Here is a 95,643-nt window from a genome sequence, read left to right as displayed (position 1 = left end):
TGAGAGTAGGTCATCGTCAAGATTAAATTCCGAAACCCCTATCTGCGTATGCAGGTAGGGGTTTTGTTTTTGTCCGCGAGAAAATTCCCGCATCAACACCGGGCCGCTCCCGGCTGCCACAGTCTGCCGACAATGCTAAGGTTCGCCCTGGCGTTTGTATTTTTCCAAGGAAGCCTTTATGCCGGACGCGACGTCCCTCAGTGCTGGTTTTATGGTGGTTCACGGCAACCGCCTGGACGAGTTGCGCAGCCTGGTAGTCAGCTGGATGCGGCGGTACCCGCTGGCCCCCCTGGAAAACGAAATCGCCCTGGTCCAGAGCAACGGCATTGCCCAATGGCTCAAGCTGGCACTGGCAGAAGACCCTGAAGAGGACGATACGGGCGGCTGCGGAATTGCCGCTGCCATAGACGTGCAGCTGCCCGGCAGTTTCATGTGGCAGCTGTATCGCATGGTCCTTGGTCGCGAGGAAATTCCGGTCAAATCCTTGCTCGATAAAGCGCCCTTGACCTGGCGCCTGATGCGCCTGCTGCCGCAGGTGATCGATCAGCCTCACTTCGAGCCCCTGCAACGCTTCCTCACCAACGACACCGACTTGCGCAAGCGTTATCAGCTGTCCGAACGCCTGGCCGACCTGTTTGACCAATACCAGGTCTACCGCGCCGACTGGCTTGAAGACTGGGCGGAAGGTCGACACCAGTTACGCAATGGACGCGGCGAAGCCAAGCCGCTGACGCCGGCCAACGCCTGGCAAGCGGAGTTGTGGCGCGCACTGTTGCTGGATGTGGGTGAGCAGGGCATGGCGCAAAGCCGTGCGGGCGTGCACCAACGGTTTATCGAGCGCATCAATAGCCTGGACGAAGCGCCTGCGGGGTTGCCTTCGCGGGTGATCGTATTCGGGATTTCCTCGCTGCCTGCCCAGGCCCTGGAAGCGCTGGCCGGGTTGGCCCGTTTCAGCCAGGTCCTGCTGTGCGTGCACAACCCATGTCGTCACCATTGGGCAGACATCGTCGCCGATAAAGACCTGTTACGGCACCAATACAAGCGCCAGGCGCGCAAGAACGGAATGCCCGTTGTACTCGACCCGCATACCCTCCATCAGCATGCGCATCCATTGCTGGCGGCATGGGGTAAGCAAGGTCGTGACTACATCAACCTGCTCGACAGCTACGACGATCCCAACAGCTATCGCTCGGCGTTTCGCGACGGTCGCATCGACCTGTTCAGCGACAGCACGCCGCTGAACATGCTCAATCAACTGCAGGACGACATCCTCGAACTGCGCCCCCTGGGAGAAACCCGCGAGCTCTGGCCGGCTGTTGATCTTGAGCATGATCAGTCGATCCGTTTTCACATCGCCCACAGCGCCCAGCGGGAAGTGGAAATTCTCCACGACCAGTTGCTCGCGCGCTTCAGTGCTAATCCTGATCTGAGACCCCGTGACGTCATCGTCATGGTGCCGGACATCGACAGCTATGCCCCGCATATTCGCGCAGTATTCGGCCAGCTGGAGCACAGGGACCAGCGCTTCATACCGTTCACACTCGCCGATCAGGGCCAACGCGGTCGCGATCCATTGCTGATCGCCGTCGAGCATTTGCTGAAACTGCCTGACAGTCGTTTCCCCGTCAGCGAGATCCTCGATCTGCTGGACGTTCCTGCATTGCGGTCGCGATTCGGAGTTGAGGAGCGGGACCTGCCGACCCTGCATCGCTGGATCGAAGGTGCGGGCATCCGCTGGGGCATGGATGCCGAGCAGCGCGCCAGTCTCGGCTTGCCCGCCGAGCTTGAGCAAAACAGCTGGCGTTTCGGCCTGCGCAGGATGTTACTCGGTTACGCGGTAGGCAGCTCTGGTGCCTACGGCGGCATCGAGCCCTATGACGAGATCGGCGGCCTGGATGCCGCGCTGATCGGGCCGCTGGTAGCGCTGCTCGATGCGCTGGACATTGCTCACCATGAACTGGCCTCTCCTGCAGCTCCCGGGCAATGGGGCATGCGCCTGCAAGCGTTGATCCAGTTGTTTTTCCAGGCCAGCAACGAACACGACGACTACTTGCTCGCCCAGCTGGAAGAGTTGCGCGAAACCTGGCTGGAGACCTGTGAGTCGGTTGGGCTGCATGACCAGTTGCCCCTGACCGTGGTTCGCGAAGCCTGGCTCGCGGGCCTCGATCAGGGGCGTTTATCCCAGCGGTTCCTGGCCGGGGCAGTCAACTTCTGCACCTTGATGCCCATGCGGGCCATCCCGTTCAAACTGGTGTGCCTGCTGGGCATGAACGACGGCGACTACCCTCGCGCGCAACCGCCGCTGGACTTCGACTTGATGGGCAGCGATTACCGCCCCGGCGATCGATCCCGGCGCGAAGACGACCGTTATCTCCTGCTCGAAGCCCTGCTCTCGGCCCGTGATCAGCTTTATATCAGCTGGGTAGGCCGCAGCATTCGCGACAACAGCGAACGTCCGGCCTCGGTACTGATCGGCCAGCTTCGCGATCACCTGGCCAGCGGTTGGCACTCGGCCGATGAGTCCCAGGACCTGCTTGAAGCCATGACCCAGGAACACCCCCTACAGCCTTTCAGCGCCCGCTATTTCCATGAGGGCGATGGGCTGTTCAGCTATGCCAGCGAATGGCAGACCCTCCATCAAGCCAGTGCAGCGGATGCCGCGTTCGAGACCCTTGAACCCTACGTCCAGGAAGAGCCATTGAGCCTGGGGCAACTTCAGGATTTCCTGCGCAATCCGGTGCGCCACTTCTTCAGCCAACGCTTGAAGATATTCTTTGAAGCGGCCGAAGCCCCCCTGGCCAATGAAGAGCCTTTTGTCCTCGATGCCCTGCAACGCTACAGCCTCAGCGACAGTTTGCTGGAGGCGGCACTGGGGCAACCCGATTTCGTGGATCAGACACTGGCTGCACACGCCATCCGCCTGCAGAACAGTGGCCTGCTGCCCATGGCCGGCTTTGGCGAATACCTGCAACGGGAACTGATCGAACCGCTGCCGGACCTGCTGCAGCGTTATCAACAACTGCTGACGTTGTGGCCGACCCCGCTCGCCAGCGCGTTGCCGTTGAACCTGGAGTCCCAAGGCCTGCGCCTGGAGGGCTGGCTAAGCGGCCTGCATCAGCGTGCCGATGGCGGCTTGTTGTCGGTGACAACTATTCCCAACAGCATTGGTGCGATCAAGGCGCGTAAATGGCATCGGCTCACGCGCCCCTGGGTCAACCATCTGGTGGCTTGCGCCAGCGGTTGGCCAATGACCACCGCGCTGGTGGCCAGTGACGACAGTCTGCTGCTGGCCCCAATGGAGCAGGCACAGGCTTTGGGCATTCTGGGCGATCTGCTGCTGGCCTGGAAAACCGGCATGTGCCAGCCGCTGCCGATTGCCGTGAAAACGGCCTTTGCCTGGCTTGGTCAGACCGACCCGATGAAGGCCGAAGCCGCCGCTCGCAAAGCCTATGAAGGCGATGGCCTGACCACTGACGGCGAACGGCGTGAAAGTGCTGCGCTGGCCCGGCAGTTCAAGGACTACGACGCGCTCACGGCGGATGAATCATTCCCCGGGTGGTGCGATGCATTGTATCGACCGCTGCTGCAAGCTCCCTGGCGTTCGTTGAACAGCGAGGACTCGCGCGCATGACCGACAAGACGCCACTGGCCCTGGCTTTTCCGCTTCGCGGCAGCCAGCTGATCGAAGCCAGCGCCGGCACCGGCAAGACTTTTACCATCTCCGCATTGTATGTGCGCCTGGTCCTGGGCCACGGTGGCGAGTCCACCGGTTTCGGCCGTGAACTGCTGCCGCCGCAGATCCTCGTCGTGACCTTCACCGACGCGGCGACCAAGGAGCTGCGCGAACGCATCCGCACGCGCCTGGCTGAAGCGGCGCGCTTTTTCCGCGATGAAATAACTGCACCAGACGCCCTGATCGCCGACCTGCGTGATCAATACCCGGGGGAACAGTGGGCCGGATGTGCCAACCGCCTGGACATCGCGGCGCAGTGGATGGACGAAGCCGCTGTCTCGACCATCCACAGCTGGTGCCAGCGCATGTTGCGCGAGCACGCGTTCGACAGTGGCAGCCTGTTTACCCAGAGCCTGGAAACTGACCACAGCGACTTGCTGGGTGAAGTCCTGCGCGACTACTGGCGGTTGTTCTGCTACCCCATGCAAGGCGATGCACTGAGCTGGGTGCGTGGAAACTGGGGCGGCCCGGCGGCGTTGTTGCCGCGTGTGCGTGGGCTGTTCTCCAGCGAACGTGGCACCACTGCCGGCAAAGATCCTGCGCAACTGATTACCGAATGCCTGCAGGAACGCCGGGCGGCATTGCTTGAGCTGAAGATGCCCTGGACTCAATGGGCACAGGAGCTGCTCGCCATCTGCCACCAGGGCGTCGCAAGCAAGAGCGTCGACGGGCGCAAGATGCAGGCGCGTTATTTCGAACCCTGGTTTGAAAAGATCCAGGCCTGGGCCGCGGACGAATCGCTGGAGCAACTGGACATCGGCACCGGCTTCACCCGCCTGACCCCGGACGGCATGGCCGAAGCCTGGAAGGGCGAAGTGCCAAGTCACCCGGGGCTGGATGCGATGCCGGGGCTGAAGGCCAGTCTGGATAACCTGCCGACTCCCGATGCGGCCGTGCTGCAACACGCGGCCCAATGGGTGGGTACCCGGTTCGAAGAAGAGAAGCGGCGCCGTGCCGAGATGGGCTTCGATGACATGCTGCTGCGCCTCGATGCCGCCCTGCAAGCCGAAGGTGGCGAGCGCCTCGCCACGCTGATTCGCGAACAGTTTCCGGTGGCCTTGATCGACGAGTTCCAGGACACCGACCCGGTGCAGTACCGGATTTTCGAAACCATCTATCGCATCGAAGACAACAACCCCGACTGCGGCCTGTTCCTGATCGGCGACCCCAAGCAGGCGATCTACGCCTTCCGTGGCGCCGATATTCATACTTATCTGCGGGCGCGCCAGGCCACCACTGGCCGGCTCCATACCCTGGGGACCAACTTCCGCTCCAGCCATGGCATGGTCGAGGCGGTCAATCATGTGTTCGAACGTGCCGAGAGGCGTGAACTGGGGCGCGGGGCGTTCCTGTTCCGTGAACGCAACGGCGTAAATCCCGTGCCATTTCTACCGGTCCAATCCCAGGGCCGCAAGGAAGTGCTGCAGATACAGGGCAGCCCGGTGCCGGCCCTGAACATTTGGCACCTGTCTGGCGAGCAACCGCTGTCGGGCGCGGTCTACCGCAAACAATTGGCCGCCGCCTGCGCCAGTGAAATCACCGCCCTGCTCAACAGCGGGCAACAGCGACAGTCGGGATTCCATCAGGACGGCAAGGATTTCAGAGGCCTGCTGCCGGCGGATATCGCCATCCTGGTGCGCGAGGGCAAGGAAGCCCAGGCCGTACGCGCCGAGCTGTCGGCCCGTGGCGTGCGCAGTGTCTACCTGTCAGACAAGGACTCAGTGTTCGCCGCGCAGGAGGCCCATGACCTGCTGTCCTGGCTCAAGGCCTGCGCCGAGCCGGATGTCGAGCGGCCGTTGCGCGCTGCATTGGCCTGCATCACGTTGAACCTGTCTCTGGTCGAACTTGAACGGCTCAATCAGGATGAGCTGGCATGGGAAGCGCGGGTCATGCAGTTCCGCAGCTACCGTGAGCTCTGGCGCAAGCAGGGCGTCTTGCCGATGCTGCGACGCCTGCTGCACGACTTCAAGTTGCCGCAGACATTGATCGCCCGCAGCGATGGCGAACGAATTCTCACCAATCTTTTGCACCTGTCCGAACTGCTGCAGCAGGCTGCCGCTGAACTCGATGGCGAGCAGGCGCTGATTCGGCACCTGTCCGAACACCTGGCGTTATCCGGCCAGGCGGGGGAAGAGCAGATACTGCGTCTGGAGAGCGACGAGCAACTGGTCAAGGTCGTGACCATTCACAAGTCCAAGGGCCTGGAATATCCCCTGGTGTTCCTGCCGTTCATTTGCTCGGCCAAGCCGGTGGACGGCAGTCGGCTGCCGTTGCACTACCACGATGCCAGCGGCAAAGCGCAGATGAGCCTGAAGCCGACGGCCGAATTGATCGCACTGGCTGATCACGAGCGCCTGGCCGAGGACTTGCGCTTGCTGTATGTCGCCCTGACCCGGGCGCAGCACGCCTGCTGGCTTGGTGTCACCGATCTCAAGCGGGGCAATCACAACAGCTCGGTGCTGCATCTGTCGGCACTGGGTTATCTATTGGGTGGCGGTGCCATGCTGGCGGAATCTGCCGGTTTAAAACGCTGGCTGGAAGACCTTCAGCAAGATTGCCCGGCCCTGCGTTATTGCGAAGTCCCGCTTGCTAACGCCGAGCACTACCAGCCACCGCAGAACGACGCGCGCCTGCTCGCGCCGCTGATGCCCAAACGCCGTGCCAGTGAAAACTGGTGGATCGCCTCCTACAGCGCCTTGCGTATCGGCGACAGCTTGAGTATCGGCAGCGACGAAGCACCGGAAAACCCTCAGGCACAGAAACTGTTCGACGACGAACGCCTCGACCCCAATGCTCCGCGTGAAGTGGCGGCCGGCGGCGCGGACATCCATCGATTCCCTCGCGGCCCAGGCCCCGGCACCTTTCTCCATGGGCTGCTGGAATGGGCCGGTGGTGAAGGCTTTTGCGCCAACCCACAAGCGGTTGAAGACGCCATTGCGCGTCGCTGTAATCGGCGCGGCTGGGAAGGCTGGATTACCACCTTGAGTGACTGGCTGCAGCACTTGCTCAAATCGCCGCTGCACCTGGGGGCAGGGCAGGCCCCGGTCGTGTTCGAGCACCTGACCCAGTACCGGGTCGAGATGGAATTCTGGTTCGCCAGCCACAAGGTGGACGTGCTGAAACTCGATGAGCTGGTGCGCCAATACACGCACAACGGCGTCGCGCGGGTGGCGGCAGAACCGGTATTGCTTAACGGCATGTTCAAGGGCTTCATCGACCTGACGTTCGAACACGAAGGTCGGTATTACGTGGCTGATTACAAATCCAACTGGCTGGGTGTCGATGACTCGGCGTATACCGGGCAAGCGATGGAGCAATCGATCCTCGACAACCGCTATGACCTGCAGTACGTGCTGTACCTGCTGGCCCTGCATCGCCAGCTAAAAGCGCGTTTGGCCGATTACGACTATGACCGTCACGTGGGCGGTGCGTTGTACCTGTTCCTGCGCGGCACCCGTGCAGCCAGCCAGGGGGTTTATTTCGCCCGTCCGCCAAGGGAGTTGATCGAACACCTTGATCGCCTGTTCCAGGGCAAGCCGCAGCCCAAGGCCGAACCCGCCTGGGAACAGGGAGAACTGCTATGAGTCGCACCTTCGCCGATTTGCTGCCCACCTCACTGGCGGCTGAAAGCCTGGCCGACCTCGCACCCTTGAGCCGCGCCGAAGACTTGCTGCTGTTGCTCACACGCTGGGTCGAGCGCGGCTGGTTGCGTGCATTGGACAAGGCGTTCGTGGCCTTCCTGCATGAGCTGGCGCCCGATGAAGATCCCCTGGTATTGCTGGCGGCCGCGCTGACCAGCCACCAGCTGGGTCACGGGCATGTGTGCCTGGATCTGTACGAGACTCTCAAGGAACCGGATTTTGCCCTGTCCCTGCCACCCGAAGGCGATGTGCAAGGCGGCTCGATGGTGTTGCCTTCGCAATTGCTCGAGGCGCTGGACGGCGCTCACTGGTGCAAGGCGCTCGCGGTCAGCCCGTTGGTCGCATTGGCGGCCGACGGACGCGAGAATGCGCAGCAAAGGCCTTTGGTGCTGTCGGGTAAACGCCTGTATCTGCGGCGCTACTGGGCGTACGAACGACGCATCGACCTGTCATTGCGCCAGCGCCTGGCTGAGCACGAAGTGACCCCTGCGGATTTGAGCCAGCGCCTCACCGGCCTGTTCGGTCCTGCCAGGCCGGGTGAGGTGATCGACTGGCAAAAACTCGCCTGCGCCCTGGCGACCCGCAGTGCATTCAGTATCGTCACCGGTGGTCCCGGGACCGGCAAGACCACCACCGTCGTGCGTTTGCTGGCGTTGCTCCAGGCGCCCGCAGTGGAGGCTGGCCAGCCGCTGCGCATCCGTCTTGCGGCACCCACGGGCAAGGCGGCGGCGCGCTTGACCGAGTCCATCAGCCAGCAGGTCAGGACGCTGGAAGTCAGCGAAGCGGTCCGGGCGAAAATTCCTTCGGACGTCACCACGGTTCACCGCCTGCTCGGCAGCCGGCCCGGGACGCGGCACTTCCGGCATCACGCGGGCAATCGCCTGCCACTTGATGTGCTGGTGGTGGATGAAGCGTCGATGATCGACCTGGAGATGATGGCCAATCTGCTCGATGCCCTGCCAGCCCATGCGCGACTGGTGCTGCTGGGTGACAAGGATCAGCTGGCGTCGGTTGAAGCGGGCGCCGTGCTGGGCGATCTGTGCCGTGACGCGGAAGCCGGCTGGTACAGCCCGCAGACTCGCCAGTGGCTGGAGCAGGTCAGTGGCGAAAGCCTGGCAAACAGCGACCTGCACGAGGATACCCAAGGCGTTCACCCGCTGGCGCAACAAGTGGTGATGCTGCGCCATTCTCGCCGCTTCGGGGAGGGCAGCGGCATTGGTCAGCTGGCTCGCCGGGTCAATCAGCAGCAGCCTGAAGAGGCGCGCAAACTGCTGGCCACCCGCAGCCACGACGACGTGTTCAGCCTGTCGCTCAAGGGCGAACAGGACCGGGCGCTGGAGCGTTTGCTGCTTGAAGGTCACGGCGATGGGCCGCAGGGTTATCGGCATTACCTCGGCCTGCTGCGCCAGCAGCGCCCGGCGCCTGGCCGAGCCCTTGAGGATCCTTGCTGGGCCGACTGGGCTCGCCAGGTGCTGCAGGCGTTCGACGCCTTCCAGTTGCTCTGCGCCGTACGCAAGGGCCCCTGGGGCGTGGAAGGCCTGAATCAGCGAGTGACCGCCGCGCTGCTCAAGGCCCGATTGATCGATAACGATCAGCAGTGGTACGAAGGACGCCCGGTATTGATGACGCGTAACGACTACGGTCTGGGGCTGATGAACGGTGACATCGGCATCGCGCTCAAGCTACCGGAACGCGAGGGGCCTGAAGCCGGAAAGCAGGTGTTGCGCGTGGCATTCCCGCGCAACGATGGTCAAGGTGGTGTGCGTTTTGTACTGCCGAGCCGGCTCAATGACGTCGAAACCGTGTACGCGATGACGGTGCACAAATCCCAGGGCTCAGAGTTTGCCCACACCGCACTGATCCTCCCGGACGCCCTCAACCCGGTCCTCACCAAGGAGCTGATCTACACCGGAATCACCCGGGCAAAAAACTGGTTCACCCTGATAGAACCCCGGGCCGGCGTCTTCGAAGAGGCCGTGCGGCGTAAGGTCAAGCGCCTGAGTGGGCTGATGCTTGAACTGGATGAGGCCCCCGGCCAGTAACGCAAACTGGCCGACTTGCCGGCCGCACCGAGAACCGCCGTGTGTCGATGTGGTATCCGCCGGCTAATCGGCGAACAGCATCTCGCGGCTCTCACCCATCAATAGCCCCTGATTCTGCTCAGTCACCCCGCGGATGTAGTCCCACAACAGGGTGATCCGCTTGAGCTTCCTCAAATCCTCCCGGCAGTACATCCAAAACTGCCGGGTGATGTTGATCTCGCTCGGCAGCACCGGCAGCAGCCGTGGATCCTGGGCCGCCAGGAAGCACGGCAGGATGGCCAGCGACCGGCCCTGCTGAGCGGCGACGAACTGCGCGATGACGCTGGTGCTGCGCAGGTTGGCGCTGGCGCCGGGCAGTACGTTGGCCAGGTACAGCAGCTCCGAGCTGAACGCCAGGTCATCCACATAACTGATGAACGCATGCTTGGCCAGGTCGCTGGGACGGCGGATGGGCGGGTGCTGGTCGAGGTAGTCCTGGGTCGCGTACAGCTGCAAGCGGTAGTCGCACAATTTGCAGCACACGTACGGGCCATGCTCCGGGCGCTCCAGGGCGATGACGATGTCGGCCTCGCGCTTGGACAGGCTGATGAAGTGCGGCAGCGGCAGGATATCCACCGAGATCGCCGGGTAGGCGTCGACGAAATGGCTCAGCTGCGGGGTGATGAAAAAGCTGCCGAACCCTTCGGTGCAGCCCATGCGCACATGCCCGGATAACGCCACCCCTGAGCCAGACACCTGCTCGCAGGCCATGTGCAGGGTGCTCTCGATCGATTCGGCGTAACCCAGCAGCCGTTGGCCTTCGGCCGTCAGCACAAAACCGCTGGTGCGGGATTTTTCGAACAACAGTGTGCCCAGCGCCGTTTCCAGCGAACTGATGCGCCGCGACACCGTGGTGTAGTCCACTGCCAGGCGCTTGGCGGCGGTGCTGGCCTTGCGGGTGCGGGCGACTTCGAGGAAAAACTTGAGGTCATCCCAGTTCAGCGAGCCTAGAGACGTGATGTTTTTTTGCATGATGGACCGGCTTTTATGTGCGTTCTTATTAGAAGTTTGCACATCTATACTCCAAAAACCGTCCGACAACCAATTCGCGACACACGTCTCATCTCAAGGCGACTTTCTCGCCTTGGCTCCCTGATAACAACAAGTCCAGGAGACCCAACATGAACGCATCGCTCACGCCCAACGAAACCACCGTGCAGAAGGTCAAGCTGTTGATCGACGGCGAGTGGGTCGAGTCGCAATCCACCGAGTGGCACGACATCGTCAACCCGGCGACTCAGCAAGTGCTCGCCAAGGTTCCGTTTGCCACCGCCTCGGAAGTCGACGCAGCCATTGCCGCTGCCCATCGCGCCTTCCAGACCTGGAAGCTGACGCCGATTGGCGCGCGCATGCGCATCATGCTCAAGCTCCAGGCATTGATTCGCGAGCACTCCAAGCGCATTGCCGTGGTGCTGAGCAACGAGCAGGGCAAAACCATTGCCGATGCTGAAGGCGATATTTTCCGTGGCCTGGAAGTGGTCGAGCATGCCTGTTCCATCGGCACCCTGCAGATGGGCGAGTTCGCCGAGAACGTCGCCAGCGGCGTCGACACCTACACCCTGCGCCAGCCGATCGGCGTGTGCGCCGGTATCACTCCGTTCAACTTCCCGGCGATGATTCCGCTGTGGATGTTCCCGATGGCCATTGCCTGCGGCAATACCTTCGTGTTGAAACCTTCCGAACAGGATCCGCTGTCGACCCTGCTGCTGGTGGAGCTGGCGATCGAAGCGGGCGTCCCGGCGGGCGTGCTCAACGTGGTGCACGGCGGCAAGGATGTGGTGGATGCGCTCTGCACCCACAAGGACATCAAGGCGGTGTCCTTCGTCGGGTCGACTGCGGTCGGCACTCACGTGTACGACCTGGCGGGCAAACATGGCAAGCGCGTGCAGTCGATGATGGGCGCGAAGAACCATGCCGTGGTGCTGCCGGACGCCAACCGCGAACAGGCGTTGAATGCGCTGGTCGGTGCCGGTTTCGGCGCAGCGGGTCAACGCTGCATGGCCACGTCTGTGGTGGTGCTGGTGGGCGCGGCCAAGCAATGGCTGCCTGATTTGAAAGCACTGGCGCAGAAACTCAAGGTCAATGCCGGCAGTGAGCCGGGTACCGACGTTGGGCCGGTGATTTCGAAACGCGCCAAGGCGCGCATCCTCGACCTGATCGAAAGCGGCATCAAGGAAGGTGCGAAGCTGGAGCTGGACGGGCGCGACATCAGTGTGGCCGGCTACGAGCAGGGCAACTTCGTCGGCCCAACCCTGTTTTCCGGGGTGACCACCGACATGCAGATCTACACCCAGGAAATCTTCGGCCCGGTGCTGGTGGTGCTGGAGGTCAATACGCTGGACGAGGCCATCGCCCTGGTCAACGCCAACCCCTTTGGCAACGGCACTGGCCTGTTCACCCAGAGCGGTGCGGCGGCACGTAAATTCCAGAATGAAATCGACGTCGGCCAGGTCGGCATCAACATCCCGATCCCGGTGCCGGTCCCGTTCTTCAGCTTTACCGGCTCGCGCGGTTCCAAGCTTGGCGATCTCGGCCCGTATGGCAAGCAAGTGGTGCAGTTCTACACTCAGACCAAGACGGTCACCAGTCGCTGGTTCGATGACAACAGCGTCAACGACGGTGTGAACACCACCATCAACTTGCGCTAAGGAGTGGTCCATGAAAATCGCATTTATCGGTCTGGGCAACATGGGCGCGCCGATGGCACGCAACCTGATCAAGGCCGGTCATGACCTCAAGCTGGTCGACCTGAACACCACCGTGCTGGCGGAGCTGGAGCAACTGGGCGGCAGCATCAGCGCCTCCGCCCGTGAGGCGGCCCAAGGTGCGGAGCTGGTGATTACCATGCTGCCGGCCGCCGTGCATGTGCGCAGTGTGTGGCTGGGTGAAAACGGCGTGCTCGCGGGGATTGGCGAAGGCGTTCCGGCAGTGGATTGCAGCACCATTGACCCACAGACGGCGCGTGAAGTCGCGAGCGCTGCTGCCAAACAAGGCGTGGCCATGGCCGATGCGCCGGTGTCTGGCGGTACGGGTGGCGCAGCTGCCGGCACCCTGACATTCATGGTCGGTGCCACGCCCGAGCTGTTTGCCACGCTGCAACCGGTGCTGGCGCAGATGGGCCGCAATATCGTGCATTGCGGCGAAGTCGGCACCGGGCAGATCGCCAAGATCTGCAACAACCTGCTGCTGGGAATTTCCATGGTCGGCGTCAGCGAAGCCATGGCCCTGGGTGATGCCCTGGGCATCGACACCGGCGTGCTGGCCGGGATCATCAACAGCTCCACCGGGCGCTGCTGGAGTTCGGAGATGTACAACCCGTGGCCGGGCATCGTCGAGACCGCTCCGGCGTCGCGCGGCTATACCGGCGGCTTCGGTGCCGAACTGATGCTCAAGGACTTGGGGCTGGCGACTGAGGCGGCCCGTCAGGCGCACCAGCCTGTGGTGCTGGGCGCCGTGGCGCAGCAGTTGTATCAGGCAATGAGCCTGCGCGGGGAGGGTGGCCAAGACTTCTCGGCGATCATCAACAGCTATCGCAAACCCCAGTAAAAGCGGGTAATTCGCAAAAGCAAAAGATCGCAGCCTGCGGCAGCTCCTACACGGGAATGCCGCAGGCTGCGATCTTTTCTATGCATCAGGCAAACACAAAGTACTTGCGCACAGTCTCGACCACTTCCCACGTGCCTTTCATCCCTGGCTCAACGACAAAGATATCCCCTGCCCGCAGATGGATCGGCGCCATGCCTTCCGGCGTGATCACGCAGTAGCCTTCCTGGAAATGGCAGTACTCCCACTTCACGTATTCCACATACCATTTGCCCGGCGTGCAGATCCAGGTGCCCATGATCTTGCTGCCGTCTTCGCTGGTGTAGGCGTTGAGATTGACGGTGTGCGGATCGCCTTCGAGTTTTTCCCATTTGCAGGCGTCGAGTACCGGCAGGGGATGGGTGTCGCGAAGAACGGTAATAGGTGCGGTCATGTGGACTCCGGGCAGTGGATGCAAGAACGAAGTCGCACCCTATAGCGCCCGCCCGCTGGCGAGTTGTCTGTGCTCGACATCGGGGTGTCCAGAAACGCGCAGGCGCCTAAAGCGTCTCCAGCGGACAAGCGGCCCGGGCCTGTTCGATACCCAGTTCAAACTCCACCAGTTGGGCGTGTTGCCGCGCCAGGGCAGCCATCCGCTCGCTGATCTCCTGCTTCTTCGCCGCGATGGCCTGATGGGCCAATGCCCAGGGCACCTGGGTTCCCTGATGGCCGGCGAAAATCGCCTGCAGCTCTTTGAGGCGGAACCCCAGTTGCTGAGCACATTTGATGAAGCCCAGCAGTTCGACGCTCTGCTGGTCGTACACGCGATATTTACCCTGACGCTGGGCCACCGGCAGCAGGCCGATCGCCTCGTAATGGCGGATGCTTTTGATCGTGGTTCCGGAGCGCTGCGCTGCCTGGCCGATGTACATCAATAATTCCCTTTAATGAGTCCCGGGCATTATCGGCGCACTCAGCGACTGGCGATAGCTTCGGCTTGCTGCAACCACCGCTCGCGCTGCGCGTGACTGGAGTCGAGAATCGGGCCGAAGGTCAGCGTCCGGGTGGGCTTGATGCCGCAGAACTGCAGCGTGGTCCTGCGCATTTGATGCAAGCCGGGCATGCGGTAGAACCAGCGGTAGTACCAGGGCGGCGTATCCATGGTCACCAGCAGGTGCGCGCTGCGACCGTGCAGGAGTTTGTCGGGGAAGGCTTTGCCTTTGCGGTACTTGAAGGCGAAACCGGGGAGGAACACCCGGTCGAAAAAGCCCTTGAGCAAGGCTGGAATCCCGCCCCACCAGATCGGAAACACCAGCGTCAGTTGCTCGGCCCACAAGACATCCGCCTGGGCTTGCAGCAGGTCGGCTTCCAGTGGTTGAACCTGTTGGTAGCCTTCACGCAATACGGGGTCGAACGCCAGCTGGCCGAGAAACAATTGGCGCACTTCATGCCCGGCACGCAGGGCCGACTGGGTATAGCGCTCGGCCACGGCGGCGCAAAAACTGCTGCTCGAAGGGTGACCGAGAATCACCAGAATCCGTTTGCCCATCGTGGCTGTCCTTGAAGAGGAAAACCCAAGGGTAAAGTCTGCCCCTCAGGGGAGAGTCAAGGCATGCAGCAACGCCTTGGCGTAACCGGGCAGTTGCGCAAAGTCACGGGCACACAACAGCAGTTGGCGCTGCGCCCAGGCTTCGGCCAGCGCGATGCTGTGCAACGCTGGCGCGCCGGGCCAGCGTGCCACTGCCGCCTGCGGCACGATGGCCAGCCCGGCCCCCCGGGCGACCATGCGCATGGCGCCATCGAAGCCATCGGCCCTGATGCGAATCTGCAGGCGGGAACCGATATGCAGCGCCTGTTCTTCCAGGTAAATCGCCAGGGCGCTGTTGCTGTTCAGGCCAACGTAGTCGTGCGCCAGGGTGTCGCTGAAGCTCAGGGCGCCGAGCCTAGCCAGGGGGTGGTCGGGGGGCATGATCAATACCAGCGGGTCGTCGCGAAACGGGCGGGTTTGCAGGTCGCTGCTGTCCACGGCATCCGAGACAATGCCCAGATCCGCCGCGCCCTGGCGTAGCGCATGGGTGATGCGCGCACTGGGCAATTCCTGCAGGTCGATGTCCAGGTTGGGATGGCTGAGCAGAAAGTCGGCGAGCAGTTCGGGCAGGTATTCACTCATCGCCGTGGTGTTGCACAGCAACCGGACTTGTCCTTTGACGCCCTGGGCATATTCGGCCAGGTTCTGTTGCAGGCGGTCGGCCTGTTGCAGCAGCAACCGGGCGTGTTGCGCCAAGGCTTTGCCGGCAGCGGTGGGGGTGACTCCGCGTCTGCCGCGCACCAGGAAATCCACTCCCAGGGACGATTCCATCGCCCGGATGCGTGCGCTCGCTGCCGCCAGGGATAAATGACTGCGGATTGCGCCGGCGGTGATGTTGCCGCTGTCGAGGATGTTCAGGTAGAGGCGCAGGTCGGTGAGGTCGAAGTGCATGGTGAGTCCGTAGAGGTGTGTCGTTTGGGCTGCCGCCTTCGCGGGCAAGCCCGCTCCCACAGTGATTGAGGCGCTGCGCAATCTTGAGCACGATACCCGCACCCTGTGGGAGCGGGCTTGCCCGCGAAAGCGCCGGCTGCCACAACCAGGAACCTAGCCTCAGCCACAGCAAGAGGCACCCTCAGTATAAGCCAGCTTTTCAAACCCCCTGCCCAGCACCACGATAGACCCATGGATACTCTGACTGCGTTCTATCAAAACCTCGGCCTCGCCCTGTCAATACTGGTGATCGCCACCTTCCTGCTGGCCGGCATGATCAAGGGCGTGATCGGCCTTGGCCTACCGACTATCGCCATGGGTCTGCTTGGCCTGGCTATGGCGCCAGCGCAGGCTGCCGCGCTGCTGATCATTCCCGCGACCTTGACCAACCTCTGGCAGCTGGCATTCGGCGGGCATTTGCGGCAGTTGGTCAGACGTTTGTGGCCGATGCTCCTGGCCATTTTCCTCGGCACAGGAGCGGGCACGCTGTGGATTGGCATGGCTGGCGGGCACTGGGTCGTGCGGGGGTTGGGCGCGGCATTGCTGCTTTACGCCTTGAGCGGGTTGTTCCTGCCCACCCTGCAGGTCGGCCACCGTGCTGAACGCTGGCTCGCCCCATTGTGCGGCGTGCTGACCGGCGTCATCACCTCGGCCACGGGCGTGTTCGTGATTCCGGCAGTGCCCTATCTGCAGGCGCTGGGCTTGAACAGGGACCAGCTGGTGCAGGCACTGGGCCTGTCATTCACCGTCTCGACCCTGGCCCTGGCCGCCGGCCTGTTCTGGCGTGGCGCTCTGGGCGGGGGCGAGCTGGGCGCATCGTTGCTGGCGCTGATCCCGGCGGTGGCGGGCATGTTGCTGGGGCAATGGCTGCGCCAGCGCATCAGCGCCACCTTGTTCAAACGGGTATTTTTCATTGGCCTTGGCGTGCTGGGCGGCCACTTGCTGATCAGCGGCTAGCGGAGGAGGGCCTGAGCATATCGGATCGCAGTCTAAGGCAACAATAGATGCTTGATTCGTGCTTGTGGATCAAATGAGTTTTGTCACATCAGGGCTTATTCCGCGCGAGGCGGGCCGATACCCTGCCGCCATCGAATTCAGACCTTCCGAGACCTTTCATGAAAAAAGTCCTGTTGCTCAATGGCGGTAAAAAGTTTGCCCACTCCGATGGTCGCTACAACACCACTCTGCACGAAACTGCACTGAGCGTTCTGGACCGAGGCGGCATGGACGTGAAAACCACGTTCATCGACGAGGGTTATGACGTCGCTGAAGAAGTGGCCAAATTCCTCTGGGCCGATGTGATCATTTACCAAATGCCAGGCTGGTGGATGGGCGCGCCCTGGACCGTCAAGAAGTACATCGACGAAGTGTTCACTGAAGGCCATGGCAGCCTCTACGCCAGCGACGGCCGCACCCGCTCCGATGCCTCGCAGAAGTACGGCAGCGGCGGCCTGGTGCAGGGCAAGCAATACATGTTGTCGCTGACCTGGAATGCTCCGCAGCAGGCATTCGATGATCCGACGGACTTCTTTGAAGCCAAGGGCGTAGACGCGGTGTACTTCCCGTTCCACAAGGCCAACGAGTTCCTCGGCATGACCAGCCTGCCCACCTTCCTGTGCGTTGACGTCATGAAGCGCCCGAACATTGAAGCCGACATTGCCCGTTATGAGCAGCATCTGAGCGAGGTGTTTGGCCTGTCTGCATAAGGTTTCAGGCTACTATCGGATGCGACGGCCTGAAAGATCGCAGCCTGCGCCAGCTCCTACAGTGGACTGCGAGCGTCGCAGGCTGTGATCCTGGCGACAGATGCCACGGCGATTGTGAAAAGAGGACACCCTTGAAAGCCAGATCCGATGAACTGCAGATTTTCGTCTGCGTGATTGAATGCGGATCGATCTCCGCTGCGGCCGAGCAGGTGGGGCAAACGCCTTCGGCGGTCAGTCGCACGTTGTCGCGGCTGGAGGCCAAGCTCGAGACCACGTTGATCAACCGCACCACCCGGCGCATGGACCTGACAGAAGAGGGCAAGTATTTCTTCGAGCAGGCCAAGCTGATCCTCGACCAGATGGATCAACTCGAAGAGCGCCTGAGCTCCCGCCAGCAGACGCCTTCCGGGCGCCTGCGGATCAACGCGGCAGCGCCCTTCATGCTGCACGCCATCGTGCCGTATATCGACGAGTTCCGCCGGCTCTACCCGGACATCCAGCTGGAGCTCAACAGCAACGACCTGCTCATCGACCTGCTCGAACAAAGCACTGACATCGCCATCCGCATTGGTACCCTCGCCGACTCGACCCTGCACGCGCGTTCCCTGGGGTGCAGCCCGTTGCACATCGTCGCCAGCCCGGCGTATCTGGAGCGGCACGGGACGCCCACGGCCGTGGCGGATCTGAGCGCCCACAGCTTGCTCGGTTTCACCCAGAACGAAAGCCTCAACCAGTGGCCTTTGCGCTATGAACACGGCGACCGCTGGCCGATCCAGGCCAGCATCAGCGCCTCCAGTGGCGAGACGATTCGCCATCTGGCGCTGGAGGGGCAGGGCATCGCCTGCCTGTCGCACTTCATGACCATCGAGGACATCCGCGCCGGTCGCCTGCAGGTGCTGCTGGAGGATTCCAACAGCGGTTATCGCCAGCCGATCAATGCGGTGTACTACCGCAACTCGCAGCTTGCCCTGCGCATTCAATGCTTCCTCGACTTCATCCAGGGCAAACTGGCAGCGTATGCCAACGCGCAGTTCAACGGCTGATTCGTGACTCCAGCGCAAAAGTGATTTGGGCGCTGCGGCCTGTTTCCCGAGGGCGGGGTGCTCAATACTGGACCCATCACTTATTCACGCAGGGAGTTTCTCCATGAACGTATTCGTCACCGGCGCTGCAGGTTTCATCGGCGGTTCGATCGCCACGGGTCTGGTCCGGGCTGGCCACCAGGTCACAGGCCTGGTTCGCAGCGCAGAGCAGGCCAACGAGCTGAGCGCCCTGGGCATCTCCCCGGTCATCGGTACGCTGGACGACAGCGCCATGCTTGCCGCCCAGGCCCGGGCTGCCGACGCCGTGATCAACGCCGCCAGCAGCGACCACCGCGGCGCGGTGGAGGCCTTGCTTGACGCACTGCGCGGTTCCAACAAGGTGTTTTTGCACACCAGCGGGTCGAGCATCGTCGGCGATGCGTCCGGCGGCAAGGCCAGCGACGTGATCTACTTCGAAGACAACCTGCCGGAGCCGACGGTGGACAAGGCCGCCCGGGTTGCCATCGATGACCTGATCCTGGCAGCGGCGCAGGACGGCGTGAACTCGGCCGTGATCTGCAACACACTGATTTACGGCCACAGCCTGGGCGTCAAGCGCGACAGCGTGCAATTGCCACGCTTGCTCAAACAGGCCCGCAAGAGCGGGGTGGTGCGCCATGTTGGCAGCGGCCGGAACATCTGGTCCAACGTGCATATCGAGGATGTGGTTGCCCTGTACCTGCTGGCGCTGACCCGCAACGTGCCCGGTACTTTCTACTTCGTCGAAAGTGGCGAGGCCTCGTTCATCGACATGACCACGGCCATGGCGGCAGCCTTGAAGCTGGGTGAGCCGCAGGACTGGCCGCTGAAGGATGCCGAAGCCGAGTGGGGCTATGAGATGGCCAACTATGGCCTGGGCTCCAACAGCCGGGTGCGCGGCCAGCATGCGCGGCAACTGCTGGGCTGGGCACCGCAGCGGACTTCGGTGGTTGACTGGATTCGTGACGAGATGGTGTGAGTTTGCGCTAGACCGAGTCATCGTTCATCGCGGGCTTGCCCGCGATGGCGTTTCCGAGTTCCCCAAAGTAGCCTGATCTCCCCCGATTCCGTAACATCCTCACCCTCTTTCCCGGCCACGCCCCAGCGGCCCGTAATTTTGGGTACCCCATGAAAACACAACGTCTGCGCGCCGATGTCCTGGCCGGACTCACCACCTCGTTCGCCCTGCTCCCTGAATGCATCGCCTTTGCCCTGGTCGCCCATCTCAACCCGCTGATGGGGCTCTACGGTGCGTTCATCATCTGCACCCTCACCGCGCTGTTTGGCGGTCGCCCAGGCATGGTCTCGGGAGCTGCGGGCTCGATGGCGGTGGTGATCGTCGCACTGGTGGTGCAGCACGGCGTGCAGTACCTGCTGGCCACCGTGCTATTGGGTGGGCTGATCATGCTGGCGTTCGGGCTGCTCAAGCTGGGCAAGCTGGTACGCATGGTGCCGCACCCGGTGATGCTCGGTTTCGTCAACGGCCTGGCGATCATCATCGCCCTGGCACAACTCGAACACTTCAAGAGCGGTGACGCCTGGCTCAGTGGTGCGCCGCTGTACATCATGCTCGGTCTGGTGGCCGTCACCATGGCCATCGTCTACCTGCTGCCACGCCTGACCCGTACCGTGCCGCCAGCGCTGGTCGCGATTCTCGGCGTGGGGCTGGCGGTGTTCCTGCTGGGCCTGCCGACCCGCACCCTCGGCGACATGGCGCACATCGCCGGTGGCCTGCCGACTTTTGCCCTGCCCGACATCCCGTGGAACCTGGAGACCCTGCGCATCGTCGCCCCCTACGCGATCCTGATGGCGCTGGTCGGCCTGCTGGAAACCCTGCTGACCCTCAACCTCACCGACGAAATCACCGAGAGCCGTGGCTATCCGGATCGCGAGTGTGTGGCACTGGGTGCGGCCAACATGGTCTCCGGGGTGTTCGGCGGCATGGGTGGCTGCGCGATGATCGGTCAGACCGTGATCAACCTCAGCTCCGGCGGCCGTGGTCGACTGTCCGGCGTGGTGGCCGGGGTGCTGATCCTGCTGTTCGTGCTGTTCCTGTCGCCGCTGATCGAGCGCATCCCGCTGGCGGCGCTGGTTGGGGTGATGTTCGTGGTGTCACAGCAGACCTTCGCCTGGGCGTCGCTGCGAGTGCTCAACAAGGTGCCGCTTAACGACGTGCTGGTCATTGTCGCGGTCACCGTGATCACGGTGTTCACCGACCTGGCAACGGCCGTGCTCTGCGGGATCGTCATTGCGGCGCTCAACTTCGCCTGGCAACAGGCGCGCGAGCTGTATGCCGATACGCATATCGAGCCCGATGGCAGCAAGCTGTATCACCTGCACGGCACGCTGTTCTTCGCCTCGACCACGCCGTTTCTCAACCAGTTCGATCCCGCCAGCGACCCCGACCTGGTGACCATCGACTGCCGCCACCTGAGCTTCGTCGACTACTCGGCCATTGCCGCGCTCATGACCCTGCGCGAGCGCTACGCCAAGGCCGGTAAACACCTGCGGGTGCTGCACCTGTCCGAACGCTGCAAAAAACTGCTCAAGCGCGCCCGGGTGACTCACGACTGACTGGGTCACTTGCGCCAGTCGCCAATCCCGCAGACACCCGATCCCCTGTGGGAGCCTGGCTTGCCAGCGATGACGGCCTGACATTCACCACCGCCACCGCCACCGTCATCGCCGGCAAGCCGGGCTCCCACAGGTTCGCGTCAGCTTGGCTCCGCACTTCGATGAACCTGGCGAAACTCCCCTGGCGGCATTCCCCGCCGGCTCTTGAATGAGCGATGAAACGACCGGGACTCGGTAAACCCCAGGTACTGCGCGATATCCTGAATCGGCAGGGTGCTGTTGAGCAGGTAATGCTCCGCCAGCTCCTGGCGCAGGTCATCGAGGATCTGTTGATACGAAGTACCCGCCTGATGCAGCTGGCGTTGCAGGGTGCGCACCGACATGGCGAACTGTTCGGCCACCTGTTCCTTGCGCGGCAACCCCTCCTTGAGCAGCTGGCGCAGAATGCCCTTGACCCGCTCCTGCAGCGACGCATCCTCCAGGGTCGCCATCAACCCCAGCGCATGCTCTTCCAGGGTGCGCAGCAGTTGCGCATCGGCCTGGCGCAAGGGCAGCTGCAGGTAGGGCAGCGGCACAATCAGCGCCGAGTAGGGCTGCTCAAACAGCACCGGGCAGTCGAAAAACGCCTCGTAGTGCGCCAGCGTGGTTTCGTCCGGCTGCGCGTGCTCAAACCACACTGCGGCCGGCGCCAGCTGGGTGTCGGCAATCCAGCGGGCGTACTGCAGCCAGGAGCCGAGGACATTTTCCACCAGGTGCCGGCGAATGCGCGGGCGTTGGTGACGGCAGGTCCAGATCAGGTGCACCTGCGCGTCCTGTACCTCGGCCCGGCTGACGCCCATATCACCGACCAGTTTTTCGAACGGCATGATGCGGCTCATGGCATCGCCCAGAGTCGCGCAGTTCATGGTGATGTAACCCAACACACTCCAGGAATTGGGTAGCACGAAACGCGCCGAGTTGAGGCCGAACAGCGGGTCTGCCGAGTGGTCGCAGAAGTAGTCGAGCAACCGCTCATGAACCTCGCCCGGCAACCGCAGGCTGTTGTCGCTCAACTGTTGCGCCTGTAATCCGGCCGCCGCCAGCGCCGGCTCGGTGGCGATACCCAGTTGTTCGGCATAACGCAGGTATTTGAGCAGTGGCGGAACAGAAGTGAAGCCCAGCGATTGCATGATCGTGTTCCTTTGATCAAGGCCCGCATGTGCGGATGAATACCCTGAAAGGTAGTGTGAAACTACCGCTAAAGTAAATGGCCAGTCCTGGCGCGGTGTTTGACTCAATTGGCTACTCGAAGTGGCCGGATGCGACCGTGACACTTTCGGCGGGCTGGCTAGTATGGGTGTCTGAAACATCACTTATAAGAACCGCAAAAGGACACACGCATGCGACGCTGGAACGGCTGGGGAGAGGCAACCACGGTGGTCGAATTACCGGCCCAGGGCGCGGGATTTCTCGCCGAGCGGCTGGGTGTCGGTCGTGTATTGCCCGATGCAACGCTCGAAGAGGCGCTGGCCAAGGTACCGGCTTCGCGGCTGGCGGCGCATGGTCTGTACAGTATCGAGCCGCATGATCGCCTGCTGCATGCCCGGGGCCAGAGCCTGCCAGACTGGCTGGCGCTGCGCGAAGGGGCACCCGGCCTCTACCCCGACGCCGTGGCCTTTCCCGACAGCGCCGGGCAGATCCGCCAGTTGCTGGCGCTTGCCCAGACCCAGGACCTTTGCCTGATTCCCTACGGCGGCGGCACTTCCGTGGCCGGGCACATCAACCCGCCAGACTCGGTGCGGCCAGTGGTGACGGTGTCCCTGGCTCGCATGAATCGCTTGCTGGACCTGGACGAGCAAAGCCTGCTGGCCACCTTCGGCCCCGGTGCCAGCGGCCCGCAGGTGGAGAGTCAGCTACGCGCCCGTGGTTACACCCTGGGGCATTTTCCGCAGTCGTGGGAGTTGTCGACCCTGGGCGGTTGGGTCGCCAGCCGCTCCAGCGGCCAGCAGTCGCTGCGTTATGGGCGAATCGAGCAGTTGTTCGCCGGCGGCACGCTGGAAACCTTTGCCGGCCCCTTGGAAATCGCCACCTTTCCGGCCTCGGCCGCAGGCCCCGATTTGCGCGAAGTGGTGCTCGGCTGTGAGGGGCGCTTCGGCATCATTTCCCAGGTCAAGGTGCGAATCAGTGCGCTGCCGGCCGATGAGCGTTTCTACAGTGTTTTCCTGCCCGACTGGTCACAGGCGCTGCAGGCGATCCGGCAGTTGGCCCAGGCGCGGGTGCCGTTGTCGATGCTGCGCCTGTCCAATGCCCTGGAAACCGAAACCCAGCTCGCCTTGGCCGGTCACCCGCAGCAGATTGCCTGGCTGGAAAAATACCTCGCCCTGCGCGGAGCCGGCGTCGGCAAATGCATGTTGACGTTCGGCGTCACCGGCAACCGCCGGCAGAACGCGCTGTCGCTCAGCCAGGCTCGCCAGCATTTGAAGGCCTTCGGTGGAGTCTTCACCGGTACCTTGCTCGGCAAGAAATGGGCGCAGAACCGCTTCCGTTTTCCCTACCTGCGGGAAAACCTGTGGAACGCCGGTTATGTGGTCGACACCCTGGAAACCGCTACCGACTGGAGCAATGTCGACAACCTGCTCGAGCGTATCGAGCAAAGCCTGCGTGCTGCACTTGCGGCCCAGGGTGAGCAGGTGCACGTGTTCACCCACCTGTCCCATGTGTATGGCGAAGGTTCGAGCATCTACACCACCTACGTCTTTCGTCCGGCGGCGGATTACCCGGCGACCCTGGCACGCTGGCAGGCGCTCAAGCACGCCGCCAGTCAAACTATCGTCGACAACGGCGGCACCATCAGTCACCAGCATGGCGTGGGCAAGGACCACGCGGCGTATCTGCTGCGGGAGAAGGGGGCGCTGGCGATTGACACCTTGCAGGCGTTGAGTCGGCATTTCGATCCGGCCGGGCGGCTCAACCCTGGCACGTTGCTGCAGGAGTGACGACGATGAACCCGGACTGGAATGGCGCGTGGCGAGAGGCCGCGCTGCCGACCCTGGCGGATGAGGCCTGGGACCTGATCGTCATCGGTGGCGGTATCAGCGGTGCCGGCATCGTGCGTGAGGCCGCGCGCCGTGGCTGGCGCTGCCTGTTGTTGGAGCAGCGCGACTTTGCCTGGGGCACCTCCAGTCGTTCTTCGAAAATGGTCCATGGCGGCTTGCGTTACATCGCCAAGGGCCAGTGGCGCCTGACTCGCGACTCAGTGCGCGAGCGCCAACGCCTGCTGGATGAAGCTCCAGGGTTGGTGGAGCCCATGAGTTTCATGATGCCGCATTACCGCGGCGGCTTTCCTGGCCCCCGCGTCATGGGTGGTTTGTTGGCCGTGTATGACGCGTTGGCCGGGAGGCGTAATCATCGTTTTCATGACGCGCAGCAACTGCGGTACATGGCACCGGGAGTGAAGGAAGACGATTTGCTGGGCGGCTCCGGTTTTGTCGATGCGCTGACCGACGACGCCCGCCTGGTGATGCGTGTATTGGCCGAGGCACGTGCTGACGGCGCGGTCGTGCTCAATGGCCTGCGAGTCGTTCAATTGCTGCGCGAAGGCGGGCGGGTGTGCGGGGTGCAGGTCGAGGACTGCGAAGGCGGGGCAGGGCTGCAACTGCGCTGTGGCGTTTTGGCGGTGGCGACCGGTGCCTGGGCTGAACGTCTGCGACCGCCTGAACATCCCCGTCAATTGCGACCGTTGCGTGGCAGTCATCTGTTGCTGCCAGGGTGGCGTTTGCCGGTGGCCCAGGCCTTCACGTTTCTGCATCACGGCGACCGCCGCCCGGTGTTTGTTTTTCCGTGGGAAGGCGCCACCGTCGTCGGCACCACGGACCTGGATCATCACGACGACCTGGACCTGAGCGCCAGCATCAGTGCCGAGGAACTCGACTACCTGCTGGCAGCCTGCGCCCAGCAGTTCCCCCAGGCCGGGGTGGTGGCTGGCGATGTGCTGTCGACCTGGTCCGGCGTGCGCCCGGTGGTGGGCAGCGCTGCAGGCCAGCAGCAGGGTAAACCGTCAAACGAAACCCGCGAGCATGTGCTGTGGCAAGAGCCCGGTTGTGTGACGCTGGCGGGGGGCAAGCTGACCACATTCCGCCCGCAGGCCATTGAAGTGCTCAAGGCCTGTGCGCCGATGCTCGGGCGTACGTTGAACGATGACGGCGCGCCAGTGTTTGCCGCCGTGCCACCTTTGGTGATCCCGGGGCTCAGCAGCTACCAGTGGCGGCGGTTGGCCGGGCGTCACGGTCGAGCCCTGCCGCGACTGGCGCAATTGCTCGAAGAGTTGGGCCATGACACCGTTGGCGCCACTGATACCTTGTGGGCGGAACTGGCGCTGGCCTGCGACACTGAAATGGTCCTGCACCTGGATGACCTGCTGCTGCGCCGCACCCGCCTGGGGCTGTTGCTGCGCGCCGGCGGCGAGGCGTTTTTGCCTGCCATTCGCCAACTGTGCCAGCCCCGGCTGGGCTGGGATGATGCCCGTTGGCAGCAGGAGGAGCAGCTGTACCGGGCGTTGTGGCAGCGGCAGCACGGCTTGCCATGAAACGGCTGCCACGAACCTTAGAAAACCGCAGATATGCAGGCCCTCATGCCCATTGAAGAGAGCTCCATGGACAACCACCCGAACAAGCGTTACCTGCTGGCCATCGACAATGGAACCCAAAGCGTGCGGGCGTTGCTGTTCGATCTTCAAGGCAATCTGCTGGGCAAAGGCAAGGTCGAACTGCAAGCCTACTACTCCACCCAGCCTGGCTGGGCCGAGCAGGACCCGGATTATTACTGGGCCAAACTGGGTGAAGCCTGCCAGTTGCTGTGGGCGCAGACCGGGATTGATCGAGCACAGATTGCCGGCGTTTCCCTGACCACCCAGCGCGGCACCTTGATCAACGTCGACGCCCAGGGCAACCCGTTGCGCCCGGCGATCCTCTGGCTCGACCAGCGCCAGACCGAGGTCGAAGGCGGCATCAAGGGACCCTGGGGCTGGCTGTTCAAACTGGTGGGTGCCCAGGCCACCGTGGACTATTTTCGCGCCCAGGCAGAAGCCAACTGGGTCGCTCGTCATCAGCCCGAAGTGTGGGCGGCAACCGACAAGTTTTTGCTGCTCTCGGGATTTCTCACCCATCGGCTGTGCGGGCGCTTTGTCGATTCGGTCGGCGGCTGCGTCGGTTATCTGCCCTTCGACTTCAAGCGCCTGCGCTGGGCGGCGCCCTCCGACTGGAAATGGCAGGCCCTCGCGGTGCGCCCCGAGCAACTGCCCAGCCTGCTCAAGCCCGGCGAAACCCTGGGCTACATCAGCGCCACTGCCAGCCGCCACACCGGCATTCCCGAAGGGCTGCCGCTGATTGCCGCCGGTGCCGACAAGGCTTGCGAGGTGGTGGGCGCCGGGGTGGTGGATTCCAGCACGGTGTGCCTGTCCTATGGCACCACGGCGACCATCACCAGCACCCGTTCGCGCTACCTGGAAATCGTCCCGCTGATCCCGCCCTATCCGGCGGCCGTTCCAGACCACTACAACTGCGAGGTGATGATTTATCGCGGTTACTGGATGGTCAGCTGGTTCAAGAACGAGTTCGGCCTGCGGGAAATGCAACAGGCCAGGGAGCAGGGGGTGGAGCCGGAGCAACTGTTCGACGCCCTGGTCAATGCCGTGCCTGCGGGGTCTATGGGGTTGATGCTGCAACCCTATTGGTCACCGGGCATTCGCGAGCCGGGAGTCGAAGCCAAAGGCGCGATGATCGGCTTCGGCGACGTGCATACCCGCGCGCATATCTATCGGGCGATCCTTGAAGGCCTGGCGTACGCCTTGCGCCAGGGCATGGAGAGTATCGAGAAGCGCTCGAAGGTCTCCATCAAGCGCTTGCGCATTGCCGGCGGTGGCTCCCAGAGCGATGCGGCGATGCAACTGACGGCGGACATTTTCGGCCTGCCTGCCGAGCGTCCGCACGTGTACGAGGCCTCCGGTCTGGGCGCGGCCATTTGCTGCGCCGTCGGGCTGGGACTGCACGCGGACTTTGCCACGGCAACGGCGGCGATGACCCGGGTCGGCGCGGTATTCATGCCACAGGCCGAGGCGCATCAGACCTACGAGCGCCTGTACAAGGAGGTGTACCTGCTCATGTATCGTCAGTTGAAACCGTTGTACCAAAGCATTCGCGAGATCACGGGTTACCCGGCTTGATGCGTTGAGCAACCCATGGCGCTATCGGAGAACTTTTTCGGCCGGATCGGACAGTGTCACGGCCAGGTGTGGTTGTTAGGCTCATCCCTACTGCACATCCAATAAGAAATCCGAGCAATGAAGCTGCCATTTATCCTGCTGGTGTTGTGTGTCACGGCCCCGTCAGCCTGGGGCTGGTCCAATCACACAGTGGGCAGCTACCTGGCATTGCAAGCGTTGCCCGCCCTGCGCGAAGCGCCCCAGGTGGAAGTCGAGCCCCTGGAGCAGTTCCTCGCCCAGCAGTACCCGGCAGTGGCCCAATTGCTCGATGAGCAGGAGCAGTTTGCCCGCCAGCATTTCGCCCAATACCCGACACGTCCCGACGACCTGAAACTACCCGCCGAACCCGGGGACAATCTGCAACACGCCTTCCTTACCGCGTTGCGCATCAACCCGCAGATTCATCTGGCGATGGTCATCCAGCCACTGCCGGGACGCGACCTGCCCGAACGCGAACACTTGAAGGCCAACCAGGTGATGGTTGAGCAGACCCTCTCGCCCTGGAATCGCCAGCGCTTTATCCACGTGCTGACCGGCGAAAAACTGCCGCCCCTGGCGGTGCTGGCCAGCGCCGCCGACGAACCGGATTATGGCCACGACATCAATCTGTTCAGCGACAACCCTGGCGAGGTCGGCGGGCGCTACGGCTTCGGCCCGCAGCCTTTTGGCGACTCACGTTTTCAATACAGCTCCCAGGCTCCCTTCCACATGGGCTTCTTCCATGAGAGCCCGGTGGTGTACGCCGCTGCCGGTTTTCTGCAGCGCAGCTGGCCGCACTGGCGCGCTTACCAATACATGGGGCTGGCGCGCCTGGCCTTTGCGACGGGGCATTCGTATTGGGGTTACCGCTTCCTTGGCTGGGGCCTGCACCACATTCAGGACCTGACCCAGCCCTATCACGCCAAGCCACTGCCCGGCGCCGGGCTGGCCAGTTTGCTGCTGATGGAAGCCAAGGCACTGGCGGGTTTCGACAGCGACAAACACGCCGCCATCCAGCGCGTCGCAACCCGGCACATGGAGGTCGAGAAGTATCAAGCCGCCTGGCTGCGTCGGCTGCTGAAAGCCGCAGAACCGCATCCGATGATCGCGGCATACGCCAGGCTCGCTGAAGACGCCGATTACCCGCCGTACTCGGTGGACTACCTGCGTGAAGTGGTCAGTGCCCAGGCCGTCGCCGAGTCCGCTGCCTTTGATGAAGCCATCGAACAATGGCTGGCAACCGCCCCGGCCACCAGCGATTTCAGCGCCAGTAATCAGGTCAGGCGCGAAGACTACGACCACCCGCAACTCAACCGGCAACTGTTGCAGTTGCTGGGGCATTTCGGCGCGCACAGCCGGATTTATGTCAGGGCGGGGTTGGCGCCCTGACCATCGCGGCGAAGTTGCCCGCACACCCAAACAATAAAATCAGGGAAGGAGAAACTGACCATGAGGATGCGCTTACAACTGTCTGGCGCCGGCATCACCGGCGCAGGCCTGGCAGGGCTGCTGCAACTGTGTGCGGCGGACGCAGTACAGGCCGTGGAATTCAGTGTGCTCGACCAGCAGGTCACCGGCTCGTTTGACAGCACCTTGTCTTATGGCCGTATGTGGCGGGTGCAGGGACGGGACAAGACTAACGATGACGTCAATACCAACGACGGCAACCGCAACTTCGATACCGGGCTGGTTTCCGAGGTGTACAAGATCACTTCCGAGCTCGAGGCCAACTACCAGAACTACGGGTTGTTCGTGCGCGGCACCGCGTTCTATGACACCCAGCTGATGGACAAGCGCAACGATTACTACCGCAACAATAGCCCCTCGCAGCCGAGTCAGAGTTATCCCCAGGACGATCACTTCACCAACCAGACCCGCGACATTGCCGGCAACCGGGTGGAGATGCTCGACGCCTACGTGTATGGCAACTGGGACGTGGCATCGATGCCGGTGACGGGCCGCCTCGGCCGCCAGGTGTTCAACTGGGGCGAGGGCATTTTCTATCGGGGCGGGATCAACACCACCAACCCGGTGGACGCCGCCAAGTACCGTTTGCCCGGTGCCGAGGTCAAGGAAGTGCTGATCCCGGTCGAGGCGCTCAGCTTCAACATTGGCCTGACCGACATCCTGACCATGGAGAGTTTCTACCAGACCAACTGGAAGGAAACCCGCATCGATCCGGTCGGCACCTTCTACGCCCAGACCGACCTGTTCGCCGATGGCGGCAACACCGCCTACAACAATTTTACCGGCACTGCGCTGGATACGCCGGTGCCAGGGTTCGGCAATGTGATCGACCTGTACAGCGCGCTGGGCAATAACCCGTTGCTCAACCAGGCGCTGGGTACCACCGGCCTGTACGCCAATGGCGTGACCCCGGCGTTCGGCAATACGCTGAAGGTGGCGTCGGTGGGCAAGGACTACAACGCCCGTAACGACGGGCAGTTTGGCTTCGCCTTTCGCTACATTGCCGAACAGCTCAACAGCACCGAGTTCGGGCTGTACATGGTCAACTATCACGCCAAGGAGCCGACCATCTCCGCCAACCTCGGTGGTTACCAGGGCATCGACATGGATGCCCTGACCAATCTGCTCGCCGGCGTTGCCGGCAGCCAGGCCGGGCAACTGGCCAACGGCCTGGCGACCGCCGACGTGCTGGGCAATATCCAGGCGCATCGGCGCTATGCCGAAGACATTCGCATGTATGGCTTCAGCTTCAACACCACCCTGGGCCAGGCGTCGGTATTCGGTGAAGTGGCTTATCGGCCGAACCTGCCGATCGGCGTCGCCGCAACCAACGACCTGATCGGCGACCTGGCCAACGGCGCTGCTGCGGCGGCTGCCGGGCAGACGATCAATATCGGCGGGCAGATGGTCCAGCTCGACAGCCAGATCAACAACGGCGAGCGGGTCGAAGCGTTCAACACCTCCCTGGGGACGATCTACAACTTTGGCCCGAGCCTGTCGTTCGACTCGATGTTCGGCGTATTCGAACTGGCGTCCGAGCACTTGCGTGGCAGCAACCTGCAATACACCGCCTACGACGGCAGCACCCGTTATTACGCCGGCACCGGCAACTATTCCTACGTGTCCGGCGGCGATCGCGGCGACCAGGTCAACCGCAACTCCTACAGCTACACCGCCATGGTCAACGGCACCTGGAACGATGTGTATGCCGGGGTCAACGTCTCGCCCTATGTCGTCTACAAGGATGATTTCAAGGGCAACAGCTACCAGGCGGGCAACACCATCGAAGGGCGCAAGGCCTACACCCTGGGCATCAAGGCCAACTACCAGAACAGGTTCGAGGCCGAGTTGCAGTACACCGAGTTCTACGGCGGAGGCCAGAACAACGGTATCCGCGACCGCGACAACGTTGGGTTCAACCTCAAGTACTTCCTGTGATGGCCCGGTCCAGGTAAGCGCACTCAATGGTGGGAGCGCGGCTCTGTAGGAGCAAGCCTTGCTCCCACAGGATTTCTATTTTGGAGAATGTCCATGTTGCATACGTCACGACTGATCAACACTACGCTGGCCGTGGTTCTGAGCCTGGCTGCCGGCAGCGCGCTGGCAGCCATCACGCCCCAGCAAGCGCAGCAACTCAAGACCACACTGACCCCTCTGGGCGCCGAGCGTGCCGGCAACGCTGCCGGCACCATTCCGGCCTGGGACGGCGGCATCACCCAGCCGCCCGCGGGCTACAAACCGGGCCAGCATCACCCCGACCCGTACGCAACAGACAAGCCACTGTTCACCATCACCAAGGCCAACCTTGACCAGTACAAGGCGCACCTCAGTGCAGGCCAGATCGCGCTGTTCAACAGCTACCCCGACACCTTCCAGATGCCGGTGTACACCAGTCGTCGCTCGGGCTCGGCGCCGCAGTGGCTGTACGACAACACGTTCAAGAACGCCACCAGCGCGAAGCTGCTCGATGGCGGTACCGGCTTTGCCGATGCCTATGGCTGCGTACCCTTCCCGGTGCCCAAGGATGGCGTAGAAGCGTTGTGGAACCACATCACCCGCTATCGCGGGATCTACGTAGTCCGACGCGCCTCCGAAGCGCCGGTGCAGCGTAATGGCAGCTTCGCCCTGGTGACCTCGCAACAGGAAGGGCTGTTCAACTACTACCGCCCGGGCGGCCAGTTCGCCGACCTGAAAAACATCCTGTTCTACTACCTGGCCTTCGTCAAAAGCCCGGCCCGGCTGGCCGGTGGTGCGGCGCTGATCCACGAGACCCTGGACCAGCTCAAGGACCCACGCCAGGCCTGGATCTACGACGCCGGCCAGCGCCGCGTGCGGCGGGCACCGAACCTGGCTTACGACACGCCGATCGCCTCGTCGGACGGCCTGCGCACAGCCGACGACACCGACCTGTTCAATGGCTCCCCGGACCGCTACGACTGGAAGCTCAAGGGCAAGCAGGAGGTCTACATTCCCTACAACAGCTACAAGGTAGGCAGCCCCCAGGTGAAGTACTCAGACCTGCTCACCCCCGGCCACCTCAACCCGCAATACACCCGCTACGAACTGCACCGGGTGTGGGTCGTGGAAGGCACGCTCAAACCCGGCTCGCGGCACATCTATTCCAAACGAGTGTTGTTCCTCGATGAAGACAGCTGGGGCGCCGCGCTGGTGGATCAGTACGACGGGCGAGGGGAGTTGTGGCGGGTGTCGATGGGCTACCTGAAGAACTTCTACGACCTGCCCACCACCTGGAGCGCCCTGGACGTGTTCCACGACCTGCAGGCGCGCCGTTACTACGTGCAGAACCTGGATAACGAAGAACCGCAGACCGTGGACTTCTCCCAGCCGATCCCCGAAGACGCCTATTTCATGCCATCGGCGTTGCGCCAGCGTGGGACGCGGTGAGGTAGGCGCCAAGCCTGCACGGGTTACCGGGCTGACTGGCACGCCCTGCAAATAAAACGTGCTACGCTGCAATCAATGATTTCATTGATTTCATTGATTGCAGGAGTGCGTCATGGCGAGCATTACAATTCGAAACCTTGACGATCAGGTAAAGGAGCAACTGCGCATTGCTGCAGCTCATCATGGTCATTCCATGGAAGAGGAGGCTCGTCTGATCCTGGGGCGGGCGTTGTCACCCGTGCAGCGTGCTGGTGGCTTGGGGAGTCGTATTCACCAGCGATTTTCCGGTGACGCTGGAGTAGAGCTAAACCTGCCATCACGGCATGAAAAAGCGACTGCGGTGGACTTTTCTGAATGATCTTGCTCGACACAAATGTTCTTTCAGAGTTTATGCGCGTCGAACCTGATTCAAAGGTTCTGGATTGGGTCGATTCGCAGCCGGCGATGGAGCTGGCTATCAGCGCGATCACTGTCGCGGAAATTCTGCACGGCATTGCTCGACTTCCGTTCGGTAAGCGCAAACAGAAACTGGAGTCCCATGCGATGGCGATGTTCGAAGAGGATTTCGCCGGACGCATTCTGCCGTTTGATGCTCACGCTGGGGTGGAGTATGCGGCGCTGGTAGCAGGCGCAGAGGCAAGTGGTCGAACGGTTTCGATGGCTGATGCGCAAATCGCCGCCATTTGCCGAAGCCATGGGGCGGCGATTGCCACGCGAAACGTGCGGGACTTCGAGTTTTGCGTAGTTGAAGTGATCAACCCGTGGGATGCCTAAACTTCACAGGCCGTCAGACCATTTCTTCGCAACGCCGCCTGGCACAACTCCGTTCCCACAGGGATATGTGTCGTTCGATGAACTCGTGAACGACGTAAACCTTGTGGGAGCGGCGATGCTTGGCGAAACGATCTGCCATTCACCGCAACCGCGTGATCAAACGCGGAAGTGGCTCACCATCATCTGTAACTGACCACCCAGGCGCGCCAGTTCGACACTGGACTTGGCCGTCTCGTCGCTCGCTGCCGCGGTCTGTTCCGACACGTCGCGCACGTTGATGATGCTGCGGCTGATCTCTTCGGCCACGGCGCTTTGCTGTTCGGCCGCGGCGGCGATCTGCTGGTTCATCGACTGGATGTTCGACACCGTGCGGGTGATGGTCTCCAGGGACAGGCCAGCCTTGCGGGTCAGGGCGACACTGCTGTCGGTCAGGGTGCGGCTGTTGTTCATCACAGTCGATACCTGCTGGGTGCCGTTCTGCAAACCGGCCACCAGGCCTTCGATCTCCTCGGTGGATTTCTGCGTGCGCTGGGCCAGCCCGCGAACTTCATCGGCAACCACGGCAAAGCCACGGCCGGCTTCACCGGCGCGAGCCGCTTCGATGGCGGCGTTGAGTGCAAGCAGATTGGTCTGCTCGGCGACGGCTTTGATCACGTCCATGACGCTGCCGATCTTGTCGCTTTCCTGTTGCAGCACACTCATGGCTTCGGTGGAACGCGCCACTTCGCTGGCCAGGCGTTCGATCTGCGCAATGGCTTCGTTGACCACCTTGTCGCCTGCACGCGCTTCGCCATCAGCGGCGGCGGCCGCTTGCGAGGCCTGTTCGGCATTGCGCGCCACCTCCTGCACAGTCGCGGTCATCTCGTGCATGGCGGTGGCCACCTGATCGGTCTCGACCTTCTGGCTGTTGACGCCGGCGCTGGTTTGCTCGGTGACGGCGGACAGCTCTTCAGCGGCACTGGCAATCTGTGCGACGCCGTCGCGGATGCCGCTGATCAGTTCACGCAGGGTCACGCCCATGCGCGCGATGCCTTGTTGCAACACGCCCAGTTCATCGCGGCGAGTGACCTTGATGTCCTGCGAAAGGTCGCCTCCGGCAATACGCTCGACCACCGCCAGGGTTTCCCGCAGCGGGCCGGTGATCTGCCGGGTGATGAGCACAGCGGCAATGATGCCCACCAGCAGCGCCAGCAGGGTGCTGATCAATTGCAGGGTGCGCGCCTGTGCGCTTTCGACGTCGCGGCGGTCGAGCTGGATTTGATACAGCTGATCGCTCAGGGACACGATGGCCGCGCCTTCGTCGGTCATTTCCTTGCGCGCCTGAACCGCCTCACTGCTGGCATTCTTGTAAGCCTGCAATGCACTGCGGTAGTTGCCCAGCGCGGTTTCCAGCTGACGCAGTGCGTCGAGCTGAGTATCAGCGAAATGCACGTTGAGCGGTGTCAGGCTGGCAATCGCGGCGTCCAGTTGGCCGAGCGCTTTTTGCTCGGTCTCGGCATTGGAGGTGGCGGTGTAGCCGCGCACTTCGTAGCGGGCCAGCAGGAAGGCTTCCTTGGCCGCAGTGATGGCCTGGAACTGTTCAAAGCGCTGGTCGCCGGGCGGCATTTGCTGCACGCGAGTGTTGATGGCATTGATCAGCGAATTGGCGATTTCGGCGTTGGCGCCCATGGCGTCGCGCGCGCTGTTGCCGGAGCGGTAGGCACTGCGCATCTTGTTCAGGGACGTTTTGTAGGCGTCGATCTGAGCGCCTTGCTCGCGCAGCAGCTTGAGGTTTTCCGGGCTCTTGAATTTCACCAGCAACGCTTGTTGCTGGGCGGAAAACGCGTCGAGGGTGGTCTGTACATTCTGCGCGGCGGTTTCGTCGCCGTTGGTCAGCATGTATTGCAGGCGCACCACTCGCAGCTTGGTCAGGCCAGCGTTGAGCTGGGTGATGTCGCTCATCCAGTTGCTGCGGTCAATCAACCCGCCCAGGCTTGTCCAGCCGGTCAGGGCGAGGACGCAGGTCAGTGCCAGGACCAGGCCAAATCCCAGGCCCAGTTTCAGGTTTACGCTGATGTTGCCGAACCAGCTATTCATCACAATTCCTCCAGGAACGTTGTGTTTCTTGATCGTCGTTAGGCTGGAAGATTGTTGTTTTTGAGAGCCAGCAAAAAATGGGTAGCAGGGGGGTATCGGCAGCTGGCCTGGTAACTGAAGGTCAAAAGATCGCAGCCTCGTTTCACTTGGCAGCTCCTACGAGGGAGCCCGCCGCGGGCCTGCTGTAGGAGCTGCCGAGCGAAACGAGGCTGCGATCTTTTCTTAAGCTTTTTTTCACATTCGTTTCACCCCCTGCCAACGCCCCACTCTCTAACTTCGCGGCATCAAATGAAGATGATGCATGCCGGCGAGGCGGCCAGATGTGGAATTAAGACTGAGTCTGTTGGGCATAAAGCGCTCTATTGATCTGAGCTGGCTGACCCGTTATCGAAATACGGTCGTGGTCCTGGCGTCTGCCCTGCTGGTGATTCCGTTGACCCTCTGGCTGTTGGCACCCGCCGCCGTACCCGACCTGGCCCATGGCAATACTGCTGGCGCCCGGGCATTGCTCGATGGCTGGGCTAAGGGCGACATGATCGTCCTGGTGCGCCACGTCGAGCGTTGCGATCACTCCAGCGCCGCGTGCCTGAGTGGCGAGGACGGCATCACCTCGCGCTCGCGCAGTGTCGCGGTGGGCGTCGGCGCGCAGTTCGAGCAGTTGGGGCTCGACAAGGCGGACGTCTACAACAGCCCGATACTGCGTACTGCGCAGACGGCCGGGTACATGTTCAACAAAGTGGGCGCCGGTGAAGAGTGGTTGATCAATTGCCGGGGCACCATGCTGAAGGATGCACTGATGCATAAAGTACCGGGCCGCAACCTGATTCTGGTCACGCACAGCGAGTGCATGGCGCAACTGGAAAAAGACCTCAAGCTGCCCGTCTCGACCCTCGGTTACGGGGCGTCGCTGTTCATCTCTGCCCAAGCCTTTACCGTGCCGCGCATGCTGGGCTTCGTAGAAGCTTCCGACTGGCGCTCGGTGACCACCCAATGAGCCGATCCATGCGCTTCTATGCCTTCAATTTCGGTATCCCGCTGGCCCTCGCCGTCGCGGTGTTCCTGCTGTTCGACCTGACCCGAATCGACATCGCCTTCAATGATCTTTTTTATGACCCGGTCAGCCAGACTTTCCCGCTGGACCACGTGCACCTGTTCGAAAAAATCACCCATAAATGGGCGCGCATCATCCCCAACTGGACCGGTGAAATCGCAATCATCGGCGCCTTGCTGTCCTTTTTATGGCCGCGTCTGAAGGCTGAAAAGCATGCGAAGCTCATCCGCTTCCTGGAGCGAATCAAGCTGGCCCCGGTGCTGCGATTTGCCACCAGACACCGTCGGGATTTCCTGTACGTGGTGTTCGCGTTTTCCATCAGCACCGGCGTGATCCACTACCTCAAGGGCCACACCAGCGTGTACTGCCCGATTGAAACCACCCAGTACGGCGGCAAGATCGAGCACAAGGAGTGGTACCAGAACTTCGACCTGCTCAAAGTCGCGGGTGAAGGGCGCTGCTGGCCAGGCGGGCATGCCTCGGGTGGTTTCACCATGCTGGCGCTGTACTTCGTGGCGCGTCGTTATCGCTGGCGCTATTCCAAGGCGCTGATGTACGGCTCGCTGGCGCTGGGTTTCGTGTACGGCACCACCCGAGTCCTGCAAGGGTGGCACTACATGTCCCACACCTTCTGGGCCGGGATCTTCGTGTGGCTGGCCTGCCTGCTGACGGCGCTGGCGTTCTACGGTCGCGCGCGGCTGGAAGCGCCCGTGAAGCTGGCGCCATCGCGAGCAACTGATGGGGCGCTATCGCGAGCAGGCTCGCTCCCACACTGATCTTCAGGCGACGATGCACCCTTGTGGGAGCCGGCTTGCCGGCGATGGCGTCCAGCCTGGCACACCGCGTCGCGATGATCGCCAGCAAGCCGTCTCCTACACGTCTGGCGGAAGAACCGTCAGCACCAGGCGCGAGGCAAAGTCCTTGCTCATATGTACGGTATTGGTGGCGATTTGCTTGTGATGGGCCTGGCCTTCGGGTTCGCCGCTGTTGGGGTTGACGTCGAAGTGCGGGAAGTTGCTGCTGGCAATGTCCAGACGCAGTTGATGGCCGCGCTTGAACAGGTTGCAGGTCGCGAACGGTTCGATGACCACCTTGACCCGCTTGCCCGGTGTCAGTGGTTGCGGGGTTTCCCACGAGTCCCGATAACGGCAGCGGCGGATGCCGTCGGTGATATTCATCGCGTAGCCCTGTGGGAAGTCGGCGCTGGGTGGATAGACGTCTACCAGTTTGGCGGTGAAGTCAGTGTCGGGCGCGTCGCTGTCGATCCACAGTTCTATCTGCAGAGGCCCCGCGACGATCAGGTCTTCGGTCAATGGCGGGGTTTGAAAGCTCAGCACGTCCGCCCGCTCTGCCAGGGGCTGATTGTTGCCACGGGTGCCAAAAAAATCCGCCCGCTCCCGTTGATCGAACGCGCCACCGACAAACACCGGGGCGCCGGAGGTGAGCGCGCCGCCGACGGTGGGGACGGGGTGGTCAGGGTCGGCGCGATAGCTCAGCTTCGCCTCATCCACGCGTGGTGGCGTGGCACTCAGGCACCGGTCGTGGTGCAGATATAAATTCATTGTCTCACTGCCAGGCAGCGGCCACTGTTGCCCATGCAGCCAGCGCCCGCCATGTTGCAGGCGGCCGGTTGCATCAGCCGTACCGTCGCCGCCACCCATCAGGAACACTTTCACCGGGGCCGACGCTGGCGCTAGCGTTGGAGTGTCCTTGAGCGAGCGCTCGAACCATTGCAGCCGGCACGTCAGCCAGTCCTCGGCCACCTGCCCGTCGAAGTTCGCCGCCGTACCAAACTCGACATCGCCGCTGTGACTGATGTTGCGGTCACCATGCAGCCAGGGCCCCATGATCAAATGCTGTGGCGCACTAGTGTGGCGTTGGAATGCGCTGTAGTTGGCGAGCGTCGAACTGACATAGGCGTCATACCAGCTCGACATGAACAGCACCGGGATATCCGGCAAGTCAGCGTAATGCCCTTCGGCGTAAATCCCCGGCTTGCGCCAGTAATCGCTGAAGCTGCCTTGGGCCCATTGCTCAAGCAGGTACGCCTCGTATTCCGGCACGTGGCGGATCGGCGACTCGCCTGGCTGCCACGGCATGCGGGCAAACCATTGATGGATATCTTCCTGCTCCAGGGCTTCGCGAATCTGCGGATCGGCGAGTGCTGCCGGGCTCTCCTTGGCCTGGCGCCAGGCCCAGGTGGCCTGCTTGAGTTCGAACGCACCCCCCTGACGAATGCCGCACTGGAAGGCGTTGGAAAACCCCCCCGAGTCCAGGACCATGCTGCTCAGCCCCGGCGGATGCAGGCAGGCCATCGCCAGCTGCGTATGGGCCGCATACGACAACCCCATGCTGCCGACTTTACCGTTGCACCAGGGTTGCTTGACGATCCAGGCGAGCGTGTCGAAACCGTCTTCGCCTTCTGCCGTGTACTTGGTGAACACCCCTTCAGAGGCATAACGGCCGCGACAATCCTGAAAGATCGCCACGAACCCTTGCTCGGTAAACCGTGCAGCCATGGCCTCGCGGGAGATGTGCTGGCCGTCGAGCTGCTTCTCCGAGCGCGAGGGTTTGCTTTTGTCATAAGGCGTGCGTTCGATAACGACCGGCAATGGACTTGCGGCGTTTATCGGCAGATAGACGTCGGTGGCCAGGTGCACGCCATCGCGCATGGGGACTGACTGGTCGCGCAGGATGTGCATGGCCGGTTGAGCTTTTTCAGAAAGGGAATTCATATCAGAACCTTGTCGACGCTGGCGCCTGCGGCATCACCGCAAGCGCCGTGAACAGTCAGTAACCGGTGGTCACTGCGATGGCCAGGAGGATCATCGCCAGCACCATGTAGATGAGAAACAGCGGCAGGATGTAGCGAGCCCATTGGCCCCAACCGACTTGCGCGGTCGCCAGCAATACCAGCAGGCCACTGGAGGTCGGGGTGATCATGTTGGTCAAGCCATTGCCCAGCAGGAACGCATACACGGTGGTTTGCGGGCTGACGCCGGAAAGCTGGCCAAGCGGGCCGAAAATCGGCATGGTCACGGCGGCCTGGCCGGACGTCGAAGGGATCAACACATCCAGCCCCAGTTGCGAAAAGAACATGGCATAGGCCGAAACGACCGGGCCATGATCGCTCACCACACTCGCCAGGCCATTGACGATGGTGTCCAGTACCTGCCCGGTGGTGAGGATGATTTCAACCGCCGTTGCCAGGCCGATCAGCACGCCGGCAATCAACACCTTCTTCATGCCGTCGACGAACGCACTCGCCGTAGCACTCGCACCCAACCCGGCGATGCCGGCGAAGGCGATGCTCAGCGCCAGATAGAACGCGGACAGTTCGTGGTATTTCCACTGCCACCGGGTGGAGGCAAAGACCATGAAAGCGATGCCGCAGCCCAATACCAGGAGGTTCAGCAAATGACGCATCGGCAGCGGTTTGTGTTCGAAGCTGATTTTCGCACTGGCGTCGAAGCCCTGCTTGTGGATGCTCCACAACACGAACGCAATCCCCACGCTGAGGAACAGGGCATAAGCCGCGATCCGCATGCTCATGCCACTGAAGATCGGCAAGCCGACCATCGGCTGGGCGACCGAGAGCGCTACAGGGTTGGTGATGGAGGCCAGGTAGCCGATCTTCACCGAGATGCAGACGATCGCCAGCCCGATCAGGTTCGGCAAGCCGAGCCGATTGGCCATCGCGACCATCAGCGGAACGATCAGGATAAACTCCTTGGCCAGCCCCATGAAGGTACTGCCGGCCGAGAACACCAGCATCAGCATCGGCACCAGCACGTAGATGTTGCCGCGGGTCAATCCGAGCAAGCGTTCGAGCCCGGCATCGATCACGCCGGCCTTGTTCAGCACACCGAACATGCCGCCGATGAACAGCACCATGAAAATCAGCGCTGCACGCTTCTCGATGCCCTGCGGAATCGCCATGAAACCTTCGACCAGCGACACCGGCCGGGCCACGCTGTCGGTGGCCTTGCGCGGTTCGATGGAAAACAGCTGGGTCAGCGAGTGGCTCTTCTCCAGAACCTGATAAGAGCCCGGCACTACCAGCGAGTTCTGGCGCTGGAAGGTCCCTGAGTTGACGACATAGGTGAAGGCGACCGCGAGCAACACGATGCTCAGCAGGATGATTGCCGGGTTGACGGGTTTGCGCTTGCTCGCATTGCCGGCATCCACTTTCGTGGGCGCGGCGGTCGGCTGGGTGATGGTGATTTGTGGTTCGCTCATGATTCTTGCCCTGGCTGGCAGGGACGCCCTCGCGGTTATTGTTTTTGGTGTCGGCTGTTGTTGGAGCGGACACTAGGCCAAAGATCCAAGGCCCACAACGTTATGCGTGAAGCGGGTTGAGCTATGCGTTTTGTCCTTATTTGCCCGCGATGGACGACTCGCTCAGGCGCTGTTTGAGGTGTTCGGCGAAGGCACTGACGACACTCGGTCGTGGCTCGTCGCGACGGAAGGCGAGGCCGAATGCATAGGGCAGGGCAGGCCGAAACGGTCGGGTGACAATCGGCAAATGAGCGAAGTGACTGGCCAGCAATCCGTTGACGATGGACACCCCCAGGCCTTCGGCGACGAAGCTGCATGCGGCCCCGACGGAGTGCACTTCGATCCGCACCTGGGGCGTCAGGTTGACCGCGCGAAACACCTGGTTGAGCTCTGCGCGCAGTGCCCGTTGGCGGCCCAGCATGACCAGCGGCACATCGCGCAGATGCCGGACCTCGATCACCGCGTGGCGGGTCAGTGGATGGTCGGCCGGCATCACGCACACCCCTTCGGTTTCCAGCACCGGCTCGATGTCAAAATCCGCCAGTTCGGTGGGCAAGCGGACGAATCCAAGATCGGCCGAACGATCCAGCACAGCCCGTTCGATCATGTCGTAGGAGCCGGTCAGTAACTCGACCACGATGTCTTCGTGCCCCTTCAGGAACTCGGCAACAATTTTCGGCAGCAGCTCCTGGGTCATGCTGGTCGGCACGCCCACCTTGAGCAGGCGCTTGCGCGAATGCCCGACCCTAAGCTCGTCGGCCAGCCGTTGGATACGCTGCATGCCATCCACCAGGTCGGCCACTTCAGCCAGCAGTTCATCGGCTTCCGGGGTCGCCATCAAACGACCCTTTTTGCGCAGGAACAAAGCAAAGCCCAAGGTCTCTTCCAGCTGCGTGAGCAGGCGACTGACAGCCGATTGGGACAGGCCCATCCGCGTCGCGGCACCGATGGTCGAGCCGGTGGACATGATGGCCTTGAAGGCTTCGAGTTGCTTGAGATTCACGCGGGGATCCCCTTGGTTTTAACCGCCGTGAGCTGGCGAAAAACGAGCTTGTGCATAGCCTGATGCGCTTCTCGCATAACGTTGTGCAGGCGCGGATGAGTCGTTAGTGTCCGCCCCAATGCGCCGCTGAGTCCAGCGCGACACCACAAAGATTATCGACACATATCCCGTCAGCGGGACCTTTGCTACTGCCCATAAAATCGACAATACGGCACCGAGGAAATGGTTATGCGTGAGCTGTTCACGAGAGGCGCAATTGTGCCCGTCGCACTACTGACGAGCTGGTCACCGCAGCTGCTGGCTCAGGGGTTTCTGGAGGATTCGCAAGGCAAACTGACCCTGCGCAATTACTACTTCAACGATGACTATCGTGATGGTGGAAACGACCGCCGGGAGTGGGCCCAGGGCTTTCTTCTCAACTTGCAGTCAGGCTATACCGAGGGCGCCGTGGGCTTTGGCCTGGACGCGCTGGGGCTGGCCGGCCTCAAGCTCGACTCGAGCCCCACCCATGCCGGTACCGGCTTGTTGCCGGTGCATGACGACGGGCATGCGGCTGCCGGATTTTCCAGCCTGGGAGTGACGGCGAAAATGCGCATTGGCGATGCCGTGGTAAAAACAGGCAACCTGCTGCCCAAGATCCCGGTGCTGGTCTACAACGACGGCCGTCTGCTGCCGCAAACCTTTCGTGGCACCCAGGTCGAATACACGGGCATCCGCGATCTGTATCTGCATACCGGGCACCTGGATAAATTCAAGCAGCGCAATTCGTCGGACAGCGTCGATATTTATCCTCAGGGCTACGCGGGTGATAAAGGCACTGATTTCGATTTTGCCGGCGCAAGTTACAAATTCACGCCAAACCTTAGCGGCACCTGGTACTACGGTGAAATGCGCGAGTTCTACCGCCAGCAATTCCTCGGCCTGGTGCACAAGCTGCCAGTGGGCAGCGGCAGCCTGACCAGCGACCTGCGGTACTTCATCAGCAACGACGCGGGCGAGGCACGCAACGGCGCGGTCGACGCCGACATGTTCAGCGGTCTGTTTACCTACAAGTTGGGAGCGCAGGCCATCGGGATGGGTTACCAGAAAGTGACCGGCGACACGGCGCTGCCTTACACCAGCGTTTCGACGGTCTACTCATTCACCAATGCCGGTGTAGGAAAGTTCATCCAGGGCGGTGAGCAAACCTGGATGCTGCGCTACGACTATGACTTCGCCGCTGTGCTTCCGGGCTTGAGCTTCATGACCCGCTACTACAAGGGCGAGAACGGGGACTATAAAGGCCGCGAAGCCCGCGAATGGGAGTCGGACACCAACCTGCGATATGTCATCCAGGACAGCGCCTTCAAGGGTGTGGGCATGGAGGTCCGCAAGGCGACTTACCGCTCCACTTACGCCAGCGATCGCGATAATTGGCGCCTGTACCTGACCTACGACATCGCGTTGTGGTGATGCAGTCACGCGATTGCCGACAATCTCCCCGTAGGAGCTGCCAAGTGAAACGAGGCTGCGATCTTTTTTCCCGCAGACAAAAAAAAGCCCGCGGGAGGGCGGGCAAACCGTAGTTTCTTGAATGAGCGGGGCCAATGTACCGGTTGCCGCCGTGCAGTGGGGTGAAGAAAAATTCATCCGCACTGCACACTGCTCATCAAGTTCAGAAGTCCTCCTCAGGGCCTGGGCTGGATCAATTAGCAGTGACTCCACGCTTTCGCAGGCGTAGCGCCCATCGCAGATGCGCTCCCGCAAGGGGCTCTGGGTCGTCCACCGGTAAGCCGGGTTATCGCGAATTTGTGGCTTTATGCTAGCATCCTGGCGCGTAGCGGAATGTCGGCGCGCCCTGGTAACCGGTTAAGGAAGACCATGTTGAGACCCATCAGAGCCCTGCGAACGCTGGGCCGCCTAATTACTCGCGGTGTGTTGCTTGTACTGCTGTGCAGCGCGTTCGGGGTGCAGGCCGACCAGGTGATCGGTCGCTTCAATTCGGTGGCCGGGCCTTTTAGCCACATGGAAACCCCCGCTGGCCAAGCCTACTTGAGCCTGCATGAACGCAAGATGCAGGTGCAACTGCCGGACGACTGGCGTGAAAGCACCGTCGAAACCACGATGGAGCTGGACGGCGACACAGCGGTGGTCATGAGCTATCGCACCGCGCAGTGCGACTCCCAAACCGCCTTGATAGTGATCTCCGGGAAGACAGTCTGGGGCCCTTATCGACTCGGTGGCTGTGACGACATGCTGGCCTTCCAGCGCAGTGAGGACGGCAAGAGTTTCGTCGCCATGCGGATGGATGACCGGCGCTCCGAGGCCTGGACCTATTCCTCGAAGGACAAGAATTTCCGCGGGCCGATGAAGGTCGACCTGCCGGGGCTGCTGCAGGGCCTGTCCAAGGCCCGGCCGGCGGTTGCCGCTGCACCCGCACCCGCACCCAGGCCACCAGTGGCCGCCAAGCCCGCGCCGGTGCCCACTACCGCAGCGACCCCCGTGGCCACTGCGCGCACCAAGCCCTCCGCGCCGCCTGCGCCCAACCCCAAGGTGACCGTGCCTGCCCCAGTACCCAAGCCTGCGCCCAAACCGCCGGCCAAAGTGCCGATTCCTTCCCAGCTACCGCAACCGGTGGCTGATGCGGTCGTCAAACATGCCCAGGCGACTACGCCACCGAGGCGCCGGGTAGAGATCAACCTGATCTCCAGGATGGAGACCGAATCGTGACCAGCCTGACACTGCTCCAGCGATTGGGTCACCGTGCGCGGCGCCGCTCGCTGGCCAGTGCGTTGATGCACTGGCTACGCAAAGACAAGAACCCCCTGCCACGGCGCCAGGAACGTGTGCTGGTCCTGGTGATGCTAACCCTGACGCTGCTGTACCTGATGGTCGAAATGGGCTTCAACGCCCGTTTGCTGGACGTAGTCGGCGGCCTGGCCAATCAACATCAAGTGGAGTCCATCGAGGTCTACGGACGCTTGATCGCCGGCACGGCGGTGGCCCTGCTGGGGTTGGGCTCGGTGCTGAAGAAGAGTTTGCGCCTGGGCTGGAGCCGTCTTCGCACGACGATCTGGGCGGCCCTGGTGATCGTCGGCTGCGTGGGTACTACGTACTTTGCGCAGTTGGCGCTGGTCAATCACCTGGTGGATCGCTCGACGCCCGATGAGCGCGCGCGTGCGGCCTTGGGCGTGCCGATGACGTACTTGATGGTGCACCAGGATTTCGGCCTGTATGGCCTGAACCTCACGCTCGAGGAATTGCGGAGCCCCGAGGGCAAGACCCTGCTGGCGACGCTTCCCATCATGGTGCTGTCGAAGGATGACCTGACGGAGCGCATCAAGCCGCAGGCGCAGCTGTTCTTCGAGTTTTTCGCCGAAACCGTGCGCGGCGATGTCGAGGTTAATTATCGCCGCTACCAGGACTCCCTCGCCGAGCTGGATGAAAGCTATCGCCAGTACCAGCAGGGCAGCCGGCGCTACCTGGAGGCGATCAGCGCGGCGTCCATCGCCCTGCACCAGCAGCAGGCCTGGAACGATTACGTGCAGAGCCTCAAGCAACGCAACCGCCGCCTGACCCCCAACAATGTGCCGAATCGCCATGCCAACACGGTCCGTCAGTCGCTGCGCGAGAAGGGCATTGCGGTGGCCGACGATTGGCGCCCCAACGACCGTGCGGGCTTCAATCGGGCCGTGGCCCGGCGCGTGCAACTGGATGCCCGTAGCGCCTATGCCGCCGGGTTAGAGTCGGTTGGCCGCTGGATCGAGCCCGGCTTGCCGCGCGGGCAGTTTTTTGCGCAGCTGCCGATCCAGAACAAGTGGCGCGACGCGTTGCACTTGCCGTACTTGATCACCTTGCAACCCGACCTGTCGCCCAGCGACTTCGAGCAAACCGTGTACCGGCCGACCATCAGCTTCGATGCCAGGCAGCTGATCGAAGATCGCTTGGTCGACCCGCAAAACTACCGCGACAGAGGCGAAAAGGCGCAGATCGGCCGTGACAGCTACCGAGCGCTGATTGTGCCGATGATCGCCCTGTTGTTTTCCTTACTCGGCGCCTTCACCCACATCTTCAAGTGCCTGGGCTTTTTCACCCGGTCGCTGTGTTATGTCCCGCCAAGGCTCTACGCGGCCGCCTTTGTCGGCTACGCGCTGGTGGTGCTGACGGTGCCGATGCTCTGGACCAACAAGGTGACCGAGCAGCAGCTGTTTCTCGACCTCAAGCAGCAGAACGGCTCCACGCTTGGGCTCATGGGCTGGATCATTGCCCACAGTGTGCAGTGGACGGCCCAGGTCCAGCCGGTGTTTTACCCGCTTAACGAACGGGTGCGCCTGCACCTGCTCGGGGGCTTGACCTACGGCTATCAGCCTCAATGAATGCTCATATCCAGTCTCGAAAGGAGTCGCCCTTGTCGCGCGCACTTGCTGTATCAACCCTGTTGCTCGCCTGTACCGGTTTGTTGTTGAGTGGTTGCCAGAACTCGCCCATAGGCAGCACGGCGGTCGGCGGCGTGCTCGGTTGCATTGGCGGTGCCGCGATTGCCGCCGGGACGGGTGGCAACCCTGGCACCGGTTGCGCCATTGGCGCGGCCCTGGGCGCGCCGACAGGTTATTACGTGGGCCGTCAGAAGGACCTGGAAAACGCCCGTCAGGCCAAGGCGGCCATCGAGCGCCAGTCGAGTGATGTCGCGGTTGTGCAACTGACAACCCGCCAGGAAGCGGTACCCGCGGACAAGCGCAATGACGTCGGGGCCGCCAGTGTGGAAAGCATGGACTCGATGCAGGTCAACGTGCCGCAGGCTCTGGTGAAAAAGCGCGACAACCGCCTCAAGCAGCCTCTGTCGCAAGTGGGTAACTACGTGTCCAGCGCCAGCAGCAAGGCCAACATTGTGGTCACCACCCGCAGCAAGAGCGACTTCAACTACATCGTCGCCAACATCAAGAAGGGTTACACCGGCAAGGTCGCGCCTGACAAGGTGACCTACGAGTACCGCGAGCTGACGCGTGGCACCCAATCGGCGATCCAGGTGATGCCGAGCGCCCAGGTGTAAACCTGATTCAAGGCTGGACAGAGGGTGAGTCGATAGAAGTAACGCGTGGGTACAGCCCCTTGATTTCACGGAATTTCAGACACAAAAAAAGACGTCCATGGACGTCTTCTTTCGTCACCGTCAGAAGTCGTACTTGAAGCTGGTCATCACATTGCGTGGCGCTCCATAGTTCGCCGAGAGCGCGGGGGAGCTGTAGTAGGCGCGATCAAACACGTTGTTGAGATTCACCGAAGCCGTCAGGTTGCGGCTGATCTCATAACGCGCGAGCAGATTGGTGATCGCGTAGCTGTCCTGGCTAAAGGTGTGCAGGTCGTTGCCGGTTTTGCTCTGCCAGTTGACGCCGCCACCGAGGGTCAGCTTCTCCAGCGCGCCCGGCAGGCGGTAGCTGGTGAACGTCTTGACGCTGTTGCGCGGCATCATCGTGCTGATGCGGCTGTCGTCCGCATCGGTAGTCACCGAGTAGGCGTAACCCGCCGATGCCTGCCAGCCTTCGGCCAGTTCACCGTTCAGCTCCAGTTCGATGCCCTTGGAGGTGGTGTCCTGCTCGGCGGAGTAGACGTTGTCGTGTTGCCAGATCGCGAGGTTGTCCTGTTCCAGTTTGAACAGCGCAACGCTGGAATTGAGCTTGCCGTCCAGGTGCGTGCCTTTCAGGCCGATCTCGTAGCCTTTGCCTTCCATCGGGTCCAGCGGCTTGTTGTCCTCGTTGGTCACCCATGAGGCTTGCGGGCTGAAGATGCTGGTATAGCTGGCATACACCGACCAGGTATCGTTGAGGTCGTAAACCACCCCGGCGTAAGGGATGAACACGCCATTTTCTTCGCGATTGACTTCGGTTTCCGGCGCGCCATACGGGCGGTCCGAAGTGTCGCGTTTCCAGTTGATGAGACGGCTGCCGAGGATCAGGCTCAGGTCATCGGTCACACTGAACCGCGAAGTCAGGTAGGCCGCGTACTGCGACTCGTCGATGGACGATTTGCCGCTTTCGACGAAGTCGGGTTTGGCGGAGTTGCCGTCCCAGGTGTAGAGGTTGTCGATCGCGCCTGCGGCAGAGGAGGCGTAGTCGTATTGCCAGCCGCCCCAGCCCGGGACGTTTTCCTTGTACTTGGACAGGGTCATGCCGCCGATCAATTCATGCTCGCGCCCGAACAGGCCAAACGGGCCGGTCACGTACAGGTCGAGGTTGTCCTGCCGTGGCGTGCCGGAGAAGCGCACCGGCAGCTGCGAGGTGCCGCTGCCGTCCTTGTTCAAATCACCCATGACATAGTTGAAGGCTTCGTCGAATTTGTTTTCGGCGTAGGTGTACTCGATCTTGCCGCTCCAGCCGTTGGCGAATTGCTGTTCGATGGAGGTGAAGAACGTGGTCTGCTCGTGATCGTTATAGGACCAGTCCGGCGCGCCGTTGATCGAGCGCTTGAGGTCGGTGCGTTCGCCGGTGCTGAAGCGCGATGGCAAGCCCGTGCGCAATGGCGAGTCGACGTCGGTGCGCTGATAGCTGAAGCCCATGGTCAGCAGAGTGTCTTCACTCAGGTCGAATTCGCTGATGCCGTAGAGCAGTTGCGATTGCAGGTTGAAGCGGTCGATCCAGGCATCCTGGGTCTTGTAGTCCGCCACCAGGCGACCGCGCACGTTGCCGCTTTCAGTCAGCGGGCCGGACACGTCGAAGCCGCTGCCGTAGCGATCCCAGGTGCCGGCCTCACCGGTGACGCTGGCCTGGGCCTGGGCCGTGGGGCGTTTGCGGATCAGGTTGATCGTCGCCGAGGGGTTGCCCATTCCGCTGATCAAACCAGTGGCGCCGCGGATGATCTCGACGCGGTCGTACATCGCCATGCTCTGGGTGTAATTGTCCAGGCGGGTGTTGGTGGGCACGCCGTCGATCTCGTAGTTCTGGATGACGAAGCCGCGCGAGTAGTAGGTGTCTGTCTCTGCACCGACACCGTCTCGAATCACGGTGATGCCGGGTGTGGCGTCCATCGCATCGGTCAGGGTAGTCAGGTTCTGGTCGTCCAGGCGCTGGCGCGTCATCACCGTGAGCGACTGCGGCGTTTCCCGCGGGGTCAGGTTGAGCCGGGTCGAGCTGCTGGATGAATAGGTGGTGTACAGCCCGCTGCCTTCAGTAGTAGAACCCGGCGCCTTGCCGGAAATCGACACCCCGCCCAGTTGCAACGCCTCTTGCGAACGGGCCACCAGGGTGTAGTTGCCGCTGGCATTGCGGCTGGCTTCCAGGCCGCTGCCGGCGAGCAACATGGCCAGGCCTTGGTCCACGTCGTAGCGACCTTGCAGCCCCTGAGTGGTCTGGCCCTCCGTCAATGGCGCGGGGTAGGACAGCAGGATGTGGGCGCTCTGGCCGAAGCGGGTGAGCGCCGGGGCCAATGGGCCTGCAGGAATATCAAATGCCTGCTGCGCCTGTTCGGCAGCTTCGGCCCAGCTCGGCGCTATCAGTAACGGCGCGGCTGCTGCCATGCAGGCAACGCCCTGAACCACGGCGCAGGCCAGTTTGTGCTTGAGAGAAAAGTGCCAGACCCGGCCGTTGCATGCAGTGAAATCCACGAGTGATACCCCAATGAAAATAAGTGTCTGGGGTTTAAGTCTCGCGAGATTCGAAAACGGACCACCCAAGCGCAAAAAAAAGTCTCAGGCCTGCCGGGGCTGCAACGTGACCCAGTACCGGGTGAATTGCCGGACGTCGACTTGCAGGGTATCGGCGACTGCGAAAATGATGCGCTCAGTGTTTGCCAGGGGAAAGGTGCCCGATACCGGCACGTTGGCCAGCCTCGGATCACACGCCAGGTGCCCGCGTCGATAGCGGCTCAGCTCAGCCAGAAACTCCTGCAGCGGCTGCGCTTGGGCCACCAGCATGCCCTGGCTCCAAGCAGGGGCCGTCAGCGCAGCGGCGCTTCGAGTAATTGCCCCTGCTGCGTTGAAGCTCAACTGCTCGCCAGCCTGCAACGTCATTGCCAGTTGGCGCTGGGCCATCGGGTTGATCACCAGCGAGCCCTGATAAACGCTGACCTGCGTCACCCCCGCGCGCTGCCTCACACTGAAGCGCGCCAACGCCACATCGATACGTCCTTCAGCGGTTGTCACCGACATCGGGCGACCGTCGGCCATCTTGTCCCGGGTGATCAACATCTCCCCGCGTAACAGCTTGATGCGCCGCGTCTCGCGCTCGAACACCACATTGATTGCGCTGTCGGTATTGAGCTCAACCTCGGTGTTGTCTGCGAGTACGTAACGTTGCTGTTCGCCGACCTGGCTGTGGTAATCCGCCGTCAGGTCTTGCAGCACTGCGGTGTCCTTCATGCTCCAGGCGCCAGCACCGGCTGCCAATACCAGGCCAAGCTGCTTGAGCGCTGTGCGTCGAGACAGGGTGGGTCGCAAGGCGGCATGAGCCAAGGGGCGCTGGTTGGGCGAGCGCATCTCGCTCATGCGCTGCGCGAGCGCTTCGGCTCGCTGCCAGGCGCGCTCGTGCAGGGGATGGGCCTGGCGCCAGCTCATGCAGGCCACCAGGGTTTCCGCGCTGACGCCAGGCTCCTGCAGTTCCAGCTGCCAGTGCATGGCCTGTTCGGCGATATCGCCAGTGATGGCCGGGTTCACGTCGGGTCCAGGCTGCTATCGAGCATGATGCACAGCGCCCCGGCCTTGACGATGTAACGCTTGACCGTGGTGATCGACACCGCGAGCCGCTGAGCGATGTCGGCATGACTCAACCCATCCACCTGCGACCACAGAAAAGCCTCGCGCACCGGCCGCTCCAGGGATTCCAGAGCAGCATCCAGGGCAATCAAGGTCTCCAGCAAAATCGCCTGGGTCTCCAGGCTCGGCGCAGTCAGCTCGGGCATCGCGGCCAGCGCTTCCAGGTAAGCGCGTTCGAGCTTTTGCCGACGGTAGTGATTGGATAAAACACTCTGCGCCACCTTCGCCAGGAACGTGCGCGGCGCATGCAACTCTGGCACCTGCTCCTGGGCCAGCAGGCGCATGAAGGTGTCCTGCGCCAGGTCTGCGGCGCTTTGTGAGCAATCAAGCCGGCGCCGCAGCCAGTTCTGCAGCCAGCTGTGCTGTTGTTGGTACAGCGTGGCCAGGTCACAGAAGCTGGTTTGAGGGGGGGATGACATGAGGTGGAGGCGCCGGATGAGTAAATATCACAAATGATAATACTTATCATATAGATCGGTGTGGTGGGGTTGCAAGGGGAGGAGGGGCTGGGCGGGTATTCGATTTTTAAGGGCGTGTAACTGGGAAAAACGTTACGTATGCGCCACATGGAGTTTCGTTGACGAGCGCTGCTCGGGGTGTTAGCCGTGGTCGAGTGAGCAGGAGTGAAAGTTTAGCCAATGGACTCCGAGTCCTAGATGCATCAATGCCCGCACTGGGGGGGACGTTGGTGATTCAATCGGTGAAGCCAGAGGGATTTGCCCCCCAGCCAAGGCTCGTTATACGTGGTCTATCGCGTGGATCATGTCATTTTGCCGCTATCCCTCCGCTGCGCTTCTGGACAGGTGCTGCTAGACCCGGTATTAAGGCTGATTAGAAAGCGACAAAAGGATTTGAAGATGAGCATTTCACTTGCCGAACTTGCCAACAGAATAAAGCCGGAAAACACAGTGCTTTTTTTCGGCGCGGGGTCTTCTATCCCGTCAGGAGCTCCTTCAGTCAAAGTCCTAATTGAGCGGTTGTCCAAGGGTTTCAACATCGAGGCTGATGGCTACTCCTTGAGCGAGTTAGCGAGCTTGGCTGAGCAAAAAGATAGCCGGAAAGAAATGATTACTCTTTTGAGAAAATCATTTGACAAGCTCGTGCCAACAGGCAGCTTACTGAATTTGCCGTTATACAACTGGCGAAATATATATACAACGAATTACGACAATTTGATCGAGCAGGCATATTCTCGCAGAGAACGGAGCCTCTCTGTTATATCTTCAAACTTCGATTTTACCATTCAGCGAGTCCCTGAATCTACCAAGTTGTTCAAACTCCATGGGAGCATTGAGAAAGATGAAGTAGATGGCGTCCACAGTAGAATAATTATTTCAGAAAATGATTATGATTTGACTATGGAATATCGTGAGTACCTGTACGACTCTTTGAAAATGGATCTTGCAGGTACAGATTTAGTCATCATTGGGTACTCCCTTGCGGACGCTCATATAAAAGATCTGATTTCGAAGGCTTTAGATATCAATGCTAGGAGCCATATCCCTGCAACAATAAACTTGATCTTGTTTACTCCCGATGAAAATCGTGCACTGCTCCATGAGCGAAGAGGAGTGCGCGTGGCTTTTGGCAGTTTAGATGACTTCTTCGTCGAGTTGCAAAAAAACGCTAGCCTGAAGTCGGATGCTGGAACGGTTACCAGTGACCCCTTGGATAATTTTCCAGTGCTGCGGCCTGTGACAAGAGATGTAGCACATGAAATTCGAAGTAACATAAAAGACGCAAGTTCTATGTTCAACGGGTGGCCAGCATCTTATGCTGATATTGCGGCGAATCTCACCTTTAAACGAACATTGTGTGCTGGAGTTCTGTCGCTACTGAAAAAAGAAGAGACTTTAGCTGTCGTTGTTCTGGGGGCAAGCGGGACTGGGAAATCGACTTTAGCCAAGCAGGTACTGTACAATCAGTCTCAAGCATCAGTATATAGTTGGGAGCACAAGTCGGAACATACCCTTCAACCTATCGCGTGGCGCGCTATCGCTGGTTATTTAAAAGAAAAAGAAAAAACCGGCGTTTTATTTATAGATGATGCGCATAATCATATCAGTGATATCAGCGCTTTGATTGATTTACTTGTGGCTGATAAATCTACTAGTTTAAAGCTGATTTTGGCCTCGTCTCGGAACCTTTGGAATCCAAGGGTCAAGACTCCAAATTTCTTTAAGTTCGGTGCGCAAAAAGTATTGAAGGGCCTAGATTCTTCAGAGGTTGAGGAACTTCTCACACTTGTTGATACCAATCCGGACTTGAAGCCGCTAGTTGAAAACAGCTTCTCAGGTTTTTCTAGATCAGAGCGAAAGCGCCGGCTCACCGTGCGTTGTGAGTCTGATACATTTGTATGTTTGAAAAATATTTTTGCTTCAGACAAGTTCGATGACATCGTATTGCGCGAATTTGCTTCGTTGCCAGAAGATTATCAAGAGATCTATCGGTTGGTTGCCGCGATGGAAAGCTCAGGTATTAATGTGCATCGCCAGCTTGTAATACGCCTTCTAGGAATTCCTTCAGACCAAGTTATGGCGTCGTTAGCGAACTTGGTCGACATAATTCACGAGTATACGATTAGTGCTAAAGACGGAACGTATGGCTGGAAGGGCAGGCACCCCGTAATCACAGATATTATCGCTCAGTACAAAATGCCTGATATCAAGGAGTACGTCTCGTTGTTTGAGAGAGTTATTGATAATATTGTTCCAACATATGATGTTGAAATTCGGACAATTCGGCAGTTGTGCGGCTTTGAAAAGGGAATTGGGCGTATCCCTGATAAGCATGTTAGAAATAAATTGCTCCGCAAAATGATTTCTAAAGCACCGGGGGAGCGAGTGCCGAGGCATAGGTTGATACGCAACCTTATAGATATTAATGAGATTGAAAAAGCCGATACTGAGATTCGATTGTTTGAAAACGATTTTAAAGCTGATGGTCCAGTTCATCGTTTTAAAATAATGCTGTTGTTGGCACGAGCTGAACGTACAGTCGGAATACTTGATGAAGATCGCATAGCTATCCTAGAAAGAGCCCGATCTTACGCGGCTAACGCCATCGATAGATACAAAGATAATAAAGATTTTCTGCGGACGTACTGTGATGTAGGTGTAGAGATTTTCAAGAGATCTAAGGATATATCAGCTTTTGATGATGCAATGGAAAAACTTAAGCTGGCAGAGGAGCGGGTGGGCGATCCTGACATTACAAGTCTAATCATTCAGTACCAGCGGAAGATATCTGGATATGATTACACTCCGAACTCCGACTTGGAAGACTGATTCATGGATCAACGATCTACGCCTTTTTCTCCGTCGAATAAATGCTTTCTATTGAGAGGTTTGCACTCGTTCGATTCCGGCGGGCCAAACTTTGCCCCCAGCAAAGTTGCCCGAATTTTCATCTATTGAGGCATCCAGCGCCCGTACACTCAAGCGATCCTTGTCCAATCCGAGTGGCCCATTTGCTTGGCGACCCACATTGGGTGCTCGGCTGCGGAAAGCATCATTGACGCGGGAAAGTCCCGCCCACTGTAACGTGGTGAGCGACGGCCCATTCTCTGCTGCGCTGGTTGTGGTTGTTCGTAGTGCGGGAATGACCTCATGCGTCAACCACTGCCGAAGGTTCCGGTTTTCAGGGATGTGGTGATATATCATGAGCGCATACACGCCGGATTCGCTCACCATCAACGTATCCTGAATTTCACCGTGGTAGTTCAGCCGAAGAAAACGATACTGGTCAGTGTCGAGCTTGCGAATCAGGCGCTCGTTCAGGGGCCAGCCCATAAGCCGGCCGAGATCGACAACGCTAAACCAGGGTTGAGAATCCAGTATCAATGCATGGATGAAACGATTGTTGCGCGTAAACCGCGTGGGTTCGAGATGTTCGTTCATTTTGAGTTTCCCACTAGAGGTGATAACACCGCCTCCTGACGCCAATCAGGGTGGGCGGAACCGTATGGGTTGGCGTACCGGCTAGTTGGACCCCGGCGCATCCGAGGATGCCCACATACGGCCCGCCCATAACAGGCAGCCACATGTAGGACACGAAAAAGCCGCGACAGCGGCTTTTGTGTCTTCCGAACCAGACAGGACGCCAATCCTGTATCGCTAATGGGTAGCGATGAATAAACCTTACTGCTTGATGCCTGCGAGAGCAAGGTCTTAGGAGCACTGGTGTGCCGCACTCAGAACGTTCGACCAGCGAACTTTGCATCGCTTTACGGTGTTGCCGTATCTTTTTGCCATTCCAAGAGGAGGTCAGTGATGGACCATGAAATGGAGAACTTTCAGAAGGACTCGCTGGCTTCGGTGCGTCAAATGAAGGCTGGCAAGACCGAACGTACAACCGAGGTGAAGCTTTCTATTGCAGCTGAGGCCAGGGCTAAAGTCGGCCTTTCCCAAAGCGCATTTGCGCAGCTACTGGGCGTCAGCCTGCGCACGCTGCAGGATTGGGAGCAAGGCCGGCGACGACCTGCTGGTGCGGCACGGACCCTGTTGCGGGTTGCCAGTCAGCACCCGGAAGCGTTGCGAGATCTCAAGGCCATCTGACGCCCATCAGGCGTCATCTCGTGGATTGCAGGATTCAGTCCAAGGCTCTCAGTGGTTGCAGGGGAGGAACGCTCGCGATACCCTTTCGCCGTCGCTGCAAACTCAGCGACCGGGTGTGGAAACCCGAGTAATTCAAGGCGCAACAGCGCTCCCATCATGTCTGCAGGTATTTTTTACCTGCGGCGTGAGTTATGGCGGCTGTGCGTGGGACGTCTTCGGGCGTGCCGGTTTCCTTGATTACCGGTTTTCCACCCTGCGCACAGCTGTCACCCATTCGTGTGGAAACGAACGTGGCAGCTCCCCATATCAAGGAGTTGGATAATGCGCAGAATCAAACCGTACGAAGTTTGGCTTCCCCCTCTTCGCAGTTCCCAGTGGCGTAACGCCCCACCATCTACCCTCGGCCACTGCATCTCCCTCTCCGGAGGTGGCAAATGACCGACAATCCCGAACTCAGAACCATCGGCTTCACTCCCGCGATCTACCTCGGTAATCAAGCAATGTTTCACGTCATTGGTGGCGTGCCCATTGGTGATGCGTTGTCGATGGCTTCGGATTTTCTTTGCCTTGCCAAGTCGCTGACTGAGGATGCGGCTTATGCGAAGGACAATGGGCGTCATGCTTGGGCTGCGCATTATTTGGCGGCTATGGGTAAGGCGTTGGTTGATGATTCGTTGAAGGTTTTGATGCGGGAGCGGGAGGATTCTGGAGATTAGTCTGAAGGTGGGCTTGCGATGGTGCTGGGTCATTTGGATCTGTTGTGGATGATCTGGCGCTTTCGCGGGCAAGCCCGCTCCCACAGGAGGTGGTGTTTTGGGGGTGGGCTTTAGTTCGCTGATTAGCAATTGAGGTGGGGTGAGGCTGGGTGCCTTGAAGGTCTTGGGGATTGGCGCGGCTGCTCGAATCTTCAGGCTCGGGATACCAACGGGACACCAAAGCGCCTGGAATTCAAAAAGCTTCTGCGGAAGCCAATAGCCCTGAAACCCATGAATTCGCTGAATCCCAGACACAAAAAAAGACGTCCATTGACGTCTTTTTTCGTTGATTTGGTGGGCCGGGGTAATTTGAACTTAATTTGTAACATGCTGATTTATAAGTAAAATGTAGGTTAATAATTTTCTGTGGAATACCATTTGGAATACCGTTGCCATTCAGCAGTATTGGTCTACTCGCTGATGGCTCGACTCGTCAGGATTTGAACCTGCGACCCTTATCGGATGCGTAGCGTGAGAGCAATGTGTTTATCGAATTAAGCCGAAGCATTATCGAACTATGGTCATGTCCCCGAATCAGGTGCTCGTCTGTGTGCGTCTGCTTCTGTCCAAAATCAAGCTTTTGGTGCTGTTAGCCGAGTGAAGCTTGCCATGCCGACTGGCTTCTCTGGAACTCCCTTACGAAGGGTTGGCGTGCTGAAGGGGAAATCATGCTGTGTGAACCTCTCATGCCCGTTAATCAAAGCTTTTTCGTGATAATTGTGGACCTAATTTTTTATAATTTTGGGGGGACGCTCCGCTATTGAAGGTTTCATCGATGATGTTATTTGTTAACCACTATGCGGTGAACTACGACTCATCTTTTAAAAGTTTTATTCGTTCTGGAATATATCGGTTTTGCTCGTCCTCCATCTTTAATAAAATATCTAAAATTTTTGCGCGGCTGAGTTCGTAGGTGTCGGATAATTTGTCAAGGCGTGCTATTGCTTGATCGGAGAGGATGAAATTGTATTGTTTTTTTCCAACCATGTTATCTCGGTATTGTTTACCGGGCCATTTGCGTTTGACTTTTTCTATAAAGGCATTTTTTTCATCGAGGTGAAGCTTGCAGTTATCAAAAAAAATCAAGAGGTCCTCGTAGCATTGAATAGGCAAGTAATCTGAAAGTTTGATTGAAGAAAAACCGATCATCGGAAAATCTTTCTTTATCAGGTTTCCTGCGTATATGCATTTTTGCGCGTCATCAGAGAACCACTTGTATTGTTTATCTCCTTTAGAATGTTCGTTCCAATCACGTTCTAACCCGCCTAGAAAATGACCTTTTTCGTTAATGTTTATATTCCACAAGTCTATGCTTGCTACTAGTGAGTCTTTTCCAGTTAAGCCAGGTTCTGGTGGATGCATGATATCGTTGCGGATCTTTGATCTTAGCCATATTACTTGTCGATTTTCTTCTTTTATCCACGAAATGTATTTTTCAGGTAAAAGCTGCTCGATTTCTCTTTGTTTTAATTTTTCGGAAAGAATGGGGTTTTTGAAGATGGCTTCGTTCATTGAATAGTGCATGCCTGGATAATTGATTTCTCCGCCTAATAAGATCTTTTGAGCTTTTAGCTGAAACCATAGCCAAATGTCGTGCCTGCGGTTCTGGTTCGTGTCGTCAAGTATGCGTGCCAGCATGTCATTGCGATGTACCGCCATGTAACCTCCCGTTTTTTTAGAAAGCTTCTATAGCATTTCTATGCTGATTCAAGAAGTACTTTATGATTTTTCATGTCGTTTTATGTGGTTTTTCTAGTATATGAAATCCTGGAAACCCTGTATTTGCAGGGGGGGGGCTGATTTCGTCGAGGCTTAGACGGTGGCGTTGGTCTGATGTTTTCTGTGTGAGCTGCCGTCTCTTCGTCACGATTACCAGGCTGCCCGCCAATACGGTTGACGTGCTTGCAGCGTCGGTGCCGATATTGCGTTGCATATAGTCATATTGCGCGTGGTTGTTTATTATTGTCTCGTAGGTTTTCTGGGCGTGTAGATGGTGCTCCTGTCCTGAGGGAAGTGGATGTATAAGGGGCGAGAGACGCTGGGTAGAAAACGCTAAAGCTTTGAGCCACACCTCCGAAGAAGACGGCCTTCGTCGCTAGGTTGTTTAGAAATGATTTTTTACCGGAGTGGCTGCTTTGTCGAATGCGATGTTTTGAGGCTGATTTTTCTTGGTGTTCAGTACTGGTGTGCCCTCGGTATTGGCTATTTGCTTTATGTGTATAACTCATGATAAGAGCGTGTCTGTATTGATGCTGCTGGTTGTGTGGCAGTTCCTGTAGGCTTGTTTGGATTTTAGTGTTGGTAGTCGTCAGACTATCGTCAGGTTCAGCGGGGCAAGCGGGAAGCATGTTTTTGTGCTCATGCCGCAGTGACTATGCCTGGCATTAAGTAAAATTGTACTCTGTGTGCCGATGGTATGAACCTAAATACCTGGAGCACCATCATGTCCCGACACCCCCAAAATACTAATCTAACGCTTCACACAGGATCTACGTACGTCGGCTTATCCGTGCAAGAAAATAAAGGCCCTTTTATTCGTGAATACCTGAACCGGCTTTATCTGACCATGGAGCGGGCACTCACCCAGTACTCCCGTGTGTTTGCATTTAGGGTAGACCTGCGACTACCGAGCGAGACCGAGTTGCCCGATTACGCTTTTACCAACGAGGTGATTGAGCGCTTTATTGAATCGTTTAAAGCCAAGATCAAACATAACCGCAGCCAAGCCCGAAAATTGAACAAGTACGCCCATGACAGCAAGTTTCGCTACGTGTGGGCGCGTGAGTTGGGGCAGTACGGTAAGCCTCACTATCACCTGGCCATCCTGCTCAACCGGGATGCATTTACGGCCTTGGGTAAATACGAGATTGGCAGGGACAACATGTTCAATCGCTTGGTAGAAGCCTGGGCCAGTGCCTTGGGGTTATCTGTGGAAGCCGTGAGTGGTTTGGTCGAGATTCCCAATAACCCGAGCTACCCGATGAATCGTGACGATCCGGTTGGACAGGAAGAGTTTTTTTACCGGGCGAGTTATCTCTGCAAGTCAGCGACGAAAGCCTATGGGGATGGCAGCCATGGTTTTGGTTGCAGCCGGGGCTGATACAGAGAAGTCGTGACAAAGAGTCAATGAACGCAACGACCGTCTTGGCGTGAGCCAGGGCGGTCAAGCGAGCTGTGCGTGCCTGGAATACGGGCTGATCATGTGGATGACTGGCTGACTTTGCTTTTCCCTGCTTAATGATCCTGTTTGCGCCCCATTGATTTTGTCAAGGCGTGTAAGAGGCCAACAGGTATTCCCTTACCGCAATGCCAATCCTCTGAACGTAACGCAGAGGAGCCCGTTCATGAGGATCATTCGCTTGAAAGATGTTCAGCATTCCACCGGCTTAGGTCGATCCACAATCTACAAGTACATCAGCGAGGGGAACTTTCCGACGCCCGTGTCGTTGGGCGACAGGGCTGTCGGCTGGGTTGAAAGTGAGGTGATGGGTTGGGTGATGGCCAGGATCGAGGCGCGGGATGTTCACGAGACTCTCACGGCGTGATCAACTGATTGGATGAGAATTCTTCAAGTGATGCAGTTGGCAGTTGCTGCTGACTGTGTGGCCCTAATCTTCTTTTATTTCTAAGGCATCAAATCTGGAATGTTGGACGAGACGGTTGAGCTCACTACCACATGAACCAACAGCCACGAACTTGACTAACGCACTTCGGGGAGGCATCAGCAACGCTGCCGTTGCCAAAATGGCAATTAGCTGACTATGCAGACTATCTGGAGCAAGTGCTGCGGCGCTTTGATGTATTCGTCAGCAGTGCCGAGCAGCCCGTCAGTGCCGACTCCTTCGAGCAAAGCGTGATCAACGCGGTGAACCACACCGGCGACAGCGACAGTACCGGCCTGATCGCCGGACATCTGCTGGGCATCCAATATCGTCCGGCCGCCATCACGGCGCGCTGGTATGAACAGCTAGGAATGCGCGACGTCGTCGAACGCGTCTCCAAGGATATCGAGCGCGTCCCGCGGGACTTTTGTGGTTGTGGTGGGAAGTTTGATCAACTGGGGAATTGTTTCGACGTTAAGCTGAGCTTGGAGCTCCTTGATTGAGCATGTGGTGGACCAGTTGGCGGCCTGCCTTGTCTGAATTTGCTGAGAACCTGCAAGCTGCGGCTGCTGTGTCGATCACGCTGACCTGATCTTAGATTTTGCGGGTGGAAATAGCAGTTAGCCTGGTTCTGGATTCTTTGAGTCGCTATTGATGGCACGACGCAGTACATTTGCAGCACAAAAACTGCAGGACTGAGTCATGAAGCGTCCCAAGGACGAAACCCTGTCCATTCGCACCTCGAGTGACATCAAGCAACTGCTGCGAATTGCAGCGGAAAGAGAGCGACGCTCCATTGCCTCGATGATTGAGGTATTAATCCTGAAATATGCTCAGGAACAGGGTCTGCAGGCAGAAACGCCGTCAGTGGAAGAGACGAAAAAAGGTAAGGGAAACGATGGAGCTCATTGACAATATTACAAGGCTGCTGGGTGACGACCTCAAAGCGACGCTAAAACCCGGTTCGCGCCTAAGTATCGCAGCGTCTTGTTTTTCGATGTATGCATTCGAAGCGCTGAAAGCTGAGCTGGAAAAGATCGACGAGCTGAACTTCATCTTCACCTCACCGACGTTCGTTGCCAGCGAGGTTGCCGACAAGGTCCGCAAAGAGCGAAAGGAATTCCACATCCCGAAGCTGGATCGTGAGCGCAGTCTGTACGGTAGCGAGTTCGAGATTCAGTTGCGCAACAAGCTCACCCAGCGAGCGGTTGCCAAAGAGTGCGCAGAGTGGATGCGGCGCAAGGCGACCTTCAAGTCCAATCGCAGCAAGGCCCCAATGCAGCAGTTCGCCTGCGTGCAATCTGCTGAAGCCGGCACCTCTTACATGCCATTGCACGGCTTTACAGCCGTCGATCTCGGTTACCAGCAAGGTAATGCTGTCTCCAACCTCGTCAACAAAATGGACGAACCAATCTTCACGGCAACTTACCTAAGCCTGTTCAATCAGATCTGGAGCGACTCGGAAAAACTGGAAGACGTCACCATGCAGATCTGCGATCACATTGAGGCTGTCTACCAGGAGAACTCGCCCGAGAGCGTCTATTTCCTGATGCTTTACAACATCTTCAACGAGTTCCTGGACGACATCGATGAGGACGTTTTACCCAACGACCGTACCGGCTACCAGGACACGCTAATCTGGAACAAGCTCTTCAACTACCAGAAGGATGCGGCCACCGGGATTATTAACAAGCTAGAAACCTATAGTGGCTGCATCCTGGCGGACAGCGTTGGCTTGGGGAAAACCTTCACAGCCCTAGCCGTCGTCAAGTATTACGAACTGCGTAACAAGTCGGTGCTGGTGCTCTGCCCCAAAAAACTGGCGGACAACTGGCTCAACTACAACCGTAACCTCAAGACCAACATCTTTGCCCGTGACCGATTCAGCTACGACGTGCTGTGCCACACCGACCTCACTCGCACCAGTGGCGAGTCGTTTGGCACTCCGCTCAACCGCATCAACTGGGGTAACTATGACCTCGTCGTCATCGATGAATCGCACAATTTCCGCAATAACGATGCCTTCAAGGACAAGGAAACCCGATACCAGAAGCTGATGAACAAAGTCATCAAAGAGGGTGTGAAAACCAAGGTACTGATGCTTTCAGCGACCCCAGTGAACAACCGCTTCAATGACCTGCGCAACCAACTCGCGCTAGCCTACGAAGGCAACTCCGAAAACCTAAGCAAGAAGCTGAGAACTGGCAAAACTGTCGAGGAGATTTTCCGTGGTGCGCAGGCCAGTTTTAACGCTTGGTCAAAACTTCCGCCCGAGGAACGCACGGCGCGCGCTATTTTGGACTCGCTCGACTTCGATTTCTTCGAGTTGCTAGACAGCGTCACGATTGCACGCTCGCGAAAGCACATTCAGACCTTCTACGACACCACGGATATCGGGCAATTCCCTGAACGGCGCAAGCCCTTGTCGTTCCGCAGCCCACTGGTTGTGGATGCTGAGCAGCGAACGGATGTAATGAATTTCAACGAGATTTTCGAGCAGTTGTCTCTGCTCAAGCTCGCCGTATATGCCCCCATCAGCTACATCTTGCCTAGCCGCTTGGCGAAGTATGAAGAGATGTACGACACGCAGGTTGAAGGCGGTCGAGGCAAGCTACGTCAGGTTGACCGGGAAAAAAGCCTGGTAGCGCTGATGACAACGAATTTGCTGAAGCGCCTTGAAAGCTCTGTTTATGCATTCCGCAGCACACTTAATGCTTTGAAAGAAAACCACCAGCGCGTTCTCGGCCTCATTAAGGAGTTCGAGAGCCGGGGCGGTGTAACAGAGGTCGCGAGCCTTACAGAAGCCATGGGCTCAATTGACGCTGAAGAAGACGGTATTCCGTCGTTTCATGACTTAGAAATCGGCAACACAATTCGGATAAAGCTGGCAGATATGGATCTGCCTTCTTGGGAGCATGAGCTCCAGGTTGACCTGGAAATCATCTCCGCTTTGCTGGTCTCTATGAGCAAAATCACGCCAGCCGAAGATGCCAAGTTACAGCACCTGAAATCGCTAGTACTCGACAAGATTGCCAATCCCATTAATCCAGGCAATAAAAAAGTACTGATTTTCACGGCTTTCGCTGATACGGCCAATTACCTCTATGACAATCTGGCCACTGAGCTGCTGGCCAATCAGTACCTGCATACAGCCAAGGTCACTGGTAGTAGCGCGCCTCAGTCGACGCTAAAGAACACAGCTCAAAAGAAAAGCTACGACTTCCAAGAGCTGCTCACCCTCTTCTCTCCACGATCCAAAGAAAAGGCCATCGTACTGCCCAACGAACTGGCAGAGATTGACGTGCTGATCGGCACCGACTGCATCTCCGAGGGCCAGAACCTGCAGGACTGCGACTACCTCATCAACTACGACATCCACTGGAACCCCGTGCGCATCATCCAGCGCTTCGGTCGAGTGGATCGCATTGGATCGCCCAACAGCAGCATCCAACTGGTCAATTACTGGCCCGACATCTCGCTCGACGAGTACATCAACCTCAAGGAGCGTGTCGAGAGCCGGATGATGATTGCCGACGTCACTGCCACGGGCGACGACAATGTGTTGAGCGCTCAAGCCAACGACGTGTCCTACCGCAAGGAGCAGTTGCGCCGCCTACAAGACGAAGTCATCGAGCTGGAAGACCTGAAAACGGGCGTTTCGATCACAGATTTGGGGCTCAATGACTTCCGCATGGACTTGCTCAATCACGTCAAAGCCAATGGTGAGTTGAACAACGTACCGAGCGGCATGCACGCCGCTGTGCCAGCCAAACCTGAGCTTGGTCTGCGTCCAGGCGTGATCTTTACACTGCGGAACCGCAACTCGAGCGTCAGCGTTAGCCAACATAACCGTCTGCACCCGTATTACCTCGTCTACATCAGTCGTGAGGGTGAGGTCATTCATGATCACACCGAGGTCAAACGCCTGCTCGATCTGGTGCGCAGTTGCTGCAAGGGCAAAGCGCAGCCTATTCCAGAGGCTTGCAGTCTGTTTAACAAGGAAACTGCTGACGGGCGGCAGATGCAGGTGTATTCCGACCTGCTTGGCAAGACCATTCGTTCGATGGTCGAGGTGAAGGAAGAGAAGGATCTGGACAGCCTGTTCAGCGGCGGCAAAACCACTGCGTTGGTCAACACTATTGCCGGACTGGATGACTTCGAGCTCATCACCTTCTTGATAATTCAGGAGGCCGGATGAGTCATATCTCTCCATGGGAGTCGAACGCCGCGTTCATCAGCTACCCGAAGCAGGCCGCTTTTGGCCGCAACCTGCCAAAGAACAAGATCTACGAACACAGTGGAGCCAACACACGGCTGAAAGACTTGTTCGTTGAGCAAGTGGAACAGATCGTCTGGCAATACAAGCTGGCTCCGGAAACGATCAACCTGCCCGCAAGACCCAATGTGCCGGAGCTTCAGATCTTCGCCATCCAGCTCAAGACGTCGGAGCTGAATTTGGATGTGTTGCGCTGCATAGATGGTGCGGTGCAGTTCCCCATCATCTTCGAGCTGAGCTTTGACGGCCGAACGCAGGTAGTCGCCGCGTTCAAGCGCGCGAACGAATCAGACGCGAGCCGTTGGGTGTTGAGCGATTACTTTGCGACGGCGTGGTTACCGAGCGATGTGGAGCGCGCCGTCATGCCATTGGCGCTCGACTTGGGTGGCTTGTACGAACAGTTGCTTCACCGCCTGATTCCAACACCTGCGCGCCAGCAAGAAGGCCTTGGTGACTTGGTCGCTCGTGTCGAACAGGTTGCGGCGAAGCAGCGTGAGGTCGAGAAGGCCGCGAGCAAGCTTGCCAAAGAAAAGCAATTCAACCGCAAGGTAGAGATCAACGCGCTCTTGCGACAGCTAAGAAACGAACTTGAACAGTTGACCGGTAGGGATAGCGCATGACGCAGAGCCTGAATGACGAATCGAAGAGACACATCGAGCAGGTCGCGGGCGAGGCGTTAGCGCAACTCGAAAGCATCGCCGAAGCCTCCAAGGGCAAGCTTCTTGATGGACGAACACTGGGATCTGATGCCCTGGCAAGCATCAATACGATGACGTCCAGTTCGGCTATCCAAAGACTGGATCAGATCAGCCAGGCGAACCGTGAAAGCTACCGGGTATTGGTGGCAGAGCCCGCCATTGCTCGCGTTGTGGTGGTTGATAAAGGGGGCGAAGAGAAAACCTACTACATCTGCCGCACTACGCCGGTATCGGGCTTTTCCAACTTGGCCAGCTACCGGGCTCCTGTTGGAAGATTGGCCTCATTGGCGATTGGTGCAGAGTTCACGCTTCCCAATGGAACTGTTGTTGAGGTTCTTGAGCGAGCTCAGCTCCGGCCACGTGCACTCGCCGATGGGTGGGACTCTCGTGACACCGTGGTTGAAACCGAGCATTTCGGGCCGCTCACCATCGAGTCGCTGCGAGCTCTGCTGACTGAGGTTGCCGGGGAAGAAGTCACAGAAGATATCCTGGGCCAATTGCTGGCTGAGGAGACAGTCAAGGCCAACATCATCGACGGCGTTCGCCGCAGCGTTATCACCAAGATGGGGTTGCGGGATCAACCCGTACTCGATCAATACCAGGACGAGATTTTTCGTCTTCCTCTCGACAAGCGCCTGCTAATCTTGGGTCCACCCGGTACCGGCAAAACGACGACCCTGATCCGGCGGCTCGGCCAAAAGCTCGATACCGCTTTTTTAGAAGAAGGCGAGCAACGCCTGGTTGAGACGGTTGCTGCAGCGCAAGGCGTTGCGCATTCCAACAGCTGGCTGATGTTCACGCCTACCGAACTGCTCAAGCAGTACCTCAAAGAAGCTTTTGCCCGAGAAGGCGTTCCTGCCTCAGATCTGCGCATCAGAACTTGGCAGGACTATCGGCGCGAGCTGGCCAGAAACACTTTTGGCGTTCTCAGAACTGCTTCTGGCGGCGGCACCTTCGTCCTGAAAGAGAGCTTGCCAAACCTTAGCGAAGCTGCCCTCGACCGGCCCATTCAATGGTTTGACGATTTCGATGCATGGCAACGTAGCGCCTACGTGCAGGAGCTGCATGGAGCTGCGGCTCTACTCCATGATGCCAAGACCCCCGACGTCAAGAGCTTGGGCGCACGCTTGCAAGACATCTTAGCGCGGGCAGGTGATGGCGCTCTGGCAACCACATTCGGATCATTGGCCGCAGAACTCCCCAAGGTGCAGGCACTCGTCACCAGCCTGAAGGAAGCCTCCGACGGCAAGATCAAAGCTGCGCTCAACCTGCAGCTCAACCGCAACCGGGCATTCTTGGATGAGTTAGCTCGCGTCATCGACAGCTTGCAGCAGGCGCAGGCAACGGAGGCTGACGAGCAAGACGATTTCGATGCCGACGAGGAAGAAGACACCACAACATCGCGCACGGGGCGCGCGGCAGCTCTCAACGCCTACATGCAAGCCGTGCGTGCCCAGGCTCGGTCAGCAGTCTCCAAGCGTATGCTGAACAAGGTCTCTCGCAACGGCAAAATCATTGAGTGGCTGGCCGATCGTGGCCTGGCGGAGGCCGACCGCGCAGATGTGGGAGCGAGTCTTCTTGTGCAGACCAACGCCCGGCGCTTCGTGAACCCGGTCAAACGCTACCTCGACGGCATTCCCAAACACTACCGTGCGTTCCGGCGTGAACGCCAACAAACCGGGAACTGGTATCGCAACGAGAGCTTCGAGGCCAGCGACATCCATCCGCTCGAGCTCGATATTGTGCTGCTGGCCATCTTGCGCGCCGCAGGCGACCTGATCAGCCGGCCCAGCGTCCTGCGCGATATTGACAGCCCCGCTTGGTCATCGCTTCAGCCCATTCTGGGGCATTACCGCAACCAAGTATTGGTGGACGAGGCGACTGATTTTTCGCCCATTCAGCTCGCCTGCATGGCAGCACTGGCTCACCCACAACTGCGCTCGTTCTTTGCCTGCGGCGACTTCAACCAGCGCCTGACTACTTGGGGCGCGCGTTCCGCTGACGACTTGAAGTGGGTTTTTGCCGACTTCGACATCAAGGAGATTACCGTCTCCTACCGTCAGAGCAAGCAACTGAACGACTTGGCCCGTGCCATGATCCGCGCCGTCTCTGGTGCCGAGCAAAACGTCAGCTTACCCGCGAATATGGATAGCTCGGGCGTGGCGCCTGCCTTGTTGGAGCATGCCCGCGAGACAGCGGTCGTTGTCAGCTGGCTCGCAGATCGCATTCGTGAGATTGAGCGCTTTGTAGGCCAATTGCCGTCCACCGCCATCTTTGTGAATACCGAAAATGACGTGGCCCCGGTGGCTGAGGCACTGAATGCCGCCCTGGCCGAGCACAACTTTCAGGTCATCGCCTGCCGCGAGGGCCAGGCCGTCGGGCAAGAAAGCAATGTGCGCGTGTTCGATATCCAGCACATCAAGGGCCTGGAGTTCGAGGCTGTTTTCTTTATTGGCATCGACCAGCTTGCCGAGCTACATCCTGCGCTCTTCGACAAATACCTGTACGTGGGCACCACTCGTGCGGCCACTTATCTGGGCGTGACCTGCGAGGGCATCTTGCCATCGGCTATCGAGAGTCTGCGCGTGCACTTTTGCCAAGACTGGCAATAAGACGACTGAATTTATCAAAACGAACTTGAACAATTGAGCCGCTGAGCTTCTTTCACGGAAGCACGGCTGCTAGAGGAAAAGAACTTGGAAAAACTGAAAATGCACTCACCCAATCTCACGCAGGACAACGTCGCCCGTATTCGCGAGTTGTTCCCGAACTGCGTCACCGAAGCCAAGGGCGAAAATGGCGCGGTGAAGCTGGCGGTGGACTTTGATCAACTGCGACAAGAGTTGGCTGAATCAATCGTCGAAGGCCCTCAAGAGCGCTACCACTTGAACTGGCCAGGGAAGCGCGAGGCCCTGTTGACGGCGAATGCGCCCATTGCCAAGACACTTAGGCCCTGCCGTGAGGAAAGCGTGGACTTTGATACCACGAAGAATCTTTTCATCGAAGGCGACAACCTTGATGCACTGAAGTTGATCCAGGATAACTACCTTGGCAAGGTAAGAGCAATTTACATCGACCCTCCGTACAACACTGGGGGAGACTTCGTGTATGACGATGACTTTGCGGAAGGCTTCGGCGACTATCTAGCCAGATCAAATCAGATCGATACAGAGAGTAATCGTTTAGTCCTCAACACAGAGGCCAATGGGCGGTTTCACTCGGACTGGCTCACAATGATTTTTCCAAGACTGAGGCTGGCAAGGAATCTGCTGCAAGAAGATGGCGTGATATTCATATCAATTGACGATAATGAAGTCAGTCGGTTGAGAAACGTTTGCGATGAGGTGTTTGGAAGTGAGAACTTCATCACATGCTTCGTTTGGCAAAAGACGCTCACAAGAAGAAATGACGCGCGCCTTGTTTCTACCGCCCACGAATATATTCTGGCTTATGCGCGAGACATAACAAAAGCACGAATACTTCGTGTTGATGCGGATGAAAAACAGCGCGCAACCTATACCAATCGCGATAACGACCCAAGAGGGGATTGGCTGTCGGTTCCATTTCATGCGCCAAATCTTCGACCTAATTTGACTTACCCTATAACCACGCCTGGCGGGCGAGTTCTTATGCCTCCTGCGGGGCGGCATTGGAGTACTACAAAGGAAAAATTCGAAGTGTTATTGGCTGACGATCGAATTTACTTTGGTAAAGACGGCAATGGGATGGCCCAGCGTAAGAAATTCTGGTTAGAGCGCGAGGAGGGGATGGTTCCATGGACTTGGTGGTCGTTTGATTATGCGGGTGAAAATCGCGAAGCAACAAAAGAAATTAAAGATCTATTTGACAATGAAAGCCCTTTTAGCGCCCCCAAGCCAACAAAGCTAATTAAGCGGCTCTTTAATCTTGTCTCTGCCAAAGATGGCGATCTGTTTCTGGACTTCTTTGGTGGTTCGGGAACAACTGCGCAAGCGGTCTTACAACTTAACTCGGAGGATGGGGTCAATAGGAAATACATCGTAGTTCAGATCGCAGAAGCGTGTTCTGAAGAAACCGTTGCGTATAAAAATGGATACTCGAATATTGCTGCCATAACAAAGGAGCGCCTGCGCCGCTGTGGAAAGGAAGTTCTCAGAGGGAACAACCACAAGTACTCGAAAAATGACGTTGGGTTCCGTGCGCTTCGGATTGATACATCAAACTTGGCAGATGTCTTCTACGTCCCAGACGCACTTGACAAGGCGAACCTTGACCTTTTCGTAGACAACATCAAGCCTGACCGCACCCCTGAAGATCTGCTGTTCCAGGTGATGCTGGACTGGGGCGTTGATTTGGCGCTGCCCATAGCCAAGCAGGCCATCCAGGGCAAGGACGTCTTCTTTGTCGATGGCAACGCATTAGCCGCTTGCTTCGATGCCAGCGGCAGTATCGACGAAGTCTTTGTAAAGGAACTGGCTAAGCACGAGCCGCTGCGAGTCGTGTTCCGCGATGCCGGGTTCAAAAACAGCACGGTCAAGATCAACGTCGAGCAGATTTTCAAGCTCTTGTCGCCGGCCACCGAAGTCAAATGCATTTAAGGGGGCTGCGATGAAACTTAAATTCAAGACGCAGGCCTACCAGACGGCAGCGGTGCAAGCCATGGTTGACTGTTTCAAAGGTCAACCAGCTGCCTCGATGGAGGCCTCCAGCTACCGCGTCGATCCGGGTAAGGCCAAGAAGGGGATGGAAGACCTCTTTTCTGAGTCAGGGTTCAAGAACGCCGACCTGAAGCTGACAGATGTTGCGTTGCTGGAGAACATCACCCAGGTGCAGCATCAGCAGAATCTGCCGCAGTCCACCGAGTTGGTGAAAACCAAGGTCGGCAAGGTCAATCTCGACATCGAGATGGAAACCGGCACTGGCAAGACCTATTGCTACATCAAGACCATCTTCGAGCTAAACAAACAGTACGGCTGGAGCAAGTTCATCATCGTTGTGCCCAGCATTGCCATCCGCGAGGGTGTGGCCAAGTCGCTGGAAATCACGGCCGAGCACTTTCTGGAGACGTACCACAAGAAGGCACGCTTCTTCATCTACAACTCCAAGCAACTGCACCACCTGGAGAGCTTTTCGTCGGACGCCGGGATCAACGTGATGGTGATCAACGTGCAGGCGTTTGCCGCCCGTGGCGCAGACAACCGGCGCATTTACGACGAGCTGGATGATTTCCAATCTCGCCGCCCGATTGATGTGATCAGCGCCAACCGCCCGATCCTGATCCTGGACGAGCCGCAGAAAATGGAAGGTGCAGCAACCCTGAAGTCCTTGGAGGAATTCAAGGCGCTGATGGTGTTGCGCTACTCGGCTACCCACAAAACTACACACAACAAGATCCACCGACTGGACGCGTTGGACGCCTACAACCAGAAGCTGGTTAAGAAGATTGCTGTGCGCGGCATCTCGGTGAAGGGCTTGGCTGGTACCAATGCCTACCTGTACCTGCAGTCCATCGAAATCTCGACTAAGAAGCCCCCGGAGGCGCGTGTCGAGTTTGAGCAGAAGCTCAAGAGCGGCGAGATCAAGCGTGTGGTGCGCAAGCTCTCAAAGGGCGACAACCTCTTCTCTGATGGTTTTTCAAACGAGCTGGATCAGTACCGTGGCTATGTGGTCGCGGACATCAATGCCAACACGGATACTCTGAGTTTCACCAACGGCGCTGAGCTCTTTGTTGGCGAGGCTAGCGGGGATGTCAATGAAGAAGCGCTGCGCCGCATCCAGATTCGGGAAGCCATCAAGGCGCACTTCGATAAAGAGCTGGCCCTATTCCAGCAAGGCATCAAGGTGTTGACCTTGTTCTTCATCGATGAAGTGGCCAAGTACCGCGATTACTCGGCAGCGGACGAGAAGGGCGACTATGCACGTATCTTCGAAGAGGAATACCGGCAGTACCTGAACGAAGTACTGGACCTGGATGAAACGCCGTACATCAAGTACCTGAAGGGTATCGATGCAGACAGGACGCACAGCGGCTACTTTTCCATAGACAAGAAGACCAAGCGGCTGGCCGATCCAGATGTGGAGAAACGCGGAGAAAACGCAGGGCTGTCCAATGATGTGGATGCCTACGATCTGATTCTGAAGGACAAGGAGCGCTTGCTGTCTTTTGCCGAGCCGGTGCGTTTTATCTTCTCGCACTCTGCTTTGCGTGAAGGCTGGGACAACCCAAACGTGTTCGTCATTTGTGCGCTCAAGCACAGCGACAACACCATTTCGCGGCGGCAGGAAGTTGGTCGTGGTCTGCGCTTGTCCGTTAACCAGACCGGTGACCGAATGGATCACCCCGCCATCGTCCATGACGTAAACGTGCTAACCGTGGTGGCGAGCGAGAGCTATAAGGACTTCGTATCTGCGCTGCAGAAAGACATCAGCGAGTCCTTGTCGGCACGCCCTAAGGTCGCCGACGAAGCCTATTTCACCGGCAAGGTGCTCAAGACCCCGACTGGCGATATTGAAGTCACGCCGCAGCTGGCCAAGCACATCTACAAGTACCTGCTTAAGAACGACTACAGCGACGATGCGGACCGCATTACAGGCGCCTACCACGACGCCAAGAGAGGAGGCACCCTGGCTCCGCTTCCTCCGGAGCTACAGGCTCATGCCGAGCAGGTGTACCAGCTGATCGACAGCGTCTTCAGCGACGGTCAGATGTTTGAGATCAGCGACGACCGTCGGCCAAAGAAGAATCCGCTCAACAGCAACTTCGACAAACAGGAATTCAAGGAACTGTGGAATCGAATCAATCGCAAGGCAGCCTACAGTGTCGACTTTGATTCGGCGGAATTGGTCAGGAAAGCGGTCGAGGAGCTGGACAAGAGCCTACGGGTGACGCCCTTGCAGTACACGATCCAGAAAGGTGAGCAGATCGATCAAGTGACTGCCGATGCGCTGAAGAGTGGTGATGGTTTCAAGGTTTCTGAAACAACTGTCGAGTACGACAAGCAGTCAATTCATTCAACGGTGAAGTACGACCTCATTGGTAAGGTTGCCGAGGGTACGCAACTGACCCGACGCACTACGGCTGACATCCTTAAGGGCGTCAGTGTTGCGGTATTTGCGCAGTTTCGTACCAATCCTGAAAGCTTCATCGCCGAAGCAATTCGACTGATCAATGAGCAGAAGGCGACGATGATTATAGAGCATTTGGCCTACGACTCCGTCGAGGACAAGTTCGATCTGGACATCTTCACCCTAGGACAGACCAAGCAGGACTTCACCAAGGCCGGTGATAAGCTGAAGCGCCACATCTACGACTACGTGATCACCGATTCCGGCATCGAGCGCGAGTTTGTGAAAGAGTTGGACACCTGTACCGACGTGATCGTGTATGCCAAATTACCGCGCGGCTTCCTGATCCCGACGCCGGTTGGCGATTACAACCCCGACTGGGCGATTTCCTTTAAGGAAGGAGCGATCAAGCATGTGTACTTTGTGGCTGAAACCAAGGGCTCAATGTCATCAATGGATTTGCGTCCGATTGAGGCTACCAAAATCGAATGTGCACGGAAGTTTTTCGACGAGATCAATAGGAAGTACGCCCCCGAGAAAGTCAAATACGATGTGGTGAATAGCTTCGGGAAGCTGATGGAGCTGGTGAAGTAAGCAGGATCTACGTCCAATCGGGTCTAACTCAATAATGATCTGTCGCTTATCAGGGTATTCCTGACAAAAAAAAAGAAAGTCCTGTTTTGAGCCGCTAGAAGGGTTGCTCAAACAGGACTTTTCTTTTATCCCAGCCAAGGCCACGAGATGTTGTTTGATGCCCATAAGCGAAAAATTAGGGATTACAAATAACCTCGTTCGGCCAGCGATACGCAGCCTTCACAGCCCACCACCACATGATCCAATATCCGGGTGCCGATCATGTCGAGGGCGTTCTTGAGGGTGGTGGTCAGCGTGCGATCGGCTTGGCTGGGCTCCGGATCGCCAGAGGGATGGTTGTGCACCAATATCACCGCTGCCGCATTATGCTCCAGAGCGATCTTGACCACTTCCCGTGGATACACACTGGCACCGTCCAGTGTGCCTCTGAATAGCTCCCTGAAACTAATCACCCGGTGCTTGCTGTCGAGTAGCAGCACAGCAAAGACTTCGTATTCATGGTACTGCAGCAGTGTTTGCAGATGACTGAATACGTGTCTTGGCTCAGTCAGTGCTCGACCTTTAGACAGGCGACTCATCGCTAGTTGTTGCGCCATCTGCAGGATGTCGGCTTCGGTAACCGGAGAGTCCATGACATAGGTGCCGGTTTCTTCACCGGCTCTGAGCTTGTGATATTTCATGCGGGTATTCCTATACGAATGCGTGAGAACGCTGGGAATGTCGAGAGGGGGTTACTGGACTGAGGGCTTGATGTTGTGCCGCGTGGCTTGCGAATCCAGCTTTTGAGCGAGTGAGGGTTTGGCAGGCGCTGTCAGTTGGACTTGGTGGGCTACCAGGCTGGGCTGATCCTCAATGGCGGTGAAAAATTCCTCGACGATAGCGCCGGTGTCCTCTTCGCTGTCTTCAAAGGCTCCATTATTAAATCCCTGGCGGGCCGCGAGATCCAAGGCGCTCTGGTCAAAGCCCGAAGCTTGTCTGGTTTCTTCCCGCTGTTTGGCTTCCAGCAACGCGTCTTCCAGGCTCAGCCCACTGCGTACCGTGATGTCCACGTAGAAGATCGGTGTACCGTGGCTTTGCCGAGTGGATTTACCGCGTAGACGCAGCTCCAACGGCAGACAGGCCAGGCGATTGCCGGAGATGGCTTGCAGGTAATGCAGACGCGCTGCCAGGGTGCGGATGCTGTTGTAGCCCGTGGTGCGAAAGACGAAGCTGCCCAGCGGATCGTCATCGCCAATCACCACGTTCAGTCGGCCGTAAGGCTTGCAGGCATTGCCTTTAGCGAGTGAACACCCATCCGGGGACGGACAGGGCAGCGACTGAATTCCGTCCTTGGTCAAACGCCTGCAAGTTTCACCATTGCCGACGCACAGCGGCCGACCGGTATTACGGTCGAACAAGCTGTAGTCCGCACGAAAATTCAGATCCGGCTCGTTGAACAGTAAACGGATCGGAATGCTGCGCAGCTTGCCGTCCTGGCCGTTGCGTAATTCCTCATTAAGCGGGTGCAACAACCAGCCGTCGCGGCTTTGTACCTGGGAGGTGAGGGTGAACTGATCGTCTTTCTCCGGCAGGCGCTTGCCGTTTTTCTCGACAACCTTGCCGATGGAAATGCGCCCGAGTACCGGAGGGGTGATCGCTAAACCTTTGAGCATGGTGGTTATCCTTGATCTGGAAATGAAAAAGCCACCGGGACGTGAAGGGTCCAGGTGGCTTGGGCGAGAGGCGAGGATTCAGCCGATCAGAAAGCGGCGACTGCCAGTTTTGATCTTGGAGTAGCGGGCCTGCAGGTAGGGTTTGTCCTTGAGCATCTGTTCGATATCCAAGCCGGTGCTGTCCTTGGATTTCTTCCAGCTGATATAGCCCTCGGCAAACTCTGCACGGGTGGCTGTGCCCAGGGCCTGTTGCAGGACTTGCTTGAGCTGCGCCTCACGCGTTTCCTGCTCGGCAATGCTCTGGCGAACAGCCTTGAGCTCCAGGTAGCTGGTGGCCAGCTCTAGGTGCTGGCTAAAGTCCAGAGTCTGGCCGTTGTCCTCGGGGTAGAGGCAGCGCAACGCCGCTTCCGCTGAGGCCGTACCATCGGCCGGTGGTGGGGTATCACTGACCACGTAATCCCAGAACAGTCGCTCCAGATCAATCAGCCGAGCAATCATCGACTCGTCCCGTTCGATGCGGTGAATCTCCAGGTGCTGGCCACCTAGCAGTACTGCGACATCCGCGGCCTGTTTGCCAGTTACGGCTAACTGATGCATGACCTGCAACTGCACATATTCGGGCACACCCTCCTTCCATAGGAGAGCGCCGTTGATGCCGGCGGTTTTGCATTCGAGGATCTGTACATCGTCGGCACCGATCACCTCGCGGTCGATGTTGGCCAGCATCCAGGGCAGTTTTGGATCGGGATGCTGCAGCACGGCATTGATTCGCCGCACTCGATTGCTACTGCGCTTGCTGTAATGCCAGGCGACGATTGGTTCGAGGACGTTGCCCCAGTACGCCGGACTCTCCTCGTCCTGAGGATCGATCTTGGGCAAGGAGGCATCGCGTCCGGTTTTTTCCAGCCACAGCTCCAACTGGGACTTATAAGGGTTGAGGCCGACAGCGGCGGCTGCATCCGAGGCGCCGATGCCGCCTTTACGTACCGCCAGCCAATCTTCACGCGGCAGTTTTTTGGTGCCAACCAGGCGTAATGCTGGCTGGGTTTTTACGGTCGTTTTTGGTAGTGTTTGAGAGGTCATGAGTATTTCCTAATGCATAAAAAACGCCTGACCAGCAGCAAGCTGATCAGGCGTTCCAATAGGTGAGAGGAACGAGACGTACGAGCCGAAAGTAACCGCGAGTAACCCCACTAGGCGGCGAGCTGAAGGGCTGCGCTCAGGGCACGTTGTTTGATCGCAGCCCCTTGGCCGAACCAGGCCGAGTCCATGCGGTACTCATTACTCCGAGCCCGTCGTTCATGGTCGACGTACTCGGTGACGGCGTTGAGCAAGCCCCAGGCCGTTCCGCGAGATGATTCCAGCGTTGCGCCGCGACCTTGGCCTTCGTACAGTTCTTGGACTTTACGCAGCGCCCGTTCGTTGGGGAGGACTTCCGGCAACGTGCTGTGTGGGGAGACGTCACACAGTACGTTCATGAAAAAACCCATTGCCTCATGCCACTGCACTTTGCGTTCAGCCAAATTCCGCATCCGGTACATAAACTCATCCCATTGCGAAACGGCGATGCCCAACTGCTTTTTCACCACTTGCGGATCAAAGCGGGTGTTATGAGGCACTTTGATCGCACGGGTCGTACCATCAAGAGCGATGGTCAGGGTGTTGTTGCAGACCACCCGAACCGTGGTTGGCGTCGCTGTGGTGGCTAGGGTTCCATCGCAGGAGGTGGCCAATAATAGGTAGCCGTTTACCTGGTCATGGCCTTTCAATTCGGCCGTTTGTCCGGTACGTGCCAACGCCCAAAACTTGCGACCACCTTTCAGCACGCCCGCCGTTTCCAGCTCGTAGCCGGATACTTCAGTCAGATCTCGGTAGAACTCCAGGACCTCACGCGGTTGTACGATTTGGTACCGGTTGGACACGACGGAGAGCGGTACCTTGGTATCGGAGCGGTAAAGCACTTTTTGTTCCGGGAACGAGTGGATGGTTCCCAATGGGCCGATGCTGTCAGCCTTGAAGTGAACTGGGCTTTCTTGAATCTTCCAATCCATGCCGGCTTCGCGTTGCCAGATTTCCAGCGGTTGCTTCTCGGAAAGGCGACTGCCCAGACCATGCCAGGGAGTAGCGCCGACGTAAGCCATTTGTTCGATCAGGTGTGCCATGGGAATGTTTCCTTGCGAATAAAGGGGAGACGACGCCTTTTCAGTGAGGCACGACGCCTGTTCACAACGACTTAACGGTTGACGCTGAAGCTGTAACCGCACTCTAGGCACTGGAAGTTGTTCAGTACCTTGTCATCCATTTGTTCACCCAGAGTGGCGCCGGCAATCCCACCGGCGACCCCGCCGACCAGACCACCCAAAATCGCTCCAGCAATACTGCCAATAGTGATCCCGACCGGCCCACCGACCACACCGATTACCGCACCGGCTTCCGCCGCCGATAAGGCTCCGGCGGCTCCACTGGCTGCACCGCCGGCGACCCCAATTAATCCACCCGCTTGTTTACCGATATTTTTCGTGGCGACACGTCCAGAGTTACAGCTAGGGCAGGGGGCATACATACGCAAATCCTCCAATGATGAGCGTGCTGAGCCAAAAGCAAGCACGCCAAATTCCCTGCCGCAGTCAATACGGTAGGGTGTTCATCGAGGTGATATAGGTTTGAAATTTTTTTGAACTGAATTCAGATCGAATTAGGGAGCGTCTCGTCTCGAAAAAACTGTCTTGGAGCAAGTGATTTGGTTTTTTCTAAGTCGAATCGCCCATGCCGATGAAGAATTTGGTATCACGCGACAACCTGTCTGCAGGTTGCGATGACGGTGCACAAGTATCAAAGCTCGGAATTCAGCCATACCGCGTTGGAATTGGCTGATGCGCTGAATTCCGTGCTGACCAAGTAGCTTCTATACACCGTACTTACACGAGCCAAGGGCTGGTTCAGCCTGGTCGAGGCCAGGCCGAGGGAAGGTGCCGTGAGTCACAATGTGCAGCGTACTGGCGGGCTGGCGCTGCAATTGCAGGCTGAGCTGGAGAAGCGTCAGCGAACCTGAGTGGGGGCGTTGAAGCACTTGTAACCGGGATACTGCGCTTCGGCTGTGACCTTGGTCAGCCATGGCTGAGCTCACTGCTTGTACGGTAATGGTGAAGTTGGCTTGAGGGCCGGCGGTAGCAGCCACACGTTGCATGAAGGTTAGGTAGGTTTTCATGGGGGCAGGCTCAGGCGAGTGGTGATGAACCCCGTGGACTGTCAACAAACAGCACAGATTTTTACGTCTTTTCATTTCTTTCTAACTGTCGTCTCAAAAGAAACGGTTGGGTATGTGCGTGAGTAGTTGACCTGTGCAAACCCCCAGCATTTGCTCTCCTCCTTGGGCAACCTATGCTCGGCTCGTGTGGATGGTTGTGTTGACCTTCTTCGGGCTGGTGGCGTGTAACCATATCGTTTTAAAGTGATGGCCTTTTGCTGCTCTGTACCACAGAGCTGCGTATTCAGATCTTAGGGTGGCGTATGCAGGATGCGGACTCGTTGAAGCCTGGCTTCATGATTATTCACGGCAATCGCTTGGACGATTTGCGTGAGCTAGCGGTGAGCTGGATGCAGCGTTACCCGTTGGCCCCGCTGGAAAACGAAGTCGTGCTGGTGCACAGCAACGGCATTGCTCAATGGTTGAAGCTGGCGCTGGCTGAAGATCCTGATAACGGTGGCTGCGGTATCGCAGCAGCGTTGGATGTGCAACTTCCTGCGCGTTTCCTTTGGCAGGCCTACAGGTCTGTATTGGGGACCGAGACGACTCCAGAGTCCTCCCCGCTGGACAAGGCGGCACTGAGTTGGCGACTCATGCGCTTGCTGCCCCAATTGCTAAGTAAAACCAATTTCAGCAGTTTGCGGCGATTCCTTCAGGAGGATGACGATCAGCGCAAACTCTATCAACTCTCCGAGCGGCTGGCTGACTTGTTTGATCAGTACCAGGTCTATCGCGCCGACTGGTTGGAGGACTGGGCAGCCGGGCGTGATCAGCTAAAGCACATCAAAGGAGGTGTGAAACCGCTAGATCCCGACAACCTTTGGCAGGCGGAGCTGTGGCGTGAAGTATTGGCGGATGTTGGCGAGGGCGCTCTTGAGCAGAGCCGTGCCGGTGTTCACAAGCGTTTTGTCGCACGCCTGCGTGAAGCAGAGCAGGCCCCGAATGGTTTACCTCGGCGTGTGGTGGTGTTTGGCATTTCATCTATGCCGGCACAGGTTCTGGAAGCCCTGGCGATACTCTCGCGCTACAGCCAGGTGTTGCTGTGTGTGCACAACCCTTGTCGCCATCACTGGGGCGATATCGTCGCTGACAAAGACTTGTTGGGCCATGCCTATCGCCGTCAGCCAAACAGAAGTGCCTCTATGGCGACGAGCCAACATGGTCAGCCTTTGCTCGCCGCGTGGGGTAAGCAAGGTCGCGACTACATCAATTTGCTCGACCACTATGACGAGCCGGCGAGTTATCGACACCTTTTCGAGAGCCTAAACGGCGGGCGTATCGATCTGTTCAATGACGAGCCACCTTCCAGCCTGCTGGGCCAATTGCAAAGCGACATTCTTGAATTGCGTCCTTTGGCTGAAACCCGCGAAGTATGGGACCCTGTCGATGTTGCACAGGATCGCTCGGTACGCTTTCACGTGGTCCATAGTGCGCAGCGTGAAGTGGAAGTGCTGCATGATCAGTTGCTCGCCCGCTTCAGTGCCGATTCCCAGCTAAGCCCGCGGGATGTGATTGTGATGGTGCCGGACATTAACGCGTATGCGCCGCATATCGAGGCCGTGTTCGGCCAGGTGCCGCGTCATGATCCTCGATATCTGCCGTTTACCTTGGCCGACCAGGGACAGCGTGGGCGCCAGCCATTGCTGATCGCCCTCGAACACTTGCTCAAACTGCCCCATAGCCGCTTCGCCGTCAGCGATATTCTCGATCTGCTGGACGTGCCGGCGCTGCGAGCGCGCTTCGGTATCAAGGAAGCGGATGTGCCGATCCTGCAGCGCTGGATCGATGGTGCCGGCGTGCGTTGGGGCCTCGATGCGCAGCAGCGCGAGAGCCTGGACATGCCTGCGGGCCTGGAGCAAAACACTTGGCGCTTCGGCATGCGCCGCATGTTGCTGGGCTACGCGACCGGCCAAGGGCCCGAGCTGAATGGCATCGAGCCCTACGACGAAGTGTCCGGGCTGGAAGCGGCTTTGGCGGGACCTTTGTTGACCTTGCTTGATCACCTGGAAATCGCCCGCGAAGACCTGCAGCAACCCGCCACACCAGTAATCTGGGTCGAGCGCCTGCAATCGCTGTTAAAGGTTTTCTTCCGTCCGGTGGGGGATGCCGAAGAATTGCTGGTCAATCAATTGCTCAAGTTGCTCGATGACTGGTTGCGCACTTGCGAGTCCGCGCAGTTCGACGAGCCGCTGCCGTTGAGTGTGATGCATGAAACCTGGCTTTCCGGCATTGAGGAGGGCGGCTTGTCGCAGCGGTTTCTGGCCGGTGCGGTGAACTTCTGCACGCTGATGCCGATGCGTGCGATCCCGTTCAAAGTGGTGTGCTTGCTGGGTATGAACGATGGTGATTACCCACGCCAACAATCGCCTGTCGATTTTGACCTGATGCGTAACGATTACCGCCCAGGAGATCGCTCACGCCGCGAGGATGATCGCTACCTGTTACTGGAGGCCTTGTTGTCGGCCCGGGAACAGCTGTATGTCAGTTGGGTTGGCCGCAACATCCGCGACAACAGTGAGCGCGTACCTTCGGTACTGATCGGGCAACTGCGTGATCACCTGTCCAGCGGCTGGCGCTTGGTGCAGCCTGGCAAATTGCTGCATGCCTTGACCCAGGAACACCCGCTACAGCCTTTCAGCGCCGCCTACTTTGCCGACAAGCCGGGGCCGGACGGGCTGTTCACTTACTCTCACGAATGGCGTGAGGTGCATGATTCACCAGATCAGCAGCCATCGGAAAACCTGTTGCCAGCGCTCGCCCAAGACACGCCTTTAACCCTGCGCCAACTGGCCGGGTTTGTGCGCGACCCCGTCGGGGCGTTCTTCCAGCAACGGCTCAAGGTCAACTTCGACAATGACGAATTGACCAGCCGCGACGACGAAACCTTTCAGCTCGACGGCCTTGAGAACTGGCAGCACCAGGACCGACTCAGCCAGGCACTCAAGCGTTGGGTGGAAGAGGATTACCAGCCTGAAAACGCAGAGGCCGAACTTGATCTGCATGTTCAGCGTTTGCAGCGTGAAGGCAAGTTGCCGCTGGGCGGCTTCGGCATGTTGAGCGCATCCGCACTGGCCGAGCCACTGCCGGATATGCTCGAGCGCTATCACGCGCAGTTGCAGGCGTGGCCGGAAATCGAGGAGGGCCAGACCGCTGCAACGATCGCCGCGCAGGACCCGAGCCCGGGATTGAGTGACTGGCTGGGTGGCATTCGCCGCAATGTCCAAGGTGAGCGAGCCTACTTGCAGCTGGACAGCAAGAAACTATGCAACGACGACAGTTGGCGCTGGCACAACCTGGTTCGTCCCTGGGTGCGCCATCTGGCGTTGCAACTGAGTGAACCGGGCTGCACCACGATTCTGGTCAGCTTGAATGGAGACGTGGTGTTCCGGCCAATGGCCCCGCAAGAGGCGCAGAAGCAGTTGAAATCGCTGCTCGAGGCCTGGGTGGCAGGCATGCGTGAACCACTGCCGATCGCCTGTAAAAGCGCGTTCGCCTGGCTCGAAGAAGCGAAGGAGGGCGGGGAAGACAACGACTCGGCGTCCGAAAAGGCCCGCGAGACGTTCGAGGGCGGGTACATGCGCTCTGGCGAGGCAAGCAGCTCCTTCGCTTTGCGCCGTGCGTACTCGGATTTCGACCAACTGTGCGCCTCCGGTCATTTCACCTCATGGGCCAAGCGCCTGTATGGCGGCCTGTTCAATCATCTTTCTTCGAGCCGCGCAGGGAGCGACCAATGAATCCGCTGAATCTGAACCCCCTCGACTTTCCTTTGCATGGCAGCCGACTGATCGAAGCGAGTGCCGGTACCGGCAAAACCTTCACCATCGCCTTGTTGTACGTGCGCCTCGTTCTGGGTCATGGAGGCGAGGCCGCCTTCAAGGATCAGCTGACACCTCCGCAGATTCTGGTCGTAACCTTTACTGATGCCGCGACCCAGGAACTGCGCGACCGTATTCGTGCGCGCTTGACCGAAGCGGCGCTGTGCTTCCTGGAGCCTGATCACGAACACGACAATTTGCTGGAGCAACTGCGTTCCGATTACCCGCCGCAGGAATGGCCCAATTGCGCGCGCCGGTTGCAACTGGCAGGTGAGTGGATGGACGAGGCGGCGGTCTCGACCATTCATGGCTGGTGCTATCGGATGTTGCGTGAGCACGCCTTCGACAGTGGCAGCCTGTTTACTCAAACACTGGAAACCGACCAGAGCGAGCTGCTGGCGGAGATGGTCAGGGATTATTGGCGTCGGCATTTCTATGCCTTGTCACCGGCGCTCTCCAAGGTGGTGGCCGATTGCTTCAAAACCCCGACTGATCTACAGAAGGCGCTCAGTCCTCTGCTATCGCGGGCAGACGCGGAGTTCCGGCAGGCAGGGGCATCAATCAGCGCTCCGGCACGATTGGATGCGCTTCTGCAGTCCCCTATCGATTGGGAGAAGCGATGTGTTCCGCTTGAGGACCGTGCCAGAGCTGAGTGGTCGCGAGATGTCGCCGGGATAAATACGCTGCTGCGTGATGTACGAACGAAGTTGAGCGGAAAATCCTATCCAACCAAGACTCCCGAGACTTTCGAGCAGATGCTTGGTGAAATCGCGAAATGGAGCCTGGGAGACGAAGCCTGTGCTCATGTTCGCAAGTGTGGGCAAACCCGGTTCAGTGTGAACAGAGGCGGCGTTGTCAGCGTGCACCCCGCTTTTCAGGCCATCGATACGTGGGTCGATCATCTGGAGTCAAAAACCGAGGTGCGCGCGCAACTGCTGTTGCATGCACTGCGTGAGGTGCAATGTTCGTTCAATGCCGAGAAAGTGCGCAGGGCGCAAATCGGTTTCGACGACCTGCTCAATCGCCTTGACCAGGCCTTGCAAGGCCCGTCGGGCCCGCGTCTGGCCGAGACCATTCGCAATCAGTATCCGGTCGCCCTGATCGATGAGTTCCAGGACACCGACCCGGTTCAGTACCGGATCTTCGAAACCATTTACCGCATTCCTGACAACCTGGGTGACTGCGGCCTGTTCATGATTGGCGACCCGAAACAGGCGATCTATTCCTTTCGCGGTGCGGATATTTACACCTACCTCCACGCGCGAAAAGCCACGGCTGGCCGTCACTACACACTGGGTACCAACTATCGTTCCACCAAGGCGATGGTCGAGGCGGCCAACCACTGCTTCCGGTACGCCGAAGCCCAGCCTCGCGGCGCGTTTCGGTTTGCCACAGAAGACCAGGGCAACCCGGTGCCCTTCAACAGCGTCCAGGCCAATGGGCGCGACGATGTGTTGCAGATCAAGGGTACGGATCAACCTGCCCTTACGTTCTGGCAGCTGGCAACCGAGGGTGTGGTCAATAACGCCACCTACTTGCGCAAAGCCGCTGAAGCATCGGCATCGGCGATTCAGACCTGGCTTGATCCCGCTGCAACCGAGCGTTCCGGTTTGCTGAAAGGCAATGGTGAATTCGTCGCCTTGCGGCCCGCCGATATCGCCATTCTGGTACGTAATCGCAAGGAAGCCGAAGCCATCCGCAAAGCCCTGGCGCATCGACAGCTGGCCAGTGTCTATCTCTCCGACAGGGACTCGGTCTTCGAAAGCGAAGAGGCAAAAGACCTGCTGTATATCCTGCGTGCGTGCGCTCAACCCACCAGCGATCGGCTGGTGCGTGCGGCCATGGCAACTCGCAGTGTAGGGCTGACATGGCAGACGCTGGAGCAATTGAACCAGGATGAATTGTTCTGGGAGCAACAGGTTTTGCTGTTCCGCGATTTTCGGGCGTTGTGGCAGCAACAGGGCGTACTGCCGATGCTGCGAAAGCTGCTTGCCACGTTCAAGGTCCCGGCCCGTTTGCTTCTGGAAGACCAGGGGGAGCGTCGCCTGACCAACCTGTTGCACCTGGCCGAGTGGTTGCAGCGCAGCGCCGCCGAACTCGATGGCGAGCATGCGCTGATCCGTCATCTGGCCGAGCAGGTGGATGGCCAGAGCGAAGAAGAAATTCTGCGCCTGGAAAGCGATTCGGACCTGATCAAGGTCATCACCGTGCACAAATCCAAAGGCCTGGAATACCCCTTGGTGCTGCTGCCGTTCGCCTGTAGCGCAAGGGAGATCGATGGCAAAAGCACAACACCGCCGATGTTTCACGACAACATGGATCTGGTCATCGAGCTGGCCAAAGGTAAACAGGCCGAGACGGCACAAGGGTGTGCCAACGATGAGCGCATGGGCGAAGAAATGCGCCTGCTTTACGTTGCCCTGACCCGAGCCCGTTACGCCACCTGGATCTGCGTAGCGCCCAAGGGATTTAAGACCGGAGGAAAATCGACAGATCTGCATAAGGCAGGCCTGGGTTACATGCTGGCGGGGGAGAAGCCGATAGCCCCAGAGAGTCTGCCCGGCGTGGTCGAGGCACTGGCCAGTGGCTGCCCGGACATTGAGGTGTGCGCAGCGCCAGCACCATCGGAAAATGTCCACACGGCACCCACTCCACCACCGGTGGGGCCAGCCTTGCGGCCCTTGCACAAGCTCGCGGCAAATTGGTGGATTGCCAGTTACTCGGCCTTGGCCATTGCCGACGGATATGTCCTGATGGGGGCGGAGCCGGGTATCAGTCTGGAGCCGGCGACCGCGCTGGAAGCCAACTTGCAGGAAGAGGACGAAGCTGAAGCCTTGCCGGCAGGGGCCGGGATTCACGGGTTCCCTCGGGGCGCAGGGCCGGGCACCTTTCTCCACGGACTGTTCGAATGGGCCGGCCGCGAAGGTTTCGCCAAGGCCGCTGGAGATCCGATCACCCTGCATAACACCGTTGCCCGACGCTGCAACCTGCGCGATTGGGAAACCTGGATCGAGCCACTTTCCGCCTGGCTGGGCAGCTATCTGAATGCACCGCTGCGGTTCAACGGTACCCAATGCAAGCTCTCGACCCTGAGCACCTATCAGGTGGAGATGGAGTTCTGGTTTTCCAGCCGGTCGGTGAACGTTCAGCGCCTCGATGCACTGGTGCGTCAATACACGTTGGGTGGTGCACCGCGCCCAGTACTGGCTGCCAACGAGTTGAACGGCATGTTCAAAGGCTTCATCGACCTGACGTTTGAACATCAGGGTCGCTACTACGTGGCGGACTACAAATCCAACTGGCTGGGCAGCAACGACCAGGCCTACGACGCCGAGGCGATGGCCGAGACCATGCTGGCCAAGCGTTACGACCTGCAGCTGTGTCTGTACCTGCTGGCCTTGCATCGCCAGCTCAAGCTGCGCCTTGCCGGGTATGACTACGAACAGCACATGGGCGGGGCGGTGTACCTGTTCGTCCGTGGACACCAGGCGCCTACCCAAGGTGTGCATTTCGAACGACCTCCACGGCAGTTGATTGAACAACTGGACCAACTCTTCATGGGCCAACACGCGGAGGTCAGCGCATGAGCCAGACCCTTAAGCAGCTGAGCAACAGCCAGCGCAACGTTGATCACCCGCCGTTGTTCGTTGGCGATGCCGACAGCCGCGAGCTGCTGCATCAACTCGACAATTGGGTGAGCCGAGGCTGGTTGCGCGCACTGGATCGCTCATTCGCCACCTTCATACTTGAACAGGATCCCCAGGCCCAGGCCAATGTGTTGCTGGCTGCCGCGATGACCAGTCATCAACTGGGTCGCGGGCATTCCTGCCTGGATCTGGTCGCTACTCTGCAAGCGCCTGACTTTGTGTTGTCGTTACCTCCTGAAGGGGAGGAGGGCGGCCAATTACCGTCGCAATGGTTGCTGGGCCTGGATGTCGAGCAATGGCGCCGGGCGTTGTGCTTGAGCACGATGGTGGAGGATCGGGACGAGCCGCAGCGATTCCCGGAGCGGCCGCTGGTGTTGACCGGACAGCGTCTGTACCTGCGTCGTTACTGGAACTATGAGCGCAGCATTGCCCAGGCGCTGAGCGCTCGTTTGAGCGTGGACGCGGTAACACCGGAAAAACTTTCCAGTCGGCTGGATGCCTTGTTCCCTGACACCTTCGAAGTTAACGGTGAACGTCGTAGTGACTGGCAAAAAATTGCCTGTGCGCTGGCGGCACGAGGTAACTTCAGCGTCATCACCGGCGGCCCCGGCACCGGCAAGACCACCTCGGTCGTGCGCTTGCTGGGGCTGTTGCAAACTCCGGCCGTGGAGGAAGGGAAGCCGCTGCGAATTCGTCTCGCCGCCCCCACCGGCAAGGCAGCAGCACGCTTGTCCGAATCCATTGGCAAGGCCGTCCGTGAGCTGCCGGTCAGCGCCCCCGTGCAGGAGGCAATCCCGACGGATGTTTCCACATTGCACCGTCTGTTGGGCAGTCGACCGGATTCGCGCAACTTCATTCACCACCGGGATAAGCCACTGGAGCTGGATGTACTGGTGGTCGATGAAGCGTCGATGATTGACCTGGAAATGATGGCTTGCCTGCTCGATGCCTTGCCTCGGCAGGCGCGCTTGATCCTGTTGGGTGACAAGGATCAGCTGGCATCGGTGGATGCAGGCTCCGTGTTGGGCGACCTTTGTCGCAACGCTGAAGCCGGCGGCTATAGCAAGCAAACAGTGGCTTGGCTGGAAGCCCACAGTGGCGAGTCGGTCAGCGCTCCGGGGTTGCAAACGGCAGTCGGCGCTGGCGATTCGCTGGCTCAGCAAACCGTCATGCTGCGCTACTCCCGACGCTTCGACGCCCAGCAGGGCATTGGGCGTCTGGCCAAACTGGTCAATGAGAAAAATGCCGCCGAAGCACGAAGCCTGCTTGATCAGCAATTGCCTCAGCTGTTCAACCTCAAGTTGCGAGGCGAGCATGATGCCGCACTCACCGAGTTGATTATCAACGGCAAAGGCGATGCTCCTGGTTATCGCCATTACCTTGAGCAGCTACGAGACCAGCGTCCTGCGAAAGACACTCCCTGGGACAGTGCCCTCTGGGTCGGTTGGGCTGGCAAAGTATTGGGCGCGTTTGATGAGTTCCGTCTGCTCTGTGCGCTGCGTCGCGGGCCTTGGGGTGTCGAGGGACTGAATCAACGAGTAGCCGCCGAACTGCGCCGCTGTGAGTTGTTGTCGGGGGACCAGGGTTGGTACGAAGGGCGACCGGTACTGGTCACCCGCAATGATTACAGCCTGAGCTTGATGAATGGTGACATCGGCATTGCTCTCTGGGTGCCGGGTCCCTCCGCAGAACGGGTTCTACGTGTGGCCTTCCCACGAAACGATGGCAGCGGCGGCGTACGTTTCGTAATGCCAAGTCGGCTGGTGGAGGTTGAGACCGTTTTCGCCATGACGGTGCACAAGTCCCAGGGGTCGGAGTTCAACCATACGGCTCTGGTATTGCCCGATGCGCTGAACCCTGTGCTGACCAAGGAGCTGTTGTACACCGCCGTCACCCGTGCCAAGCAATGGTTCAGCCTGGTCGAAGCCAGTCCGGGCGTATTTGAAGGGGCGGTGAGTCGCAATGTGCAGCGAACCAGTGGGCTGGCGCTGCAACTGCAAGATGAGCTGGCAAAACTTCAACGCACCTGAGTGGGTGCGTTCAGGCATTTGTAGCCTGGGTACTGGGCTTCAGCGGTGACCTTTGCCATGGCAGAGGTCACCGCTTGAACCGTGATGGTGAAGTTGGCTTGGGGGCCGGCGGTGGCAACCACATTGCATAAAGGCTTTGTAGGTTTTCATGGCGCTGTCCTCGATGGCGATGGGATTACGCTGCTTCACCGTTGCCGCGCTTGCTGGTGATCTTTACCGCTCGACCGAGCGCGAAGAGCGCCATGTCGATGTTCACCACGAATCCAGGTTCGGCATCCTGACGCTCTTTGAAGTGCTCGCAGAGCCAGCGTTTGTAGCGTTCGATGCAGGCGACATCCTTGTCCCAGTTGATCTTCTTGCGAATGGTCTTGATCTTGGAAAAGTCTGGGTCGTTGATCTGCTCATAGAGTTCGAAGGCACGAAGCACGTGCTGATCGACAATGGATTCCGAGCGATCAGCCAGGTGCCGGCCGAACTGTCTGAATACCTGGCCTGGGCCGTTAGTCAGCGATGTTGGTCTGACATCGGCTGCACCTTTGATGATGTGCGCCACCTTTTGCAGGTCGCCATTTTTCCAGGCCAGGGCGTAGAGCAGCTTTTCCAGAGGAGTTTCCAGTTTGGCGCTGAGGTCCGCATGCAAGCGAAGATCGTTGCCAACCTTAGTCATGAGGGAACTGATGTCGTGGTCCGTCAACTTCAACTGCAATTCTGGGTACTTGTTGCGGTCCATCTGCCATTTTTCAAGCAGGGAATCGGACGTCAGCATCTTTTGCAGGTCGGACACTTTGTCGGCGTTCAGTATCTCGGTGAACGTGGTTTCCACCAGCTTCAGGGCTTCCAGATTATTCAATATCGTGTTCTCTCGTGGGGTCTGATACAGAGCTTGATTCACTCGTGCGACAGATCATGTCGCACTGCGTCAGGGCTCGGTATTTTTTGGAGTCGAGTGCCAGCGGCAAGGTTATCGCGAACAGGGCAGTCGAAAGGGACCGGTATCAGTCATACAGCCAAGGTTTCAACTCCTTCAGGTTCTCCACCACGATCTGTTGCGCCTCTGGTTTCGGGTCCATGTTCTTTGGATCAATCTGATAGCGCTGCAACACATACTTGACCAACGCCTGGCGACAGGGGATCTGCAGTCGCCCATCGACCATCCCGAAATCCTCCTGGATTATCGCTTTTTGCATCACCGTCAGACGCTCATCGGGTTTGATGATGACGTTGACTTCGCTATTCCACTGGGCGTCGCCCGAGAGGCCATTCTCGGTCTCGCCGTCCATCAGTTCAGGAACCCCACGCAGTCGGCTCAGTACAAAGTCCCGGTACTCGCGGTTTTTTTCGCAGTAGGCGCGCACATGCCAGCGCATGCCTGTGTAAACCAGCGTATGCGGTGCAATGGTTCGCCCTTCAGGTTCGGGACTGTTGAGCGAAACGTAGTCGATGTCCAGGCGTAGATGCTCCCGGCAAGCCTTGAGCAGTGGGCGCAGTATCTCGGCCTTGATCGAGCGATCAGGCACCTCCAGTACTTTGGTATGGGCGTAGGCCAACGCCAGCCCCTCGACGTGTGGCGCTCGAGCATTGTTCTGGTAAAGCAGGTGCAGGTATGCGCTGGCGCTGTCGTCGATGAACAGTGGCTTGAACTGTTTACTCGGCACGTACCCCTTGATCTGTCGATCATATGTAAGGTTTTTGGGCGCATGCTCGGTGATGTACGTATTGATGTCCTTTGACGCCTGCTGGCGGCTGATGCCGAAGCTCTGCATCAAGTGCACCGTGGTCAGCCGGCCTTCCCACCAGGCGACGGTTTCAATCAGACGATAGCGAAGGGCGAGGTCCCAACGGACCTGCTCGATGGTTTGCTTGCGTTTCATGTCGCCTCCATGTGAGTGAATACTTTACCTGTATAAGTCTACATTCTAGACGTGTCGTTTAACACTACATATCGTGACTCTGGCAAGTTTGGAGTTTACGACATGAGGGACATGTTTATGGATGGTTGGGATTGGACGGCGTCGGTAGCGATGCTGATGCTGTTGATGATCCTGCTGATGCTTTTGGTGCAGTATCTGCAGACTAACAAAGCCTGGAGATTGCTCGAGCATTGGCATGCGACCACGAAGGAGCGCCAGCAGCGGCTGAGCTGGCACGCCGAAGAGAATCGCGAGTTGAAATCGGCGTTGCGTGCAGAGAAGGCTCATGTGGAGCAGTTGCAGCGCAAGGTGGAGATTCTGCAGGCATTGCTGCCATAGGTGTGAGGCAGGGGGGCCTTGGTGCAAGGTTCCGTAATTGGTGTCGATACAGTGTAAACATAGGAGAAACGCATGCTCGATTCGCGGGACATTTGCCGGCTGCTGGAAGGCCATGGTTGCAGCTTGAAGCACAAACAAAGGGCCTACGCTAGAGGCTACGTGCACCCGGCCCTTGAGTATCCGATATTCGTCAAGCATAAAGCTGCCGGTGTCTCTGTCGGACGCCAACCATTGGTTTTACACCCGGCATACCGCAAGTCAGTGCATTGGGAGCAAATCAAGGCACTCACGCAGGGCACTCCCAATGAGACATATAAAAACACTAGCCTGGGAGGATTTCCGCTAGCGCTGGACTCAACTAGCAATACCGGTATTGCGGTCAATTTGGCGAACGATGAAGACCTGCACAGCCTGTTCGCAGTGCTTGCCGGCGACTCGGCGGCTATCGGGCAGCGATTGGAGGATGAGCTCCGCCTGATTGAGGTGTTCGAGCAATCGCCTCTTGGGCAGCAAATTGAGAGTACCGAGCGTGAAGCCATCATCCGAGCGCGAATAGGACAAGGCGTCTATCGCCAGGCGCTGCTCGAGCATTGGCAAGGTTGTGCTGTTAGTGGTTTTGCGCTCGCTTCCATGCTGCGCGCTTCACACATCAAACCATGGCGTGACGCCACGCATCTGGAGCGCCTCGATCCCTTTAACGGATTGCTTCTGACACCCAACCTGGATCAAGCCTTTGACCTGGGACTAATCAGCTTTACCGAGAAGGGAGATATTGTAATTGCGCAAGCCCTGACCACTAACCTGCAACTGGCGCTTGGCATTAACGCGCGGTGCCGGTTGCGTAGTCTCCATGACCGCCATTTGAACTACTTGGCTTGGCATCGCGAGCATGTATTCCGAGGCTAGCTGCTCGTGTTAATCGTTCGCCTGAAAGGCGACGGGGCAGGAGCTGGTGTCACGGGTTGGATTTTCTGGATGTTGGTGTAGCTCCGCATGCAAACGTTTAGCGGAAACGGTATTGGGCGCGGTCGTCCATAAAGACAATAAGGAGTATGGCTTTTGGCGGTAGATCTGAAGGATGACGCAAATCTCAAGGCAGCCTGTGAAGCGGTATTGGCTCAGAATCGTGAGTTGTCTTGGTATCAAAACTGGTTGAAAAAGCTGTCGGAGTTTCTGCGTAAGGTTCAGGATGCCGATCAAGACGAGTTTTGCAGCCCCGCGTTTCAGGAGCAGCTATGGGAAAGTGAGGTCATCACTACAACGGGCATGGGCACGGTCAATGTGTCCGAGGTGATTACCGATCCTATCGTCGCCAAATGCCTTTGGAGTATTCGGGCATCGCTTAAAACTGGTGATGTTCACCTTCAAGATCAGGTGCTCAAGGAAGGCTGGCGCGAGTTGAACCAACTAGTTGCTCCTCCCCTTGTGCGACGCAATCCGAGGCTTAAAAAGTATCGTCTTTTCGCAGCGTTGTGCCCAACTGAACTGACCACGCTTGCTCACTATCCGAAATTGCGTACTTTGGCGTCCTTGATAGGTGTGGGAGGCGTGGAGCGTGAACTTTCTCTGCATCGGGGTGTGCTTGAGCGCCTGGACGATGTTTTGGGTGAACGGGAAAAAGGACTGTCAACACCGACGCTGGAGCGCATGACCCTGCCTTGGCTGCTTTACATGAAGTTCGTGCAGGAGCAGGAAGCCGAAGCCACCGAAATCGCTGACCCCGCAACGGGCCAGGAGCGCCTAAATCCTTTACCCGCTGAGCGCCGCCGCCGTGGCATGCTCGCCATTGGTGGTGGTGTCGCGACCATTAGGGCGATCATTGAGTTCGCCAAAGAGGGATGCAAGCGAGAAGACCTCGTGGAGCACATGCGCTCGATCAACCCTAGTCACGCGACTTCGAGTATCCGAACACAACTCAACTCACTCATCGCTGAATGGGGTGTTCTGCGGGCTCAAGGCGACGAGATCCATCTGACACCGCGAGGTGAGGGACTGCTGGATTCTGGCGAGCCTGATGAAGTATCGGACTGGTTGCTGACCCGCGTTCTTGGGTTTGATCACATGCTCTATGCATTGCGCAGGGGCCCAATTTCCGTCAGTGCGTTGAATGACGCGTTGAGAAAGGTGAACCCCGGGTGGACCAGCGATCGAGCATTGACCAGTCTGACCTTTTGGCTGCGTGCCCTGCAATTGGTCGAAACCCGTGCAGACAAACTGCTGCACCTGACCGAGCTCGGTGAAACCTGGGCAGCGCAAATCTACTGGGAACCCCAATCACTTACTCCAGACGCAGGGATCATTTCAACCGGCGTGGTGCCATCCAGTGAAGAGTCCACTCTGTTCGAGCGCCCCTCGCTGGAAACCATTCAACAGAGTTTTCCCCAGGATATTGCCTTTCCGATAAGCCTGGTTGCTCGGCTTGACGCCGGACTCTGGAGCCATCCGCGTCGTCACTTCGCTGTACTCACCGGTCTCAGCGGTGCCGGCAAGACTGTACTGGCTCGGGGGTATGCGCTTGCGTTGCATGAGGGGCAAACCCACCCGTCAGAGGGCCTGCTTACAGTCCCCGTCCAGCCAGGTTGGCATGATCCCTCTTGCCTTCTGGGTTACGTCAATCCATTGAATAGCGAGAGTTATGTTCGTACGGCATTTGTCGATTTCCTGCTTAAGGCCAGTGCCGACTCCGAGCGTCCATACACGGTTGTGCTCGACGAAATGAACCTGTCGCACCCGGAGCAATATTTGGCACCACTGCTTTCGGCCATGGAGACAGGTGGTCACATTGAGCTCCATGCTCAGGACAATGACATCAGCGGGGTGCCGGCGACCATCACGTATCCAAGTAACCTGGTGATCATTGGTACCGTGAATATGGATGAAACGACACATGGCCTGAGCGACAAGGTGCTCGACCGGGCGGCAGTGATTGAGTTCTGGGACATCGATGTTGAAGCGTTCCCCGGTTGGAAAACCAGTGCTTTGTCTGAGGCGCAAAATACCAAGGTCCGTGAGACGCTCAAGGGACTGGTCAAGGCCTTGCGCCCGGCACGCCTGCATTTCGGCTGGCGCACCATCCACGATGTCATTGGCTACATCGAGCAGGCCGAACGCGGCGGTGTGATTGACTTCGATGCAGCACTGGATCAAGCCATCTACGCTAAAGTCCTGCCAAAACTGCGCGGTGAAGACACACCTCGGATTCAGGCTGCCTTCGCAGACAGCCGTACCCTGTTGCGGGATATGGAGCTGGCGGATTCGGCAACCAAAGTCGCCGAATTGCAGGATGATTTGCGCTCTCTGGGTTCTGCCCGGTTCTGGCGCTGAAACATGGCGATTATCCGATGCATCGATAAACAAGGCAGCACGTTCACGGTCAGTCCCGAAGCGTTGGTTTCGGGGTTCATGGAGCGCGGCACTTATTATTTCGAAATTGTCCCCGAATCGCGCTTGTTTGTTGATGATGAGCCGTTGGAGAGCTCGCGCCATGAGGCATTTGATGCGTGGCGATGGGAACCGGGTTTTTATGCGGGCAAAGTCATCGCTGAGTTGGTTGATACCAGCGGCAAAGTCGTAGCGACCTACCACTTTGATGTGGCTCCGGATCAAAACAAGCTCGGCGAGGTTTCGTTTGCCGCGATGCTCGACGAACTCCTTGCCTTCGATACACGTTTGCTGTTGGGCAACGAATACGCCCAGTTAGAGGTGGGTCGTGAAGGTCGAACGAGCAACCCGCATCTACAATATGCCCGGCTGAAACGTTATGGTCCGGCGTTGTTGTCGGCGTTTACCGAAGTCTTGCGCAAGCCGCTGACCCGGTTGCACCGAGAACGCACATTGCGGCCAGCGCACCGATTGCGTCGTATTGATCGCCAGACCCTTCGCCGCGCCTTGCAAGACCCTGCGGCGACGGCGCTTCTCTATAACTTCGAACAGGCCAATGCCAGCGGTGAGGTGTTGCACTTTGATGTGCCTACTGTGTTCGAAGACCTAGATAATCCAGCCAATCAGGCGTTGGCTGTTGTCCTTGGCGAAACCCTGCGACGTAGCCGTCACGTCATTGCCGCGTTGCAGAAGATCATTGAGGGGGAGGGCAACACGGGTGCTCGCTCCGCGTTGACCCCTCGGCTTGGACGGCGGATTGAGTTCCTCGAAGGCTTGCACAGTGACCTTCGTAGGATTCAACGCAAGGAACCGTTCTGTTCCCTGCGTCAGCCTCGAATTTCTGCTGCCGGGCTCAACGCGATTTCCGCTCATCCCGCTTACGCTCGGGCTTATCGCCATGGATGGTACGTGCTGCGTCCTGGTATTGACGGCAGTAGCGAGGGAGAGCGCTTGTGGATCAGCCCGACGTGGGAGATATACGAGCGTTGGTGCTACCTCCAGGTGGTGGCCATGATGAAGTCGATTTATCCAGACCTGCAGTGGCGTGATCTTTGGCCCGGTTCACGCATGGACGTCGTACGTTGTGAAGGACGGAGTACCGACACACAGGTCAATGTCTTACTCCAGGTACGTTGCCCAGCGTTCGACCAGCCAGCCAGCAACGGTTTTTCCAGCATTTCCGGTGAGCGCTACCCCGACATTATTGTCACCGTGGAAAGCCCGGCGGGGAGCTCGTTCATTGTGATGGACGCCAAGTACCGGGTTGAGCGCAAGTGGGTGCTGGAGGGCATGGTGTCTGCGCACTTGTACCGCGACTGCTTGCGCTGGAAGGGATGCAAACCGGATTTATCGATCTTGCTGGTGCCTCGCGCAGGAGGTGCTCCGTTGTTGGAAACGATGACATACCAGAAAGCCAATGGTGTTGGCGTCGCGGTGCTGAGCGTTGAACACAATGGATTGCAGGCGGTGTTAAAACCCTTTGTAAAGAGCTGCACAGATTCAGACTCAGCGGAGCTTCCTATGGCCGCAATCCTGAGCTACTGAACTGAAATTTACGTAACACTGAAAAAGGAAGAGCGATGACGAAAATCATTTCAATGGCTCAAGCGGAGTTTGAGCTTGCACTCATGCAAGCCGAAAGTGATTCCATGGCCAGCAGCGATCTTTATATCTGGTTGCGGGAATGCGGTCTGTCGCCAGAAATCGCCGTACGGCTCAAAGAGCTGGTTAACGTAACACAGCGCATAGGTAACAAGATTGTCTCGATCGGCAAGCTGATCGTGATGAAGTTGCGCGAATTCATTACAGCGCATAAGAACTTGGCCATTGGCACCTTGTTGGGCGCCGCTATCGCTTCGCTGGTTGCCGCGACTCCGTTGCTCGGTTCGATATTGGCGCCCTTGGGGGCATTGCTTGGCCTGATGATCGCGGCCACCGGCCATCAATGCGATAAGCATCCGGACGGGAACGGCAGAAGGGAGAGCCTGGAGGAGCTCCCACAGAACCTGATCGAGATCGCCCGGGCGTACTTTGATCTGTTCATTGAGACGCTCCAGATCATCATGGCTGAATTTGTCTCGGCGAAAACATCATGAGTCGGCCGCCGAAGGTCAGCAAAAAGCAGCTGCTCAAGGTCATCAATGAGCTTGAACGCTCGCCTCACGATCGTGTACGCATCCTGGGGGACGTGGGCATCAGCACGCTCGGTATTGGCCTCGGCGCCGCCGCGGCAAGCACTGTGGCGGGTATAGCGGGTGCGACAAGTATTCCGGTCCTCACCACAGCCGCCGGTTGGGTTGGAGTCACTGCCGTAGCGGCGACGCCGCTTGGCTGGACACTAGGCGCTGCGGCAGCCGGTGGCGTTCTGGTCTACGGAGTCTCGCGCTGGATTCGCGGCGGTGCTATGTCAGAGGGTCGCAAGCAGGAGTTGTTGCTGGTCTATCAGGAGCGGTTGGCTGAGATGGAGGCCAAAGAGCGTATGGGGGCTGTCACGCTGGCGGATAAGTCCGGATTTATTTCGTCACTTCGAGAGGTGATCGAGAAAGATGTCATCAGCGCAGATAAGGCTCTGCGGCTGATTGAGGCGGTGGAAGGCGGGAAGATGGCGTTGCCTGAGGCTTATCGATTGGTCAATGCGCTCTTGCAGGAGTAGTGCGCGCAGGGTGCAGTAGTCACCAGAATGCCGACGGCGCATCCGATCACGACACGTCTTGTCGCACTGCTCCCTCATGCTTGCCTCATCAGCCAACCATAAGGGACCGTAGCATGAAAAACCTGTTCGCAATTATTGGCGTCATCGTCGTTGTAAAGAAGGGCTATGAGTTCTTCTGTGAATACAACGAGATGAAACAGGAGCTGGACAGGCGCGCCGGTGATTCGGCCTGACGACTATTCCAATTTTTCTACTACTGACTGGTGTATCTCTATGCCCTGGCCACCCCGTCCTTTCACGTTCACCTGCCCCCAATGCCACTGGCATAAGACAACGGTGCCACCCAGCGACGCGCTGCGTGAGGGCAGAGACTGGTTTTCGGCCTGCTACGGGGCTGGAAATCTTCAAGGCCAAGCTGTTGCGACCGTTCAGCTGAAGTCCGATCTCGGTGCGAGGTTAGTGATGTGTAACGATGAAACTGACAGTCACGCGGATGACCCGTTACCCTCGCAGGTTGAAGCTGAACCAGTGGTCGAGTACAGCGACGAATTCGCCGCCATGATCCTAGAGCAGGAGGCGAATGGCAGCTTTCAGGAAATTGATGTCGACGACATGCTCGCAATGCTCGACCGCTTGATCCTTGAGGCCCGAGGCTTGGGTAGTGTGCATTAGCGCTCCAGGCAGAGCGTCAACAACTGACCCAACTTACAGGGCGATACCTGGCCGTCCATGCCCACTGATCGCAGGAGTAGGTGCCGCTGCGCACCGCTTTTCCTTCTTCGTCATAAACGGCGATGACCGCATTCCACAGTGATGCCTTGGGTGCTTCGCTGAGCGGGTCCAGGCACAGCAGGTGAGTGGGTTGGTACCCGTTCCATTTTCAGGCTTTGCAAATACTCGATGGTTTCCGGCGACGGTGCGTAACCGTGCTTGATCAAGATACGGTCGACCTCGATCAGGCTGTCGTCGTCTGGAGCGGGGTGCCAGCCAAGTTGTTTCTGGAAAGGCGTTCTGGATTCGTCGTTGCATTCGACGGTGGCGACGTTGGGCAGGTGCCGAGCAATGGGCGGATTCTGTCGATGAGCCATTTGGGAGGGTTGAAGCTGGGCTGCACGTCGATGATCAGGAGGGCTTGGCGCATTGGCTTCTCCAAGGGGGGCGGGTATCCGGTTTTACCGACCCCCCAGATGCAACAAAACCCGCACTGGGCGGGTTTTGTCTTGCTTCGGATTTGGTGGGCCGGGGTAGCACGCCTCGTAACCATGATTGGCAGCGAACTGCCCGAAGCGGGCATCCCTACGCATGCTTTGTGTGAGCTCCCTAGTCCAATGCACGCCAACTGATTGCGTCTGACTGTTCCCAGATTTGACCTTGCTCAAAGTGAAGGTAGGCGCGCCACCCTTCGATGCTGTTGAATGGTAGATCGAAATCGACCTCAGCCACTGTGACATGGGGGCCACAGTACTGAGCCATGTATGAATTGAGTTTGTCAAAAAAAATGTCCGGTAACTTGGTGCTACAGGTCATATAACACGAGGTTCCATTTTCGAAAAAGTCGCACGGCCGTACGACCGACCATAATGTGGCAGGCTCTTGATCGGGGTTTTCCGTTATC

The 95,643-nt window shown here is 58.6% G+C and carries 67 protein-coding genes and 4 pseudogenes; 47 read left to right on the top strand and 24 right to left on the bottom strand.

Going from position 1 to position 95,643, the window contains the following annotated elements:
* Positions 1 to 178 precede the first annotated feature (178 nt).
* The 3 genes from recC (AAEZ09_RS09525) to recD (AAEZ09_RS09515) are packed head-to-tail and all read left to right on the top strand — an operon-like array spanning position 179 to position 9,416.
* Positions 179 to 3,631, top strand: coding sequence for an exodeoxyribonuclease V subunit gamma (recC, locus tag AAEZ09_RS09525; RefSeq protein WP_350599254.1), 3,453 nt, complete (start codon positions 179 to 181; stop codon positions 3,629 to 3,631).
* Complete coding sequence (gene recB / locus AAEZ09_RS09520; protein ID WP_350599252.1) at positions 3,628 to 7,317, top strand: exodeoxyribonuclease V subunit beta; 3,690 nt, start codon at positions 3,628 to 3,630, stop codon at positions 7,315 to 7,317. The genes recC (AAEZ09_RS09525) and recB (AAEZ09_RS09520) overlap by 4 nt, the downstream gene beginning before the upstream one ends.
* Complete coding sequence (gene recD, locus AAEZ09_RS09515; RefSeq protein ID WP_350599250.1) at positions 7,314 to 9,416, top strand: exodeoxyribonuclease V subunit alpha; 2,103 nt, start codon at positions 7,314 to 7,316, stop codon at positions 9,414 to 9,416. Before recB (AAEZ09_RS09520) ends, recD (AAEZ09_RS09515) begins: the two co-directional genes overlap by 4 nt.
* Before the next feature lie 63 nt (positions 9,417 to 9,479).
* On the opposite strand, the gene AAEZ09_RS09510 is transcribed toward recD (AAEZ09_RS09515), so the two are convergent.
* Positions 9,480 to 10,427 carry a LysR family transcriptional regulator gene (locus AAEZ09_RS09510; RefSeq protein WP_350599248.1) on the bottom strand — a complete coding sequence of 316 codons (948 nt, stop codon included), beginning with the start codon at positions 10,425 to 10,427 and terminating at the stop codon, positions 9,480 to 9,482.
* A 149-nt stretch (positions 10,428 to 10,576) separates the two neighbouring features.
* On the opposite strand from AAEZ09_RS09510, the gene AAEZ09_RS09505 reads away from it, so the two are divergent.
* The gene (locus tag AAEZ09_RS09505) at positions 10,577 to 12,103 is read left to right on the top strand and encodes a CoA-acylating methylmalonate-semialdehyde dehydrogenase (protein WP_045060090.1); all 1,527 of its coding nucleotides are present in this window, start codon (positions 10,577 to 10,579) and stop codon (positions 12,101 to 12,103) included.
* Positions 12,104 to 12,113: 10 nt separating this feature from the next.
* Positions 12,114 to 13,001 (top strand): 3-hydroxyisobutyrate dehydrogenase, encoded by an 888-nt coding sequence (gene mmsB, locus AAEZ09_RS09500; RefSeq protein WP_205894128.1) that lies wholly within the window; start codon positions 12,114 to 12,116, stop codon positions 12,999 to 13,001.
* 85 nt (positions 13,002 to 13,086) lie between these two features.
* On the opposite strand, the gene AAEZ09_RS09495 is transcribed toward mmsB, so the two are convergent.
* The 4 genes from AAEZ09_RS09495 to AAEZ09_RS09480 form a co-directional block, all read right to left on the bottom strand.
* Complete coding sequence (locus AAEZ09_RS09495) at positions 13,087 to 13,431, bottom strand: cupin domain-containing protein (protein WP_028624747.1); 345 nt, start codon at positions 13,429 to 13,431, stop codon at positions 13,087 to 13,089.
* A 106-nt stretch (positions 13,432 to 13,537) separates the two neighbouring features.
* Entirely contained in the window at positions 13,538 to 13,909 is a 372-nt protein-coding gene (locus AAEZ09_RS09490) for a MerR family transcriptional regulator (protein ID WP_350599245.1), read from the bottom strand.
* 41 nt (positions 13,910 to 13,950) lie between these two features.
* A complete protein-coding gene (locus AAEZ09_RS09485) occupies positions 13,951 to 14,526 on the bottom strand; it encodes an NAD(P)H-dependent oxidoreductase (RefSeq protein ID WP_122839950.1) in 576 nt (191 codons plus the stop codon).
* 45 nt (positions 14,527 to 14,571) lie between these two features.
* Positions 14,572 to 15,456: a LysR family transcriptional regulator gene (locus AAEZ09_RS09480; protein WP_350599244.1), complete on the bottom strand. Its 885-nt coding sequence runs from the start codon at positions 15,454 to 15,456 to the stop codon at positions 14,572 to 14,574.
* A 231-nt stretch (positions 15,457 to 15,687) separates the two neighbouring features.
* Between AAEZ09_RS09480 and AAEZ09_RS09475 the strand changes: the two genes are divergently transcribed.
* From AAEZ09_RS09475 to AAEZ09_RS09455, 5 genes are all read left to right on the top strand, one after another.
* Complete coding sequence (locus tag AAEZ09_RS09475) at positions 15,688 to 16,452, top strand: sulfite exporter TauE/SafE family protein (RefSeq protein WP_350599242.1); 765 nt, start codon at positions 15,688 to 15,690, stop codon at positions 16,450 to 16,452.
* Positions 16,453 to 16,610: 158 nt separating this feature from the next.
* Entirely contained in the window at positions 16,611 to 17,201 is a 591-nt protein-coding gene (mdaB, locus tag AAEZ09_RS09470) for an NADPH:quinone oxidoreductase MdaB (protein ID WP_350599240.1), read from the top strand.
* 131 nt (positions 17,202 to 17,332) lie between these two features.
* The gene (locus tag AAEZ09_RS09465) at positions 17,333 to 18,244 is read left to right on the top strand and encodes a LysR substrate-binding domain-containing protein (protein ID WP_350599238.1); all 912 of its coding nucleotides are present in this window, start codon (positions 17,333 to 17,335) and stop codon (positions 18,242 to 18,244) included.
* Positions 18,245 to 18,347: 103 nt separating this feature from the next.
* Positions 18,348 to 19,241: an NAD-dependent epimerase/dehydratase family protein gene (locus AAEZ09_RS09460; protein WP_045060082.1), complete on the top strand. Its 894-nt coding sequence runs from the start codon at positions 18,348 to 18,350 to the stop codon at positions 19,239 to 19,241.
* A 149-nt stretch (positions 19,242 to 19,390) separates the two neighbouring features.
* Positions 19,391 to 20,836 (top strand): SulP family inorganic anion transporter, encoded by a 1,446-nt coding sequence (locus AAEZ09_RS09455; protein WP_205894120.1) that lies wholly within the window; start codon positions 19,391 to 19,393, stop codon positions 20,834 to 20,836.
* A 140-nt stretch (positions 20,837 to 20,976) separates the two neighbouring features.
* On the opposite strand, the gene gliR is transcribed toward AAEZ09_RS09455, so the two are convergent.
* Positions 20,977 to 22,005 (bottom strand): AraC family transcriptional regulator GliR, encoded by a 1,029-nt coding sequence (gliR, locus tag AAEZ09_RS09450; protein WP_205894148.1) that lies wholly within the window; start codon positions 22,003 to 22,005, stop codon positions 20,977 to 20,979.
* 210 nt (positions 22,006 to 22,215) lie between these two features.
* Between gliR and AAEZ09_RS09445 the strand changes: the two genes are divergently transcribed.
* The 8 genes from AAEZ09_RS09445 to AAEZ09_RS09410 all read left to right on the top strand — a co-directional run bounded on the left by AAEZ09_RS09445 (position 22,216) and on the right by AAEZ09_RS09410 (position 32,699).
* The gene (locus AAEZ09_RS09445; RefSeq protein ID WP_350599235.1) at positions 22,216 to 23,811 is read left to right on the top strand and encodes an FAD-binding oxidoreductase; all 1,596 of its coding nucleotides are present in this window, start codon (positions 22,216 to 22,218) and stop codon (positions 23,809 to 23,811) included.
* A 5-nt stretch (positions 23,812 to 23,816) separates the two neighbouring features.
* Positions 23,817 to 25,400 carry a glycerol-3-phosphate dehydrogenase/oxidase gene (locus AAEZ09_RS09440; RefSeq protein ID WP_205894146.1) on the top strand — a complete coding sequence of 528 codons (1,584 nt, stop codon included), beginning with the start codon at positions 23,817 to 23,819 and terminating at the stop codon, positions 25,398 to 25,400.
* Between the two features lie 66 nt (positions 25,401 to 25,466).
* Positions 25,467 to 27,035, top strand: a complete 1,569-nt coding sequence (locus tag AAEZ09_RS09435; RefSeq protein WP_350599233.1) for an FGGY-family carbohydrate kinase — start codon at positions 25,467 to 25,469, stop codon at positions 27,033 to 27,035.
* A gap of 117 nt (positions 27,036 to 27,152) precedes the next feature.
* Positions 27,153 to 28,442 carry a phospholipase C/P1 nuclease family protein gene (locus AAEZ09_RS09430; RefSeq protein WP_350599231.1) on the top strand — a complete coding sequence of 430 codons (1,290 nt, stop codon included), beginning with the start codon at positions 27,153 to 27,155 and terminating at the stop codon, positions 28,440 to 28,442.
* A gap of 60 nt (positions 28,443 to 28,502) precedes the next feature.
* Entirely contained in the window at positions 28,503 to 30,458 is a 1,956-nt protein-coding gene (locus AAEZ09_RS09425; protein WP_350599229.1) for a DUF1302 domain-containing protein, read from the top strand.
* Positions 30,459 to 30,551: 93 nt separating this feature from the next.
* Positions 30,552 to 31,925 carry a DUF1329 domain-containing protein gene (locus AAEZ09_RS09420; protein WP_350599227.1) on the top strand — a complete coding sequence of 458 codons (1,374 nt, stop codon included), beginning with the start codon at positions 30,552 to 30,554 and terminating at the stop codon, positions 31,923 to 31,925.
* A gap of 112 nt (positions 31,926 to 32,037) precedes the next feature.
* Positions 32,038 to 32,283 carry a FitA-like ribbon-helix-helix domain-containing protein gene (locus AAEZ09_RS09415; RefSeq protein ID WP_205894142.1) on the top strand — a complete coding sequence of 82 codons (246 nt, stop codon included), beginning with the start codon at positions 32,038 to 32,040 and terminating at the stop codon, positions 32,281 to 32,283.
* On the top strand, positions 32,280 to 32,699 hold the full coding sequence (locus AAEZ09_RS09410) for a type II toxin-antitoxin system VapC family toxin (protein WP_350599225.1): 420 nt from the start codon (positions 32,280 to 32,282) through the stop codon (positions 32,697 to 32,699). The genes AAEZ09_RS09415 and AAEZ09_RS09410 overlap by 4 nt, the downstream gene beginning before the upstream one ends.
* Positions 32,700 to 32,855: 156 nt before the next feature.
* On the opposite strand, the gene AAEZ09_RS29410 is transcribed toward AAEZ09_RS09410, so the two are convergent.
* The gene (locus AAEZ09_RS29410) at positions 32,856 to 33,560 is read right to left on the bottom strand and encodes a methyl-accepting chemotaxis protein (protein ID WP_502947569.1); all 705 of its coding nucleotides are present in this window, start codon (positions 33,558 to 33,560) and stop codon (positions 32,856 to 32,858) included.
* Positions 33,561 to 33,761: 201 nt separating this feature from the next.
* A pseudogene (locus AAEZ09_RS29405) lies at positions 33,762 to 34,640 on the bottom strand (methyl-accepting chemotaxis protein); the annotation flags it as partial.
* Positions 34,641 to 35,097: 457 nt separating this feature from the next.
* Here AAEZ09_RS29405 and pmrG point away from each other — a divergent pair.
* A complete protein-coding gene (gene pmrG, locus AAEZ09_RS09400) occupies positions 35,098 to 35,769 on the top strand; it encodes a lipopolysaccharide core heptose(II)-phosphate phosphatase PmrG (RefSeq protein WP_205894139.1) in 672 nt (223 codons plus the stop codon).
* On the top strand, positions 35,766 to 36,602 hold the full coding sequence (locus AAEZ09_RS09395; protein ID WP_350599221.1) for a phosphatase PAP2 family protein: 837 nt from the start codon (positions 35,766 to 35,768) through the stop codon (positions 36,600 to 36,602). Before pmrG ends, AAEZ09_RS09395 begins: the two co-directional genes overlap by 4 nt.
* A 96-nt stretch (positions 36,603 to 36,698) precedes the next feature.
* Here AAEZ09_RS09395 and AAEZ09_RS09390 read toward each other — a convergent pair whose 3' ends face one another.
* The 3 genes from AAEZ09_RS09390 to AAEZ09_RS09380 form a co-directional block, all read right to left on the bottom strand.
* On the bottom strand, positions 36,699 to 38,528 hold the full coding sequence (locus AAEZ09_RS09390; protein WP_350599266.1) for a CocE/NonD family hydrolase: 1,830 nt from the start codon (positions 38,526 to 38,528) through the stop codon (positions 36,699 to 36,701).
* 88 nt (positions 38,529 to 38,616) lie between these two features.
* Positions 38,617 to 40,065: a YfcC family protein gene (locus AAEZ09_RS09385; RefSeq protein ID WP_350599219.1), complete on the bottom strand. Its 1,449-nt coding sequence runs from the start codon at positions 40,063 to 40,065 to the stop codon at positions 38,617 to 38,619.
* 136 nt (positions 40,066 to 40,201) lie between these two features.
* A complete protein-coding gene (locus tag AAEZ09_RS09380) occupies positions 40,202 to 41,107 on the bottom strand; it encodes a LysR family transcriptional regulator (RefSeq protein WP_350599217.1) in 906 nt (301 codons plus the stop codon).
* A gap of 228 nt (positions 41,108 to 41,335) precedes the next feature.
* Here AAEZ09_RS09380 and AAEZ09_RS09375 point away from each other — a divergent pair, with 228 nt between their 5' ends.
* The 4 genes from AAEZ09_RS09375 (at position 41,336) to AAEZ09_RS09360 (ending at position 46,136) form a co-directional block, all read left to right on the top strand.
* Entirely contained in the window at positions 41,336 to 42,559 is a 1,224-nt protein-coding gene (locus AAEZ09_RS09375; RefSeq protein ID WP_350599216.1) for an OprD family porin, read from the top strand.
* 408 nt (positions 42,560 to 42,967) lie between these two features.
* Entirely contained in the window at positions 42,968 to 43,816 is an 849-nt protein-coding gene (locus AAEZ09_RS09370) for a hypothetical protein (RefSeq protein WP_350599214.1), read from the top strand.
* Positions 43,813 to 45,462, top strand: a complete 1,650-nt coding sequence (locus AAEZ09_RS09365) for a hypothetical protein (RefSeq protein ID WP_350599212.1) — start codon at positions 43,813 to 43,815, stop codon at positions 45,460 to 45,462. The genes AAEZ09_RS09370 and AAEZ09_RS09365 overlap by 4 nt, the downstream gene beginning before the upstream one ends.
* Before the next feature lie 32 nt (positions 45,463 to 45,494).
* Complete coding sequence (locus AAEZ09_RS09360) at positions 45,495 to 46,136, top strand: YMGG-like glycine zipper-containing protein (protein ID WP_350599211.1); 642 nt, start codon at positions 45,495 to 45,497, stop codon at positions 46,134 to 46,136.
* A 120-nt stretch (positions 46,137 to 46,256) separates the two neighbouring features.
* On the opposite strand, the gene AAEZ09_RS09355 is transcribed toward AAEZ09_RS09360, so the two are convergent.
* The 3 genes from AAEZ09_RS09355 to AAEZ09_RS09345 all read right to left on the bottom strand — a co-directional run bounded on the left by AAEZ09_RS09355 (position 46,257) and on the right by AAEZ09_RS09345 (position 50,248).
* Positions 46,257 to 48,596 carry a TonB-dependent siderophore receptor gene (locus tag AAEZ09_RS09355; protein ID WP_350599265.1) on the bottom strand — a complete coding sequence of 780 codons (2,340 nt, stop codon included), beginning with the start codon at positions 48,594 to 48,596 and terminating at the stop codon, positions 46,257 to 46,259.
* A 171-nt stretch (positions 48,597 to 48,767) separates the two neighbouring features.
* Positions 48,768 to 49,730 carry a FecR domain-containing protein gene (locus tag AAEZ09_RS09350; protein ID WP_350599209.1) on the bottom strand — a complete coding sequence of 321 codons (963 nt, stop codon included), beginning with the start codon at positions 49,728 to 49,730 and terminating at the stop codon, positions 48,768 to 48,770.
* A complete protein-coding gene (locus AAEZ09_RS09345) occupies positions 49,727 to 50,248 on the bottom strand; it encodes a sigma-70 family RNA polymerase sigma factor (protein WP_350599207.1) in 522 nt (173 codons plus the stop codon). The genes AAEZ09_RS09350 and AAEZ09_RS09345 overlap by 4 nt, the downstream gene beginning before the upstream one ends.
* Before the next feature lie 438 nt (positions 50,249 to 50,686).
* Here AAEZ09_RS09345 and AAEZ09_RS09340 point away from each other — a divergent pair, with 438 nt between their 5' ends.
* On the top strand, positions 50,687 to 53,116 hold the full coding sequence (locus AAEZ09_RS09340) for an SIR2 family protein (protein ID WP_350599204.1): 2,430 nt from the start codon (positions 50,687 to 50,689) through the stop codon (positions 53,114 to 53,116).
* Between the two features lie 321 nt (positions 53,117 to 53,437).
* Here AAEZ09_RS09340 and AAEZ09_RS09330 read toward each other — a convergent pair.
* Positions 53,438 to 53,728 (bottom strand): annotated as a pseudogene (locus AAEZ09_RS09330) (BRO-N domain-containing protein); the annotation flags it as partial.
* Positions 53,729 to 54,010: 282 nt separating this feature from the next.
* Between AAEZ09_RS09330 and AAEZ09_RS09325 the strand changes: the two are divergent.
* Both AAEZ09_RS09325 and AAEZ09_RS09320 read left to right on the top strand, forming a co-directional pair.
* Positions 54,011 to 54,385 (top strand): helix-turn-helix domain-containing protein, encoded by a 375-nt coding sequence (locus tag AAEZ09_RS09325; RefSeq protein ID WP_350599201.1) that lies wholly within the window; start codon positions 54,011 to 54,013, stop codon positions 54,383 to 54,385.
* A gap of 434 nt (positions 54,386 to 54,819) precedes the next feature.
* Positions 54,820 to 55,101, top strand: coding sequence for a DUF3077 domain-containing protein (locus tag AAEZ09_RS09320; RefSeq protein ID WP_350599199.1), 282 nt, complete (start codon positions 54,820 to 54,822; stop codon positions 55,099 to 55,101).
* Positions 55,102 to 55,947: 846 nt separating this feature from the next.
* Here AAEZ09_RS09320 and AAEZ09_RS09315 read toward each other — a convergent pair.
* Positions 55,948 to 56,799, bottom strand: coding sequence for a hypothetical protein (locus AAEZ09_RS09315; protein ID WP_350599197.1), 852 nt, complete (start codon positions 56,797 to 56,799; stop codon positions 55,948 to 55,950).
* 784 nt (positions 56,800 to 57,583) lie between these two features.
* Here AAEZ09_RS09315 and AAEZ09_RS09310 point away from each other — a divergent pair.
* The 9 genes from AAEZ09_RS09310 to AAEZ09_RS09270 all read left to right on the top strand — a co-directional run bounded on the left by AAEZ09_RS09310 (position 57,584) and on the right by AAEZ09_RS09270 (position 71,354).
* Complete coding sequence (locus tag AAEZ09_RS09310; protein ID WP_350599194.1) at positions 57,584 to 58,240, top strand: inovirus Gp2 family protein; 657 nt, start codon at positions 57,584 to 57,586, stop codon at positions 58,238 to 58,240.
* A gap of 244 nt (positions 58,241 to 58,484) precedes the next feature.
* Positions 58,485 to 58,685 (top strand): AlpA family transcriptional regulator, encoded by a 201-nt coding sequence (locus tag AAEZ09_RS09305; RefSeq protein WP_350599192.1) that lies wholly within the window; start codon positions 58,485 to 58,487, stop codon positions 58,683 to 58,685.
* Between the two features lie 191 nt (positions 58,686 to 58,876).
* Complete coding sequence (locus AAEZ09_RS09300; RefSeq protein ID WP_350599189.1) at positions 58,877 to 59,245, top strand: ADP-ribosylglycohydrolase family protein; 369 nt, start codon at positions 58,877 to 58,879, stop codon at positions 59,243 to 59,245.
* A 199-nt stretch (positions 59,246 to 59,444) separates the two neighbouring features.
* Positions 59,445 to 59,654 (top strand): hypothetical protein, encoded by a 210-nt coding sequence (locus tag AAEZ09_RS09295; RefSeq protein WP_044268719.1) that lies wholly within the window; start codon positions 59,445 to 59,447, stop codon positions 59,652 to 59,654.
* Complete coding sequence (locus tag AAEZ09_RS09290) at positions 59,641 to 62,940, top strand: helicase-related protein (protein ID WP_350599187.1); 3,300 nt, start codon at positions 59,641 to 59,643, stop codon at positions 62,938 to 62,940. Before AAEZ09_RS09295 ends, AAEZ09_RS09290 begins: the two co-directional genes overlap by 14 nt.
* Positions 62,937 to 63,638: a DUF4391 domain-containing protein gene (locus AAEZ09_RS09285; RefSeq protein ID WP_350599184.1), complete on the top strand. Its 702-nt coding sequence runs from the start codon at positions 62,937 to 62,939 to the stop codon at positions 63,636 to 63,638. The genes AAEZ09_RS09290 and AAEZ09_RS09285 overlap by 4 nt, the downstream gene beginning before the upstream one ends.
* The gene (locus AAEZ09_RS09280; RefSeq protein ID WP_350599182.1) at positions 63,635 to 66,328 is read left to right on the top strand and encodes an ATP-binding domain-containing protein; all 2,694 of its coding nucleotides are present in this window, start codon (positions 63,635 to 63,637) and stop codon (positions 66,326 to 66,328) included. The genes AAEZ09_RS09285 and AAEZ09_RS09280 overlap by 4 nt, the downstream gene beginning before the upstream one ends.
* An 84-nt stretch (positions 66,329 to 66,412) precedes the next feature.
* Positions 66,413 to 68,293, top strand: coding sequence for a site-specific DNA-methyltransferase (locus tag AAEZ09_RS09275; RefSeq protein ID WP_350599180.1), 1,881 nt, complete (start codon positions 66,413 to 66,415; stop codon positions 68,291 to 68,293).
* Between the two features lie 10 nt (positions 68,294 to 68,303).
* Positions 68,304 to 71,354 carry a type III restriction-modification system endonuclease gene (locus AAEZ09_RS09270; protein WP_350599177.1) on the top strand — a complete coding sequence of 1,017 codons (3,051 nt, stop codon included), beginning with the start codon at positions 68,304 to 68,306 and terminating at the stop codon, positions 71,352 to 71,354.
* A gap of 182 nt (positions 71,355 to 71,536) precedes the next feature.
* Here AAEZ09_RS09270 and radC read toward each other — a convergent pair whose 3' ends face one another.
* The 5 genes from radC to AAEZ09_RS09245 form a co-directional block, all read right to left on the bottom strand.
* Positions 71,537 to 72,034: a RadC family protein gene (gene radC / locus AAEZ09_RS09265; RefSeq protein WP_350599175.1), complete on the bottom strand. Its 498-nt coding sequence runs from the start codon at positions 72,032 to 72,034 to the stop codon at positions 71,537 to 71,539.
* Between the two features lie 51 nt (positions 72,035 to 72,085).
* The gene (locus tag AAEZ09_RS09260; RefSeq protein ID WP_350599172.1) at positions 72,086 to 73,006 is read right to left on the bottom strand and encodes a recombination directionality factor; all 921 of its coding nucleotides are present in this window, start codon (positions 73,004 to 73,006) and stop codon (positions 72,086 to 72,088) included.
* A gap of 78 nt (positions 73,007 to 73,084) precedes the next feature.
* On the bottom strand, positions 73,085 to 74,089 hold the full coding sequence (locus AAEZ09_RS09255) for a YqaJ viral recombinase family nuclease (protein WP_350599170.1): 1,005 nt from the start codon (positions 74,087 to 74,089) through the stop codon (positions 73,085 to 73,087).
* A 110-nt stretch (positions 74,090 to 74,199) separates the two neighbouring features.
* On the bottom strand, positions 74,200 to 75,168 hold the full coding sequence (locus tag AAEZ09_RS09250) for a DUF932 domain-containing protein (RefSeq protein WP_350599168.1): 969 nt from the start codon (positions 75,166 to 75,168) through the stop codon (positions 74,200 to 74,202).
* A 71-nt stretch (positions 75,169 to 75,239) separates the two neighbouring features.
* Positions 75,240 to 75,569 carry a hypothetical protein gene (locus AAEZ09_RS09245; protein WP_350599264.1) on the bottom strand — a complete coding sequence of 110 codons (330 nt, stop codon included), beginning with the start codon at positions 75,567 to 75,569 and terminating at the stop codon, positions 75,240 to 75,242.
* Between the two features lie 249 nt (positions 75,570 to 75,818).
* Between AAEZ09_RS09245 and AAEZ09_RS09240 the strand changes: the two are divergent.
* The 4 genes and pseudogenes from AAEZ09_RS09240 to recD (AAEZ09_RS09225) form a co-directional block, all read left to right on the top strand.
* Positions 75,819 to 76,058: pseudogene (locus tag AAEZ09_RS09240) on the top strand (ATP-binding domain-containing protein); the annotation flags it as partial.
* A 458-nt stretch (positions 76,059 to 76,516) separates the two neighbouring features.
* On the top strand, positions 76,517 to 79,987 hold the full coding sequence (recC, locus tag AAEZ09_RS09235; RefSeq protein ID WP_350599165.1) for an exodeoxyribonuclease V subunit gamma: 3,471 nt from the start codon (positions 76,517 to 76,519) through the stop codon (positions 79,985 to 79,987).
* Entirely contained in the window at positions 79,984 to 83,655 is a 3,672-nt protein-coding gene (recB, locus tag AAEZ09_RS09230) for an exodeoxyribonuclease V subunit beta (RefSeq protein WP_350599164.1), read from the top strand. The genes recC (AAEZ09_RS09235) and recB (AAEZ09_RS09230) overlap by 4 nt, the downstream gene beginning before the upstream one ends.
* Complete coding sequence (gene recD / locus AAEZ09_RS09225) at positions 83,652 to 85,745, top strand: exodeoxyribonuclease V subunit alpha (RefSeq protein ID WP_350599162.1); 2,094 nt, start codon at positions 83,652 to 83,654, stop codon at positions 85,743 to 85,745. The genes recB (AAEZ09_RS09230) and recD (AAEZ09_RS09225) overlap by 4 nt, the downstream gene beginning before the upstream one ends.
* 175 nt (positions 85,746 to 85,920) lie before the next feature.
* On the opposite strand, the gene AAEZ09_RS09220 is transcribed toward recD (AAEZ09_RS09225), so the two are convergent.
* Positions 85,921 to 86,595, bottom strand: coding sequence for a hypothetical protein (locus AAEZ09_RS09220; protein ID WP_350599160.1), 675 nt, complete (start codon positions 86,593 to 86,595; stop codon positions 85,921 to 85,923).
* A 145-nt stretch (positions 86,596 to 86,740) separates the two neighbouring features.
* Positions 86,741 to 87,616, bottom strand: a complete 876-nt coding sequence (locus AAEZ09_RS09215) for a helix-turn-helix transcriptional regulator (protein ID WP_350599158.1) — start codon at positions 87,614 to 87,616, stop codon at positions 86,741 to 86,743.
* 102 nt (positions 87,617 to 87,718) lie between these two features.
* Here AAEZ09_RS09215 and AAEZ09_RS09210 point away from each other — a divergent pair, with 102 nt between their 5' ends.
* From AAEZ09_RS09210 to AAEZ09_RS09180, 7 genes are all read left to right on the top strand, one after another.
* Complete coding sequence (locus AAEZ09_RS09210; RefSeq protein WP_017528827.1) at positions 87,719 to 87,994, top strand: hypothetical protein; 276 nt, start codon at positions 87,719 to 87,721, stop codon at positions 87,992 to 87,994.
* Positions 87,995 to 88,066: 72 nt separating this feature from the next.
* Positions 88,067 to 88,900, top strand: coding sequence for an HNH endonuclease (locus AAEZ09_RS09205; RefSeq protein ID WP_350599156.1), 834 nt, complete (start codon positions 88,067 to 88,069; stop codon positions 88,898 to 88,900).
* 153 nt (positions 88,901 to 89,053) lie between these two features.
* Complete coding sequence (locus tag AAEZ09_RS09200; RefSeq protein WP_350599153.1) at positions 89,054 to 91,318, top strand: McrB family protein; 2,265 nt, start codon at positions 89,054 to 89,056, stop codon at positions 91,316 to 91,318.
* A gap of 3 nt (positions 91,319 to 91,321) precedes the next feature.
* Entirely contained in the window at positions 91,322 to 92,920 is a 1,599-nt protein-coding gene (locus tag AAEZ09_RS09195; RefSeq protein WP_350599151.1) for a DUF2357 domain-containing protein, read from the top strand.
* Positions 92,921 to 92,955: 35 nt separating this feature from the next.
* A complete protein-coding gene (locus AAEZ09_RS09190; protein WP_350599150.1) occupies positions 92,956 to 93,471 on the top strand; it encodes a hypothetical protein in 516 nt (171 codons plus the stop codon).
* Positions 93,468 to 94,028, top strand: a complete 561-nt coding sequence (locus AAEZ09_RS09185) for a hypothetical protein (RefSeq protein WP_350599148.1) — start codon at positions 93,468 to 93,470, stop codon at positions 94,026 to 94,028. Before AAEZ09_RS09190 ends, AAEZ09_RS09185 begins: the two co-directional genes overlap by 4 nt.
* 462 nt (positions 94,029 to 94,490) lie before the next feature.
* Complete coding sequence (locus tag AAEZ09_RS09180) at positions 94,491 to 94,700, top strand: hypothetical protein (protein WP_350599145.1); 210 nt, start codon at positions 94,491 to 94,493, stop codon at positions 94,698 to 94,700.
* A 194-nt stretch (positions 94,701 to 94,894) separates the two neighbouring features.
* On the opposite strand, the pseudogene AAEZ09_RS09175 reads toward AAEZ09_RS09180, so the two are convergent.
* Positions 94,895 to 95,169: pseudogene (locus tag AAEZ09_RS09175) on the bottom strand (hydrolase); the annotation flags it as partial.
* Positions 95,170 to 95,643: the final 474 nt, after the last annotated feature.

The organism is Pseudomonas sp. 65/3-MNA-CIBAN-0223, assembly GCF_040310425.1.
GTDB classification, from domain to species: Bacteria; Pseudomonadota; Gammaproteobacteria; order Pseudomonadales; family Pseudomonadaceae; genus Aquipseudomonas; species Aquipseudomonas gregormendelii.
Note: the sequence above shows the minus strand (reverse complement) of the source record. Positions and strands in the feature narration are given on the sequence as shown.

Coding starts and splice junctions, on each gene's coding strand:
- recC (WP_350599254.1), top strand. CDS start 179: ATGCCGGACGCGACGTCCCTCAGTGCTGGTTTTATGGTGGTTCACGGC.
- recB (WP_350599252.1), top strand. CDS start 3,628: ATGACCGACAAGACGCCACTGGCCCTGGCTTTTCCGCTTCGCGGCAGC.
- recD (WP_350599250.1), top strand. CDS start 7,314: ATGAGTCGCACCTTCGCCGATTTGCTGCCCACCTCACTGGCGGCTGAA.
- AAEZ09_RS09510 (WP_350599248.1), bottom strand. CDS start 10,427: ATGCAAAAAAACATCACGTCTCTAGGCTCGCTGAACTGGGATGACCTC.
- AAEZ09_RS09505 (WP_045060090.1), top strand. CDS start 10,577: ATGAACGCATCGCTCACGCCCAACGAAACCACCGTGCAGAAGGTCAAG.
- mmsB (WP_205894128.1), top strand. CDS start 12,114: ATGAAAATCGCATTTATCGGTCTGGGCAACATGGGCGCGCCGATGGCA.
- AAEZ09_RS09495 (WP_028624747.1), bottom strand. CDS start 13,431: ATGACCGCACCTATTACCGTTCTTCGCGACACCCATCCCCTGCCGGTA.
- AAEZ09_RS09490 (WP_350599245.1), bottom strand. CDS start 13,909: ATGTACATCGGCCAGGCAGCGCAGCGCTCCGGAACCACGATCAAAAGC.
- AAEZ09_RS09485 (WP_122839950.1), bottom strand. CDS start 14,526: ATGGGCAAACGGATTCTGGTGATTCTCGGTCACCCTTCGAGCAGCAGT.
- AAEZ09_RS09480 (WP_350599244.1), bottom strand. CDS start 15,456: ATGCACTTCGACCTCACCGACCTGCGCCTCTACCTGAACATCCTCGAC.
- AAEZ09_RS09475 (WP_350599242.1), top strand. CDS start 15,688: ATGGATACTCTGACTGCGTTCTATCAAAACCTCGGCCTCGCCCTGTCA.
- mdaB (WP_350599240.1), top strand. CDS start 16,611: ATGAAAAAAGTCCTGTTGCTCAATGGCGGTAAAAAGTTTGCCCACTCC.
- AAEZ09_RS09460 (WP_045060082.1), top strand. CDS start 18,348: ATGAACGTATTCGTCACCGGCGCTGCAGGTTTCATCGGCGGTTCGATC.
- AAEZ09_RS09455 (WP_205894120.1), top strand. CDS start 19,391: ATGAAAACACAACGTCTGCGCGCCGATGTCCTGGCCGGACTCACCACC.
- gliR (WP_205894148.1), bottom strand. CDS start 22,005: ATGCAATCGCTGGGCTTCACTTCTGTTCCGCCACTGCTCAAATACCTG.
- AAEZ09_RS09445 (WP_350599235.1), top strand. CDS start 22,216: ATGCGACGCTGGAACGGCTGGGGAGAGGCAACCACGGTGGTCGAATTA.
- AAEZ09_RS09440 (WP_205894146.1), top strand. CDS start 23,817: ATGAACCCGGACTGGAATGGCGCGTGGCGAGAGGCCGCGCTGCCGACC.
- AAEZ09_RS09435 (WP_350599233.1), top strand. CDS start 25,467: ATGGACAACCACCCGAACAAGCGTTACCTGCTGGCCATCGACAATGGA.
- AAEZ09_RS09430 (WP_350599231.1), top strand. CDS start 27,153: ATGAAGCTGCCATTTATCCTGCTGGTGTTGTGTGTCACGGCCCCGTCA.
- AAEZ09_RS09425 (WP_350599229.1), top strand. CDS start 28,503: ATGAGGATGCGCTTACAACTGTCTGGCGCCGGCATCACCGGCGCAGGC.
- AAEZ09_RS09420 (WP_350599227.1), top strand. CDS start 30,552: ATGTTGCATACGTCACGACTGATCAACACTACGCTGGCCGTGGTTCTG.
- AAEZ09_RS09415 (WP_205894142.1), top strand. CDS start 32,038: ATGGCGAGCATTACAATTCGAAACCTTGACGATCAGGTAAAGGAGCAA.
- AAEZ09_RS09410 (WP_350599225.1), top strand. CDS start 32,280: ATGATCTTGCTCGACACAAATGTTCTTTCAGAGTTTATGCGCGTCGAA.
- AAEZ09_RS29410 (WP_502947569.1), bottom strand. CDS start 33,560: ATGACCGCGACTGTGCAGGAGGTGGCGCGCAATGCCGAACAGGCCTCG.
- AAEZ09_RS09395 (WP_350599221.1), top strand. CDS start 35,766: ATGAGCCGATCCATGCGCTTCTATGCCTTCAATTTCGGTATCCCGCTG.
- AAEZ09_RS09390 (WP_350599266.1), bottom strand. CDS start 38,528: ATGCACATCCTGCGCGACCAGTCAGTCCCCATGCGCGATGGCGTGCAC.
- AAEZ09_RS09385 (WP_350599219.1), bottom strand. CDS start 40,065: ATGAGCGAACCACAAATCACCATCACCCAGCCGACCGCCGCGCCCACG.
- AAEZ09_RS09375 (WP_350599216.1), top strand. CDS start 41,336: ATGCGTGAGCTGTTCACGAGAGGCGCAATTGTGCCCGTCGCACTACTG.
- AAEZ09_RS09370 (WP_350599214.1), top strand. CDS start 42,968: ATGTTGAGACCCATCAGAGCCCTGCGAACGCTGGGCCGCCTAATTACT.
- AAEZ09_RS09355 (WP_350599265.1), bottom strand. CDS start 48,596: ATGGCAGCAGCCGCGCCGTTACTGATAGCGCCGAGCTGGGCCGAAGCT.
- AAEZ09_RS09345 (WP_350599207.1), bottom strand. CDS start 50,248: ATGTCATCCCCCCCTCAAACCAGCTTCTGTGACCTGGCCACGCTGTAC.
- AAEZ09_RS09340 (WP_350599204.1), top strand. CDS start 50,687: ATGAGCATTTCACTTGCCGAACTTGCCAACAGAATAAAGCCGGAAAAC.
- AAEZ09_RS09320 (WP_350599199.1), top strand. CDS start 54,820: ATGACCGACAATCCCGAACTCAGAACCATCGGCTTCACTCCCGCGATC.
- AAEZ09_RS09315 (WP_350599197.1), bottom strand. CDS start 56,799: ATGGCGGTACATCGCAATGACATGCTGGCACGCATACTTGACGACACG.
- AAEZ09_RS09310 (WP_350599194.1), top strand. CDS start 57,584: ATGTCCCGACACCCCCAAAATACTAATCTAACGCTTCACACAGGATCT.
- AAEZ09_RS09305 (WP_350599192.1), top strand. CDS start 58,485: ATGAGGATCATTCGCTTGAAAGATGTTCAGCATTCCACCGGCTTAGGT.
- AAEZ09_RS09295 (WP_044268719.1), top strand. CDS start 59,445: ATGAAGCGTCCCAAGGACGAAACCCTGTCCATTCGCACCTCGAGTGAC.
- AAEZ09_RS09290 (WP_350599187.1), top strand. CDS start 59,641: ATGGAGCTCATTGACAATATTACAAGGCTGCTGGGTGACGACCTCAAA.
- AAEZ09_RS09285 (WP_350599184.1), top strand. CDS start 62,937: ATGAGTCATATCTCTCCATGGGAGTCGAACGCCGCGTTCATCAGCTAC.
- AAEZ09_RS09280 (WP_350599182.1), top strand. CDS start 63,635: ATGACGCAGAGCCTGAATGACGAATCGAAGAGACACATCGAGCAGGTC.
- AAEZ09_RS09270 (WP_350599177.1), top strand. CDS start 68,304: ATGAAACTTAAATTCAAGACGCAGGCCTACCAGACGGCAGCGGTGCAA.
- radC (WP_350599175.1), bottom strand. CDS start 72,034: ATGAAATATCACAAGCTCAGAGCCGGTGAAGAAACCGGCACCTATGTC.
- AAEZ09_RS09260 (WP_350599172.1), bottom strand. CDS start 73,006: ATGCTCAAAGGTTTAGCGATCACCCCTCCGGTACTCGGGCGCATTTCC.
- AAEZ09_RS09255 (WP_350599170.1), bottom strand. CDS start 74,089: ATGACCTCTCAAACACTACCAAAAACGACCGTAAAAACCCAGCCAGCA.
- AAEZ09_RS09250 (WP_350599168.1), bottom strand. CDS start 75,168: ATGGCACACCTGATCGAACAAATGGCTTACGTCGGCGCTACTCCCTGG.
- AAEZ09_RS09245 (WP_350599264.1), bottom strand. CDS start 75,569: ATGTATGCCCCCTGCCCTAGCTGTAACTCTGGACGTGTCGCCACGAAA.
- recC (WP_350599165.1), top strand. CDS start 76,517: ATGCAGGATGCGGACTCGTTGAAGCCTGGCTTCATGATTATTCACGGC.
- recB (WP_350599164.1), top strand. CDS start 79,984: ATGAATCCGCTGAATCTGAACCCCCTCGACTTTCCTTTGCATGGCAGC.
- recD (WP_350599162.1), top strand. CDS start 83,652: ATGAGCCAGACCCTTAAGCAGCTGAGCAACAGCCAGCGCAACGTTGAT.
- AAEZ09_RS09215 (WP_350599158.1), bottom strand. CDS start 87,616: ATGAAACGCAAGCAAACCATCGAGCAGGTCCGTTGGGACCTCGCCCTT.
- AAEZ09_RS09210 (WP_017528827.1), top strand. CDS start 87,719: ATGAGGGACATGTTTATGGATGGTTGGGATTGGACGGCGTCGGTAGCG.
- AAEZ09_RS09205 (WP_350599156.1), top strand. CDS start 88,067: ATGCTCGATTCGCGGGACATTTGCCGGCTGCTGGAAGGCCATGGTTGC.
- AAEZ09_RS09195 (WP_350599151.1), top strand. CDS start 91,322: ATGGCGATTATCCGATGCATCGATAAACAAGGCAGCACGTTCACGGTC.
- AAEZ09_RS09190 (WP_350599150.1), top strand. CDS start 92,956: ATGACGAAAATCATTTCAATGGCTCAAGCGGAGTTTGAGCTTGCACTC.
- AAEZ09_RS09185 (WP_350599148.1), top strand. CDS start 93,468: ATGAGTCGGCCGCCGAAGGTCAGCAAAAAGCAGCTGCTCAAGGTCATC.
- AAEZ09_RS09180 (WP_350599145.1), top strand. CDS start 94,491: ATGTGTAACGATGAAACTGACAGTCACGCGGATGACCCGTTACCCTCG.